Raw genomic sequence first — 112,205 nt, forward strand, 5'->3', positions numbered from 1 at the left:
AGTCCTCGACAGCGCCCTCGACCGAGAGTCCGCGCACCGACAGGACGACGTCGCCGGGTGTCTGCAGGTGGCGGGCCTCGTGCATCGCGTTGTCCAGCGTGCGGCCGACCATCGCGGGGATGAGATCATCCTGACTGGTCACCGCGGGGTCGAACTCGCCACGGGGTACACCGTCGCGCAGGACGAACATCCGATCGGCGACCGCGTAGACCTCGTCGAGCCGATGCGTCACGATCACCACGGAGCACCCGCGGTCGCGGAGCGCCCGGATGAGCGACAGGAGGGACTCCGTCTCGCGCTTGCCGAGAGCCGCGGTCGGTTCGTCGAGGATGAACAGTCTCGCATCCAACGTGATGGACTTGACGATCTCGACGATCTGCTGCTGTGCGACGCTCAACTCCGACACCGGGGTGTCGACATCGACGTCGAACTCGATCCCCGCGTCCGTGAACGCGCGAACAGCTCTGCTGCGTTGCTCGCGAGAACTCTTCCACCACCCGCCGACGTATCCGTCGGGCCGCGTGAGGGACAGATTCTCGGCGACCGACATCTCGGGGATGAGGTTGAACTCCTGCAACACGATCGCGACGCCGTGTTTCAGCGCCTGGGACGTGTTGCGGAAGTGCACGACCTCTCCGTTGACCGTGATCTCGCCGGTGTCGGGCTGGACCGCGCCCGCGAGCACCTTGCCCAGCGTGGACTTCCCGGCGCCGTTCTCACCGATCAAGGCGACGACTTCGCCGGCACCGATGGAGATGTCGACATCATCCAACGCCTGGGTCGCCCCATAGCGCTTCGAGATTCCCTTGGCCTCAAGCAACGCAGCAGACACTGATCACTCCTTGAACACGGTGTCTTGCACCTCGGCTTCGATGTCCTCGACGTTCTCACGTGTCACGAAGACGGTCGAGACCGCGATCTCCTCGTCGACGTCATCCCCGTCGAGGTACGAGCACATCGCATCGAAGGACGCGCTGCCCATGAGCACCGGCTGCTGCATCGCCGCCGCCGCCATCGTGCCGTCCTTGAGCGACTGCAGCGTGTCCGGGCTGCCGTCGAACCCGACCAGGAGCGGGGTCTCGGCACCGTCCAGGGCGGTGAGAGCACCCTGGCTGGCCTCGTCGTGCTCGGTGAAGATGCCGACGAGGTCGGGGTACCCCGACAGCAGGTCCTGGGTGAAGGTGAGGCCTTCGGACCGGGTGTAGTCCGCCGATTCCAGGAGGGTGACGACCTCGTATCCGGCGGCCTCCACCGGCCCGGTGAAGCCGTTCGTACGGTCCTTGCCGTTCTGGCGCGACTGCGAGATGCCGATGATCGCGACCTCGCCGCTGTCGATCCCCTCCGCCTGGAGCTGTTCGACCAGGTAGGCGCCGGCCTCTTCGGCAGCCGCCTCATTGTCGGTCTTGACGAAGCTGACGTAGTCGCCGCTCTCGGTTCCGATATCGGCGATCACGACCGGGACACCGGCCTCGGCGGCGATCTCGAGCACCGCCGGCGCCGAGGCGCTGTCGGTCGGCGAGATGATGATCCCGTCCACGCCGGAGGTGATCGCGTCCTGCGCGTTCTGCAGCTGCTTGCTCTGGCTGTTGTCCGAATCGTAGACCGTGACGTTCGCGACGCCCTCCGCGGCGTCCTCGACACCGATCGACAACGACCTCCAGAAGGAGATGCTCATCGCGGGGGTCAGGTACGCGATGTTCGCGTCCTGGCAGGCGGTGACGGTGTCGGAACCGGCGTCGGCGCCGGAGTCCGTCTGCCCGTCGACCGAGCATCCGGCCAACGTCACGGCAAGCGCCGAGGCGGCGGTGATGGCAAAGGTCCTCTTCATTGATCTCTCCTTTGATGGGTGAAGGGGTCGGGGGTGGTTGGGCTGGAGGTCACCGTCGGCCCGGCCGCACCACGCGGTCCAGGACGACGGCGAGGATGATCACGACGCCGAGCGCGGTGCCCTGCCAGAACGCGTTGACACCGAGGATGTTGAGGCCGTTCTGCAGGAATCCGATCAGGAAGATGCCGATCACGGTGCCGACGACGCTGCCCCGTCCGCCCATCAGGGATGCTCCGCCGATGACGACGGCGGCGATGGTCGACAGCTCGAATCCGGTCCCGGTGTTCGGGTCGATCGTCCCCAGACGGGACGACTCGATCATCATCGCGAGGGCGCACAGCAGACCCGTGAGGGCGTAGGGGATCACCTGGTAGAACGACACCCGGATGCCCGAGAGCCTGGCCGCCTCGGCGTTCGATCCGATCGAGTAGATGAACCTGCCCGGCTTGGTCCTGGTGAGGAAGATGTGGGCGGCGATGTAGAGGACCACGAAGAGGATCACGTAGAACTTGATCCCCGCGATGTTGCCCTTGCCGAACCAGTCGAAGGCCTCCGGGAGACCGAACAGGGATCGTCCGTCGGAGATCACGTATGTGAGCGACGATGTGATCGACAGCATCCCCAAGGTGACGATGAACGGAGCCAGCCGGAGATAGGCGATCAACAGCCCGTTCATGAGTCCCGCCAGAAGGCCGACCCCGAGCATGACGACGACGCCGAGGACGACCCCGCCGCTGACCATCACGAGGCCTCCCGCCATGATCGACAGCGCGGCGATGCCGCCGACCGACAGATCGATGCCCCCGGTGAGGACGACGAGCGTCTGGCCGATCGCGATGATCCCCAGCACCATCACCTGCGAGAGCACGTTCTGCATGTTGCTCGAGGTGAGGAACCGCGGCTGCAGGATCGCCAAGGCGACGACCAGGACCAGCAGCGCGACGAACATCACCATCTCGACGCGGTACGTGGCCACGAAGGGGCGCCAGCGGGAGCGGAGGGAGCCGATTCCCACCGCCGCCGTCTCGGTCTTGCTTGTCATGTCGGATTCTCGTTTCTGCTCGATTGCCGTACGCGCCCGGCGCCGTCGTCGGTGACGGCGGCCGATGCCGCGTCAGTGCATGTAGAGGCCACCGTCGACGTTGAGGGTCTGACCGGTGACGAAGCCGGCGTCTTCACTGATGAGGTACGCCACCGCCGCCGCGATGTCCCGGGGCGTGCCGATCCGAGGCAGGACGCCGTCGGCGGCCATCGCCGTCTTGCGCTCCTCGGTGAGGGTGCCGCCCATGATGTCGGTGTCGATGGGTCCGGGCGAGATGACGTTGGCCGTCACGCCCACCGGGCCGAGTTCTCGCGCGATGGATCGCATGAGTCCCACGACGCCGGCCTTCGCCGCCGAATACGGCGTCTTCGAGAACGTCCCGCCTCCTCGTTGCGCGGACACCGAGGAGATCCCGACGATCCGGCCCACGCCGTGGCGGACGAGCGTCCGGGCGACGCGTTGGGTGATCCAGTGCACCCCGTCGAGGTTGATCGACTGCACGCGCGTCCACTCCTCGGGCGAGACCTCCAGGTAGGGCACGGGAGACGAGACACCGGCGAAGTTCACGACGGCGACGATCTGCGGGAGCGCCGCTTCGAGGGCATCGACCGCGGCGACGGCCTCCTCGCGGTCGGCGACGTTGGCGCCCACGCCCATCGCCTGGACGCCGTGCAGCCGGGAGACCTCCGCCGCCGTGTCGGCTGCGGCGATGCCGTCGATGTCGATGATCCCGACGTTCCACCCGAGCTCGGCGAGGTGGAAAGCCGTTGCACGGCCGATGCCGCGCGGGCTGGCGGCTCCCGTCAGCAGGACGGTGCGCTCAGCGGGGAAGGTGTCGGTCATGTCATGTCCTCTCATGGGGTTCGTCTGTCGGACTACTCGCCGGCGGCCGGCAGCAGCGACCTCAGATAATCCTGGTTGGTGGCGCATATGCCCAAGCTGTCCCCGCCGTACTGCTCGAGCAGGAACGCGCCGCGGAAGCCGAGGTCGATGGCTTGCGCCACCACCTCTCGGTAGTTGATGAGACCGAGCTCGAGCGTCGTGGGGGTCGAGGTGAACCACGTGCCGTCCGCTGCCTCGTCACGCGCGTAGTTCTTGACGTGCCAGTAGTTGGCGTAGGGGAGCGTCTTCGCGTGAAGTTCTCGCCAGTCCTCGATCGGTCGGTGCAGTCGGATCAGATTGGCGATGTCCGGGTTGAGCCCGACATTGGCCAGCCCGATGTCTTCGATCATCGACACCGCACTCTCGGCGGTGCCGAAGTACGTGTCCTCGTACATCTCGAGCGACATGGGCAGTCCCGCATCCGCAGCATGCCGACCCAGCTCGCGCAGGCGCGACACCGCGAGGCGACGCGTGTCGGCGTCAGCCGGATCCACGGGTCCTTGCGCGGTCCAGAACCACAGGGCCGCCTGCTGCGCCGCTGTGAAGGGCTGGTGCAGGCCGGTGGAGAAGACCGCCAAGCCCAGCTCGGCCGCCGCGTCGATCGTTCGATGCGCGTAGGCGAGGTTCTGTTCGCCTCGTCCGGGCTCGATGACGCTCTTGCGCTGCACGTGGACGGAGAGCAGGCGGACACCGTGCGCGCGGGCGATCGCCTGAAGCTCATCTCGTCGGCTCGGCTCCAGATCGGCGGGCCGGATGAAGTTGTCCGCCAGCTCGACGGCGCTGAAGCCCAGATCGGCCAGCTGCGCGAACATCCCGTCCCACGTCTCGGCGGGCGCGTCGTGCACGCTCGCGCCTCCGGCGGTGAGCGCCGAGAAACCGTGCATGCACACGGCGATCGGCCAGGTCTCCCGGGACGGTTCGGGTCGTTCGTCAGTCATCACGGCTCCAACGCTGCAGACAAGTCGACGGCTTCGTCGATATCCTCGATCCTATAGGACTTCTCCGGCTTGTCAACACTTCATTGATTTAGCGGGAGTCGAGGATGACGGTTTCCGATTTTTCCTACTTCCTATATGATCTTTCCGAATTCAACGTTGAAGGAGATCGCAGTGACGCGCCTGTACAACAACCCGGACGATTTCACGCACGAGATGATCGACGGCTTCGTCGCCGCATCCTCCCGGTGGGTTCGACGCGTGCCCGGCGGCGTTGCGCGCGCCACGCGTGGATCCGAGCCCTCGGTCGCCGTCGTCATCGGCGGGGGAAGCGGCCACTATCCGGCGTTCGGCGGACTGGTGGGTCCGGGGCTCGCCCACGGCGCCGCCATGGGGAACCTGTTCGCCTCGCCGTCCGCCCAGCAAGTCGTCGGCGTCGCCCATGCCGCCCATGAGGGTCGCGGTGTCCTCCTCACCTACGGGAACTACGCCGGCGACGTGCTCCACTTCGGGAGAGCGCAGGAGCTCCTGCGAGAAGCCGGGATCGACTGCCGAACCGTCCTCGTCACCGACGACGTGTGGAGCGCCCCGCCGGAGAGGGTCGAAGAACGGCGCGGAATCGCCGGCGACCTCGTGGTGTTCAAGATCGCCGCAGCCGCCGCCGAAGAAGGCGGAGATCTCGACACCGTCGAGGCGCTCGCACGCCGGGCCAACGCGCAGACGCGCTCGTTCGGCGTCGCCTTCGGCGGGTGCACGATGCCCGGATCCGACGAACCGCTCTTCGACGTTCCCGCAGGGCGCATGGCCGTCGGTCTCGGAATCCACGGCGAACCGGGAATCGACGAGGTCGAGGTTCCGACCGCCGAGGGGCTCGCGCAGATGTTCGTGGCGAAACTCCTCGAAGAGATCCCCGAAGGCGTCCAGGCCGACGGGGCGCGAGTCGTGCCCCTCCTGAACGGCCTCGGGTCGGTCAAGTACGAAGAGCTCTACGTCGTGTACCGCTCGATCGCCCGCCTCCTGGGCGAGGCCGGCATCGTCGCCGTCAGCCCGCAGGTCGGCGAATTCTGTACGAGCTTCGACATGCCCGGCGCGTCTCTGACCCTGCTCTGGCTCGATGACGAGCTGGAGCGCCTGTGGCACGCACCGTGCGACACCCCCGCCTTCCGACAGGGCGCGATGCCCCCGCGCGCAACCGTCGTCGACGACGAGGACCACACCGTCGACGACGACGTGCCGGATGCCTCCGACGCGTCTCGTCGGGCCGCGTCCGCGGTGTGTCGAGCGCTTGAGGTCGCGGCCGCGCGACTGTCAGAGGCCGCCGATGAGCTCGGCCGCCTCGACCGCGTCGCCGGCGACGGCGATCACGGCATCGGCATGCAACGCGGATCCCGAGCCGCCGCGGCCGCAGCCCACGACGCACGATCCCGGGGCGCCGGCGCGGGGACGACCCTGCTCCGCGCCGGCGACGCGTGGTCGGATGGCGGCGGCGGCACCTCGGGCGCGATCTGGGGCGAGATGCTGCGCGCGTTCGGCGCCTCGGTCGGAGACGAGCGACCCCTGGAGGCCGAGGCACTCGCCGTCGGCATGATCGCGGTGCGTGATGCCGTGATGTCCTTCGGCAAGGCGCGCCCCGGCGACAAGACGATGATCGACGCCATCGTCCCCTTTGCAGACACGCTCACCGCGCGACTCCGCGACGCCGACCCGTGCCCGACCGCCTGGCTCGCCGCGGTCGACGCCGCGGACGCCGGCGCCGCTTCCACCGCTCACATGACCGCCCGTCTCGGTCGCGCGAAGACGCACGGCGACAAGAGTCTCGGTACACCCGACCCCGGCGCGATCTCGTTCGCGATGGTCGCCGCATCCATCACCCCCACCATCGAGGAGAACGATTGACATGGCCCTACGACTCGTGATCGGCGCCGACGACGCCGGGTTCGACTACAAGGAGAAAATCAAGGCGGACCTGCTCGCCCACCCCGACGTCGCGTCGGTGACGGACGTCGGTGTCGACGCAGACAGCCACACGAACTACCCCACCGTGGCGACCACTGCCGCGGAGATCGTGGCCGCCGGCGATGCAGACCGCGCCGTGCTCGTCTGCGGCACGGGACTGGGCGTCGCCATCGCAGCGAACAAGGTCTCCGGCATCCGCGCCGTCACCGCGCACGACTCCTTCAGCGTGGAGCGATCGGTGCTCTCGAACGACGCCCAAGTGCTGTGCATGGGGCAGCGCGTGATCGGCGTGGAGCTCGCCCGGCGACTCGTGCGCGAATGGCTGGGCTACACCTTCGATCCGTCGAGCGCGTCGGCCGAGAAGGTCCGCGAGATCTGCGCCTACGAGGGCGCCTGACCCGGCAGGAGGACGACCCATGCTCGTCGGCACGAGCCTGAAGATGTACTTCACCCACGCACGGACCGTGGAGTGGACCCGGACCGTGGCGGCCGGGCTGCGAGAACGATCCCTCGACGGGGTGGAGCCGTTCGTCATCCCGCAGTTCCCGTCGATCCCCGCCTGCCTCGAGGCCGCCCGAAACAGCGGGCTTGAGGTCGGCGCGCAGGATGTCGCGACCCATGACGCCGGCGCCTTCACCGGCGAGGTCTCCGCCGCCGTGCTCGCGGAGATCGGCTGTCGCTACGTGGAGGTCGGGCATGCCGAACGGCGAGCGCTGTTCGGCGAGACCGACGACATCGTCGCCGCGAAGGCCGACGCGGCCCTTCGCCACGGCCTCACGCCGATCGTGTGCGTCGGCGAACCCGACCGAGGGGACCCCGCACGCGCGATCGATCACTGCCTCGATCAGATCCGCGCCGCGCTCTGCGCCGCCGACGCCGCGGATCGGGACGGCGAGATCGTGATCGCCTACGAGCCGGTGTGGGCCATCGGGGCCCCGGAGCCGGCCGGAGTGGACCATATCCGTGCGGTGTGCTCTGCACTCCGCGACGCCCCGCCGGCGCGCCCACGTCGCCGGCGGGTGATCTACGGCGGGAGCGCCCGTCCGGGACTGCTTCCCCGGATCGCGGACGCCGTCGACGGGATCTTTCTCGGCCGCAACGCGCACGAACCTTCGGCATTCGGGGCCGTGCTCGATGACGCGGCATCTCTGGGCTGACAGGATGGGGCTGGGGGGATCAGTGAGTGAGACAGAACAGTCGACCGGCCTGTGGGGCACGGACCCGACACTCGAGCGACGTGGGTTGCGCGACCATGTCTACGATCGCATCCTGAACGGGCTGATGCGTGGGGAGATCGACCCCGGTTCGCGCCTGTCGATCGACACCATCGCGCGCGAACTCGCCGTGTCGCCGACACCCGTGCGCGAGGCGATGGTTCAGCTCGAGCGCACGGGCCTGGTGACCCGTGAAGCCCATAAGGGCTACCGCGTGGCGCCGCCGCTGAGCCGTGATCAGCTCGAGGAGCTCTTCGAGGCCCGCATGATGCTGGAGACCACGGCCACGGCACTGGCGACACCGCATCGACGCCTCCTCCTGGCCGAGCTCCGCCAGGCCGAAGCAGAACACCGCCGAGCCGGCGGCGAGGTCATCGCAGCCATCGCGCGCGGCGATGCCGACGACGTCGCCCTCACCACCTCCTATTTCTCCTCGGACGCCGCCTTCCACCAGGTGATCTTCGATCATTGCGGGAACCACTACATCCGACAGATGTCCGAGACCCTCGGCGCGCAGCTGCACCGCCTCCGTCAGACCGTGCTCCGCGGCGTGGACGACGTCAACGAAGCGATCGCCGAGCACGAGTCGATCGTCGCCGCCTTCGAGAGCGGCGCCCCCGACGCGCCGGAGCGAGCGATGCGCGCGCACATCGCACACGTGCGGTCGCGCTCCCTCGCGGCCGAGCGCTGAGCGCTGACACGCCCGGCGACGGGGTTCCCTTCCGTTACCTCTTCGTTATAGAGTGGGCGCACGGTGATCGTTTTGCTGTGGCGATCACCGGCATGTGATTGCTCTTGGTGCACGAGTAAGGGCCGGTCGGAAGCCTCTCCGACCGGCCCTTCTTCGTGCCGCCCCGTTGCGGCGCACACCCGCCCGGCGAGTCAGACCCCGCCGCCGCCACCACCGCCACCGCCGCCGCCGGCGGACCCGCCGCCGCTGGATCCGCCGGACGTCGAAGACGACGACGAGGCGGCTGCTGACAACGACGCGATGCCGGTCGAGAAGGACATGGCGTTGAAGCCCGTGGTGCCGTAGTACCAATACGGCGCGACGCCTGCGCCGTACATCACGGAGAGTTGCTGCGCCCACTTCTTCTCCTGGCCGAAGACCACCGCGTACGGCAACAGGGTCTCGTACAGGCGGATCATCTGCACGCGATCGCCGGTGTCGACCGAGACGCGTTCCGCGCCCGCGGGTGACTGGAGCATGCGGATGCGGTCGGCCTCGGCCCACTCGATGAACATCTCCAGGCCCTTGAGGTGGTCGCGCACCTCCGATCCCTCGGCGCTGAGCGGTTTGCGGGAGACCAGCAGCATCGTCACGACCGCCAGAGCGATCGCGGCGATCATGACCAGCACCGGGATGCCGGCGGCGGCGCCGGAGGAGATGGCGATGAACCCGAGGACCACCGCGGCGACGGCGATGCCGAGGGAGATCGCGACGGGCAGGGCCCGCGCCGCGTTCGCCACCGGCCGGCGCAGCCCCTTGTACGTCAGCTCCTGGTTCGCCGCCTTGATGATCTTCTGCGCCGATGTCGAGAACCGGCGGTCCTGCGAGCCGAACTCGTACACCGCGCCCGGCGCGGCCGTCGGACCGAACAGCCCGTCGAGGAGCATTCGGCCGTCGCCGTCCGCGCGGGAGCGGTCGAGGAGCTGCGCCTGCAGCTTCGCGCCGCCGAACACCTTCTTCTGCCCCTCGAGGATGCGGATGCTGCCGACGATCGCCTGTTCGAGCACCTCGGCGGGGATGGCCTTGCTCGTGCGTCCGAGCAGCACCGCAGACTCGAGCGCATCCACCTGCGGCGGCGGGGTGAACTCGGCGATGATCGTCGGGCGGCCGGGCTCATCGGCCAGCACCCGTCGCCGGTGCACCAAGGCGAACACGACGGCGCCGACCAGTCCGAGCCCGGCGACCGCCTGCGCCCACCCCCACGGCGAGGCGAGGTAGCTCGTATCGAAGAGGACGAAGGTCTCGTCCTCGAAGCCGACGGAGATCGTCACGGTCTCGAAGGGCTCCAGTGCCACTCCGCCCGCGTCGATCACCACCGCACCGCCGTCGCTTTCCACCGCCTCGATCGGGCACGCATCGGTGACCCCCTCCGCGCCGGCGTAGCAGGCCTGGGCGCCGGTGAGCGACCCGGCGAGCTCGGGCTCCACGGTGAGGGTCACCGACACGTCGCCGAAGGGCTGGCGCCAGTCGAGACCATTGATGTCCCAGTAGAACTCGTCCCCGGTGTCGCGGAAGCGCCACGTGACGTTCTCGAGGTCGTAGGTGAACACGTAGGTCTGCTCGCCGTGGACGAAGTCGTCCTCGGCGGAGGTCATCACGAACACGCCGTCCTCGTGGTCCACGTCCACGGGACGCGGGTTGCCCTCACCGTCGGTGACGGAGATCATCTCGGGGAAGAGCGGCTGCCCGTTGTAGCTGTCCTTGAAGATCCGCCGCATGCCACGGTTCTGGTCCTCGTCGGGGAAGTCTGCGACGAAGGTCTCCACCACGTGGAGGGTGCTGTGCCCGTCGGCGTCCAGACCCAGCGTGTAGTCGGCGTGCATGCTCTCGAACTCGAAGTCGTCGACGTTCGCCGACGCGGGCGCCACCGCACCCATGCCGACGACCGTGAGCACGAGCAACGCGACGGCGGCAGCCATCCACCCCACACGCGCACGAGCATCCCGGACGGTCCTCACGGCAGACATGCCTCCAGCCTAGGGGGAGGGATTCGGCCTACTCTTTTGTCCATGACCGATCGCCGTCTCGCCGTGGAAGCCTGGGAGAGCCTGTTCCGCGCCCAGCACGAGATCCTCGACGAGATCAGCGGCGACTTCGACGACGAGGAGCTCGCGCAGGGCGAATACGACGTCCTGCTGACGGTCACGCGCGGCCCGGACATGACCGCACGGCTGCGCGACATCACCGCGAACATGCTGATCAGCCAGCCCAGTGTGTCGCGGCTGGTGGATCGGATGGTCCAGCGAGGCCTCATCTCGAAGTGCCCCGACCCCGACGACGGACGCGGTTCCCTCGTACGTGCCACCGAGCATGGTGCCACGACTTTCCGGCGGCTGGCTTCGCAGCACGCCCGCTCCATCGCCGACCGGATGTCCTGCCTCGACGACGGCGAGCTGGCGCAGCTGCGTGATCTGACCGCCAAGCTCCGCGGTCGCGCCTGACCCCCCCCCCCGGACGGTCTTCGGGTCGAGTTCGGTTGGCACTCGATGTCGGATCTGGCGGCGATTACCGCATCCGGTGACAGGCGAATACCGGGATGCCGCATCCGGTGACAGGCGAAACCGGGGATGCGCGATTCCTCCACAGCGCACCCGAGAGGGCACGCGTCCCCGGATGTCGTGGCGGGGCGGCGACCCCACACGCTCCGGCGCAAGAGTCGGGGCATGGCTCGCCGACCCGAACCCCTCGACCCGCGCCTGGGCGACGCGTTCTCCGTCGCGGAGGCGCGTCGACGAGGGGTGAGCACCGGGCGCCTTCGGGCGCGCGACCTCGAGACGCCCTACATCGGCGCCCGCGTGCGCCGCGAAGATGCCGACCTCGACACGCGCGGCGCCGGGTCGGCTCGCATCATCGCCGCGAGCGACCGACGCCGGGAGATCACGAGGAATGCGGCCGCGTACAGCACCGTGATGGCGGAGCACGCATTCTTCAGCCATGCCACGGCGGCCGCACTGTGGGGTTTGCCGTTGCCGAGCGGCGTGGCATCGCCGGACGCCCTCGACGTCTCCGTCGCGGCACCTCACCGCGCGCCGCGTGCCGCGGGGATCCGCGGACACCAGCTCGCCCCGCACCTCGTGTCGGTCCGCACGCGCGACGGCATGACGCTCGCGTCGCCCGCCGCGACCTGGGCGCAGCTCGGCGGCATCCTCACGCTCGACGACCTCGTCGCCGCGGGCGACGCGATCCTGCACCGTCCGCGCACCGATGACGGGCATCGCACGGGCCCCGAGGCGGCACGAGGCACGCTCGCCCACCTCGAAGCCGCGATCGAGGCCGGGCGGCGACTCGGCGCGCGCGTGCTCCGCGAGGCGCTGCCGCTCCTGCGCGAGGGCGTCGCCAGCCCCACCGAGACCGCGTTGCGTCTCGGACTGTCACGCGCCGGCTTGCCCGATCCGATCCTCGACTACGACGTACGCGATGGCGATGGGCGACTCGTCGGCTGCACCGAGTTCGCGTACCCGTCGTACAGCCTGCTCATCGAGTGCGAGGGAGACCAGCATCGCACCGACCGACGCCAATGGAATCGGGACATCGAGAAGTACGGGCGCTACCAGGATCTGGGATGGACCGTGCTCCGGTTCTCAGCGATACACCTCACGCCGAGTGTCGCTCCGGCCGTCCACCGCATCCGTAGACACCTCGAGCAGCGAGGCTGGAGACGCGGAACGTCCGGGTGACCCGTCCGGGCGTGGTGTTCGGTTGCCGCTCGATGTCGATGTCGGTGGCGATAGCCGCATCCGGTGACAGGTGAATCGACGGGTACGACATCGGGTGACCGGTGAAGGCGGGCACGGGGGCTCCGGCCGTCCAACCGGAAGGCGGTCAGCACTCGATCACGTTGACGGCGAGGCCGCCTGCGCTGGTCTCCTTGTACTTGTGCGACATGTCGAGGCCGGTCTGCCGCATCGTCTCGACCACGGCATCGAGCGACACGAAGTGCGACCCGTCGCCGCGCAGGGCCAGCCGCGCGGCGGTGACAGCCGTGGCGGCGGCGATCGCGTTGCGCTCGATGCACGGAATCTGAACGAGACCTCCGACGGGGTCGCACGTCAGCCCGAGGTGATGCTCCATGGCGATCTCGGCGGCATTCTCGATCTGGCGATTCGTGCCGCCCATCACCGCCGTCAGGCCGCCGGCGGCCATCGCGCACGCGGATCCGACCTCCGCCTGGCACCCGCCCTCCGCTCCGGAGATCGACGCGTTCGCCTTGAAGAGGGATCCGAGGGCCGTGGCCGTGAGGAGGAATCGGCGGATCCCACGGCGGCGATTCGCCTCGGCCACGGCCTCCTCGTCGCACGTGGTGGAAGACGCGCCGGCCGCGGCGCCGAATCCCCGCAACGCACTGCCGGCCAGTTCCCCGTGCGGCGTGACCGCGGTTCCGGTGCCGAGCCCGGAGTCTGCGAGGAAGTTCCACCAGTACATCGCGACGGCCGGAAGGATGCCGGCCGCACCGTTGGTGGGGGCGGTCACGACCCGACCTCCGGCGGCGTTCTCCTCGATGACCGCAAGGGCATACGCGCCGAGCCACTCCCCCGGCAGTTCACGCCCGCCCGCCGCCGTCACCTCCTCGAGCTGCATGCGGATGCGCCCAGCGCGCCGGGCGACCCGCAGCATGCCGGGCAGGGTGCCGTCGGCGTGGAGTCCGGCCTCGACGCACGCCGCCATGGCGTCCCAGATGCGGTCGAGTCCCGCTGCGACGTCCTCCTCGGAACGCAGCGCTTCTTCGTTCCGCCGAGCGGCCTCGGCGATCGTCAGCTGCTCGTCGTCGCAGATTCCCAGAAGCTTCGCCGCGGTGTCGAAACGCAGCGGCCACGCGACCGCCACGTCGAGGGGCTCCCCGTCGCGTCGGATGAAGCCGCCACCCACCGAGTAATAGGTCTCCTCCCCGACGACGGCGCCGGCCGAGTCCCGCGCGACGAGGGTCATCGCGTTCGGGTGCGCGGGCAGGCGCGTGCGCGGAGAGAACTCGATGTCGCCCTTCGCGAACGCGACCGGCCGGATGCCGGCCAGCGGAAGTCGCGATCCCTCGCGCCAGTTCATCCACGCTCCGCGGACCTCGTCCGGGTCGACCGTTTCGGGATCGAGTCCCGAAAGCCCCGCGACCACCGCGTCGGGCGTACCGTGGCCGATCCCCGTCGCCCCGAGGGAGCCGAACAGGGAGCACCCGACGTGCGCGACGTTCTCGAGGACACCGATCTCGCGCAGGCGCGCCGCGAAGTCACGGCCGGCGCGCATCGGACCGACCGTGTGGGAGCTCGAGGGTCCTACACCGATGGAGAACAGCTCGAACGCCGAGACGTAGGCGCTCACCCCGACAGGCTACGCCTGCACTGCCGAGATCGCGCTCCGAAACGCACGACGCCCCGACTCCGCGGAGCCGGGGCGTCGTTGGTGCCGCTGCGGGTTACTGCTCGACGGGCGCCGGGCCGTCGGCCGGTGCCGACGCGTGCGACTCGTGGGCCTGCAGCACCGACGGCTGCCCCTCGGTCGACACCTCGATCTTGCGTGGCTTGGCCTTCTCACTGACCGGGATCATCACCGACAGGACGCCGTTGCCGTAACTGGCCGAGATGCGCTCGGTGTCGATCCCCTGTCCGAGGTTCAACTGGCGGACGAAGCTCGCCGTCTCACGTTCCCGGGTGATCCACTTCACGCCGTCGCCGGAAGCGAGGGTGCGCTCTGCGCGGATGGTGAGAAGCTGTCCGTCGACGTCGATGTCGACCGACCCCGGGTCGATGCCCGGCAGGTCGGCGTTCAGGACGTAATGGTCGCCGTCGCGGTAGAGGTCCATCGGCATGCGGCGGGGTCCACGTCGCGCGTCGAGGAGGCTCGACGCCATGCGGTCCAGCTCGCGGAACGGGTCGTAGGTTCCCATTTCTTCTCCTTCGTGGCGGGTCGGACGCAAGGCCCGACGATGGTTTAAGTTGAGTCGCATCGACTCAAGTAAGAAAAGATTAGCACTCGAGGCCAGAGAGTGCCAGATCTTTCGATCGCCCTCGGCGAACGACCGGCGGGAAGCGGGCGCCTCGGGCGCCGGTCGAGCTCCCGGCGGAACGAGGGCGCACGACGAGGGCACCGAATCCCCCGCGCGAGCACGCTGCGCCACCGCAGAAACACACCTCGGTGCGGAGTGCGACGGGACGCGGGACGCGGGACGAAACACCGGAAAACGAAAATCCCCCGCCCGATGGGCGAGGGATTTCTCACTGTCTCAACACAGTGCGCGCCTCGAGGGACTCGAACCCCCAACCTTCTGATCCGTAGTCAGATGCTCTATCCATTGAGCTAGAGGCGCAGGACCTTCGCACGAAACGGCGCGAAGGCCAAGGTTCAGCCTACATCACGATTCGGTCGGTGGCGAATCAAGCGCGGCGGCCACGTCCTCTGGGTCTTGGACATCGCCCATCGCCGGTGGGTCGACGCGACGCCGATGCGCGGCGAGCCTGGGGAGATCGACCAGCCGGAGGGCCTGCATCCGAGCCGCGCGCATCTTGGCGTAGTCAGGCTCGAGGTCGGGCCTGGCCCCTTCGGCGACGAGCCGGCGCTGCAGGTTCGACTCGACGTCTCCCCAGGCAGCCTCCCGCGCATCGGCCACGAGCTCTCGCACGGCCTCCACGTCATCCGCGCGCTCGCGAAGCACCTTGGCCACCCCGGTGTATTGGCGTTGACGGCGCCGGAGGTTCCGGGTGTCGCGGTCACGGTAGTCGTGAGTGCTCCCCGGGTCGGAGTACTTCCCCCACGCCTTCTTGCGCAGCTTGCGCGTGAGTTCGGCAGCGGCCTCCTGCTCGGCGGCCAGCGCGAGCAGCGTTTCGCGCGCCAGCGGGGCGACGCGCTCCGGGTCGAACGGCTCGTTGCGGGCGATGGTGTCGACGAGGATGCGATTGCGCACCGTCAGCCGCGCGGCGGCGGCGGCGATCGAAACGCCCTCGGCGATCGCGTCCGCGTTGCGTCCCATGTGCGCGCACCTCCGCCCCCGATCGTATCGTCCGCCTCCGGCGGCCCTCTCGGGTTCGCCTCAGAGATCGGACACAATAGGGGGCACGCGACGATGCGGAGGACGACCATGACCCGACGAGCACACCTGGATGTGCGCGGGCGCACCGCGGTGATCACCGGAGCCGCCAGCGGAATGGGCGCGGAGGTGGCGCGCCGGATGGCGGCCCGGGGCGCACACGTCGCCCTCGTCGACCGCAACGCCGAGGGCCTCGAATCGGTGGCCCGGGATCTGCGCGGTCGCGGCCATTCCACCCACACGGTCGACCTGACCTCCGACGACGCGGTGATCGCGATGGTCGATGAGATCACGTCGCACCACCCGCGCGTGCAATCGCTCGTCACGTGCGCGGGGTCTTCGATGCTCGGCGGCGTCGACCAACTCACGATGGCCGAGATGCGGTGGCTCATGGATGTGAACCTGTGGGGGACGGTGAACATCACCCAGGCGCTGCTTCCCGCGCTGCTGCGCGAGCCCGCCGCACACATCACGCATCTGGTGAGCATCTACGGCCTCGCCGCTCCGGCGGGGCGCATCCCGTACGCGATGAGCAAGTACGCGGTACGGGGCTTCACCGAGGCGCTGCGGCACGAGCTCGAGCAGACGTCGGTGACCGTCGGCGCGATCTACCCGGCCGGCGTGAAGACGGGGATCATCCTCCACGGCCGTTACGCGGCGGCGGTCGACCCGGCCGTCGCCGCGCGTGCCGCCGCGGCGCAGGCGGCGATGTACCGCACCGAACCGGGGGACGCGGGCGAGAAGATCGTCGAGGCGACGATCCGTCGGCGCGCCCGGACGATGATCGGCCGTGAAGCACGCCTCGTCGACGTGCTCTCGCGCCTGGCCCCGTCCCACTACTGGGCAGTGATGCGCCGCCCCTTGAAAGAGGCCGTCGACACCACCACGCCCGTGGGGTGACGACGGCCGACCGACGCTCGGATCAGACCGGCTTGGTGTAGGTGGACTTGTCGAAGCCGACGATGAAGTAGCCGACGAACGCGAACATCCACAGCAGGAAGAAGGAGAACACGCCGCCCTTGTCGAAGGCCTTTCCGGTGCGGAAGGCGACGATGATCGAGAACACGAGGTTGACCAGCGGGATGAAGTAGAGCAGGCCGAGCCACGCGGAGAATCCGGCGACCTTGACCAGCACGAACATGTTGACGATCGGGATGATCGCGAGCCAGCCCGGGTATCCGGCCTTGGAGAAGACCTTCCACAGTGCCACGGCGAGCAGCACGTAGAAAGCGAGCCAGGCCAGGCCGAAGCCTGTGAAGACGGCGATGCCGGCGGCGGGGTCGGCGTCGTAGGTGACGATGTCGGCGAAGGTGTTCATATCCATGACAATACTGAGAGTTCGCTGGGAGCGTTGATACATTTCCGGCCGAGTAGCGAGCGACCCGTGCGCGCGCAACCCCATCCGCTCGCCGCCGCGGACGCATTAGCGTCACCGACGGGCCCACAAGGACCCTCGAGCCTTTCGAGAGAGGGAGTGACTCATGGGATTCATGGATGATGCGAAGGACGCCGCCGAGACCGCCGGCCGCAAGGCGAGCGAGGCCTGGGAAGACACCAAGGACCGCATCGACGACAAGGTCGACGAGATGAAGGCCGAGTCCGACGTCAAGAAGGCCGAAGCCGAGCGGGATTCGGTGAAGGCGAAGAACGAGGCCAACGAACGGATGCGCGACAGCTGACGCGCCTGCGACGACGAAGGGCCGCGGCGCACCTCGCGGCCCTTCGTCGTCCCCCCATCCGATCGACGAACGTCTCCGAACAAGGAATGCGCGCGCACGCACGCCCGACCCCGGAGGCCCCGATGTCCCCTCGCAGCACAGCCGTCGCCCTGTTCGTCGCCACCGGAAGCGCGGCGCTCATCGTCATGGGACTCACCGTGATCCTCGCCGCGGATTCGACCGTTCTCTCCCGCGCAAGCGGCATGCTGGCGCTCACCATCGGTGCGCTCGGATGCGGCTGGAGCGCGCTGGCGGTCCGCTACGGACTGGAACGGTCGACCCCCTGGATCAGACGATCGCGGCGATCCGCCACGATGCTGACGCCCGCTGCGCGGGTTCGAGCACGATGAGCCCCGCGTCGTAGTCGTACCGTGAGGCGTTGAACGCATCCGGAGCGCACGTCATCGGCTCCACGGCCAGCCCCAAGCGGTTCTCGGCAGCGACCGGTCGGTCGGCCGTGTGCACCTGCACCCAGGGGCACTCCACCCCCCACTGCATGAGCACGCCGGTGCCGTGCACCGTGGTCACACGCACCGTGGCGCAGCCGTCACCGTCGCGCACGAGACCGGTGTAGGCGTGGTCGATCTCCGCGTCGCCGATCGTCCGCGGAACCCGGAAGTCGAAACGCGCCGGATCGTCCGCCGCGACGTCGCGGAGCTCGGTCGGGATGAGGCGGTCGTCGGTGACCGCGAGGACGCGCTCGGCCGGAAGCTCCAGGACCCACTGGTCCAGGGGCCCGTCCCCCGCGACGAGATAGGGGTGGGGAGCGGTGCCCCACGGAGCAGGCGCGTCCGAGACGTTTTCGACCGTCACGGTCTGGGTGAGACCGTCGGCCGACAGTGCGAACCTCGTGCGCACCACGAGACGCCACGGGTAGGCGGTCTGCGGCTCGATGACGGCCTCGAGGGTGACGTGGTCGGCGCCCTCATCGATCGCACGGAAGTGCTGCCACGTGGCCAGGCCGTGCAGCGCGTGCGAGCGAGCGGGCTCGGTGAGCGGGAGCTGGAAGTCGCGTCCACCGAACGAGTAGGCGCCGTCGACGACGCGATTCGGCCACGGCGCGAGCGTCGCGCCGCGATGCGCGGGACGCACTTCGTCTGCGGCGAAGGGCACGATGAGGTCGCGACCGGCGTGGGTCAATGACCGCAGCGTGGCGCCGACACCGGCGATGTCAGCCTCGTAATCACCTGCCCGGAGGTGGTGCTGGATTCCGGACGCGGGGGTTCGAGCCATGTTCTACAGTCCTTGTGCGAGTCGGAAGTACGCCTGGTTCCACCGCAGCTCCTGCTGGAAGCCGCGCACGGTGGTCGCCTCGTCGATGACGGCGAGCTCGGTACGGGCGATCTCCGCGAAGTCGCGGAACACCTCCAGACCGACGGCGGTCGTCATCACAGTATGGTGCGCCGCCCCCGCGGCAAGCCAACAGGCCGCCGACGTCGCGAAGTCGGGAGCGGGCTTCCACACGGCCCGACCGACCGGCAGGTTCGGAAGATCGGGCGCCTCGATGTTGCGCACCACGTTCGCGACCAACCGGAAGCGGTCGCGCATATCGCTCATCGCCACGACGAGTGCCGGCCCGGGATCGGCGGTGAAGACCAGGCGCACCGGGTCGTCCTTGCCGCCGATGCCCAGCGGGTGAACCTCCAGCCGCGCCATCTCGGAGGAGATCGAGGGCGAGACCTCGAGCATGTGCGCCCCGAGGATCTTCTCGTCACCGGGGACGAGATCGTAGGTGTAGTCCTCCATGAGCGAGGCGCCACCGGCGAGCCCGGCACCCATGACGTTCGCGACACGGACGAGCACGGCCGTCTTCCAGTCCCCCTCCGCACCGAAGCCGTACCCGTCCGCCATGAGCCGTTGAACGGCCAAGCCGGGCAGCTGGGGCAGTGCCCCGAGGTCTTCGAAACTCGTCGTGAACGCGCCGAATCCACCCTCCTCCAGGAAGGAGCGGAGTCCGATCTCGATGGCGGCACCGTCACGCAGCGACCGGTGCCGCTCGCCTCCCGGCAGTAATTCAGGCTGTACGTCGTAGAGGTCGGCGTATTCCTGCACCAGCGCGTCGATCGCGCGCGGCTCAGCCTGCGTTATGGCCCGGGCCAGGTCGTTGACCCCCCACGTGTTGACCTGCACGCCGAACCGCAGTTCCGCCTCGGTCTTGTCGCCCTCGGTGACCGCGACATAGCGCATGTTGTCGCCGAACCGCGCGAGCTTCAGGGATCGCGAGGCCGCCCATCCCGCGCACGCACGCTGCCAGTCCTCGACCTGCTGCCGCACCGAAGGGTGGGAAACATGCCCCACGACCGTCTTGCGGGCCACCCCCAGTCGGGTCTGGATGTACCCGAACTCCCGATCGCCGTGCGCGGCCTGGTTCAGGTTCATGAAGTCGAAGTCGATCTCCGCCCACGGCAGCTCGACATCGGCCTGCGTGTGCAGGTGCAGCAAGGGCTTCTGCAGCGCGTGGAGACCCGCGATCCACATCTTCGCCGGGCTGAAGGTATGCATCCACGCCATCACGCCGATGACATCGTCGCGAGCATTGACCTCCAGCGCGAGGCGACGGATGCTGTCGGCATCCTTCACCACCGGCTTCCAGACGATCCGCACCGGTAGCCCCTCGAGCCCGGCGACGACCGCCTGCGACTGCGCCGCCACCTGTCGCAGCGTCTCCTCGCCGTACAGATCCTGGCTGCCCGTGACGAACCAGACCTCGAAGCCGTCGAGCGATATCGGTGTGCGCGTCATGAGGGGTCCTTCGAGGAGCGGGCGGACACGGGGAGGGCGTCGACGGCAGCGGCCTCGACCGCGAGCCCGGCGGCGTATCGGTCGAGGTAGCGGGCGAATCCGGCGACGTCGTCGGGATGGGGGTGGGCGATGTCGGCCGCGACCCCCGCGAACACGCTCTCGTCGAGGTACTCCGAGAGCCCGCCTTCTCCGGCCCGCAGGCGGAACGCGGCGAGCACAGCCATCCCCCACGCGCCGCCTTCGGCCGCGGTCTCGCCGACGGCCACGGGCGCGTCGAGGGCGGCGGCGAGCAGGCGCTGCGCGACACCGGCGGTGCGGAACAGACCGCCGTGTGCGAGCATCCGGTCGATACCGACACCCTCGCGCTCCAGCACGCGCATCCCGAGGGCGAGCGTGCCGTAGACGCCGTAGATCTGAGCGCGCATGACGTTGCCGAGACGGAAGTCGCTGTCGGGCGTGCGGACGAACAGCGGCCGGCCTGCCTCCAGGCCCGCGATCGGCTCACCGGCGAGGTGGTTGTACGCCAGCAGTCCGCCGGCATCCGGCGCACCGTCGAGGGCTTCCGCGAAGAGGGTGTCGAACACCGCGTCGGCGGACAAGGGCGTTCCCGTCGCCGCTGCGAAGCGTTCGAACAAGCCCGCCCACGCGGCCAGTTCGCTGGCACCGTTGTTGCAGTGCACCATCGCGACGGGGTCGCCGGCGGGCGTGGTCACGAGGTCGAGCTCACCGTGGGCTGCCGAGAGAGGGCTCTCGAGGACGACCATGGCGAAGATGCTCGTTCCGGCGCTGACGTTGCCGGTGCGGGGCGCCACCGCCCCGGTGGCCACCATGCCGGCCCCCGCGTCTCCCTCGGGCGGGCAGAGCGGCACCCCCGCGGGGATCGCTCCGGCCGGATCGAGCAATGCGGCCCCGTCGACGGTCAGGTATCCGGCGTCCGCCCCGGCGGGAAGCGGCTCCGGGAGGAGCTCGAGCAGGTCGATCTGCGGCACGAGCCTCCGGTACCGCGCGAGGAGGTCGGAGTCGTAGGCAGTGCTGCCGGCGCCGATCGGGAACATCCCCGACGCATCGCCGACGCCGAGGACGTGCGCCCCGGTGAGTCGGCGATGCACGTATCCGGCGAGGGTGGTGATCGACGCGATCTCCGAGACGTGCTTCTCGCCGTCACGGATGGCCTGGTGCAGGTGAGCGATCGACCAGCGCAGCGGGATGTTCATCCCGAAGGTCTGCGACAGCTCAGCCGCCGCAGTGCCGGTGTGGGTGTTGCGCCACGTCCGGAAGGGCACGAGCAGAGTCCCCCGATCGTCGAACGCGAGGTACCCGTGCATCATGGCCGAGATACCGATCGCGACGATCTCGGGAACACCCCCGGAGGCCGAACGGGATTGGTCCAGCAGCTCCGCGACGGCCTCACGCACGCCCGTCCACACCGCATCGAGGTCGTAGGTCCATATGCCGCTCTCGAGCCGGTTCTCCCACGCGTGGGACCCGGTGGCGAGCACGGTCCGCGCATCCTCCGCATCGACGAGACAGGCCTTGATCCGCGTGGAGCCGAACTCGATCCCGAGCGCGGCTTTCACCCCTCCTCCCCCGCCGCACCCGGTCGATCTGCGTCGCGCCGCTCATCCGCGGGTTGGCCGTAGACGCTCTGGTAGCGCGCGTAGAGTGCGTCGATCTTCTCCTGGGGGATCGGAACGAGCGGACCGGCCTGCCGGGCGAGATGGACGGTGCGCGCGGCGTCCTCGCACATGACGGCCGCCTTGACGGCGTCCTTCGCGCTCACCCCGATCGTGAACGGGCCGTGGTTCTGCATGAGGACGGCGCGCGAGCGGTGCCCGCGAAGGGTGTCGACGATGCCGCGACCGATCGAGTCGTCACCGATGACCGCAAACGGACCGACGGGGATGGGCCCCCCGAATTCGTCGGCCATCCCGGTGGTGACACACGGGATGTCCTCACCGCGCGCCGCCCAGGCGACGGCGTAGGGCGAGTGAGTGTGCACGACACCGCCCACGTCGGGCATGTGACGGTACACGTACGCGTGGGCGGCCGTGTCGCTGGAAGGGCTGCGGTCGCTGCCCGGCGCGTCGGAGACGACGACGCCGTGAAGAGTGCACACGATCATGTTCTCCGGGGTGAGGTCGTCGTAGGACACCCCGGACGGTTTGATCACGAACAGTTCCGTGCCCGGGACACGACCGGAGACGTTGCCGCCGGTCCAGACCACGAGGCCGTAGCGAACGAGTTCGCCGTGCAGTCGCGCGACATCGTCACGCACCCTGTCGATCGTCGCCTGGATGTCGGCGGGGAAGTCGGGCACGCGGTTCTCCATCGGCTCGTGCGGGCAGGGGACGATGTCCCCTTATGTTACCGGTAACACACTACCGAGCAGAGGGTCGACCCGCCACCCCGGATACGAGATCATCGCGACGGCTGCACAGCGGATGCTCGTGTCACGAGCACCGGTGCCGCGGGCGACGAGACCGGTTCGCCCCTGACGGCGGCGACGACCCGACGCGCCTCGCCGGCAAGATCGATCCGCACGGTCGTGAGCGCGGGACGGTAGAAGGCGGCGTCCGGGTTGTCGTCGAAGCCAGTCACACTGACCTCGCCGGGCACCTCGACACCGACGTGCCGCAGCCCGGCGATCAGCCCGAGCGCCATCTGATCGTTCGCAACCACCACCGCCGTCGGTCCGCTCGGGGATCGCGCGGCGAGGCCGATCTCCGCGGCAAGCGACGACGCGGTCGCCGCGGTCCAGTCCCCCACCCACGTCACCGCGGCCGCGCCGTGAGCGGCGAGCGCCGTCCGCACCCCGTCGGCCCGAGCCCGGGCCTCGAGCCAGTCCGCGGGACCGGCGAGGTGAGCGAGACGGCGGTGCCCGAGCCTCCATAAGTGGTCGACGGCAAGCGCGGCCCCCTCCCTCTGCCTGTCGTAACCCACCTGGGTGTGCAGCGCCGTGACGGGGACGTCGCGATGCGCGTCGGTGAGCGCCGCGAGTGACCCCTCGTGGGGTGCGAGCACGACGATGCCATCCACCCCCTGGGCGCGCAGTCGGGCGGCGGCGTCGACGACCGATGCGGTATCGGCGGCATCGGCATATGCCGTCGCGATCCACCGGTCGGCCTCGCGCGCCGCTCTCTCCAACGCAGTGATCCCCACCGCGGGACCGTACAGAGCCGCATCCGACGCGATGACCCCGATCGTTCGAGTGGTCCGTGTGCCCAGCGCGCGTGCGGCGTTGTTGACGCGATAGTCCAGCTCGGCCATCGCCGCGAGCACGCGTTCACGGGTTTCCGGCCTGATATGGGGGTGGTCGTTGATGACCCGCGAAACGGTCTGCGTCGACACGCCGGCGCGCTCGGCAACCTGTCGCACGCCCACGCGTGCGGGCGGGGTGTGCGACGCAGGGGGCATGATCCTCACCGTAGCGCGGCCGCGGCTCAGCGGAAGGCGAGCACCTCATCCCCCCATCCGGCACGCAGGGTCGCGTCGAGGTCGTCGACGACACGGTCGACGCCGTCGATCACGAGCGTCGCGCGGCGGTCGGAGTCGAAGGCGGGCCAGCTGACCGCATCCGGCGCGTCCGGCGCGGCGCCGTGCGCGAATGCGGTCCATCGGCGCATCACCCGGTGGGAGATCCGCTGCGCGGCGTGGCGCCCGCCCAGCCGGAACACCGGCCCCTTGGTCGCACCCTCGACTGAACCCCACACGTAGGGCAGCTCGCTGCCGTGGGTGGCACCGAGTCCCACCATCCGCAGGAACGGCGTGGCGTGGTCGAAACGGTAGAGGTAGGTGGGCGCGACGCGCGCGTGTCCTTCGACCGCCCACAGCGTCGGCATCCGGAATCCGACGTCTCGCGCGATGCCGAGGCCGATCGCGCGGTGCCGCGTGTCTTCGTAGGCGGCCCGAACCTGCTCCATCTCCGGCAGGGTCAGCAACGGATCCTCCACCTTCAGGTCGGCGAACATGCGATCGATCTGCTCATCGCTGATCGGCAGAAGCGGCGACTTCATGAAGCGGAAGAAGGAGGCTTCGTCCTTGTTGGTCCCGATCAGCAGCGGCACCGGCAGTCCCCGCCCCTCGGCCAGCACCGTCACGGGAGGCTCGGGGACGAGGTCGCCGTCGACGATCGGTGAGAAAGCGATGGTGCCCGGGTCGACGGCCGGGATCTCCGCGAACACGCGCGCGGCGGCATCCACGATCCGCTCTGCGGGCACGTCGCGCAACCGCCCCGGGTCGTGCTCACCGAGGATCGACAGGAAGCGATCGGCGACCCGCTGCGACCGCTCCCGCCCGTAGACGCTCGAGACCGGGGAGGACTCCGCGATGACCCCGTGGATGAGCCCTTCGGCCCGCGGGGTGGCCAGGAGTGTCGTGACCAGACCGGCGCCTGCAGACTCGCCGAACGCCGTCACCCGCCCCGGGTCTCCTCCGAAGCCGTCGATGTTGGCGCGCACCCACTCGAGCGCGGCGATCACGTCTTTGAGGGCGAGGTTGCCGTCGAAGACGTGGCCGGCGGTCCCGAACCCGGACAGGTCCAGGAAGCCCAGGCCGCCGATGCGGTAGTTGATGGTCACAACGACGACGTCGCCCGAGGCCACGAGGCGTCGGGCGTCATAGAGGGGTTGGCTTCCCGCACCGAACGTATAGGCACCGCCGTGCACCCAGACCATCACGGGGAGAGCCTGCCCGTCGGCATGATCCGGCGTCCACACGTTCAGGAACAGGCAGTCCTCGGACATGACCGGGTCGGGGCCGAGGTCCATCGCCTTGTTCACCTGCTGCGGCGCGACCGCGCCGAACCGGGTGGCATCGACGATCCCCTCCGCCGGAGAGACGGGCCGGGGGTCGCGCCAGCGGGCATCCCCCACCGGCGCCTGCGCGTATCGGATTCCGGCGAACAGACGCACCCCGTCGTCGGACGTCCCCGCGAACGCTCCCGCCGCGCACCGCGCCGTCACCTCGCGCGGTGTCCCCTCGCGTTCGGCCTCGTCCATCCGCACCCTCCGTCGACCCGCCGCCCCTGCGCGGGCGGCCGAGCATCCATCATGGCGGCAGGTCCGGCCGGAACACCATGCGCGAAACCCACTGTTCACCGGGGAGGACGAGCGTCGATCGCCGCCCAGGCCGCGCTCAGCGGCGCCGGGTACAGTGGGGCCGACATCCCCGATGTGTATCTACCTGGCGGCCCGCGGCCTGCCAAGGCGGCACGAGTCGTCGCAGACCGCGGCGCACATCCACGGCATCCGGCCGTGGCAGGAACACAGGAAAGATGTATTCGAGCGTCACCCCCGAGACGCCGGCGCAGAAGCCGGCGTCACTGATACGACAGACCGGCGCGGGCTACTTCCCGATCGCCTTGGTCGCACGTCTCCCCTTCGCCATGATGGTCGTCGGCGTCTTGACCCTGGTGGTCGCCGCCCGCGATTCCCTCGCCCTGGGCGGTGCGACCTCCGCCCTCACCGGGCTCGGCACGGCCCTGATCGGCCCCTTGCTGGGAGCGGCGGCCGACAAATTCGGCCAGCGGCCCGTGCTGCTCATCGCCGGGCTCGTCAACAGCGGGCTCCTGGCGCTGATGGCGTGGCTGGCCTTCTCTCCCGCGCCGGATTCGACCCTGCTGGTCATCGCCTTCCTCATCGGCGCGTCCACACCCCAAGTCGCGCCGCTGTCTCGCAGTCGCCTCGTCGGCATCATCAACCGCGTCTATTCGCGGCCCCGCGCGGCGAAGGTCCTCAACGGCACGATGGCCTACGAGTCCGCAGCCGACGAGATGGCCTTCGTCTTCGGCCCGGTCGTCGTCGGCCTCCTCGCCACCACCCTCAGCCCCACCGCGCCCGTGATCGGCGCGGCGATCCTCGCCCTCGTCTTCGTGAGCGCCTTCGCCCTGCACCCCACAGCGAAAGCGGCACCCGCCGGCGACGGCGACGGCCCCACACGGGCTCCGGCACGCGAACTCTTCCGCGTCGGCGTGATTCTTCCCATGGTCGGCACGTTCGGCATGGGTCTGTTCTTCGGCACAGCCCTCACCGCCCTGACGGCCTTCATGGGCGAACGCGGGGCACCGGAACAGGCCGGGCTCGTCTATGGCGCGATGGGCCTGGGATCGGCGATCTTGGCACTGTCGGTCGCGCTGTTCCCGGCGCGATTCACACTGTCGTCGCGATGGATCGTCTTCGGCGTCATCCTCAGCGTCGGCTCCGTCGCGTTGCCCCTCGTCACGTCGATTCCCGGGATGGTCGTGACACTGCTCGTGGTGGGCACGGGTATCGGACCGGCGCTCGTGACCATGTACACGCTCGCCGCCGCGCGCTCCCCGCGCGGCCGTTCGGCGACGGTGATGACGATGCTGGGATCGGGCGTCATCGTCGGACAGTCCGGAGCCTCGGCCCTGGTCGGCGCACTGGCGGAGACAGCCGGTGCGGCGCCCGCGCTGTGGACGCCGCTGGTGGCGGCCGCCATCGTCCTCGGCGCCGGGCTCGCCGACAGCCTGGGCTCGCGCGTCCGCTGAGTCGCCGATCAGGCATCGTCCGCGAGGCGAGGTCAGAGGTCGCCGGGAGAAAGGTCCCCCTCGCCTTCCTCGCCGAGCTCGGCGACCACGGGATCCTCGCCCTGGGTCTCGGGCTGCGGAAGGTCGTCGGGAAGATCGTCCGTCGGGATCTGTTCGATGTCGCCGGGGGTCTGGTCGGGGATGCTCATCGGCACTCCTTTCGTCTGAGGGAAGGCTCTCGCACGTGCCGCATCCCGAGGCACCCCCTTGCCCTCGAAGGTCGCGTCCGTTAGTCCCGCTGAGCGGCGGCACCGCGACGCCGCGACGCGACCGAGGGCTTCTAGCACCGGCATCCGGGTGGGGCAAGCCCCTCGGCGCCCCCGTGGCACACACCTAGCGTCGTGATCCCGACGAACGAAAGGACACTCATGGCCCAGATCATCGAGACCGTCGACGTGGATGTTCCCGTCTCGGTCGCCTACAACCAGTGGACGCAGTTCGAGACCTTCCCCCAGTTCCTCGACGAAGTGGAGTCGATCACGCAGAGTGGCGACACCCACACCCACTGGGTCGTCGAGGTGGCCGGGCAGCGGCGCGAGTTCGATGCCGAGATCACCGAACAGCACCCCGACGAGCGCGTGGCCTGGAACAGCACGGGCGGCGAGGCCGACCACGCGGGTGTCGTGACGTTCCACAAGCTCACGGACACGACCTCGCGGGTCAGCGTGCAGCTCGACTGGGAACCGCAGGGCGCCGTCGAGAAGATCGGCGATCTGGTCGGGGTCGGCTCCCATGCCGTGAAGAAGGATCTGCAGAACTTCAAGGAGTTCATCGAATCGGCCGGCTCGGAGTCCGGCGGATGGCGCGGCGACGTGCCGCGTTGATCGGCCGGGCCGGCTGAAGGCCCATCGACCCGACGACTTCGCGGGCCGACGCCCGCGTCGGGCACGGTCCCGGTGTCGCACCCCTCGCGTACGCTGCGCGGATGGATGCTGCGATGCCGGGTCCGTGCAGACTCTGCGGGTGCGCCACCGGTGCCCGGCGCGACGACGGATGGCTCTGTTCGGTGTGCGGCTGGCGCTACGGCGACGCGCCCGACGACGGGCTTCCACCGCCGCGCATCGACGTGGTCTACTACCTGCTGTTCGATGCGCGGGTGAAGATCGGCACATCGTCCGCACCCCGACAGCGTCTGGCGGCCATCAGACACGAGCGGGTGCTGGCGTTCGAACCCGGCGATCGCACCCGCGAACGCGAGCGTCACCGGCAGTACGCCCACCTCCGCGAAGGCGGCGAGTGGTTTTCTGCGACCCCCGACCTGCTGCGGTTCATCGAGGCCGTCCGCGGCGACATCGACCCCTGGCAACGCTACGCGCGGTGGGTCGGCGACGCCTATCGGGCCCGGGGGTGACCGGGGCGTGATGGACTGGGCGTATGGCCCCCACCACACCCACCCCCGTCGCCCTCATCACCGGCGCCTCTTCCGGCATCGGCCTGGCCGCCGCCCTCGCGCTCATCGAAAAGGGATGGGCGGTGTACGGCGGCGCACGTCGCGTGGACCGGATGCAGCAGATCACCGATGCCGGCGGCACGGCGATCGAGCTGGACGTGACCGACGATTCCTCCATGACGGCAGCCGTCGAGCGGATCGTCGCGGAGCGCGGTCGCATCGACGTGCTGGTCAACAACGCCGGGTACGGCTCCTACGGATCGCTCGAGGACGTGCCGATCGACGAGGCCCGCCGCCAGTTCGAGGTGAACGTCTTCGGCCTGGCACGTCTCACGCAGCTCGTGCTGCCGATCATGCGCGAGCTGGGTCGAGGGCGCATCGTGAACATCTCCTCGATCGGCGCACGCATCTACGAGCCGCTCGGCAGCTGGTACCACTCGACGAAGTTCGCCGTGGAGGGTCTCAGCGATTCGCTGCGGCTCGAACTCGCTCCGCACGGCATCGACGTGGTCATCGTCCAGCCCGGCCCCATCCGCACCGAATGGAACACGATCTCCCGCGAGAGCCTTTTGGAGCGCTCCGGCCAGGGCGCGTACGCCGAACAGGCGTCGCGGATGCACGCGAACTACACCCGCGTCGATGAGGGCCCGATGTCGGCGTCGCCGGAAGAGGTCGCGCAGACGATCGTGCACGCGGTGACGACCGGTCGTCCACGCACCCGCTACGCCGTACCGTTCTCCGCGAAGGCGATCGTCGGGCTGCGCCGGCTGCTGCCGGACCGGATGATGGACGCGATCCTCTCACGGCTGGCGTGAGGGGCGGACGATGACGCACTCTCTCGGCGCCCTCTCACCCGACGGCCGGGCCTTCCTCGCCGAGTACCACCTTGCGACACTGTCGACGATGGCCAAGGACGGCGGTATCCACGTCGTCGCCGTCGGCTACACCGTCCACGACGGCGACGTGCGGATCATCACGAGCGACGGCAGCCAGAAGGTACGCAACATCGAGCGCGACGCGCGCGCGAGCGTCGGCCAGGTCGCCGGCCCGCAGTGGATGTCGATCGCCGGGCACGCCGTCATCGAGCGGGACGCGGAGGCGATCGCGCTCGCCGAGCGACTGTACGGCGAGCGCTACCGCACCCCTCGCCCGAACCCGCAGCGGGTGGTGATCCGACTCACACCGGATCGCGTGCTCGGCTCCGCCTCGCTCTTCACCGGCTGAGGCGATCCCCGCCCACGTTCGACGAACCCCGAACGCCGCGACCAATGGCGCGATGTCTCGCGGCGTCCGGGTGTCTCCCGGGCGTTCGGCCGGTCAGCGCAGCCGCTCGGGGCGGAATCCGTACCCGACGACGCGGGCGACCACCGGACGCAGCAGCGGCAGGGCGATGCTGAGGACGGCACGCTGGCGGAGGGTCGGTGGATTCTGCAGGACCTCGAGGCCCCGCCCGGTCGCGATGCGGGCGTGCACGGCGCGCTGGATGCGCTGCATCATCGCCGTCGGCCGTTCACGCCGCCGCTGGACCGCGGCCGATGCACGGTCGACGACGACATCGGCGCCGGAGCGCAGCGCAGGCAGCAGGGCACGCGCGGCCGCGACCGCGTCCTGGACGGCGTAGTTGATGCCGACGCCGAAGGCGGGCGACATGGCGTGGGCGGCGTCGCCGATGAACAGGACTCCGGGCGCGTGCCACTGTTCGAGCCGGTTGATCTGCACCGAGAGCAGTTTGACGTCGTCGAACGACTCCAGGGTTCGGACGGAGCCGGCCAGCCGAGGCACCGCGCGCGCGACACGGTCGCGGAAGGCGTCGATGCCCTCGGCGCGATACGCGTCGAAGGAGTCCTTGGGGATGAGCATCCCGCTCTGCAGATATCCCGGTCTCGGGAAGGTGACCAGCATCGTCTCCGTCGTGATCCACGCCAGGGTGTCCGGCAAGGGGGTTTCGGGCTCTGGCAGGCGGAACCACGCCACATCGGCGGGCACGCCGTCTTCGCGTGGACGCAGCCCGACGGCGTCGCGCACGGTCGATGCACGCCCGTCGGCGGCGACGGTGAGGCCCGCCTCGATCTCGACCGGCCCCTGGGCGGTCTGCGCATGCACCCCCGTGACGCGGCCGTCTTCCGATCGGCGCACCCCGGTCACCTCCACCCCCATACGCAGGTCGAAGGACGGGGACGCACGGCCGGCCTCGGCGAGCATCGCCAGCAGATCCCACTGCGGCATGAGGGTGAGAAAGCGATTCGGCTTCGGCAGCGTGGTGAAGTCGATCGCGTGGATGCGGATGCCGTTCACGACCGCGTCCAGCCGCGACAGCGGCTTGTGCGGGATGGCGTCGAAGGCCTCACGGAGCCCGAGGTCGTCGATGAGGTTCATCGTCGACGGGTGGACGGTGTCACCCCGGAAGTCGCGGAAGAAGTCGTCGTGCTTCTCCAGCACGACGACATCCACTCCCTCACGCGCCAGCAAGAGCCCGAGCATGACCCCTGCCGGCCCACCCCCGACCAGGCACACGTCCGTCCGCACGACCATGCCGCCACGGTAGCGCGGGGTCCGAACCGTCGACACCCTGGTCCTCACTACGATCGACGGGTGAGCGAAACGACATCCTGGCCATGCACCCTCGCCGTCGACCTGGGCGGGACGAAGGTCGAAGCGGCCCTGGTCCGCGGGGGCACGGTGCTCGCGGGCACCCGCCACCGCACGCCGACGGGACGTGCCGCCGACGCCGCCGCGCTGACCGCGGCGGTGGAGGACGTGGTGCGTCGCACCCTGGCCTCGCGCCCCGCCGCTGCGCGCATCGACGGAGCGGGCATCGGCAGCGCCGGCCCCGTGGACCGTCATGCCGGGACCATCTCACCCCTCAACCTGCCGGTAGCCGACTTCCCGCTCGCCGCGGTCGTCTCCGAGACGCTGAGGGAGGTCCTCGGGGAAGACGTGCCGGTGACCCTCGCCCTCGACGGGACGTGCATCGCCCTCGCCGAAGCACGACACGGAGCGGCTCGCGACGTGGCCAGCAGCGTGTCGATGGTCGTGTCGACCGGCGTCGGGGGCGGGATCGTCCTGAACGGCGACGTCGTGCCGGGAGACAGCGGCAACGCCGGGCACGTCGGGCAGCTGCGCCTGAGCGCGACGGCTCCGGTCGACAGTGCCCGGGAGGACACGGTCGAGGAGATCGCCTCGGGCCCTGCGTCGGTGCGCTGGGCACAGGCGCAGGGGTGGACCGGCGAGACCGGCGAGGATCTCTCCCGCGACGCGGCGGCCGGTGACGGCCTCGCCCGCGCGGCGATCGTCCGCTCGGCCACGGCGGTCGGGCAGGGGATCGCGAGCATGGGTGCGCTGCTGGATGTGCGCCGCTATGTGATCGGCGGCGGCTTCTCGTTCGTCAGCGACGACTATGTGCAGCTGGTGCAGGATGCCGCGCGGGCGGCCGCGGTCCTTCCTGCCTCGCACGTGACCGAGGTCGTGCGTGCCGAGCTCGGAGGCGACGCGCCACTCGTGGGCGCGGCATGCCTCGCGACGCCCTGATCGGCACGTCGAGCGCGAGAGGGGGTCGGCTCACGCCGACCCCCTCTCCTCGTCGCGTTCAGTAGTTGAGGATCTGACGCCCCTCAGCGGCGAGCGCGCGGATGCTGAGCTCGCCGCCGGCCTCGTCGCGAAGGCCCCACCCCGCGGCGCTGATGTCGTCCTTCACCTTGTGTGCTCCCGCGCAGTACGAGCATGCACCGCGCACATCATCGCGCAGCGACTCGATGAGCGCGTTCATCGGGTGACCCGCCTCACTGATGGCGGCGAGCGACTCGACACCGGACCCGTCGAAGACGACGGTCACGTCGTCGCCGGCCGCCTTGAACTCGGCGGCGGTCTTCAGCCCGCGGTAGACACGGGCCATGTCGCCCGAGATGGGCTCGTAGATGACGACGGCGATCTTGTTCTCAGCCATGAAATGCTCCTTATTTGCCATACCGGTCGGTATAACGACACGCTAACTGGACCGATCGGTATAATCAAATCCATGCCCGACACGACGCCCCCGGCGCGCGGCACGGCCCGCACACGCCTGCTCGCCGCCGCAGCCGAACTGTTCTACGACGAGGGCATCAACACGACCGGGGTCGAAGCCCTCGCGGCGAAGGCCGGCGTGACCAAGGCAACCCTCTACAACAACTTCCGCAGCAAAGACGAGCTGGTCGTCGCGTACCTCCGCGCCAAACTCGAGGCCACCCGAGCCTCCCTCGCGGCTCACGACCCCTCCGGCGCGACGCCCGCGAAGCGCGTGGCGATCATCTTCGACACCCTCGCCACCGATATCGAGGCGGGCCGCTTCGATGGCTGCCCGTTCGCGAAGGCGGCGGTGGAGGTTCCCGGCAACCGCGCCGCGATGGCGGTGGTCCGCGAGCACCATGACGCTGTCGTCGCTCACCTCACCGACATCACCGCAGATGCCGACGTCGCCGAGACCATCGCGATGATCTACGACGGTGCGATCATCGCCGCCAAGGCCACCGGCACGGCGGACCCGGTCGTGCACGCCGGCCACGCGGCTGCGCGTCTGCTCGCAGCCTGATCGGATCGAAACGCGCACGCGCGAGGAGCCCCGCATAGGCTGGTGGCGACGAGTCGAGGAGGACCGATGAGCGCAGCGGATGCGGTGACCGGGGCGGTCGTGTTGATCACCGGGGGCGCCCGCGGGATGGGTGAGCTCTACGCACGACGTGCGATCGCGGGCGGAGCTCGGGCCGTGGCGCTGTGGGACATCGACGCCGAGCGGGCAGAAGCGCTGGCCGCGGAGCTCTCCCGGTCAGGAGCGGATGTGCTCGCCTACCGCGTCGACGTGTCGCGATACGAGGACATCCGCGCCCACTACGAGCGCACCACGGCCGACCTCGGCGCCCCCGACATCGTCGTCAACAACGCCGGCATCGTGCGCGGCGCGCCGTTCTGGGAGCACGACCCCGAGCGAGACATCGAGGCGACGCTGCGCATCAACACCCTCGCCGCGATGTGGCTCACCCGCGAGGCGCTGCCCGCCATGCTGGCCGACGATTCGCGGCCGAAGCGCATCCTCAACGTCGCCTCCGCGGCCGGCACCCTCGCGAACCCGCGCATGAGCGTGTACGCCGCATCGAAGTGGGCGATGATCGGCTGGAGCGAGTCGGTGCGACTCGAACTCGCCGCGGCCGGGCACCGTCACATCGCCGTGACGACCTTCTGCCCGAGCTTCGTCTCCACCGGCATGTTCGAAGGTGCCCGCGGACCGCTGCTCACGCCGATCCTCACCCCCGAACGCGCCACGCGAGCCGCGTGGAACGGCATGCGTCGGGGAACCCCGATCGTGCTGCGCCCCTGGACGGTGAAGCTTGCGATGGCGTTGCGCGGACTGCTGCCGACACGGCTGTGGGACGCCGTGGCCGGACCCGTCTTCCGCGTCTACGCGTCGATGGACCACTTCACCGGCCGCACGCGCGGCGACGGAACGACAGCGCCGCCCCACCCCGAGGGGTGAGGCGGCGGTATCCCGTGTGGCGGGTCAGCCCTTCTCGGCGCGCTCCGCCGCGAGGATCGCGTCGCGACGGGAGTCCAGCTCGGCCTGCAGCGTCAGGCGGTCGTGCTTGTACGGGCGGTACAGCAGCGTGAGGAAGAGGGCGTTCACGAGCATGATGACCACGACCAGCCAGAACATCACCGCCTTCAATCCGATCTCATCGGCGAGGAATCCCCCGACCAGCGTGTATATCGCGAAGCCGATCGACTCGATGACCGAGACGAAGATCGCGAACGCGGCGCCGCGCAGCTCCGGCGGCACGACCGACATCACCAGGGGTCGGTTGACACCGGGGTTCAGCCCCTGCGCCAATCCGACGAGCGCGAACAGTGCCAGGAAGGGAGCGATCGAGCCGTAGTCGAACTGGGTGGCGAAGAAAGCGATGACCGCGAACAGCACCTGCGCGAACTGCAGGAAGGCGACACGTCCGTAGTTGACACTGAGCTTGTTCGCCCAGTCCGCGGTAAGACCGCCGACGAAGGTTCCCGCGAGGTATCCGAGCCCGAAAGGTGCCATGATCGTCGCCGCCAGCGCGGTGTCGAATCCGTATTCCTGCACGAGCAGCACCACGCCGAACGCGGCCAGCAGGAGGTGGCTGGAGAGCAGGCGACTGCCGAGCAGGATCACATAGCTCGGGATGCGCAGGAGACCGACCACCTTGGCCCACGTGATCTTCGTCTCTGCCGCGTCCCGCTCGGCCTGGGTGAACGAACCGAGCTGGGCTTCGGAGGCGCCCTCACCCGGGTCCTTGTAGAAGATGACGATCAACAGGCCGAACAGCATGTTGATCGCCCCGAAGGCGAAGAAGCCGTACCGCCAGCCGTCTTCAATGTTGGCGAGCTGGCCGATGAGCGGTGCGAGCACGCTCGCGGCCGCCGCAGTACCGCCGTAGAGCACGCCGACGACGCGACCGCGCTTTCGGTCTTCGAATGAGTCGGCGATGACCGTCGGCACGATGGCGTGGGCTGCTGCGGTGCCCGCGGCCATCACGGTGTAGAGAACGACCAGCTGCACGAAGTCCTGTGCGAAGCCGGCGGCGATGCCCCAGGCCCCCCAGAAGCCGGTCGCGATCGCGAGGATCGGCTTGCGGCCGAGCTTGCGGGCGAGATAGACCCACAGCGGACCGGCGATCGCCCCGACCAGGCGCGCCGACGCCGCGAGGATGCCGAGCGCGCTCGTGGCCAGCCCCAGGGCCGCCTGGATGACGGGGAACAGGGTCTGGACGACACTGCCCTCACCGCCGTCGATCACCATCGAGCCGCCGAGGACGACGAGGTTGGTCTTGCGGCGAGGCACCGCAGGGCCGTCGGTCTTGCCCTTCTGCACCGCCGCGGCGACGGTGACGGGTGAATGGGTCATGTGGCACTCCTTCGTGTCAGTGTGAGGGGACGGGTCGGGTCAGGACAAGATGGGCTCACCCGCGGTGGCCGCGGTGAGGTGGGAGGCGAGGGCCGCCAGCAGCGGCCGGGGCAGGAGGCCCACGGCGACCGATGCGATCTGGATCAGCGACAGCCCACCGAGATAGCCGGCCATCGGTCCACCGGTGAGCATCGGCGCGAGGCCGCGGAAGACCTCGACCGCGGCGGGCCGGGTGAGCAGCTCGCGCAGCGGCACGTCGAGGACCTCGCCCCCCTCACCGAAGTCGGCGCTCGTGGCGGCCGGGGCGAGGGAGTTCTGCAGCTGTGGCCACTGGGCGGCGACGAGGAGGTGGCTCTCGTCGAGGGGGCCGCTGGCCGGCAGGCCCAACCGCTCGAACTGGCTGGCGGGCGCGTCGTGGTTCCGCAGTTCGTCGCGCAACGCGGTCGCCATCCGCAGCTCGAGGTCCGCGTCGTCGAGCGGACTCGCCTGGTCGGGGTCGGTCGCCAGATCGAACAGCTGCGTGCCGAACATGAACGGCGTGATGAAGCCGGCGGCCGGCGTGCGCAACACCTTCATGCCCTTCGTGAACGGCAGCGGGTCGACCAGCTCCACACCGACCATCTCCTGCGCGCTGAAGAAGCCGTTCATGTGGGTCGGCATGAGCGTGTGCTCGAACAACGGCCCGTTCTGCGGTGTCACGGATGCCCGCATGTACACGTACCGACCGTCGGTGATGCAGGCGTGCCCGCCGAAGACGCCGAACAGTGCGTGCTCAGCCGGCGCCTGCGCATCCTCCTCGATGACCGGGAGGAGCGACTGCCCCTGCATGCGCTCGGTCGGCTGCAGCCCGAACCAGTCCAACAGGGTGGGGCCGACGTCGATCGTGCGGGCGAGCTGCTCGCGGCGTTCGCCGGCGGTCTCGGGACGACGCGGATCCCAGACGAACAGGGGTGTGTGGATGGTCTCGTCGTACCAGGGCTGCACGTTCTTGCCCCACCAGCCGTGTTCGCCGAGCATGAACCCGTGGTCGGTGTTGACGATCAGGAGCGTGTCCTCCCACAGGCCGTGGGCGTCCATCGCATCGAGTACGCGCCCGAGTGATGCGTCGCACATCGACAACAGCGCGGCGTATTCGGCGCGCGCGTGCTCGACGGTGGCGTCGTCCTCGGTGACCTTCGCATAGTCGGGCCAGTCGAAGTGCGGCCCGTCGTAGTCGTGCGGATACAGCCGCTTGTACTGCTCGTAGCTGAAGAACGGCTCGTGCGGGTCGAAGGTCTCGATCTGCAAGAACCAGCCGTCCTCGCCGGCGTTGGTCTGCAGGAACTCCAGGCCCGCCTCGAACGTGCGCGTCTGCGGGTGATCGGCCTCGTCGCTCAGGTGGGCGCGGTTGACCCAGTCCTGCCGCCACAGCTTCTGCTTCATCTGCGCGGCCATACCGTGCGATGCGGGGATGTCGGGGTCGGCGATCTGCCCCTTCCACGGGTCGCCTTCCTGGCCGCGGAACAGCTCGAAGGTCGAGTAGCGGGTGTGGTACGTCGCCCCGCCGTCCTCCCAGTAGTGCTGATGGTCGGTCGCGAGGTGGGTGTGGACGCCGGCCCCGCCGAGCATCGCGATCGCCGAGTCATCGAAGGGCTCGAGCGGCCCCCACGAGCGGTGCAGGAAGTTGTGGCGTGCGGTGTGCATCTCCCGACGGGCGGGCATGCAGGGCATCGAGCCGCCGTAGCTGGTGTCGAAGGTCACGGCGCGGCGGGCGAGGCGCTCGAAATTCGGCGCGTGCATGCCGAGCGCGCCGTAGGGCGGCAGCATCCGGCGGTTGAGGCTGTCGAACATCACCATGATCGCCTTCATCAGCGAGCACCTCCCCTTCGTGGCGGCATCTCGGCGATGCCCTGACATCGATGTCTTCCGGATGCGTCCGGACGTCTCGTGGTGCGCCTAACCTACCGGGTGGTCGGTTAGTTTGGCAAGGGAGGCCTCGGAATCGATCTGCGCGCCGCTCTAGAGTGGAGGGGTTATGAGCACGCCCGCACGGAAGACCCGGCCCCACGGTGACGAACGGCGTCGATCCGTGCTCGCCGTCGCGACCGATCTCTTCTCGCAGCGCGGCTACAACGCCGTGAGCATCGCCGATGTCGCCAAGGAGTCGGGACTGTCGCAGGCGGGTCTGCTCCACCACTTCCCCACCAAACGCGCGCTGCTGCTCGCGGTGCTCCAAGAGCGCGACCGCGCGAGCGAGGGGCCCGGGCCGCACGGGGCCGACTTCCTGCAGGCCTTCGCCGAGGCACTTCGACACAACGACGCCAACCCGCAGCTCGTGCAGCTGTTCGCCCTCCTTTCGGCGGAGAGCATCAGCGAGGGCCACCCCGCTCACGACTGGTTCGTCGAGCGCTACGACCTGCTGGTCTCCGACGTCACCACGGAGGTCGCCTCGATCGTCGACCCCGACAAGCTCCCGGAGGGGATCCACGCGGAGACCCTCGCCCGATGGGTCATCGCCCTGGCCGACGGCCTGCGCACCCAGGCGCTGCTGTCACCCGGGGCTTTCGACCGCGCCGATTCGATCGAGGCCTTCCTCGGAATCCTCCGCCCGTACCTGCGCACCGACGACACCGGTGAATCGGGAGCGGTCGGCATCCCGCACGGCTACTGATCGCCGCGGCGCATCCGCCCCACGTCAGCGGGCATCGCGCTCGACACGGCGCTGGATGCTGTCGTTGAGCGCCGAGATGAGCGTCGCGCTGGTGACGCCGATCACCGCGATGCCCCCCATCATCAGGCCGACCGCGAGAATGCGACCGAGCGGCGTCACCGGAACCAGGTCGCCGTAGCCGACGGTCGAGATGGTCGTGAAGCCCCAGAACAGCGCGTCGTCGAACGTCGTGATGTTCGCATGGGGCGCATCCCGCTCGACCAGCCACACGCCCCACGAAGCGGTGTAGACGTAGAGGAGGGAGAAGATCACCATCGTGATCAGGTACCGGGCGCGCTGGCGTGCGGCCGAGCCGTGACGGAAGGCGGGCAGCCGCCAGATGTAGACCAAGATCAGGTACGGCCGGAGAAAGGGCAGCACCAGACTCACGAGATCGAACGCCCGCGTGCGCACGAACTCTCGTCGCGCCCCGGCCGCCAGCGACAACCGCACCAGGTAGTCGGCGATGAAGACGATCCAGAGCACGAAGACGATCAGCAGCACCAGCGCCGTGGTCGTCGCCGGCACGGTCGCGGCGATCACCCACGTGGACAGCCCGAACATCGCCAGCGCCCCCGCGAACAGGAACCACGCCGTGCGGTCCTCCCACTGCACGACACGGGTCAGGTCGGTCGATGAGCTCGAGGACGATGGGCGGGGCGCGGAAGGCATCATCATGCCGCCATACCTTAGAGGAGCGCGGCCGCCTTTCGGACGGCGGGTCACTGGTGTGCGCGCGTGACCGCGGGATATCGTCAGGACGCCGCACATCTCCTGGAGGGCCGACATGATCGAATCCGCACCGTGGCTGACGCTGGTTCCGCCGGTGGTGGCCATCGTTTTGGCGATCGTGACGAAGAAGGTGATGATCAGCCTCGGCGCAGGCGTGCTGGTCGCCGCTGTGCTCATCGCGGAGTTCGACCCGCTGCGAACGATCGCGCTGATCTGGGAGTCGTTCGCCGTGCTGTTCTGGGAGGACGGCGCCCTGAACACCTGGTACATCTACATTCTGCTGTTCATCATCCTCCTCGGCGTCATCGCCGCCTTCATCCTCATGTCCGGCGGCACGCAGGCCTTCGCGGACTGGGCCGTGGCGCGCATCCGCACCCGTCGCGGCGGGCAGATCCTGCCGGCGATCCTCGGCATCGTGATCTTCATCGACGACTACTTCAACGCCCTCGCCGTCGGTCAGATCAGCCGGCCGGTGACCGATCAGCACCGGATCTCGCGCGCCAAGCTCGCCTACATCGTCGACTCGACCTCGGCACCGATCGCCGTGCTGGCGCCGTTCTCGAGCTGGGGCGCCTACATCATCGGCATCCTCGCACCGATCGTCGCCGCCTCGACGCTGACCATCAGCAGTGTCGAAGCCTTTCTCGGCGCCGCGGCGTCGAACTACTACGCGATCGCCGCGGCCGTTCTGGTGTGGCTGGTCATCGTCTTCCGCGCCGATTTCGGCGCGATGCGCGGGGAAGAGCGGCGCGCCCTCGTCGAGGGGCGCCCCTTCAAGGAGGGCGAGGTCATCCCCGGTCAACTCACCGACGACCTCCCGGTGCACCGCCCGGGCGCCAAGCGGGCGATCATCGTGCCCTTCGTCGCCCTCGTGATCGGCGTGCTGGGCGGGATCGTCTGGACCGGGTACGACGCCTCGGGCTCCTGGGCGCCCGTGGAGATCCTCGCCTCGACGGACACGAGCCTCGCGCTCATCTACGGCGGGATCCTGGGCCTCGCGTGCGCGATCTACTACTACCTCCGCTACACCACGGCGAACCCGAAGTTCGGCTGGAGCAGCTTCGGGCAGGGGTGGCTGGGTGGACTCAAGGCCATGTCGCCGGCGATCGGCATCCTGATCCTCGCGTGGATGCTCGGCGGGCTCATCGACACGCTGGGCACCGGCGCCTATCTCGGCGAGGTCGTGGAGACCTCCGCGCTTCCGCCGGCGTGGCTCATCCCGATCGTCTTCCTGCTGGCCGCGGCGATGGCCTTTTCCACCGGCACGTCCTGGGGATCGTTCGGCCTCCTCCTGCCGATCGTGGGCGGCATCGCCAACGCCGTCGACGCACCGGAGCTCCTGCTACCCATGCTCGGCGCGGTGCTCGCCGGCGCCGTCGCGGGCGACCACAGCTCCCCCATCTCGGACACGACGATCCTGTCGTCGACCGGCGCCGGGTGCAACGTCATCACCCACGTGGTGACCCAGCTGCCGTTCGTCCTCGTCGCCGCCCTCTCGGCCCTGCTGGGCTATGTCGTGCTCGCCGCGACGAGCCTGGTGTGGCTCGGGCTGCTGGTCACCCTCGCCGCACTCGCCGCGTGCGTGGTGGGGATCCGTGCGGTCGCCAGGCCCGTGGAGGTGTCGACGGAGCCGGACCACGAGACTCGGCGAGCTTGACGAGCACGACCCCGACGAGCACGAGCACGCCGCCGACCACCTGCACCGGCTGCGGTGTCTCGCCCAGGAGCAGCCAGGCCAGGAGCGCCGCGGCGAGCACTTCGGTGAGACCCACGAACGACGCCAGGCGAGCGCCGAGACGTCGCGCGGCGGCGATGCCACTGACGTACGACAGGGCGCCGGTCACGGCGCCCAGCAGCAGCACGACCACCCACCAGGGCGCGTCGAAGCCCACGAAGGCGACCGTGCCGGTGCCGACGCCGATCGGAAGGACCCCGACGACGGCGGCCAGCGCGAGGAGCACGACCGCGACGGACAGCCCACCGGCGGCGAGGGTCACCGGAGGCAACCCGTGCGAATCGTCCCCCGAGACGAGGTAGTAGACCGACAGTCCCACCATCGCTCCCAGCGCCCACGCGATCCCCGCGAGGCTGACCGAGACCCCGCCGAGGATGCCGAGCAGAAGCAGGAGTCCCAGCGCGGCGACGACGGCCCCGGCGACGGTGAGCCCGTGGGGCCGCTGGCCGCGACGCAACCACAGCCAGAGGACCACCGCGACCGGTGCGGTGTACTCGACGAGCAGGGCGACCCCGACATCCATCTGCTCGACGGCGAAGAAGAAGCACAGCTGCGCGCCGGCCACGGCGAACAGTCCGTAGAGGAGCACCGTCGGCAGCGCGCGCCGCAGAAGAGGCCACCGCCCGCGCAGGGCGATCAGGCCGGGGGCGGCAAGCAGCGCCGCGGCGATGGCGACCCGGACCAGGGTGGCCGCACCCGCGGTCCAACCGATCTCGAGGAGGCCTTTGCCGAGACTTCCCGACAGACCGAACGCGACGGCTGCCACGAGGGCGAAAGCCACTCCGCCGGCGGCGGTGCCCACCCGCGCGTCATTCGTCAACGTGCTCATGACCGATGACACTACGAGGATCGCTGGTAATGTGTCAACATGGCTTTCGCTCCTGACACCGTCGAGGCCCTGGAGTCGTCCGTCTTCTTGGCGAACACCGCCCTGGAGCCCGACACCCTGATCGCGCCGAGCGATTTGGAGGAGTTCTACGTGCGGTTCTCCTACACCGGGGCGGCCCCCACGGGCCGCGAGCTGGAGCCCGTGCGCGACATCCGATCGCGACTGCGGCAGCTGTTCACCGCCGACCGGGACGATGCCGTACCGCTGGTCAACGCGATCCTCGTCGAACAGCGCGCGATCCCACAGCTCACGCGGCACGGCGAGACCGACTGGCACATCCATGCCACGACCGAGGACAGACCGTTCCACGAGCGGATCCTCGTGGAGACCGCGATGGCGATGATCGACGTGATACGCGCCGACGAGATGGGGCGCTTCGGTCGGTGCGGCGCCGCCGATTGCGAGGGCGTCGTCATCGACCTCTCGCGCAACCGGTCGCGCAAGTACTGCTCGACGACATGCACCAACCGCGAAGCCGTCGCCGCGTACCGGTCGCGTCAGCGCAGCTGAGACGACCGGCGCCGCTCATTCGTCGGCGGTCTCCTGCTTGCCGCGCATGACCAACTGGGGGTCGGGTTCGCCGATCACCGCGTGATCCTTGCCCTCGTACTCGAACTGGTTCAAGAAGAAGCGCATCGCGTTCAGCCGCGCACGCTTCTTGTCGTTCGAACGGACGATCGTCCACGGCGCGTGCTTCTTGTCAGTGCGGCGGAACATCTCCTCCTTCGCGGCGGTGTAGTCCTCCCACCGGTCCAACGATGCAATGTCCATCGGCGACAGCTTCCACTGCCGCACCGGGTCGAGCTGGCGCATGGCGAACCGCGTGCGCTGCTCGGTCCGCGAGACCGAGAACCAGAACTTCGTCAGGTGGATGCCGCTGTCGATGAGCATCTTCTCGAAGATCGGCGCCTGGTCCATGAAGTTCTCGTACTGCTCGTCGGTGCAGAAGCCCATCACCCGCTCGACGCCCGCCCGGTTGTACCAGGAGCGGTCGAACATCACGATCTCCCCCGAGCTCGGGAAGTGCTTGGCGTAACGCTGGAAGTACCACTGCCCCTGCTCGCGCTCGGTCGGCTTCGACAGGGCCACGACGCGGGATGTGCGCGGGTTGAGGTGCTCGGTGAAGCGCTTGATGGTGCCGCCCTTGCCGGCTGCATCCCGCCCCTCGAAGAGGATCATGGCGCGACCACCGGTGTCTTCCAACCAGTACTGGAACTTCAGCAGCTCGACCTGAAGCCGGTACTTCTCCAGCTCGTACTCGTCGCGGTCCATCCGTTCGTCGTACGGGTAGCCCTCTTGCCACGTGTAGACGGGGTTTCCCTGCGGGTCGATGAGGTCGGGGTCCGGTGTGTGTCCGTTGGCGACCGAGTAGCCGCTCTCACGCAGGTGCTCGATGTACTCGCGCAGGCTCTGGTTTCGCAGGTCTTCCATGGCCGTCTCCTCGCGTCGGGTCGCCCGATGAAGACGACCACCCGGATGTGAACAGCGTGTAAACACCGCTACGAGGTTCCATCCGATCACGGCGATGCCCCGAAACACCACACATGACCACCATCACTCCGGCGGCCCGGGTTGCCGCCGAACGGCCCGGCGCGGCGCGGCGGATCCGACTCCTGTTGTCGGAAGTGGGCGCCTTCGGGCTCGTCGGGGCGATCGCCTTCGTGATCGACGTGGGCGGCTACAACCTGCTGCGGTTCACCGTGATGCCCGACTCGGTCGTGTGGGCCAAAGTCGTCTCGGTCACCGTCGCCACGGCCTTCGCGTATGCCGGCCACCGCTACCTGACCTTCCGCAGCCGCCGTGGACGGCCGGTGCTCGGGGAGGCGCTGCTGTTCGTCGTCGCGAACGCCGGCGGCCTCCTCATCTCCGCCGCGTGCCTCTACGTCTCGCACTACGTCCTCGGCTTCACCTCGACGCTGGCCGACAACATCGCCGGGAACGTCATCGGTTTCGCCCTCGGCACTCTCTTCCGCTACCTGACCTATCGATTCGTCGTCTTCCGACCCCGCACGGAGGTTCCCGCATGATCACCCACGCCGGCCCACCCTTGCCCACCGTCCTCCCGACCGACACGGCCGACCCGCTTCTCACGCCCGAACCCCTGGCCCCGGAGCCGGGCGGTGTGACCAATCGCGACATCGTCGACCCCGCACCCGGCTCGGTGGATCCGTCAAGCGTCGATGTCGGTACGGTGATCCTGTCCGGCTCGCTGATCGCCCTGGCGATCCTGCTCACCGCCGTCGCCCTGACGACGCTGTGGTGGATGCTCTACGCCTGGCGCTCCTCGCGCATCCACCGGGGAACGCGGTTCACGCCCGTTCCGACAGAACCGGCCCACACGTTCACACTCCTCGTCCCCGGCCGCCATGAAGAGGAGGTGATGGGCGAGACGCTGGACACGCTCGCCCGGCAGACGCACCCGAATGTGCAGATCATCGCCATCGTGGGCCACGACGACCCGGGCACCGAGGCCGTGGTCCGCGCGGCCGCCGACCGCCACCCCGCGCGCATCGAGGTCGTCGTCGATGACAGCGTGCCGAAGAACAAGCCCAAAGCCCTCAACCGCGCGCTGCCCTTCGCCACCGGCGACATCGTGGGCGTGTTCGACGCCGAGGACGACGTGCACCCCGACCTCCTCCGCCACATCGACTCGCGGTTCACCGAAACGGGCGCGACCGTCGTGCAGGGCGGTGTCCAGCTGATGAACTTCCGTTCCAGTTGGTGGTCGTTGCGGAATGTCCTGGAGTACTACTTCTGGTTCCGCTCCCGCCTGCACTTCCACGCCGGCTCGCGGTTCATCCCGCTCGGCGGGAACACCGTCTTCGTCACGCGCGAAGCACTCGAACGCAACCTGGGTTGGGACGCCGAGTGCCTGGCCGAGGACTGCGAGCTCGGTGTCCGCCTCTCCAGTCAGGGCGAGAAGGTGGTCGTCGCCTATTCCCCCGAGTACGTCACCCGGGAGGAGACGCCTCCGACGTTCCGTTCGCTGTACAAGCAGCGCACCCGATGGAACCAGGGCTTCCTGCAGGTGCTGCGCAAGGGTGAGTGGAAGAAGCTGCCCACCCGGCGCCAGCGCATGTACGCGCGGTACATGCTTTCGATGCCGTTCCTGCAAGCGGCGACGGGCCTGCTGATCCCGCTGGCGGTGATCCTCATCCTGTTCGTCAAGGTGCCGACCGCCGTCGCCCTCATCACCTTCCTCCCCCTCGCACCGACCCTCTTGACGATCGCCGTCGAGGCGGCCGGCCTGGGCGAGTTCGGACGCGTCTTCTCCGAGAAGGTCCGCGCGCGCGATTACGTTCGGCTCGTCCTCGGCACGTTGCCGTATCAGATGTTCCTCGCCGCAGCGGCGATCCGCTCCGTCTGGCGCGAGTCGCGCGGCCAGACCGGCTGGGAGAAGACGGAGCACAACAACGCCCACCGCACCTTCCCGACCACCGTCGGCACCCTCTCGATCCCGGCGCCGGACGACGCGGACGCACCCGAACTCGCCACGACAGGAGCGACCCGATGAGCACTCCGACCCTGACCCGGCCCGAGGCCCAGACCGGCGACTCCGCCCGCCCCTCGCGGACAGAGCGGATGGGTGCGTGGTGGATCGCCCACCGACGCGATATCGCATGGATCGCCCCCGTGATCGCGGTCGCAGCGGTCGTCTCCTTCGTCAACATCGCCGGCTCACCGCAGCGCATCGACGACGAGGGCACCTACACCGCGCAGGCGTACGCCATCCTCACCTACGGCGAACTCGCGCACTACACGTACTGGTACGACCATCCGCCCCTCGGCTGGATTCAGATCGCCGGCTACGCGCTGCTCACCGGAGCGTTCGCGCGCTGGGATGTCGCCGTGCTGGCCGGTCGCGAAGCGTCGATCGTCGCGTCGCTGATCGCGGCGATCCTGCTGTGGGTCCTCGCGCGCCGCACCGGGCTCAGCCGGCCCGCCGCCACCGCTGCCACCGCCCTGTTCTCGCTGTCGCCCCTCGCGCTGCAGTTCCACCGCACGGTGTACCTCGATAACCTCGCCGTGCCGTGGCTGCTCCTGGCGTTCGTCCTGGCCACGGTCCGCCGCTCGCAGCTGGCGGCGTTCGCCGGGGCCGCAGCGGCCTTCGGGATCGCCGTGCTGACGAAGGAGACCTTCCTCCTCGCCCTGCCGATCCTCGCGTGGGTGATGCTCCGCAACGCCCAGCGGGCGACCCGCCGCTACACCCTCTCCGTCGCGGCGGGGACCCTCGTCCTGATCGGCGGCGGCTACCTGCTGCTGGCGGCGGTGAAGGGGGAGCTGATCGGCTCGACCGGCCAGGTGAGCCTGCTCGATGGCGTTCTGTTCCAGCTGAGCGACCGAGAAGGCAGCGGATCGCTCGCCGATCCCGACTCGCTCATGAGCGCGACCGTCGGAATGTGGTGGCAGCTCGACGCCGTGTTCATCACCGGCGGTCTGGTCGCCGCGGCGATGGGGGTCTTCCATCGACGCCTGCGCCCGTACGCCGTGCTGCTGCTCGCCCTCACGGCCTTCATGTTCCGCCCGGGCGGCTACCTGCCGGTGCCCTATGTCATCATGCTGCTCCCGTTCGCCGCGCTCGCCGTGGCCGGGATCGTCGACACGGGTGCGCGGTGGGTTCGTCGACGCGCCGGGGTGCGTCGGCTCGTCGGCGGCGCCGTCGTGATCGCGGCCGGTGCGGCCGCGGTGGCGGCCGCACCGAACCTGGTCACCCAGCTGCGCGGCTTCGTCGCCGCCGACCTCGACCGTCCGATGCGCGAAGCGACCGACTGGCTCGAGCGGAACGCCGCCCCCGAGCAACGACTGATCGTCGACAACAGCATGTGGGTCGACCTGGTCGAGGCCGGGTGGGATCGAGAGAACGTGATCTGGTACTACAAGATCGACACCGACCCCGAGGTCGCCGCGGCATCGCCGAACGGATGGCGAGACTCCGACTACGTCATCACCACGGAGTCGATGCGCACGTTCCCGACGCAGTTCCCCGAAGTGACCGGCGCGATGCAGAACTCCGTCCCCGTGGCGACCTTCGGCGACGGCGACCAGTCGGTCGACGTGCGCCGCATCGTCCCCGCGGGTGCGGACACCGCCGAGGAAGCGCAGAGCGCCGCCTTCACCCGCCAATCCGAGCTCGGCTCGCAGCTGTCCGTCAACCCGCGCGTCGAGATGCCCGAGAGCGCGGACGATGCCCTCGCCGCGGGACACGTCGACGCGCGGATCATCACGGTGCTCGGCGCATTGAGCGCGTCGCACGAGGTCGAGATCGCAGGATTCCCCACGGTCTTCGGCGAGCAGAGCCCCATCGCCCGCCAGGTGGAGATCGTGTCCGTCGACGGCGAGCCGATCGATGACGAGGCCGCAGAACTCCTCCGCAGGGTGGCCGGCTCGGTCACCGCCGCTGACGTCGAGATCGCCGATGGCACCGCCCTCATCCGCTTCGCCCTCTCCTGACACACCACACGGCACGTCGGTGCCCACCGGCACGCCATCGCACCGCACACATCACACGAAAGGACCGTCATGACCACTCACGCCCATCACCGCCGCCCGCTGCGGACCACCTTGGCCGCTCTGACGGCGACGGCGGCCGCCGCCGCCGGCCTGCTGGTCGCACCGGCTGCGGGAGCCGCCGAGGATTCCGCCGGCTGGCTGCGCCTGGGTCACCTCTCCCCCGACACCAAGTCGGTCGACGTCGAGGTGACCGCCCTGAGCGGGGGAGCCGTCGAGTTCGAGCTCGAGGGCGTCGGCTACGGCGACGTATCGCCGTACACCGAGCTCGACGCGGGGACCTACACCGTCAGCATGGTCCCCTCGGACGCCGCAGAGGGCACCGCCCCCGCGATCTCGGGAACCGTCACGATCGATCCGGAGAGCGCGAACACCGTCGTCGCCTTCGGGCCGTCGGATGACCTCGAGGTCACCGCGATCAGCGACGACCTCAGCCGACCGTCCGACGGTTCGGCCCGCATCCGATTGATTCAGGCATCCACGCAGACCGCGGAAGTCGATGTCGTGACCTCGACCGGCGTGCCCATCGCGCGCGGCGCGAAGGCAGGCGACGCCACCGGCTACGCGGAAGTGCCCGCCGGCCCCTGGACCCTCGAGCTGGACGGCGGCGCGGTGACCGGCGAGACGTCGATCGACGTGGCCGAGGGCAGCGTCTCGACGCTCTTCGTCCTCGACACCGCCTCGGGAGGCCTCGAGATCATGACCGTCACCGACTCGGCCGCCGTGGGCGCCGTGCCGGAGGGCGGCGTGGACACCGGTGCCGGCGGACTCGCCGACGCGGACCGCGTATCGCCGGCACCGGGCGTCCCCGCCGGGGCATGGATCTTCGGGATCTGATCGCATGTCCATCGGTCGGATCGGTTCGGTCGCGGTACCGGTCGTGCTCGTGGCGCTGCTCGCGGGGTGCACGACCGATGCGCCGCCCGAGCGCAGCGATGCCGAGGTCCACGCCGCGGCGTTCCTCGACCAGTGGGTCGAGGACGGCCGGGTGGTGCGCCATGACCAGGGAGGAGACACCGTGAGCGAAGGGCAGGCCTACGGCATGCTCGCGGCCGTCGTCGCGGCGGACGAAGAGCGCTTCGACGAGATCTGGGAGTGGACCCAGGACGAGCTCGTGCGCGAGGACGGCCTGCTGGCATGGCGGTGGGAGGACGGCGACGTCGTCGACGCGGAGCCGGCGTCGGATGCCGAACTCGACGCGGCCCGCGCACTCGTCCTCGCCGGCGACCGCTTCGCCCGCGCCGATCTGTCCGACGACGGCGTCGCGCTCGCCGACGCGCTGTTGGACGAGCTGACCGTCGAGACGGCGCTCGGGCGCGTTCTTCTGCCCGGGCTGTGGGCGGAGGGCGAAGACCCGCTGCCCTACAACCCGAGCTACGCCTCCCCGGCGGCGTTCGCGATCCTCGGCGCCGCCACCGGCGACGAGCGCTGGGAAGAGTTGGCCGAGGGAAGCGCCGCCGCCACCGAGGCGCTCTTCGACGCCGCCGCGCTTCCCCCGGACTGGGCCCAGATCCACGCCGACGGCACCGTGTCCCCGATCGCGGGAGCATCCGGGGAGGGCGATGCCGTGACCTACGGCTACGACGCGCAGCGCACGATCATCCGCTACGCGGAGTCGTGCGAGCCGGCCGATCGTGATCTCGTCGCCGATGCACGGGAGCCTCTGTCCTACGCCGATGAGCCGGCCGCGGTGCTCGACCTGGGCGGCGGTGCGGTCACCTCCGACCGCAGCCCGTTGAGCATCGTCGCCCGCGCCGCCGCATCCGCCGCCGACGGCGACGCGTCGGCGGCGCGCGACGACCTCGTCGCCGCCGCGACCCTGTCGCAGGAGAACCCGACCTACTACGGCCGCGCGTGGATCACGCTGGGCGCGGCGATGCTCGCGGGCGACCTCGGCGGATGCGACGCCGTCGCGGGGAGCGGGTCGTGAGCCGGGCGGTGCGGGCGGGCCTGTGGTCGACGATCGGCCTGCTCGCGATCGCTCTCCTCACCGTCGGCGTCGTGCACGCGGCGGCGTCGCAGGAGGGACCCGACACGGCGCCGGTCGCGACGACACCAACCGCAACGGAGAGCGCGAACCCCTTCTCCGCGGGCGGGCTGCAGGACCCCTCCGCGCCGGCGGACGAGGTCGACCTCGGCGTCCCGGAGACGGTCCGCATCCCGAGCCTCGGCGTCGACTCGGCCCTCGAAGACCTGGCGGTCGACGCCGCCGGCGAACTGCAGGCGCCTGTCGACTACGACACCGCCGGTTGGTATGCGGAGGGCGTCGCCCCCGGATCGATCGGCCCGGCCATCATCGCCGGACACATCGACTCGCCGACCGGGCCGGCCGTGTTCCAACGCCTCGACGAGCTGGCGCCGGGAGACGAGATCGACGTCGAGATGACCGGCGGCCGGACGCTCACCTTCGTGGTGACCGGCGCCATCCAGTCGACGAAGGCGAACTTCCCCACGTCGGACGTGTACGACAACGTCCCCGCACCGGCCCTCCGGCTCATCACCTGCGCCGGCGATTTCGATCGCACCATCGGCCACTACACCGACAACCTCATCGTGTTCGCCAGCCTCGCCGCCTGAGCGCGCGAGTCCACACCGGAAGAGAGACCCCATGACCGACGACGCCGCCCTCAAGACGCTGGTGATCATCCCGACCTACAACGAGATCGACAACCTGGAGCCCATCGTGGGACGCGTGCTGGCGGCCAACGCCCACACCGACATCCTGGTCGTCGACGATGCCAGCCCCGACGGGACCGGCGACCTCGCCGACGCGCTGTCACGCCGGCACCCCGAGGTGCACGTGCTGCACCGCGCCGAGAAGGACGGCCTGGGCGGCGCCTACCTCGCGGGCTTCGCGTGGGGGCTGGAGCGGGGCTACTGGGCACTGGTGGAGATGGATGCCGACGGATCCCACGATCCGGCCGATCTGCCCCGCATGGTCGACCAGCTGTCCCATCACGACGTCGTCCTCGGCTCGCGGTGGACACCCGGCGGGCAGGTGAAGAACTGGCCGTTGCACCGCAAGGTGATCAGTCGCGGGGGGAACATCTACACGCGACTCGCGCTCGCCATCGACGTGCGCGACGCCACCGGCGGGTACCGGGTGTTCAACGCGCGGGCTCTCGAGCGAATCGACCTGGCGGACGTCGCCTCGCAGGGGTACTGCTTCCAGGTCGACCTGCTGTGGCGGGCCCTGCAGCGTCAACTCCGCGTCGTCGAGGTGCCGATCACCTTCGTCGAGCGCGAGCGCGGCGTATCGAAGATGAGTGGCTCGATCGTCGCGGAGTCTCTGGCGCGCGTCACCGTGTGGGGGATCACCCGCCGCCTGGCCGAGCTGGGTGAACTCGTCCGTCATGGGCGGCGGTTGCCGTCGGTGCGGTGGACCTCGCACCGCACGCTGCCGGCCACCGGCCGGTGAGGACGGCGACGCGAGCGCTCGTATGACGACACATTCGGCCGTTCGTGACGACACAATCGCCGAGGCCGCACGCACCCGGCTTACCTTCGAGGTCATGACCCATTCCCCCGTCCCCGTCCTCGACATGTCGCTCCTCGACGACGGCCCGGAAGCCGCCGAGCGCTTCCGGGCAGACCTGCGCCGCGCCACCCACGAGGTGGGTTTCTTCAGTCTCGTCGGACACGGCATCCCCGATGCTCTTCAGGAGCGCCTCCTGAAGACCTCGCGCGCGTTCTTCGCCTTGCCCGAGGAGGACAAGCTCGAGATCGAGAATCTGACCTCGCCGCACTTCCGCGGGTATGCACGACTGGGCGGCGAGCTCACGCAGGGCAAGGTCGACTGGCGCGAGCAGATCGACATCGGCCCCGGCCGCGAGCCGATCGAACGCGGCCCGGGCGATCCCGCGTATGTCGTGCTGGAGGGACCGAACCTGTGGCCCAGCGCCCTCCCGGAGCTGCGGACCGTGGTCGAAGAATGGTCCGAGACGCTCACCGCCATCGGGCGGCGCCTCCTCGAGGCGTGGGCCGACGCCCTCGGCGCCCCGCCGGAATCCCTCCTGGACCTGTTCGCCGACGACCCGCAGACGCACCTGAAGATCGTGCGGTACCCCGGAGTCCCCGACGACGCCCCCTCACGACAGGGGGTCGGCAAGCACAAGGACGCGGGCGTGCTCACGCTGTTGTGGATCGAGCCGGGTGCCGGTGGGCTGCAGGTGGAGTACGAGGGCGAGTGGCACGACGTCCCGCCGGTCGAGGGCGCGCTCATCGTCAACATCGGCGAGCTGCTCGAATGGGCGACCGGCGGGTATCTGCGCGCCACGGTGCACCGGGTGATCGCGCCCGCCGCAGGCACCGAGCGCATCTCGGTGCCGCTGTTCTTCAATCCGGCACTGGCGGTGCAGATGCCCCGCCTCGACATCGCGGAGGAATTCCGTTCCACCTCTCGCGGCATCGAACAGGATCCCGACAACGTCATCCACGGAACGTACGGCGAGAACCAGTTGAAGTCGCGGCTGCGGGCCCACCCCGACGTCGCCGCGATCCACCACCCCGAACTGCTCGAGGAGTCGCGCCGCACCTGATCCGCAGCACCGGGGCCCGGCGCACGGACCGCACGCGTTCCCCACGATGTCACCGACGGGCAGTACCATCCCGGCATGGCGTTCATCGAGGCGAACGAACTCGTCAAGACCTACCGCCCCAAGGGTGCGCCCGTGCTGCGTGCCCTCGACGGACTGAACCTGTCCGTCCCGGAGGGAACCGTCACGGCTCTCCTCGGTCCGAACGGTGCCGGCAAGACGACGACCGTCAAGGTGCTGACCACGCTCATCCGGCCCGACTCCGGTTCGGCGGTCATCGACGGGGTCGACGTGCTGTCCGATCCGCAGGCGATCCGGCGGATGAGCGGGGCGAGCGGCCAGTACGCAGCCGTCGACGAGAACCTCACCGGCTTCGAGAACCTGCTGATGGTGGGGCTGCTGTACCACCTGGGGCGTCGCGAGGCGACGAGGCGGGCGAAAGAGCTCATCGAGCTGTTCGACCTGGTCGACGCGCAGAATCGGCCGGTGAAGGGCTTCTCCGGCGGTATGCGACGCCGGATCGACCTGGCCGGCGCTCTGGTCATCAATCCCCCGGTGCTCTTCCTCGACGAGCCGACGACCGGGCTGGATCCCCGCAGCCGCCTGGCGCTGTGGGAGATCATCGAATCGCTCGTCGACGGCGGCACCACGGTGCTCCTGACCACGCAGTATCTGGAAGAGGCCGATCGCCTGGCCGACTCGATCTCGATCATCGACAGCGGCCGGGTGATCGCCGAGGGGACCGCCGACCAGTTGAAGGCGTCGGTGGGCGGGCAACGGGTCGCCGTCACCCTCGTCGACGAAGCCGACGCTCGGGCGGCGCGTGAGATCCTCGGCCGACACGGCACCGCCGATGCGACCTCCGACGGCGGGCGCACCCTGGTCGTCCCCGTCGCCGACGGATCGGCGGCGCTGGCCCACATCATGGCCGACACCACCGCGGCGGGGATCTCCCTGCACGACGCCGGGATGCGGCGACCCACGCTCGACGATGTCTTCCTGCAGCTGACCGGACACGCCGCCGAGAGCACCGACGACGAGGAGGCGGCGGCATGAGCACCACCGACCGGGGATCCCGCTCCCGCCGGACCCTCCAACCGGAACCGAGCTCTCCCTTCAGCCGATTCCTCTCAGACGGCTACGTCGCCACCTGGCGCAACATCAAGAAGATCGTGCGCGTCCCCGACATCCTCGTGTTCACGCTCATCCAGCCGATCATGTTCGTGCTGCTGTTCACCTTCGTCTTCGGGTCGTCCATCGCCGTCGAGGGCGAGGACTACACCTCGTTCCTCATGGCGGGCATCTTCGCCCAGACCATCGTCTTCGGTTCGACGTACTCGGGTTCGGCGATGGCGCAGGACCTCAAGGACGGCATCATCGACCGATTCCGCACCCTTCCGATGAACGGCTCCGCCGTACTGATCGGCCGCACCGTGGGCGACCTCGCGATCAACGTGCTCTCGCTGGTCGTGATGATGCTCACCGGATTCGTCGTCGGCTGGCGTGTCGAGTCGACCCCGCTGGATTTCGTCGCCGGCGTGGGCCTGCTGATGCTGTTCTCCTACGCGTTCTCGTGGGTGATGGCCTTCCTCGGGCTCATCGTGCGCAGCCCCGAGGTGATCAACAACGCCTCGTTCCTGATCCTCTTCCCCGCCACCTTCATCTCGAACGCGTTCGTGCCGAGCGAGAACCTGCCCGGTCCGCTGCGCGTGTTCGCCGAGTGGAATCCGGTGTCGGCTCTCGTGCAGGCCGTGCGCGAGCTGTTCGGCAACGCCCCAACCAGCGCCGGTTCGACCGCGTCGTGGCCGCTCCAGCACCCCGTCGTCTACGTGCTGCTGTTCACCGTGGTCATGTTCCTCGTGTTCGTGCCGCTCTCGGTGCGTCGGTTCCAGACCCTCAGCCGGTGACACCGGTCACGGGCCGCTGTGCGAGGTCACGCGTCATGTGAGGTCACGCGTCATGTGACGTCACACGGTCGCATCGTGAGCCGGTCAGCGGCAGAATGGCCGGGATGTCCCAGACGTGTCACTGTTGTCTCTAGCGCCCACGCGCTTCTCAGACGACCCATCCCCCGCACCGGCGGTGCGGACACGACACCCTCAGGATCCCCGTGCGCTACGTCGACTCGATCGCCGAACTCATCGGCAACACCCCGCTCGTCCGCCTCAACCGCGTGACCGAGGGCATCCGCGCCACCGTGCTCGCGAAAGTCGAATACCTCAACCCGGGCGGCTCGGCGAAGGACCGGATCGCCGTCGCGATGATCGATGAGGCCGAAAGCGCCGGGCATCTGCGGCCCGGTGGCACGATCGTCGAACCGACCAGCGGCAACACCGGCGTCGCCCTGGCGATCGTCGCGCAGCAGCGCGGGTACCGCATGATCTGCGTGGTTCCCGACAAGTTCGCCGGCGACAAGGTCGCCACCCTGCGCGCGTACGGTGCCGAGATCGTCGAGGTCCCCACCTCGGTGCCGCCGGAGCATCCCGAGTCGTACTACTCCGTCTCGGACCGACTTGCCCGAGAGATCCCCGGCGCGTTCAAGCCCGACCAGTTCTCGAACCCGGCTGCGCCGCGCAGCCATTACGAGACCACCGGTCCGGAGATCTGGCGCGATACCGACGGCGAGGTCACCCACTTCGTCGCGGGGATCGGCACCGCCGGCACCATTTCGGGCACGGGGCGCTACCTCCACGAGGTGTCGGGGGGTCGCGTGCGGGTGATCGGCGCCGACCCGGTGGGGTCGATCTACTCCGGTGGGCCCGTGCACGGCTTCCTCGTCGAGGGTGTCGGCGAGGACTTCTTCCCGCCCAACTACGACCCGGATGCGGTGGACGGCTTCGAACGCGTCTCGGACGCGGAGTCATTCGCGATGACACGTCGCCTGGCCACCGAGGAAGGGCTGCTGGTCGGCGGATCCAGCGGCATGGCCGTCGTCGCCGCTCTCCGCACCGCCCGCGACCTCCCCGAGGACGCCGTTGTCGTCGTGCTGCTGGCCGACGGCGGACGCGGCTACCTCCACAAGTTCTTCGACGACACGTGGCTCGACGCTCACCTGCCGTCATCCGATGACAACGACCACGAGGACACCCCATGAGCTCCCCTCTCGCCCGCGACTTCAACAGCCTCGCCGTGCACGCCGGCCAAGATCCCGATGCCACCACCGGCGCGGTGATCCCCCCGGTCCACTTCTCGTCGACGTTCGTGCAGGACGGTATCGGCAACCTCAGGGACGGCTACGACTACGGTCGCGCCGGCAACCCCACGCGCACGGCGCTCGAACGGCAGCTCGCTGCGATCGAGGGTGCCGAGTTCGGACTGTCCTTCGCGTCGGGGCTCGCCGCGGAGGACGCGTTGCTGCGCGGCGTGTTGCGCCCGGGCGATGAAATCCTCCTCGGCAATGACGCGTACGGCGGCACGTATCGGCTGATCTCGAAGATCCTCGTGCCGTGGGGCGTGACCGTTCGGGTCGCCGACCTCAGCGATCCCGTCGCGGTCGAGAACGCGCTGGCGCAGCGCGCACCGAAGCTGGTGTGGGTGGAGACTCCGAGCAACCCGCTGCTGCGCGTCACCGACATCGCGGCGCTCGCGGCGTCGGCGCACGCGGTCGGCGCCCTTCTCGTGGTCGACAACACGTTTGCGACGCCCGCGCTTCAGCGCCCCCTCACCCTCGGGGCGGACGTGGTCGTGCACTCCGCGACGAAGTACCTCGGTGGCCACTCCGACGTCGTGGGCGGTGCCGTGATGACCTCCGACGCCGAGATCCACGAGAAGACAAAGTTCCTCCAGTTCGCCGCCGGCGCGGTGTCGGGCCCGCTGGATGCGTGGCTCACCACCCGCGGCATCAAGACGCTCGGGATCCGCATGGAACGGCACAGCGCGAACGCGCAGCGCATCGCGGAGACGCTCGCGGACGACCCGCGGGTGACAGCCGTCCACTATCCGGGGCTTCCCTCTCATCCGGGGCACGAGACCGCCGCGGCCCAGATGTCCGGCTTCGGCGGCATCGTCTCCCTCGAGCTCGCCACAGGTGCGCGGGCACGGGCGTTCTCGGAAGCGACGAAGCTGTTCACCCTGGCCGAGTCTCTCGGTGGCGTGGAGTCGCTGCTGAACTACCCCGACGCGATGACCCACGCCTCGGTCCGGGGCACCGAGCTGGCCGTTCCGGAGACGCTGGTGCGCCTGTCGGTCGGCATCGAGGGCGTCGAAGACCTGCTCGCCGACATCGATCAGGCGCTCGACGCGGGGACCCGCTGATGACGACGCGCCGACCGCGGAGCCGGCTGACGGACGCCGAGTTCTTGGAGGCACTCGAGGACTGCACGCTCCCGCCGCGAGAGTTCGACCATCGTGGGCACGTCCGTCTCGCGTACCTGAGCTCGGTCGACGGAGATTTCCCCACCGCGCTGGCACGGGTGCAACGCACCATTCGGGCGTATGCTGCGGAGCTCGGCAAGTCCGACAAGTACCACGAGACGATCACGGTCGCCTTCCTGGCGCTCGTCCGCGAGCGACTGTGGAAGAACGGCCCCGGCGCCGACTTCGAGGAGTTCGAAAGCGCGCACCCGGACCTGTTCGACGCTGATCTCCTCGCCCGCCACTACACCCCCGAGGTCCTCGGATCCCCGATCGCTCGACAGACGTTCGTGCTCCCCGACGCCCGCGACTGACGCCGGTCAGAAGACGTCGCCGGTCGCCGCGAACGGGCGACGACGCCGACTGAGCAGCGTGTCGATCGTGACCGCGAGCACGAGCACGACGCCGGTGGCGATGTTGCGGGCCGACGCGTCGAGGTCGATCAGGGTCAGGCCGTTGGCGATCGACTGGATGACGAGGATGCCGACGAGTGCGGACCAGGCGTTGCCGCGCCCGCCGTACAGGCTCGTGCCGCCGACGATGGCGGCCGCGATCGCGATGAGGAACAGCTCTCCCCCGCCGGAGCTCTGATTGGCCGCCGCAAGTCGCCCGGCCGCAAGGACTCCGCCGAGCGCGGCCAGCGTCGAGCAGGCGACGAAGGCGCTGACGACGATGCGTCGTACCGGCACTCCGGCCAGTCGTGCCGCGTGGTGGTCTCCGCCGATCGCGCGGATCCCCCGCCCCCAGCGCGTGCGACGCAACACGATGTCGGCGCTCCACACGAGGGCCACGAACAGCACGACGCTCCAGCCGACCCCGCGCGCCTGGGAGAGGTAGGCGACCGGGACGGCGAGCAGAACCGCGACCAGGAGCGTCTTGAGCGCGATCGCACCGACGCTTTCGGCTCCCAGGTCTGCGGCGCGTCGCCGTCGCCGGGCGATCACGCGCGGGACAAGGGTTCCGACGACGGCGAGGGTGACGAGCATCCACGCCACCGGCGTCGGGACGAACGCGGTCTGGGTGAACCGCACGAGCCAGGAGTCGAACGGGAGATTGATCGACCCGGCGTCGCCGAGGATCTGCCATTGCAGGCCCGTGGCGATGAGGAGTCCGGCGAGGGTGAGCACGAATCCGGGCAGGCCGACACGGGCGATCAGCACCCCGTAGAGCACCCCGATGATCGCCCCGACCGCGAGCGCGGAGACCACCGCGATGGCGAGGGGCCACCCCCACGACATCGCCGTCACGGCGGCGATCGCCGCGGCGAGCCCGCTGACGGCGCCGACCGAAAGGTCGATCTGCCCGATCAGCAGCACGATAACGACCCCCAGCGCGATGATGCCCGTCGACACCGACTGCAGGGAGAGGTTGACGAGGTTGTCGGGTGCCCAGAAAGCGGGAGACGCGAAGCCGAGGATCACCCAGATGACCACCAGCGCGATCACGATGGGGAAGACCGGGCGCTCGCCGTCGCGCATGCGCCGCCAGTGCTCTGCGAGGTTCATCCGCGCCACCCTCCGACATCCGATGCCGCGTGGCCCATCGGCGCTGTGGCCCCCGTGATCGCCCCCAGCAGCTCTTCGGCGGTGGTCTGCGCGGCGTCGTACTCGGCGACCAGGCGCCCGAGGCGGAGGACGATCACGCGGTCCGAGACGGCGAGCACGTCCGTGATCGAGTGGCTGGCGAGCACGACGGCGTGCCCGCGCGAACGCAATCGACCGATCAGCGTGAGGATCTGGGCGGTCTGGCGCACGCCGAGGGCGTTCGTCGGCTCGTCCAACAGCACGACCCGCGGGTCGCCGAGCAGGGTGCGGGCGATGGCGACGCTGCGACGCTGTCCGCCGGAGAGCGCGTGCACCGGCACCCTCACATCCGGGATACGGGCGGCGAGACTGTCGAGGACGACGCGGGCCCCCCGTTCCATCTCGACCTCGTCGAGAAGGCCGGCCCGCGCCTCCTCGTGGCCGAGATAGAGGTTCTCGACGACGTCGAGGTTGCCGCACAGCGCAAGCGCCTGCGGGGAGGCGGCGATTCCGTGGCGCCGCGCGTCGGCCGGCGACCCGAACCGCACGGCAGCGCCGTCCACGCGCACCACCCCGGAGGTGGGGGCCGTCGCACCCGAGGCGATCCCCATCAGGGTGGACTTGCCCGCTCCGTTGTCGCCGACGACGGCGACCACCTCCCCGGCGTGGATGTCCAGATCGATGTCCACGAGGGCGTGGGCTGCTCCGAAGCTCTTGGAGACGCCTACGAGTGAGACGACCGCTGTCATGGGAGCTCCCTGTCGGTCAGACCGAGCTGCGCGCAGGCGTCGGCGTACGGCGGTGTACAGATGGCATCGGCCGAGTGCACCCGACCCTGGATGATCACGCGTTCGATATCGTCTCGCCAGACGCTGGTGGGCGCCAGCAGGAAGCTCGAAATGCCGTCGCGGATGCCGGGCGCGGCCGGCTCCTCTCCGCGCAGGAGCCGCACCGCGACCTCCGCGGCGGTGCGCGCCTGGTCGTCGGTGGCCTTCGCCACCGTCATCAGCTGGTCTCCCGCCACGATGCGCTGTATCGCGGAAAGTTCACCGTCCTGCCCCGACACCGGCGGCATCGGGTCGATGCCCGCGGCTTTCAGTGCGGCGATCGCACCCCCGGCGAGGGCGTCGTTGGCGGCGACCACGCCGTCGATCCGCCCCGGGTGCTGAGCCAGCTGACCGGCCACCCACTCCTGCGCCTCCGTCGCGCTCCATGCGGGCACGTCGAACTCGCCGAGGATCTCGACGTCGGCGTCACGAAGGGCGTCGTGCACGCCGGCGCGCAAGGCGGCGGCGTTCGGGTCGGTGGGCGAGCCGTGCAGGAGGAGAAGGCCGGGTGTCTCCCCCACGCGGATCTGCGGGAGCGCATCGACGACCGCGTCGGCTTGCTGACGCCCGATCAGCTCGGAGTCGAACGACACGTACACCGCGACGTCGGGATGCTCGATGAAGCGGTCGTAGGCGACCACGGTCGCGCCGCTGCGCGCGGCGGCGGCCACGATGCTCTCGGCGGCCACGGTGTCGACGGCGTCGATGACCAGCACATCGGCACCCCGTGCGAGCATCGCCTCCGCCTGCTCCTGCTGCCGTGCGGCGCTGGAATTGGCGTTGGCGTAGAGCAGCTCGCAGTCCGGGCAGCGTTTGGCGACGGTCTCTTCGAAGGTGGGCCGGTCGGATGTCTCGTATCGCGAGATGCCGGCTTCCGGCAGCAGCAGGCCGATCGTGCCCGCGTGCGTCGACGCTGCGGGCGCGGGAGCACAGCCGGCCAGGGCGATCGCGGCGAGGGCGCAGACGACGGCCAGGCTCCGCCGGATTCCGATCCTGCTCATGACGCGACCCCCAGAGCGCCGAGTTCGCGCGCGCGATCGAGTGCCGCGGCCAACGCGCCGCGCAGTTCCGCTTCGCCGCCGAATTCGGCCGGGACCACATTGGGCGCTCCGACGTTCGTCGCGAGGGTGTGCTGCTCGAGCGCCTCCCGCAACGGCCCCAGAAGCACCTCTCCCGCGGTGGACATGTCGCCTCCGATCACCACGATCTCCGGGTCGACCACGGTGCACAGGTTCGCGATCGCGGTTCCGAGCGTGCGTCCGGTGTCGGCGATCGCGCGGCGGCATCCGGGGTCGCCGTCGAGAGCCCGGGTGATCACGTCGTCGAGGGTGAGGTGGCCATGACTGGCGCTGAGGATCTGCACCAGCGCCGCCGCCCCCGCGACCGTTTCGAGGCACCCCCGGTTGCCGCACCGGCACACCGGTCCGCGCTCGTCGACGATCATGTGCCCCAGTTCCCCCGCGGTCCCGCGGCGGCCGTGGAGAACACGGCCACCCAGCACGATGCCGGCACCGATGCGGTGCGAGACGCGCACGTACGCGACGGGGTCGGCACCGACACCGGCACCGTAGCGTGCCTCCGCCAACGCGCCGAGGTTGGCGTCGTTGTCGACGACCGTGGGCACCGACGAGGTGGCGGCGAGGATCTCGGTGACCGCAGCGCCATCCCACCCTCTCAGCAGCGACGTGGACGACACCGTCCCGGTGGCCACCTCGACCGGAGCAGGGACACCCACGCCGATGGCCAGCAACTCATCTCCCGCGGCGTCGACCGACTCGACCATCTCCTGCACGAGCATCGCAGCGCGTTGCAGGCTCATATCGGCGCGATGATCGGGAGCCAGCGGCAGGGTCTCGGACGCCAGGATCTGCATCGAGGTGTCGGCGAGCGCGACGTGCATCGACCGGGCGGCCAGGTCGATGCCGGCGACCATGCCGATCGAACGCGCGAGCGTGACCAGTCGGGCGCGGCGACCGGAACGGATGGAGGGGCTGGTGTCGAGGACACCGGCGTCAGCGAGCTCGGTGACGATGTTCGACACGCTCGCCGGAGACAGGCCGGTGATCGTGGCCAGTTCCACCTGCGTCAGAGAGCCGTGTTGTTGCACGGCTCCGACGACGCGGGCACGGTTGGCCTCACGAAGTGAGGTCTGCGACCCCTTCGCCGCCTGCGTGTCGCGCACACGTCGTACAGTACCGGCCAATTGTCTTGACTTCGGAAAGTCACACGAAAATCACGTTTCGCGTGTTCTTGAGTTCAGGTCTTGACTTCAACAGGGCTCTCCCCCTTAGATGAATCTCGACAGCGAGCGCGGGGTAGCGCTCCGGCACGGCCCAACCCGTTCCGTGCACCACATCGGCAAGGAAGACGATATGAATCTGCGCAGCAAGAAATCGCTCATGGCCCTCGGCGCGGGGGCGGCAGCCCTCACGCTCGGCCTCTCGGCCTGCTCGGGAGACACCTCCGAGAGCAACGACGGCGGCGGCAGCAGCGGCCCCGAGGTCGAGGTGTTCACCTGGTGGGCCGCGGGCTCCGAGAAGGCCGGCCTCGACGCTCTCGTCGGCGTGTTCAACGAGCAGCACCCCGACCTCGAGTTCGTCAACGGCGCCGTCGCCGGCGGCGCCGGCTCTGCGGCGAAGGACCTCCTCCAGTCGCGTCTGCAGGCCGGCGACGCCCCCGACACCTTCCAGGCCCACGCCGGCGCGGAGCTCCAGGACTACATCGACGCCGCACAGATCCAGGACGTGTCGGACCTGTACAGCGAGTTCGGTCTGACCGACGCGTTCCCCGCCGACCTCATCGACCGCATCACGGTCGACGGCGCGATCTACTCGGTGCCGTCCAACATCCACCGTGCGAACGTCGTGTGGGCCAACCCCGCCGTACTTGAAGAAGCCGGGCTGGACCCGGAGGCGGAGTACGAGAGCATCGACGACTGGATCGTGGCGCTCGACGCCGTGCAGGAGACCGGCAAGACGCCGCTGTCGGTCGCGACCACCTGGACCCAGGTGCACCTGCTCGAGACGGTCCTGCTGTCGTCGCTGGGCGCCGAGGACTACAACGGCCTGTGGGATGGCTCCACCGATTGGGAGAGCTCGGAGGTCACCACCGCCCTCGAGAACTTCGAGACCGTGATGAGCTACACCAACGACGACCGCGACGGACTGGACTGGCCCGACGCCACGCAGCAGATCATCGACGGCCAGGCCGCCTTCAACGTGATGGGCGACTGGGCGGAGGCCGCCTTCGCCGAGGCCGGTGCGACCTCGCCGGACGACTACATCTACTTCCCGGTCCCGGGCACCGCCGGTGTCTTCGACTTCCTCGCCGACTCGTTCACCCTCCCGGTGGGCGCACCGAACGAGGACGGCGCCAAGGCATGGCTCGAGACCGTCGGCTCCGCCGAGGGCCAGGCCGCGTTCAACAAGGCCAAGGGTTCGATCCCGGCCCGCACCGACGCCGACACCAGTGACTTCAGCCCGTACCAGCAGTCCGCCATCGAGGCGTGGGGCAGCGACGTCATCGTGTCCTCGCTCGCACACGGCGCGGCGACCCCCGTCGCGACCCTGAACCAGGTGTCCGACGCGACCAGCAAGTTCACGACCGGGGCATCCGATCTCGCGACGTTCCAGTCCGAGCTCGCGGCCGCCGTCGCCGGCTGACATCGCAGAACGGCCCGGGGCCCTCGGGCCCCGGGCCGTTCGCGCCTACCTCCGGAGAGTCCTCCCATGCTCAAGCGCCTGAAGACAGCGGGACCACCGCTGCTGCTGCTCGCCCCCTCCCTCATCCTCCTGGCGGTCTTCGTCTACGGTCTCCTGGCCGCGAACTTCCAGACCTCGATCACCGACAACCACACCGCCGCGCAGGCCACCGGCCAGCAGCCGACCGCTGTGGTGTGGTTCGAGAACTACTTCGCCCTGCTGGCCAGCGACGACTTCCAGCACTCACTGATGAACCTCGTGATCTTCACGGTCGTGTTCCTCGTGGGCACCATGGTGATCGGCTTCAGCTGGGCCTGGCTCATGGACAGGCCGTCCCGCGGTGAAGGTTTCTTCCGCGCCATCTACCTCTTCCCGATGGCCGTCTCGTTCGTCGCCTCCGGTGTGGTGTGGCGCTGGCTCCTCAACTCCAACGAGGGCGAGAACGCCAGCGGCTTGAACCGCCTCTTCCAGATGATCGGGCTGGACTTCCTGCAGAACCCGTGGTGGAACGACGTCACGTGGGGCATCGCGGCGATCGCCCTGCCGGCGATCTGGCAGCTGTCCGGGTACGTCATGGCCCTGTTCCTGGCCGGGTTCCGCGGCATCCCCGACGAACTGCGCGAAGCAGCCCGGATGGACGGCGCGAGCGAGTGGCAGCTGTACCGGCTGGTGCTCTTCCCGCAGCTCTCCCCCGTCGCCCTGTCGGCGCTGATCATCATCGGCCACATGTCGTTGAAGTCCTTCGACCTGATCATGTCCATCTCGAAGCCGTCGAACTACCAGACCAAGGTTCCGGCGGTCGACATGTACGTCTTCAAATCGAGCTTCGACTACGCCAACGCCGCGGCGGTCGGAACGATCCTGCTCGTGATCGTCGCGGTGATCGTCATCCCTTACCTCATCTGGACCAACCGTCAGGAGCAGCGATGACCACCCCCATTGCCGCAGCCGCAACGACGCCACTCTCGGGCGCGGACGCCCCGCAGCTCGACACACCACGCAGGAAGACGCAGAACCGGTTCGGCCTGGGCCGCACCATCCGGTTCGCCCTGATGATCCTCTTCGTCATGGTTGTGCTCACGCCGGTCTACGTGCTGTTCATCACCAGCTTCAAGGGCGCCGGCGACGCCTCACCCGCACGGGCGTGGAACCTGCCCGAGACGTGGGTGCTCGACAACTGGATCGGTGCGTGGAACGCGTTGGCGCCGTCGATCGGCCGTTCGTTCATGATCGTGATCCCGTCGGCGATCATCTCGGCCTTCCTCGGCTCCCTCAACGGCTACGTCCTCTCGCTGTGGACCTTCCGCGGCGCGAACCTCGTGTTCACGCTCATCCTGTTCGGCATGTTCATCCCGTACCAGGCGGTGATGATCCCCCTGCTGGAGATCATGTTGGGTGCCGGTATCCCGAGCGGTGTCCCGTCGCTGATCCTGCTGCACATCATCTACGGCATCCCGATCACGACGCTGATCTTCCGCAACTACTACCAGACCATCCCCCACGAGCTCGTCGAGGCCGGACGGATGGACGGCGCCGGGATGCTCCGCACCTACTGGTCGATCATCCTGCCGATCTCGATCCCCAGCTTCGTCGTCGTGCTGATCTGGCAGTTCACGAACGCCTGGAACGACTTCCTGTTCGCGGTGTTCTTCTCCTCATCGCGCAACGGTCCGGTCACCCTCGCGCTGAACAACCTCGCCAACGGCGCGCTCCTGCAGGACTACGGCATTTCGATGGCCGGCGCTCTCCTGGCATCGCTGCCGCCGCTGCTGGTGTACATCCTGCTGGGCAAGTACTTCGTCGGGGGCCTGATGTCCGGCTCCGTGAAGGGCTGACCGAGGCGGCGTCGAGTCGCTGCGCGACGAGTGACGCGATGCGGTGGCGTCGACGATTCCTCTCGGGACCGTCGGCGCCATCGTCGACTATCCGTCGGTCGCCGCGGCTCCCCACACGTCGAGCGTCTGCGCAACGGCAAGGGTGTGGGACCACGGCATCTCCGGCACCTCGAGCCGCCCCTCTGCGATCGCGAGGGACAGCGCGTCGGCTTCCGCCGCCATCGGCTGCACGGAGGGGACCTCGATTCGTCGCTCTTCGCCGCGGGACCGCACGATGATCTCCCGTGCGCTCTCGGTCCGGCTGCCCCAGGCATCCGGGAGAACGATCTCCCCGTCGGTGAGTCCGATCCGGGCGCTCGACGGCAGAGCCTCGATGATGGAGGCCTGGAGCGTCGCGGAGACCCCGCCGATGCGCAGTTCTCCCCTGATCGAGCCGTCGACGTCGCCGACCATCACGGCCGAGGCGTCTGTGACGGTCACCGGTGAGGTCACGTCCCCCGCCGAGGCCGCGATCTGCACGGCGAGCGAGACGGGGTAGCAGCCGACGTCGAGCAGTGCACCGCCGGCGAGTGAGCTGTCGAACAGTCGCCCCTCACGGGTGCCCGCGGCGAAGCCGAACGCGGCGTCGACGGAGGTGACGACCCCGAGTTCCCCCGAGGCGACGAGGTCACCGACGCGGGCTGCGAACGGCCCGAAGCGTGTCTTGAACGCCTCGAGGAAGGGCCGTCCCACCGTCCGTGCGACGTCGATCACGGCGGCCGTCTCGGCGAGAGAGGGTGTGGCCGGCTTCTCGCAAAGAACCGCTTTTCCCGCCTCGAGCGCCTGGCGCGCGAGCTCGGCATGCGCGGTGTGCACCGCGCCGATGTAGACCGCGTCGATGTCGTCCCGCTCCAGCACCTCGGCGATGGTTCCGGATACCGCCGCCTGGTGCTGGCCGGCGAAAGCGTCGGCTCGCACCCGCGACCGACCCCCCACGGCCCGAAGCTCGCCGAAGCGGGAGGCCCGCAAGCCGACTGCGAAATCGGCGCTGATCGCGCCAGGTCCGAGGATGGCCCATCGTGTCGTCGTCACAGCAACAGACGCTACACGCGCCGCAACGATGAAGTGCACGACGCGGGTGGCCAGGCGCCGGCCGAGCTCGGCGATGCCATGTGACGGCTCGGGAAGCTCCCGGGGCTGGGGAGTCGACCGAGACGGAGAGATGCGAATCTGCAGGACGACACCGACATCGGCTGACGCAAAGACGGCCTCGATGCCTCGATCGGAATCCCCGATCAGGTAGACCATTTTCGGCGGAGACGGAGGGATTTGAACCCCGTCTACGTGTGCGCGCTCCTCCTCGTTCAGGGACGCTCGCGTTGATTCACCAGGCCTCGCGGAGCAACTCGTCGACGTTCAGAAGTGCTCGCGGGTGTTGGTCTTTACGCGATTCTTACGCAGGTGATCGCCCCCGCTCCGAATCGAACGACAGCCCATCCGGCTCTTGCCAGACAGGGCTCCCGCTGAGGACGAGACTCAGCCCGGTTCAACGTTCGAGCAATGCTCGCGCATCCCGCCGAACAAATGCCGAGAGCTTCCCGGCGTCGGCGGCCCCTCGCAGATCACTCAGCGTCGCGATCGCCTCGGATGCCGCCCAGATCGCATCCGACAATCGGCCGAGCAGCTCTTTGCGAGCCTCGCTTGTAAGCGCGCTGTCCGAGTCGAGCGCGTGCCATATATCCCACTTGTCGTGTCCGAACATCTCTACACCCCCGCTCGCCGGGTCGAGGATGATCGGACGGTTGTTCGCGCGGGAGGGCCATCCCGCAGCCGTTAGCGCCGCTGGGCATATCCCTACAGACAAGCCCACCCGAGATGTCGTAGGGATCAGTTCAAGCTGAATCATCCACGCGACCTCTGCACGGATGACGCGCAAGTTGCGACCACGCCCGACGAAGCCCCGAGCCACCAGTTCAGATCGAAGACTCTTGATGATCTCGGTACGGCTCATCATCGTTCGTACACATCCAATTGGGCGGTCCAGCGTTGCCCCGTCAATTCCTCAAGGTACGTCCGGTAGCCGTTCACCTGTCTCCAGCCCATTGAGATCGCCGAAGGCGAACCCGGTCTTGAGCTCACCGACGATCCGTTGCGTCCAATTGATCGCGTCCCGTCGAAGGGCGACGAGGAGCCTGGAGCAGACTTCCGTGACTAACGCAACGTACGCGAACCTGGACACCGTCGCGACGTAAGTGACGCCATTGACGCTCAAGCGGCCCTAAGGGCCGCGCATACCAGGTTGACGAAGTCCTCTCCGCTCACGGGCAACCCCTTCGCGGCTCTGTGCCCAAGCGTCGCAATCACCCGATCAGGATCGACGTTGTAGTTCGGATTCTGGACGTTCTTGAAGCCCATGAGGACATGGCGCTGATAGGACACATCTCGCTTGCTTTTCGTGAACATCGTCCAGTGCAGAGCAGGGGCTTTGCTGATGATGACGTCGCCCAGCCACAGTGCGATGTCATTGACGACGGCGTACCAGAGATTTCTCAGCCGCTCCGGATCCTGGTCGCTAACTCCCACGTTGTCGTTGAACCACAGGTTGAGCATCCTCAAGGACTCATCGTCTTGCCCAAGCTCAACGCCGTTGGCTCTCACCAGAGTGCCCAGTTGCGCATGTCGTTCGGCCTTCGAACTCATGAGGTGGTCGTACGCCGCGCGAGCCTCTGAACGCGACAGTTCTGCCAGAGGACCCCGCGCCGGTGGTAGGTACGGGTGGTACTGATCCCAAGTGATACTCATCTCACGATGATCCGGATACGGCGTTGTCCCACGCTAGGCACATACAGCCAGTGCTTGTCGTGCGCCGGCACGAACCCATGCCCGACCATCGGCGAGCTTCCTTTCCAGACCCGGTCGCGCATCCGCAGAAACACTTCGCTTCGCGGCTATTTTGGCCAAAGCCTTCACTGCGTGTCCGCCGACGTCTGAGTCATCCATCAGCTCGACAAGGACTGCGTCAGCAGCGGCGTTCTTGGAGCGAGTCAGCCCTAAGACAATCATCTCGCGCGCTCTGCCAAAGGACGTATCGCTCGCCAACTCAACGAGCTCGTCGTAGAACGCGTCGTCCCACACGACCTCAAGAGCATTGCCGACAGTCCAGCGGAGTCCGAGACCGGTGGCGTCCTCCGCGTGCCTGAACTCGTCGATGAGCACAGGTGTGGCAGCAGGCCTCGCCCACGGCACACTCAACGCCCTAACGACTTCACCCTTAACCTTCGTGTCCCGCACCTTCCGCAGATGCTCCAGCAGAACTGGGACTGCATCCCGATAGTTCACACCCGACATCCGAAGACTTGACAATGAGTCGACCGCGTAGCCAAGAGCAGCGAGATCCTGGAGGATGCCACGCTCTCCTGTTGTAGGTGCGGTCATCAGGGCCGGCCTCGTTGCGTGAGGTGAGGAACGCACTGGTGACAGGTCAAATCGTCACCGGGATCGTCACGCCGTCTGGATGTCATCGATACAAAACTCGCCAACTTGCTTAGGACCCTCGAGGATCGCGATACGAGCACCCGGCTGCAGCGCATCAGACCCAGGGCTCCCCGGCACGAGGGATGAGAGTTGCGCGCGTACCGAGGCTGTGCGATCTCCCGCCTCAAACGTGACAACGATGCTGAACTGGCCTCCAGTCCAGGGCCAACCAGGCGGGCGCTTGCCGAGTGGCAGGGCTCGAACTCCCGTTGCGGCATAGCGCGCCCCAACAGGAGGACCGCTTTTCGACCGCCCTCATCTGGAGGGAAGAAGCGGGCCGTCCCCGACAGCGCAGTCATTTGATCACCTCCCACGGCAATGTGCTGAGAACTCCCAGACCTTCTGGCTCAACGTATCGCGCCGGCTTGATGCCGTCGAGCCCGTCAAGTCGTTGAAGGCAATCAATGAATGTCTCTAAGACGCATACCCGCACAATCGCGCCGCGGCCGGGACACCCGCGCCGATCTTCGCCTCGCGATGGTCACCTGGATCGAGACGAAGTACAACCGCAGGCGCCGGCAACGCGGCCTCGGCAAACTCACCCCCGTCGAGTTTGAGCTGATCTACAGGGACGCAGAAGCGGCCTGATTACCCCAACCCCGATTGTCAACAAGCCTCGGGGCAAACCCCTGGATGCTCCCTCCCTGGTCCGCGGTCAACGCGCGTCGAGTCCGCTGAGGCGCGATTCCGGCTGACGGGTGAGGGCGGGTTCCAGCGAAGCAGAACTGAGGAACTTCAGTCAGCGCCGTCAGTCGCCTTATTGTCGACTACTTCTTCGTGCGAAGCTGCAACCGTCGCCGCCCTCGACGAGCTCGAGTCCTGCGAACGCAACAGCATCAGCGCCCTCATCGCATCAAAGGCGCATCTTTACGCCACCAAGGCCGACAACTCTCCGCTAGCTGAGGACTCAGATGCCCGGAATTGCTGACACGAACAAGATCGATCTCGTCGCCCAGGAGGCTGAAGGCACCGTCATACTCGTCATGTTCGAGGAACGCCCCTGGGGATGCGACCCTCGCCAATTGAGCCAGCTTCAGGAGAAGATCAACCTCTACGTCGGCTACGTGCTCGATGGGAGCCTGGCCCGGCAGTATCCCGAGACCACCGGGAAGCCGGTCCGAATCCGGCTCGACTGCGCCGAAATGCCAACCGGCCACATCGCGCACATCACCGCGCACGCTGCGAGCCAGCTCAGGGCAGGCTCCATCGAATTCCAGATCAACCTGAGGAACTGAGCGGGAAGCGACTCCGGAACGCCGCGACGAAGGCACGTAATTCAACCGCAGCCGCGTCGTTTCGGTCGCCGAGATCCGTCTCAGCAGCGTCGACCAGTCCGGCAGCGCGATCGCGGTCGCCGGCTAGCGCCCAGGCCACGGGCCGCCGGTAGACCAGCTGATGCTCAAGCCCCAGACCATCACCCATGAGCTCGCACAACACCCTGAGGCTCGAGCCCGACTCGATGAACGGCATCGCGTACTCCCTAACTGCCAAGATGAGATCGTCCACACTCGCGTCCGGGTCTTCGACACTCACCATCCAGGCTCGATACCGCGCTCCCGGCATCACATAACCCAGCGGGGTACTTACGGTCGGCGGATGATAGGCGTGGAACCTCTCGCCGCGTAGCTCGGCGACTACGCGTTCGACGCCCTGGTGCCGAACACCGACGACCGGGTTGACCTCAAACTCACCCCCTGAGCTATGTCGACTAGCCCGATTGAGACCGAGCCAGCCAAGCACCTCGTCCGTGACCTCTCGGGTGAAGACCGAGCCAGGCATCGGATGCGGCTCGGCGTCGCGAATGGCTTGACTCGGCCACCCGTACGTTGGCTTCACTCGAAGCTCAGATCGCGGGTGAGGCTGCCGCGAACCATGCGCGCGAGTCAGCTGACTCGAAGAGGTACGAGGCGCTGACGGGTCAACGGGATCGAGTCCGTCTCGCTGCTGACGCCGTCGCTCGGGCGCAGGAACGCACGCCCCGGGAGGTGCCGAAGCTCGGAGCCGCCCACCAGGACCACGCGCGCGCTCCGCATGACGTGAATCACGCCGTCGGCCATGCCTCGCGTGGTCTCTAATGTGGGCAGTGAGAGCTTCTGCTCAGTGGGCTCGAGTGCGAGGGGCTGCTGAGTGCGCCATCTCTTGGCGGGCGCGCCTTGCGAAGATCGGTGGAAGCGCAAGAGTGGCGACGGCGACCAGCGCAGTGGTCGCCGCGAGGCTGTCTCGTCCTCCGTACTTGAGCCATCCCAGCACCCCTCCGCTGTAGGGAACATCGCCGAGTTCGCGAACTGCTGGTCCGAACTCCCACGCCGTGTAGGCGGTGATCACCAGCGCGAACGTCACGACGGCGAACGCAATATTGGCAGCTGCCGCCGAACCGGGTGTGAGTCGGACCACGCTGATGACGAGCCCGCTGATTGTCACGCTGCCGACGATCGCCGTGACGGCGAGGATCAGCGCTGGGACGTGCGGGCCGACAACGGTCTCGATGTCGTTGGTGACGGGGTGCAGGGCTACTCCGTCGTGAGCCGCTGATACGCGCATGCTGAGGTATCCGAGAACGAGTACAAATACCGCCCCCGCGACCGCGCCAACTGCTGCCCACGTCAGTTGCCTCATGCGGCGCCACGATACGCAAAGAGTCGCCGCGTCGCGACCGGCGCGCATCCTCCCATCATTGGTGCATGGTCTCGCGGATGAGTTGGACTGTGATGGGAGCGGGCTGAGTCGCTTCGGTACGGTTGGAGCATGCTGTGGAGGCGGTACTCGAAAGTGGTCGCCCTGGCGTTTCCGGTCGGTGGTCTCGGTGGGGTGATTCTGGCGTCGCTCGTCTACTTCGGTGGGAACCCGGACTATCGCAATCAGGGTGGACTGTCGGCGTTCATGTACCTGGTGGGAGCGGGGGGTCTGCTGGGACTGGGGAGCGCCGTAGGGGCAGTACTAGGGGCAACTCTGATTCTGCTCGTATGTGATCGGCGCCTCCAGAGGTCCTCCGGGGCGCGAATTGGACTCGGCGTGGTGGGGTCGGCGGCCGGGGCTGCTGCAGTGTGGGTAATCGTCGGAGCGATGGACAACGCGCTCGCGCCTACGGGTCGGCCTTGGCTCTCGACGTCGTTGATGGTTTCAGGCCTGGCCGCTTTGTGCGCCGCTGGGGCTGCCTGGCTAATGATCGGGGTGGCTGAGAGACGAGCATCATCGTCACGCCAGGACCGGGAGCGGATCGGCGCATGGTCGGGCTGATCGCGAGCTTCATCGTCGGCACCCTGGCCATGGTCGGCGGCGTGCTTATCGTGCGGCACCGCGTGCATCTTTACGAAGCGACTCGTCGCAGACAGCGGCGGCTGGTGGGCAGGAACGCTGCCGGAGCATTCGAACGACTACAGCGTCCGTTCCGGGTGGGGTTCGTCGGAGTCTGGTTCGTCGCCATCGGAATTGCGGTCATTGTCAGCGGCGTCATCCGGATTCCCTCTGCCTCCTGAGGGGCTGTTGTGCGGGTCGCCGGCGTGGAACTGGATGCCCATGAGTGGTGGCAAGAACGAAGGTGGCGCTAGCTGCCGTGTTCGGCGAGGATGCGAGAGAAGGCGAGCGTGGCGTTGAGAACGACTGGAGTCGGCGTGCGCAGTTCGATCCACCCGTCCGCCCACTGATCCAACAGGCTGAGGCGATGCACTTTCGGGGGTCGCCGATGCCGTGACGATTGCCGTCCTACCGATCGACAGGTCTTGCCCTCCGTGTCAGTCTGATGACACAGTTGCTGTACTGTCTTCTTGGTACAGGGGGTTCTCGAAATGTCGATGTTGACGCTGATGGTGTTCGCTGTGGCGGCACTGGGAGTGCTGATGGGGGTGGTGATCTTTCGCCGGTCATCCGGCGGGCGTGAATCAGCGTCGTCTTTCACGGGTGCGGTGATCGCTGCACTGGCAATCGGAGTGGCGCTCGCGGGCGAGTTACTCGTGCTAGGAAGTGGGAGCTGGCCGTTCATGTCGATGGGGGCGTCGACCGGCCTTGAGATGGTGTCGTGGCTGTTCGGCATCCCGGGGGAGTGGCAGTTCGTAGCGCCGCTCATCCTCGGCTTCGTCGGTCTTACACCGCTTCTTGCTCCGGATGCTCGGGGCGTCCGCAGCGGTGGCGCGACGGTGGCTCGTCGAACGATCCTGTCCTTTGTGCCGCGTGGGTGGGCGGTCCTGTGCGGGGTATTGGCTCTCGTGGCCGTTGGCCTTACCCTCGTCGGCGGTGGGATGTCATCACCCGATGAAGACGGCCGCTTCACCATGTGGGCGCAAGACGTCGGTATGAGTGAGGTGGGCACGCTCGTGTACGGGTGGGCGTACTCGTGGCCGAGCCTGATCGCCCTGGGCGTGCTCGTCGGCGCAAGCGCCATCGCGCTCGCGATCATCGCTCACCCGCCGCTCGATGCGGAGGAGCAAGAGGACCAAGCTCGCCGTCGTTCACGCAGCCGAGCGGTCGCCGCGACGGCGTCAGGCGGTCTCTTCTTCCATATCGGAGCCGTGCTGATCTTCTTCGCGTACACCGCGAGCCTCAAGGCAGGGGTGTTCGTCGATGACGATGTCGTGCCGGTCTTCCCGCCGTTTGCCGCAGCCGCTCCCTTCTTCCTCATTCTCGGGGTCGCCGCGATCGTTTCCGGTTTCGCAGTCTGGACCACACTGCTGTTGGCGCACGCCCGCGACGTGACACGTGCTCATCAGAGGGTTGCGGCCCGTGCGCATTGAGCTGTCCGGTTCTACTCCACCGGCCGATCAGATCGCGGATCAACTCCGCGGCTCGATCTCTTCCGGGCAGCTCCTTCCGGATGAGCGCCTCCCGTCGGTCAGGCAGCTTGCGCGGGATCTGGCGGTTGCCCCGGGCACGGTGGCGAAGGCGTACCGCTCGCTAGAGGCCGGTGGCTTCGTCACCGCGCGACCGGGCGGCGCCACTCGCGTCAGCCCGGAGGCGAGTCCAGCAAGCGAGCGGGTGCTCAGTGCTGCGCGAACGCTGTCAGCCGAGTGCGCTCGGGCAGAGCTGTCAGCGGATGACGCGGTGCGCATCCTTCGCGCCGTCTGGGGCAGCTGAGCAGGACCCTGGCTGCAGGGATACGCAATCGGAAGCGGCAGACACGATCAGCGTGCGGTGGCTGGTCGCCAGATCTGAATCTGTGGAGGCGCTTTCGGGAACCGGACGCAAATGGGACGCAAATCGCGAAACCATGAGAGGCCGATGGCCCGCGATCCCCGTGCTTTCAGGGGATTGCGGGCCAGAAAGTTCGGCGGAGACGGAGGGATTTGAACCCTCGGTCCCCGTGAGGGGACTCCACCTTAGCAGGGTGGTGCACTAGGCCTGACTATGCGACGTCTCCAGGCATCCGACACGCGTGAACGCGCGAACGCACCCGGCAATCATAACCGCTGACGCCCGCGGAGACGAACCCGCGGGCGTGGCGCGCGGATCAGCCGGCGACGTTGCCCGCCGAGCAGGTCTCCTGCGCGGCGGTCGAACCGGCGATCGAGTCGGGGAGGACCGCGGAGGTCTCTGTGGGCTCAGGGGTCGGCTCGCCGGAGGCGTCGGTGGTGGGCTCGTCGGTCGGTTCTGCCGGAGACTCCGTCTCCTCGGTGACCGGCTCGTCGATGATGACCCCGCCGGTGTCATTGGGGTCACTTGTGAGCTCGAGCGACTGGTTTGCCTCGAGAGCCGCCCACAGCGCGTCGGCGGCCTCGTAGTTCGGCACCACCCGGTTGCTGTCATTGGGGTCGTCGTAGACCGGGTACTGCACGAAGACGATGTCGTCGAACGGCACCGACTTGACCGCGAGGGCGATCTGCACGAGCGTCATCGGGTTGGTGAGGCTCTGACTGGGAGTGACGTTCTCGACCGTCGTCGTGGCGAGCTGCAGGAGAGTCGACGGGTTGGTGAGCACTTCCTCGCTGACCAGCTTCCGCGCGAGCGCCGACATGTACTGCTGCTGGTTGCTGATACGCGCCAGGTCACTCCCGTTCTCAAGGCCGTGTCGGGTGCGGAGGAACTGCAGTGCTTCAACGCCCTGGACGTTGCGGATACCGGCTGGCCAATCGATCGCGGTGTAGCGGTCCTTGATGCCGCCGTTGCCGATGCAGACGTCGACGCCGCCAATGGCATCGGTGATGTTGATGACGTTGCCGAAGCTCACTTTGGCCGCGAACGGGATGTTCATCCCGCTCAACTCGGAGACGGTTTTCACGGCACAGTTCAGACCGCCGCGACTCCACGCGGTGTTCAGCTGCGTGTAGCTGACGGCCGAGCTGACGCTGCCGTCTTCAGAGGTGCACTCCGGCTGCGCGGCCATGAGGTCGCGGGGGAAGGAGATCACGGTGACGCGTCGCGGTGAATCCGAGATGTGCACCAGGAGGTTCACGTCGTTGAGTTGCCCCTCAGCGTCGGCGCCGGTGCACCGGTCGCCGAACAGATAGGCGTATTCCTCTTCACACTCGTCGGTTCCGACGACGAGCATGTTGACGCCGCCTTCGATGGCTCCGATGTCGGGCGGCACCGAATCCTGACCCTCGAGATCGACGGCGTTCGCCGTCACGCTGGTCGTGATGTCGAGGGCGGTGTACGCGGCGACGCCGGCGCCGGCGACGAACACCACCGCGGCGATGATGCCGACGATCTTCGCCAAGAGGCCGGCGGGATGCGGCGACTTCAGCTCACCGTGCCGTGCGACGGTGCGCCGACCACGCTTGCTCTGACTCACTCGGATCCTCTCGGGTGTCGCCCACCGCGGGTCGGCGCACCCGGTCACGGGATCACGCCGACCGCGATGTCATGGCGGAGGGTGTGGGATTCGAACCCACGGGACATCTCTGCCCACTGGTTTTCAAGACCAGCTCCATCGGCCGCTCGGACAACCCTCCCGACGCACCGCTTTCGCGGCATCCGTCGAACGGCGTCGAGTCTAGTCGACGGCGCTTTGTCGTCATTCTCGCAACAGGTTCTGTGGATGAACTGAACGGCTCGCGGGATGATTCGGCATCTGCCCCGCGACCTTCGCCACCACTCCCCCTGCAATGTCGTAGGTATGTTCTACTCTCGATCCATGGACGACGAGTGGCAGGAGCAGCCCGAAGACATCGGGATGCCGCCGCACATCGAGATCCCGATCTCCGTGCACATCGAGGCCGCCGCCGCGCAGCCCGACTCCCTCGATGACGTGCTCGACTTCACCCACGTCATGATGCAGTTCGCCGCTCAGCGCTACGCCGCCCTCGATCGTCTGCGCGAACGCGCGATCCGCGAGGCGCAGAGCGTCGCAACCGACCTCGGCTCGGTCGCGCTCCGGTCCCTGCGGCTGGAAGTCGCCGCGGCGATGCGCGTCTCGGAGTACGTCGCCGAGACGCTGCTGCATCAGGCGGAGGCCCTCGTGCAGCGGTATCCGGCGGTGTGGCATTCGCTGCACGCCGGCCGAATCGACGACGACAAGGGCTACGTGCTCGTCGCAGGACTCGACGAGCTCGGTGATGACGCCACGGCGCTTCTGCCCGAGGCGCTCCACGCGGCGGAGACCCTTCAGATCGGTCCGTTCCGGCGTGCTCTCCGCCGCCTCATCGAGCAGCACCGAGCGAACACGCTGGAGGAGCGCCACGAAGAGGCGGTCGCCCGGCGTCGAGTGGTCCTGGAGACCGGGCGCGACGGTATGGCGTGGATCGGAGCACACCTTCCGGCGGTCGAAGCGCACGCCATCCATCAGCGGATCACGGCGATGGGCAAGGCCATCACCGCGGTCGACGGCGAGGAGCGCACCCTCGACCAGGCGCGCGCCGACGTCTTCGGCGACCTCCTGGTCGACGGCACAACCGTGCACCTTCCCGAGCACGCCCGCGGCATCCGCGCGACAGTGGTCGTAACGGTCCCGGCGCTGTCCCTGCTCTCCGGCACGCACCCCGTTGGCGCAGAACCGGCCTCCGTAGAGGGAATCGGGCCGATCCCGCACTCCACCGCCCGCACGCTGTGCGGCGGCTCCGGTGAGTGGATGCGGGTACTCACCCACCCGGAAACCGGCGCTGTACTCTCCGTCGGCCGCGACCGATACCGTCCGCCGAAGGCGTTGCGCGACGTCGTGAGGTGGCGTGCCGGGCGATGCATGGCGCCGGGCTGCGGAATGCCCGCCGAGCGCTGCGAGATCGACCACTCGATCGCGTGGGAGGACGGCGGGAGAACCGAACTGCGAAACTTGCATCCACTCTGCAAGGGGCACCACACCGTCAAACACCACGGCGGATGGAGCATTCGACATCAGGACGACGGTGACGTGTTGTGGATCTCACCGACCGGACGAAGATACGTCGTGGCCCCCGAGCGGAGGGTGCCGGCCTTTCGCCCGGACCCGGAACCTCGCGTCCCCGTCGACGCACCCTTCTGATCGACGCGGGTACTGATCGACGCGGGAACTGATCCTCACACGCCGTTCAGCGCGTCGACGTCACAGCGCGCGGAGCGCGGCGGCGACGCCGCCTTCGTGCACCGAGTGTGTCGAGCCGTTCGCGGCGGCGCGCACCTCGTCAGGACTCTGCCCCATCGCGATCGCACGCCCACCGTTGCGCACCGCCCACTCGAACATGCCGATGTCGTTGCGGCCATCGCCGATGACAAGCACGTGCGCCGGGTCGAACCCGAGCTCGGTGCGCACCATCTCCAGCGCGGTGCCCTTGTCGACTCCCTGCGGCGCAATATCGAGCCACGCGGTCCACCCGACCGCGTACGAGACTTCGTTCAGGCCGATGCGCTGGACGAGCTCGAGGAACTCGCCGTTGGTGTTCTCCGGGGAGATCACCACGACCCGGCTGACCGGATCCGCGGCGAGCTGCTCGAACGGAACCCGGTCGGCGCTTCCGAGATTCCAGTCGTCGACGTAATCGGTGTACAGGCGATGCCCGTCGGGCAACTCCACCATGTAATGGGCATCCGGCAGGTGCTCCCGCAGCAGCGTCAAAACCTCGTGCGCATCGAACTGCTCGGTGTGGTGCAGGGCGTACTCGCGGGTCTGCGCGTCCACCCGCCTCAGGATGGCGGCCCCGTTGGCGCACACCACGAAATCCGGAGCGATGTCGAGACGCTTCAGGATCGGCTCGGTCGACGCCCAGCTGCGCCCCGTCGAGAGCATCACCTCGTGACCGGCCGCGACCGCGTCGGCGACGGCCTCGACGACTCCCGGACTCATCGACTCATCCTCGAGGATCACGGTGCCGTCGATGTCGAGGGCGATCAGCACCCGTCCGGGGGTTGTTCCACCCCAGGGGTCCCCCTGCGCGAGCTCCTCAACGGCGTCGACCGTCTCGGCGACCGACTCGACGTCGATCTCGCCGGCTTCGGGAAGCTCAGCGGAGCTCACGCGATGGGCTCCATGACCTCGAGCCCGCCGAGGAAGGGCCGCAGCACGTCGGGCACGGCCACCGATCCGTCGGCGCGCTGGTGCGTCTCGAGCAACGCGACGATCCACCGGGTCGTCGCCAGCGTGCCGTTCAATGTCGCAACGGTCTGCGTCTTGCCGCCTTCGTCGACCGGCAGCCGGTGCCGGATGTTGAGCCGGCGGGCCTGATAGGTCGTGCAGTTCGAGGTCGATGTCAGCTCGCGGTACGCGTCCTGCGTGGGAACCCACGCTTCCACGTCGAATTTGCGCGCCGCGCTCGAGCCGAGGTCGCCGGCGGCCACGTCGATGACGCGGTAGCTGAGACCGAGGTCCTGCAGCATCTGCTCCTGCATCTGCACGAGACGATCATGCTCGGCCTCGGCAGCATCCGGTGTCGTATAGATGAACATCTCGAGTTTGTTGAACTGGTGCACCCGGATGATGCCGCGCGTGTCTTTGCCGTACGAGCCGGCTTCGCGTCGGTAGCAGGTCGACCATCCGGCGTACCTCTTGGCCCCGCCGCTCAGGTCGAGGATCTCGTCCATGTGGTAGCCGGCCAGCGGCACCTCGCTCGTGCCGACGAGGTACAGGTCGTCGTCTTCGAGGTGGTACACCTCGGCGGCGTGCTGCCCGAGGAACCCGGTTCCGCGCATCACCTCGGGACGCACGAGCGTCGGCGGGATGAGCGGGGTGAAGCCCGCCTGGAGGGCCCGGTCCAGCGCGAGGTTCATGAGGGCCATCTCGAGTCGCGCCCCGATGCCGGTGAGGAAGTAGAACCGGCTCCCGGACACCTTCGTGCCGCGTTCCATGTCGATCGCGCCGAGCTTCTCGCCGAGTTCGAGATGGTCCCGCGGCGTGAAGTCGAACGACGGCGGCTCACCGTGGGTTCGGAGCGTGACGAAGTCGTCCTCTCCGCCCGCGGGCACACCGTCGATGACGATGTTCTCCACCGCGGCGAGCGCCTCGTCGGCGACCTTCTCGGCCTCGACCACGGCGTGCTGGGCCTGCTTGACCTTCTCGCTGAGCTCTTTGGCCAACGCGACCAGCTGCGCCTTCTCGTCCTTGGGCGCTTTGGCCACGGCCTTGCCGTGCGCGTTCTGCTCGGCGCGCAACTGCTCGAAGGACGTGATCGCAGCTCGTCGTGCACTGTCGGCGGACAGGGCGGCATCCACCGTGTCGGCAGAGACGCCGCGGGCCTCCTGCGAGCGCTTGACCAGGTCGGGATTCTCACGCAGCAGCACCGGATCGATCACCCGCCCAGTCTAGTCAGCCGTCTCGGCCGACGTCTCGGCGCGGGACGGGCCGCGCGGCGATCCCGCCCGTCCGTGCTGAGCGTCGCGCTCGCCTATTGTGGTGCGCATGGCCCAGGCTTCGGATACTCCCCGCAACGAGCATGCCGACAGCTCCCCCGAGCCTGACGTCGTCGAGGCCGCCGCACCCGACGACACCGTGCGCGAACCGGAGGACATCGCCCCCGACACCGTCGACGGTGAAGGCGAGGCCCGTCGCGTCGACGAGGAGGGCGAGACCGCACCCATGGCCGGGGGCGGCGAACGTCCCGCCCCGAAGGCGGCTCTCGTGTACAACCCGATCAAAGTCGACCAGGAGCGACTCCGCACCGTCGTGGCCGAAGAGTCGGCGAAGGCGGGCTGGTCGGAGCCGCTCTTCTACGAGACGACCGTCGACGACCTCGGCGACGATGTCACACGCCAGGCGCTGAAAGCCGGAGCGACGACGGTTCTCGTCGCCGGCGGAGACGGGACCGTGCGCGCCGTGTCCGAGGCCATGGCCGGGTCGGGCGTGCCCATGGTGATCGTCCCGAGCGGCACCGGCAACCTCCTGGCCCGCAATCTGCGCCTTCCCCTGGACCGGCCGGAACCGATGATCCGCGCCGCCTTCACCGGCCAGGTCGTGGCGATGGACATCGGGTTCGCCCTTCTCACCCGCGAGGACGGGTCGACCGCGGAGCACGCCTTCGTCGTGATGGGCGGGATGGGGCTCGACGCCGCGATGATCGCGAACACCAACCCGGACCTGAAGAAGTCGGTCGGATGGGTCGCCTACGTCGACGGGGCCGCACGCTCGCTCGCCGGTGCGAAGCCCTTCCGCGTCATGTACGAGATCCCCGGGCACAAGCTGCATTCGACGCGCGTGCAGTCGGTGCTCTTCGCCAACTGCGGTCGCCTGCCCGCCGGTCTCGACCTCATCCCCGAGGCGTCGATCAACGACGGCGCTCTCGACGTCGTCGTCTTCCAGCCCAAGGGGCCCCTCGGCTGGGTGCTGGTGTGGCGCCGGGTCGCCTGGGACAACAGCGTGCTGCGCCGGTTCCGCGCCGGCCGCAGGGTTCTGCAGCTGCGCACCAAGGACAGTGCGGTGCGCTACTCCCGCGGTGTCGGACTCCACGTCGGCGCAGGCGCGGCCCACCCGGTGCAGCTGGACGGTGACGAATTCGGCGACGCCGTGCGGGTGGATGTGCGCATCGACGCCGGCGCGCTGTCGATCGTCGTCCCGGCCGGTCACGACGTCTCGCGCCTCTGACACGCGTTCCCCGCCGCTCGCGACGGGCGCGTGTCAAGGCGCCGGAGCGAATCGGCGGGCCTCGCTAGCGTCGGGACATGGCCAACCCCTCCCTCGTGTGGTTCCGCGACGATCTCCGACTCGCCGACAACCCCGCCCTGCGCGCCGCCCTCGACCGCGACGAGCCCGTCGTCGGCGTATACGTGCTCGATGAGGAGTCCGAGGGCGTTCGGCCGCTCGGCGGGGCCGCCCGATGGTGGTTGCATCACAGCCTCGCGGAGTTGCGCGAGCGGATCTCCGACCGCGGCTCCGTGTTGGTGCTCCGTCGCGGATCCGCCGGTCGCGTGATCCGTGACGTGGTCGACGAGATCGGCGCCGGTGCGGTGTTCTGGAACCGGCGGTACGGCGGGCCCGAGCGCGACATCGACGCCGACCTCAAGGCCGGCCTCCGCGACGACGGGGTGGAGGTGGCGTCGTTCGCGGCGAACGTGCTGTTCGAGCCGTGGACGGTCACCACCGGGTCCGGCAAGCACTTCTCCGTCTACACCCCCTTCTGGAAGGCCTGCCAGGAGGCGCCCGCGCCACGGGCGCCGTTGCCGGAGCCCCGGGAGATCCCCGGACCGGACCGTTCTCCCGCGTCCGACGACCTCGATGAGTGGGACCTGCTCCCCACGACGCCCGACTGGGCGGGCGGCCTCCGTGAAAGATGGGAACCCGGGGAGCTGGCCGCCCGACGCCGGCTGCGTGACTTCCTCGACGAGGATCTCGGGTCTTACGACGCGGCTCGCGACGAGCCCGCCGCCGGCGCGACCTCGCTGTTGTCGCCGCGTCTGCGGTGGGGCGAGCTGAGCCCCCACACGGTGTGGCACGACACCCTGCAGCACGCCGGCACCGGGCAGCACGCGGCGTCCGCCCACGGATTCCTCTCCGAACTCGGATGGCGGGAGTTCACGTGGCACACGCTCTACCACTTCCCGAAGCTGGCCGAGAAGAACCTCCGCTCCGAGTACGACGCGTTCCCCTGGCCTCGGCTGAAGCCGACGAGTCTCGACGCGTGGCAGCGGGGTCGGACGGGGTTCCGGATGGTCGACGCCGGCATGCGGGAACTGTGGGTCTCGGGCTACATGCACAACCGGGTGCGGATGATCACGGCATCGTTCCTCATCAAGAACCTCCTCATCGACTGGCGCCACGGCGAGGAGTGGTTCTGGGACACGCTCGTCGATGCGGACGCGGCCAGCAACCCGTTCAACTGGCAGTGGGTGGCAGGCTCCGGAGCCGACGCGGCGCCCTTCTTCCGGGTCTTCAACCCCGAGCTCCAGGCCGACAAGTTCGACAAGACGGGTCAATACGTGCGGGAGTGGGCTCCCGAGTACGCCGCCGACACCGACGGGGAGCCCGCCGAGCCGCTCGTGGATCTGAAGGAGACCCGCAAGCGCGCCCTCGACGCATTCGACGTCGTCAAGCGCTCCCGGTGACCCCCGCCTTCCGACACGCGCGGTCGGCACGAACGGAGCCGGCCGGGGAATGAGCGGATGCCCGCTCGGGTTGTCTCGAAGATGACGACAGTCGGAATCATCGGTGCAGGCAACATCGGCACTGCACTCGCGCAGGCGTTCAGCGGTCTCGGGTACGACGTGGTGATCGCGAACTCGCGCGGACCCGAGACCCTGCAAGACCTCGTGGACGGCCTCGGCCCCTCCGTGCGCGCGGCGAGCGCCCAGGAAGCGGCCGCCGCCGGCGACATCGCGGTGGTCACCGTTCCGCTGAAGGCGATCGGCGACCTGCCCGCCGCGCCCCTCGCCGGGAAGATCGTGCTCGACACGAACAATTACTACGTCGAGCGCGACGGCCACATCGCGCCCCTCGACCGCGGGGAGACGACCACCTCCGAGATGGTCCAGCGTCGGCTGGCCGACGCGAAGGTCGTCAAGGCCTTCAACCACATCATGGCCTCCCAGATCAACACGGACGGGTCGCCCGCCGGCGCGCCCGATCGGCGCGCGCTGGGAACCGCCAGCGACCACGAGGATGCCATCGCCCTGGTCACGGAGATCTACGACCGCCTCGGGTTCGACACCGTCAGCCTCGGCCCCTTGAGCGAGTCGTGGCGCCTCGAGCGGGATCGGCCAACCTATGTCGTCCGCCAGACCGCGGGCGAGCTCCGCGACGCCGCCGCACGAGCGAACCGCCTCCCGTGAGCGCCGCTGTCCCCGCCCTGTCGGTCCTCGACCTCGTGCCGGTGCGCACGGGGCAGACCTCCTCGCAGGCGATCGCCGCGAGCCTCGACCTCGTCGCCCGCGCCGAGGCCCTCGGCTTCCGGCGTTACTGGTTCGCCGAGCACCACAACATGCCCGCGGTCGCGTCGACGACGCCGCCGGTGCTGGCCGCTGCGGCGGCGGCGCGCACCGAGCGCATCCGTGTGGGCTCCGGCGGTGTGATGCTGCCGAACCACTCGCCCTTGGTGGTGGCGGAGCAGTTCGCCGCGCTCGAAGCGCTGGCGCCGGGACGCATCGACCTGGGCATCGGCCGCGCCCCGGGCTCGGACCCCGTGATCACGCAGCTGCTCCGGCAGAGCGGGACCACCAGCGACGTCGAACGCTTCCCGGAGCACGTCCGCGACATCCTCAGCCTCGTCTCCCCCGAAGGGGCTGCGCTGCAGTTCACCTCCGGAGGCACCTACGACGTGCACGCCACCCCCGCGGCCACGGGTACGCCGGAGGTGTGGCTGCTCGGCTCGAGCGACTACTCGGCGCAGTTGGCGGCAGCCCGGGGGCTGCCCTACGTGTTCGCCAACCACTTCTCGGGCCAGGGGCTCGAGCGCGCGCTCGAGGTGTACCGCACGCAGTTCCAGCCCTCGGAACACCTCGATGCGCCGCGCACGTTCCTGACCGTCAACGTCGTCGCGGCCCCCACGCGGGAAGAGGCGGAAGAACGGTCGCTGCCGAACCAGCGGATGATGGCGCGCCTGCGCATGAACCGCCCCCTCGTGCCGGCTGAGACCGTCGAACATGCCAAGGCGACGGCGGACGAATTCGCCGGCATGGGCGAGACGATCATGGCCGCGGCCCGGGCGACGTGGTTCGTCGGTACCGGTGCGGACGTGGCAGCGGAGTTGCGCCATGTCGCCGCACGGCACGGCGTCGACGAGGTCATGGTCTCGCCGATCGCCGGATCGTACGAAGCCGAACCCCTGGACACGACGCCGGGTCGCACGCAGACGCTCGCGCTGATCGCCGAGGCCCTCGCCGCATAGCGCCGCACGAGGCGACGCGAACGACGAGGGCCGGACGGCTCCCGTACGCCCCCCGATCCACCCCTACCGTGATGCGCGCTGTGGTCGCACACTGGGAGGGCGCTCCCCACGAAGGAGCCGGATCGGAAGGACGATGATGACCGACACGATGACCACGACTCCCGCAACCGCGGAGAGCACCACGATCCTCGACCACTGGCGCGCAGGGGCGCCCTGGCCGGGCGAATCCACCCGGACGGCGCCGGTGTACGACCCCGCCCTCGGCCGTATCCGGAGGCGGGTGCGCATGGCGACCGCGGCCGATGTCGACGCCGTCGTCGAAGATGCCGACCGCGCCGCGCGGGGGTGGCGCGAGAGGTCCGTCGCGACGCGCCAATCCGTGATGTTCCGCTTCCGCGAGCTTCTGGCCGCGCGCGCCGACGACCTCGCCGAGATCCTCACGTCCGAGCACGGCAAGGTCCTCGCCGACGCGCGTGGCGAGATCGCCCGCGGCATGGAGGTCGTCGAGTTCGCCTGCGGCGTCGGACACCTCACGAGAGGCGCCTATACGGAGAACGCGTCCACCGGTGTCGACGTCTTCACCCTGCGGCAGCCGCTCGGGGTCGTGGGGATCATCAGCCCGTTCAACTTCCCCGCGATGGTGCCGTTGTGGTTCTTCTCCCTCGCGATCGCGGCGGGGAACGCCGTGGTGCTCAAGCCGAGCGAGAAGGACCCGACGGCCGCGAACTGGATGGCCGACCTCTTCCGAGAGGCCGGTCTGCCGGACGGTGTGCTGAACGTCGTGCACGGCGACAAGGAGGCGGTCGATGCGCTCCTGCGCCACGACGACGTCCGCGCCCTCTCGTTCGTCGGCTCGACTCCGGTGGCCCGATATGTGTACGAGACCGCGACCGCGCACGGCAAGCGCGTGCAGGCCTTCGGCGGAGCGAAGAACCACATGCTCGTCCTCCCCGACGCCGACCTCGACCTCGTCGCCGACGCCGCCGTGAACGCCGGGTTCGGATCCGCCGGCGAGCGCTGTATGGCGATATCGGTGGTGCTGGCGGTCGACGCGATCGCCGATGACCTCGTCGCGCGCATCGCGTCACGGATGGCGACCGTGCGAACCGGCGACGGACGACGCGGCTGCGACATGGGCCCGCTCATCACCGCCGCCCACCGCGACCGGGTCGCCGGGTACATCGATTCCGCGCGCGAGGACGGCGCGACCGTCGTCGTCGATGGCCGAGACGTCGTCGCCGACGGCGACGCGAACGGGTTCTTCCTCGGCCCGACCCTCCTCGATCACCTCCCCGTGGCCTCTCGCGCCTACCGCGACGAGATCTTCGGGCCGATCCTCGCCGTCGTGCGGGTGGCCGGCTACGAAGAGGGCGTCGAGATCGTCAACGCGAGCCCCTTCGGCAACGGCACGGCGATCTTCACGAACGACGGCGGCGCCGCCCGTCGGTTCCAGCACGAGGTCACCGTCGGGATGATCGGCGTGAACGTGCCGATCCCGGTGCCCGTGGCCTACCACTCCTTCGGCGGCTGGAAGGCGTCGCACTTCGGCGACGCCAAGGCGTACGGCACCCATGGCCTGGACTTCTTCACGGCCGAGAAGGCCGTCACCTCCCGCTGGCCCGACCCGTCCCACCGCGGCCTGGACCTGGGGTTCCCGCAGCACACCTGAGTCTCGACGCCGGGCGCACGACGCGGCGCTCACGCCGGTGCGTACACCTCGAGCGCGGCGGGGATGCCTTCCACCCGCAAGCGGAACGCCTCCCCGTCGCGTCGTTCGAGTTCGCCGTCGTGCACGAAGGACAGATTCCCGTCCGCTCCGCGCCGTACGGTGATGTCGAGCTGGGGAACGAGCGTGCGTTCGATGTCGGATTCCGGCGGCAGCAGGCGGGTGAACCGCAGCACGGCGGTGGTCTTGCGGCCGAACGCGAGCGAGGCGATCGCCCGTACACGCGAGCCACGGGCGTGATGGAACCGCACGTCGAGACGGTCGTCGCCGAGCGTGATGCGCTGCAGTGTCGCGATACGTGCCGCGCTGTTCTCCCCCACACTGACGAACACTGACCAGACGTCGGCATGGCGCCCGTCGCGTCCGACGCGGATCGGCTCCGCGCCGCGCAGTTCCCGCCACGCCGCGGCGGCACCGCCGATCCAGGTCCCGAGGCGGTCCACCCGACGCTTGCGCTCGGCGACGAAACCGGGGTGCAGGCCGAGCGTCACGGCGTCGAGCACGGTGATCGGGTCCTCGTCGTCGGCACGGACCTCGGCCACCGCGACCCGGCGTCGCCGATCGGCGACGTAGGCGTCGATCGCATCCTCGACGGTCTCGATGCCGAGCGCACGCGAGAAGTGATTGAACGTCCCGGCGGGGAGCACGAGCAGGGGGATGCCGTGACGTCGGGCGACGTGCGCCATGGTCGACACCGAGCCATCGCCTCCGTGCATCGCCACGGCGGTCGGCGGTTCTTCCCCGACCATCGCCGCCTCGACCACGTCGACGAGGTCTTCGCCTTCGGAGAGCTCGTGCACGGTCGCTTCCGGCACCCGCCGGTCGATGAGCGGTCGCGGGTCCTCGTGCGAGCGGTCGCGTCCCGAACTCGGATTGAGCACGATGAGCAAACCGCGGCCGGTGACATCGTCGGTATCCACGTCGGCGACGCTACCCCCGTCCGATCCTCCGGCGCCGGGGGTTGACGACGCGCCGCGGGACCGGCGAGGCTCCGCTGCCCCTGATCTCCGGCTCCGCCTTCCCTGACCTGGCTATTCCCCTGACCTAAGGGCCGGCGAGCAAGGGCCGCCCCTCGTAGAAGGTCTGCAGCACGACGGTCGTTCGGGTGCTCACCGACGCCGCGAGGCGGATGTCGCGCACGAGCGTCTCGAGGTGCCGTGGCGTCGCGACCCGGACGAAGAGCATGTAGCTGGCGGCGCCGGCGATCGAGTGGCAGGCCTCGATCTCGTCCAGATGCTGCAGCAGCTCCGGCGCCGTATCGGGCTGGGCGGGATCGAGCGGGGTGATCTCGATGAACGCGGCGAGAGGCTTCCCCACGGACTCGGGATCGACGATGGCGCGGTACCCCGCGATCACGCCGCGCGCTTCGAGTTTGCGCACGCGCGCCTGCACGGCAGAGACCGACAACCCGACCGCAGCCGACAGATCGGCGAGCGTACCGCGCGGGTCGAGGGCGACGGCGCGCAGGAGGCGCGCATCCGTCTCGTCGTCGATGCGGGCCGGCGCCGGAGGAACATCGGAACTCATCCCCCGATGCTATGCGCTCGGCACCCCGTGAGCAGGAATTTTTCCGGCTCGAACGCAATCAGACGAGAGGAAATCTAGACTCGCGGCATCTCGATGATCGGAGGTTCCGTTGTCCACGCCCACTCTCGCACCCGGATTCGCCACGCCAGAGAGCGCGGTCGCCGCGCCGACCTCTGCGGCCTGGCTCGCCTTGAAGGGCGCCGCGGCCGCCCTGCAACCCCTCCAGATCACCGACGGCTCGATCCCCGACACCGCGTGTCACGCGCAGGCTCGCGCCCACGTCGACACCATCGTCCAGGCCATCCGCGCGCTGGCACCGGTCTTCCCGCACGATGCCGAGTACCTCGCCGCCTCCGTCCGGGACTTCGGCCGGTGGGCCGCCTCGGGCTTCGACGTACCGGACTTCCTCGATTCCCTCACCGCCTTCCAGCCGCAGCAGCACCGCATCGACGGGATCCGCCACCTCGTCGTGTTCCCCATGTACACGCAGAACGGCTCGACCGAGCGCCACGTCGAGGCCCTCCTGGTCGAGGTGATCTGGCCCGAGATGATCGAACGCCTGGAGACCGAGTACACCAACCGCCTGTTCGTCTCGCTGCGCCTGATCGACTTCACACCCGGGTACGACACGAACTCCGCGGTGCTCTTCCCCGAGACCGTCGCGATGCGGGAGGTCCCGACCTTCACGTGGGGGGCGATCTTCCAGGACCGCGAGGCGGCACGCTTCCGGCGCGTCACACGCGCCGCGGCCGAGATCACCAAGCTCGACCTGCCTGCCGAGGCCGCCCGGATGCTCGAGGATCAGGCCCTCACCGAGCGCACCTTCGTGATGTGGGACCTCATCCACGACCGCACGCACATGCGCGGGGATCTGCCGTTCGACCCCTTCATGATCAAGCAGCGCATGCCGTACTTCCTGTACTCCCTCGAAGAGTTGCGGTGCGATCTCACGGCGTTCCGCGAGAGCGTCGCCCTCGAAGCGCGCTTCGGCGCCCGTGACGATCTCGACCCGGTGGAGAGCGACCTGCTCACCCACGCGAAGCTCGTGCAGTACGCGGTGATCTTCGACCGCATCTTCCGCTTCGCCGTCACCGGGTCGCGCGTGCGCAACTACGACGGGCTCGGCGGCCAACTGCTGTTCGCGTGGCTGCACCAGCGCGACGTGCTCCACTGGACCGATACGTCGCTGGCCTTCGACTGGGACGAGGTGCCGGCCGCCGTCGTCGCCCTCGGCGAGGCCATCGACGAGCTGTACTGGCGCTCGATCGATCGCCCCAAGACCGCCCATTGGCTCGCCGCCTACGAGCTGGTCCGTTCCGTCCTCACGCCGCACCCCGCCTCCCGCTGGGCTCGCGGGCTGTCCGACGAGATCCTCGCGGGCCCACCCCGGGGCTACACCGACGCGGTGCTCGATGACGAATTCCCCCTGTCGATGTTCTACGAAGCGCTCGAGAAGAAGATGCGGCCTGTGATCGAGTCCACCCGCGGCATCCGGGCGACCGACGAATGAGCGACGACGTCACGACGCGGGGCGATCGCGTACCGGGTGTCGCGGCACGCACGGTGCTCCTGGCGGGCGGCACGAGCGAGGCAGGACGTGTCGCCGCACGGGTGCTCACCGCCGCGGGTGCACACGTCATCGTCGCCGCGCGCGATCACGTCGCGCTCGACACCCTGCGCGAGACTCTGCCCGGCGTGCGCACGGAACAGTGCGACCTCACCGACGAGGAGGCCGTGGCGGGTCTCGCCAGGCAGGTCGGAGCTCTCGACGGGGTGCTGCACCTCGTCGGCGGCTGGCGCGGCGGCGGCGGTCTGGCCGGGCAAACCGACGCGGACTTCCGCGTTCTCGAGGCGTCACTGACCGCACTGCGTCATGTGTCACGGGCCTTCGACCCCGCCCTTCGCGCCTCGGATGCCGCCCGCACGGCCATCGTGTCGTCGACGGCGGTGACACGGCCTCTCGCCGGCGGCGCGAACTACGCGGCCGTCAAGGCCGCGGCCGAAGCGTGGAACCGCGCCGTCGCGCACGGGTTCGCCAAAGCGGCCCGTGACGCCGACGAGCCGCTCCGAGCGGCGGCCGTGACGTACCGCGTGAAGGCCCTCGCCGGGCTCGAATTCGCCCTGGCCGATGCGTTCGCGCGGCTCTGGGACGACGACGCAGCCGCGGTCAACGACACCGTCGTGACGCTCGGTTGACGCGCACCGGCCCCCACCCACCCCCTCACCCTCGACTCCCGAAGCGTAGGCTGGATGCCCGTGACTGCCCTCCATGACTCCGCCGTGCGCGGCTTCGCCTCTGACAACTACTCCGGCGTGCACCCCGAGGTGCTGGCGGCCATCGCCGCGGCGAATGGGGGGCACCAGGTCGCCTATGGGGAGGACCGCTACACCGCACGCCTGCAGGAGCTGTTCGTCGCGCAGCTCGGCGAGGGTGTCGAGGCGTTCCCGGTGTTCAACGGCACCGGCGCGAACGTCGTCGGCATCCAATCGATGCTGCCCCGGTGGGGCGCGGTCATCGCCGCCGCCACCGCCCACATCAATGTCGACGAAGGCGGCGCCCCCGAGAAGGTCGCGGGCGTGAAGATCCTGAACGTCCCGACCGAGGACGGCAAACTCACCCCCGAACTGATCGACCTCGAGGCGTGGGGATGGGGCGACGAGCACCGTTCGCAGCCCTTGGCCGTCTCGATCACGCAGTCCACCGAGCTCGGCACGCTCTACACGCCCGATGAGGTGCGCGCGATCGCCGACCACGCCCACGGTCACGGGATGCGGCTGCACATGGACGGTGCCCGCATCGCCAACGCCGCCGCCGCTCTCGACGTGCCGCTCCGTGCATTCACCCGCGACGCCGGTGTGGACGTTCTGAGCTTCGGCGGCACGAAGAACGGGGCCATGCTCGGCGAGGCGATCGTGGTGATCGATCCTGCTGCCGCCAGCGGACTGCCCTACCTCCGCAAGCTCAACATGCAGTTGTCCTCGAAGATGCGGTTCGTCTCGGCGCAGCTGATCGCCCTGCTCGAGAACGACCTGTGGCTGCGCAGCGCCCGTCACTCCAATGCCATGGCGCAGCGGCTTCGCGCCGGTGTCGAGGCGGGCCTGGCCGACGGGTCGATCCGCGGTGTCGAGTTCACCCAGCCCACGCAGGTCAACGGCGTCTTCGCAACCCTGCCCGCGGGCGTCGCCGACCGGTTGCGCACATCGTTCCGCTTCTACGACTGGGACGAGGCTCGTCGAGAGGTGCGCTGGATGTGCTCGTTCGACACCACGGAGGGCGACATCGACGCGTTCCTCGCCGCCATCGCCCGCGAGACCACCGCGGGCTGAACCCGCGGCCCCGCGTGCGCGGGGCGAATCCGGTCAGACCCCGGCGGGTTTGCCCGACAACCAGGTCCACACCGACGGACGCCAATGCTCGGCGACGTACTGCACCGCCTCGTCGACGCCGAGCGAGCGCGTGGAGTTGCCCACGCGCACCCAGAGGTCGGTGGAGCCGCCGTCTTTCGCGCGCACGAGGAACACCGGCTTGGGCGAGGCGGGGCAGCTGACCGCGCAGACCGCGTCGCCGCCGGATCCGTGGAACTGGATGCGCGGCAGGGCAGCGGCGTTCCGGCCCAGCAGGGTCGACAGCAGGTCGCGCAGCCACAGCTCGAACCGGTCGTGGTCGGGGGTGCGCAACGTCGCCAGGTCACGGTGCAGGCCGATCACCTGCCCGTCGTCGTTCGCGCCGATCAGCAGCACCCCGCCGGAGCTGTTCAGGAAGGCCGCGACCGTCTTGGCGATGGCCAGCTCCATCCGCGCGTCCTTCTTGTCCTCCCGGACGTTCCAGCGCGCCGTCTCCTTGAACTCGACCCGGTCGGTCTCGCCGGCCGAGAGCACGGCCGCGACATCGATCTCCTGCGCACCGCGGTTCAGCGCCGCGGCCAGTCCCGCCACCGCGAAGGAGAGCCCGAGGCTCGTGCCGAAGGCAAGGAGGATCGTCGTCGGCATCCACAGGCGCAGGCCGTAGAAGAAGATGCCGGCCAGGAGGATCCCGATGCTGATCCCGAGGGTGGAGACGATCGTCATCGTGCGGATCTCGAGGCGCAGCCGGGAGCCGAAGAGCCGGCGGATGATCCGGGCGATGAGGTACGCGAGGGCGAGGACGATCGGGATCGCGATGGCGAGCTCGATCAGCAACGGGCTGTTCGTCATGCGGGCCTTCCGGACTCAGCGCAGGCAGCCGACGCTCGCAAGCGCCTGACGGATGAGGGTGGCGCGGCCGCCCTCCATCTCGTCGGCGAGCGCGTCGGACGCCGCCTCGTCGGGGCTCATCCACGTCACCTCGAGCGCATCCTGACGGGGCTCGCACGTGCCGGTGACCGGCACGACGTACGCCAGCGAGACGGCATGCTGGCGGTCGTCGTGGAAGGCGCTGACACCCGGGATGGGGAAGTACTCGGCAACGGTGAACGGGACCGGCTGCGGCGGGAGGAGCGGGAACGCCATCGGGCCGAGGTCGTTCTCGAGGTGCCGGAACAGCGCGTCGCGCACCGTTTCGCCGTACCGCACCCGGCCGCTCACGAGCGAGCGGGTGATCTCCCCCATCGGCGTGGCGCGCAACAGGATGCCCACCTCGGTCACCGCTCCCATGCCGTCCGTGCGCACCGGCACGGCCTCGACGTAGAGCATCGGCAGGCGGCGGCGCGCCTCCGCGAGCTCGACCTCGCTCAGCCATCCGGGGTTCGACGAACCCGCCGCGTCGCCGCCCAGATCGCGCAGCGGATCGCGCGGCGTGCCGTCGTCGTCCCCGTCGTTCGGTTCGGGATCAGGCGTGCGGACCGGCATGCCTCCTGTATACCTCACCGTCCCGGTCGCGTGTCGGCGCCGCTCCCCGACGAACCCCGCGTCGAACAGCACCACTGCACCACTCCCGTCGAACAGCACCACTCCCGTCGAACAGCACCACTCCCGCCGAACAGCACCCCGCCTGTCGGGGCGTCCTGCAACAATGGCGGCATGAGCGCCGAGAGCCCGAACACGCCCGTGCTCGACCACGATGCCGTGCTGTGGTCCGCCGACGAAGCGACCCGTACGGGACGACCGCTCCTGGTGCTGCTGCATGGCTACGGGTCGCACGAGGGCGATCTGTTCGGCCTCGTGCCCTACCTGCCCGACGCGTTCGCCTACGCCGCGGTGCGCGCTCCCCTCGCTCCCCCGTTCCCGACGCCGGGACACTCCTGGTACCCCATCGACGGACTCGATGGCCGCGACCCGTCCCACGTGACCGCCGCCGCATCCGCCCTCGTGTCGTGGATCGATCGGGTCGCGCCGAATGCACCGGTCGGTTTGCTGGGATTCTCCCAGGGCGGCGCGGTGTCGCTCCAGTCGCTGCGGTTGCGGCCGGAGCGCTTCGCGTTCGCGGTGAACCTCTCGGGCTACGTCACGCCCGGCGATCTGCCCGGCGATGCGACGATCGCCGAGAGCCGACCGCCGGTGTTCTGGGGGCGCGGGAGTGCCGACGAGGTGATCCCGGCGGCGCTCATCGACCACACCACGCAGTGGCTTCCCGGTCATGCCGACCTCAGCGGCCGCGTCTACCCGGGCCTGAGCCACAGCGTCTCGGAGCAGGAGATGGCCGATGTGCGCGTCTTCCTCGAGAAGCAGCTGGAGTCCCTCGAGGGCTGACCCTCCCCCGCCCGGCTACACCTCGTCGCCGGAGTCACCCTCGTCGCCGGAATCGCCCTCGTCGCCGGAATCACCCTCGTCACGAGAATCACCCTCGTCCCGCCGACGCGTACGGTCCGCGGCGGCAGCGCCGAAGGCCAGGGAGAACGCGACACCGATCCCCACGCCGATCGCGAGTCCCGCGCCGATGTTGTCCAGCGCCACCCCGAAGGCGATGCCCAGCCCGATGCCGACCGCGAGTCCCGCGGCGTTGAACGGCGGGAACCCGCGCCCACCCTCGGTCTTCTGCTCATCCGTCATGCCGGCGACGCTACGACGCGGCTCCGCGGCGCGCATCCGCCCGCAGAGGGAGATCGAAGGACGTCCGGTCTTCCCTTCGACGGGCCTCGACGCTATCGTCATGGAGTCCCGTTCCCGACGTCAGGATGACCGGTGAAGACCTTCGACGCTCTCGCGACCACCTCGCGCTGACGTCGCCTCTGCCCGCCCTTTGCGCGGCGGGCCGCTCCGGAAGGAGCCGAGGCTTCGGCCTCCCGGCTGTCAGCGCCCACGCCGACACCGAAAGGGCCATCATGCCCACCTCCGCACGCACCTCGGCCGTCGTCTTCGACCGCCTCTCCTTCCACTGGCCGGACGGCACACCCGCTCTCGACGGGCTGTCCGGCGCGATCGGCGAAGGCCGCACAGGCCTGGTCGGCCGCAATGGCTCCGGCAAGTCGACGCTGCTGCGTCTGATCTCGGGCGACCTGTCCCCCGCATCCGGGACCGTCACCGCCGTCGGCGACGTCGCGCGCTTGCCGCAGCAGCTGACCCTCGACACCGGCAGACCGGTCGCCGACCTGCTGGGGGTCGGAGACGCGGTGGTCGCGCTGCGCGCGATCGAATCGGGCGACGCCGATCCGCGACACTTCGAGGCGGTCGGCGACGCGTGGGACGTCGAAGCGCGTGCGCACGCGGTCCTCGCCGAAGCGGGGCTGCCGCCCGATACGCTCGATCGGACCGTCGGCGAGCTCTCCGGCGGTGAGGCGGTCTTGGCCGCTCTCGCCGGCATCCGGCTGCGCGCCCCGGCGATCACCCTGCTCGACGAGCCGACCAACAACCTCGACAAGGGTGCGCGGGAGCGTCTCGCGCGTCTGGTGACGGCGTGGCGCGGCACGCTCGTCGTCGTCAGCCACGACGTCGGGTTGCTCGAGCTCATGGACGACACCGCTGAACTGCACCGCGGCACGGTGACGGTGTTCGGGGGCCCGTACTCGAGCTGGCGGGCCTGGCTCGACGCAGAACAGGACGCCGCCCGCCAGGCGGAGGCCACGGCGGCGAACGCTCTGCGCCGCGAACGACGCCAGCGCATCGAGGCCGAGACGACGATCGCGAGGCGGCGATCGTACGGGCGGCGGGCCGAGCTCGAGCGACGCGTTCCGAAGATCGTCGCCGGCGCACGCAAACGCGCGGCGCAGGAGTCCGCGGGGCGGCTCCGGGTGGAATCGGCGGGCAAGGAGTCGCAGGCGCGTGCCGCACTCGACGCCGCCGAGCAACGCGTGCGCGACGATGACGGCATCCGAATCGATATCCCCGACCCCGGAGTCGCCGCGACCCGACGGATCGCCTCGCTCACCGACGGCGAACGCACGTGGACGATCCGGGGCCCCGAGCGCATGGCGCTCACAGGCCCGAACGGCGCCGGAAAGACCACGCTGCTCGAAGATCTCGTCGCGAGCTCCTCCCATCCGGACGAGCGATCAGCGGATACGCCCGCATTCGGCGCAGAACGCCCGGATCCAAGGAATTGCCGACAGCCGGGGTCGCCGATGTCGGCCGTCGCGCACACCGAGCGGATCGGGTACCTGCCGCAGCGCGTCGACGGACTCGACGACGACGCGAGCGTCCTCGAGAACGTCCGCACGGCGGCCCCCGATGTGCCGCCCGCGGAGGTGCGGAACCGTCTCGCGCGGTTCCTGCTCCGCGGTGCGACGGTGGAGCGCGCCGTCAGCACCTTGTCCGGCGGCGAGAGGTTCCGCGTCGCCCTGGCACGTCTGCTGTTGGCCGACCCCGCTCCGCAGCTCCTGATCCTGGACGAGCCGACGAACAACCTCGACCTCGACACGGTGGACCAGCTGGTGGACGCTCTCTCGGCCTACCGCGGCGCCGTCCTCGTCGTCAGCCATGACGACGCCTTCCTCGCCCGCCTCGACATCGACTTCACCCTCGAGCTGCGCGACGGGATGATCGCACAGCGATGAGGACGGCTACCAGGCCTCGTCCAGATACGACGCGAGAGTCGTGAGCAGAGCCTCGCGCTCGGCGTCGGGCAGTTCGGACAACCGAATGTCAGCGACGTTGACGCCATCCGTAGCCTGGACATTCGCCCCAGCCGCCCCCGAGGATCCCTCAGGTGTTCGCAGAGCGACCCTTCCGATGTTGATCTCGTCACGGTCGCTCGCTCCATCCGCAACGGACCACCCCGTCCCCGCCCGGCTCACGATGTCCGCCCACAGGCCTTCTCCCTCGAACGTGCAGCCGGAAGCGCGCGACACCTGGTCAGCGAGCACAAAGACCGCGTGAGGTGGGTCGATGTACAAGTCGCCCGCGGACGCAATGATCTCGACCCCGGACGCAGCCGACATCCGTTCGGCGAGCTCGCCGCAGTCGAGCGCATGGGCCCACTCGGTCGTGTCTCTCGTCCACGGCCTCTCCTCGCGCGCGTGCCAGGACGTCGCGACGTCATCCATGAGTATCGGAGCAAACTCGTCGAAGTCGTGAGCCCCGACTCCACCTGACCCGCTGACCGCTATCCACAGCTCACCATCGCCGCCCGCGGCCGTACAGACCCATGTATCGGACTCGCAGTTGCCGAAGTAGAAATCTGCCGCTTCTCGCCCGAGCCGTTCCTGACCGATCCCCCATTCCGGGAGAACGCTGACCAGGAGGAACTCACCCGTCTCTGTCCGCCAGCTGCAATTCGTCCCTCCCACGTTGACGACGCTGTCACCCGAGTCCACCCCGGAGTCCCCCGTCGGCTCGAACCCCAGCCCTGTCACGGCCGACAGTGTTCGGACATCGAGCATCTCGGCACACTCGCCACCGAAGACCTGCGGGGGACGCTCACCGCCCCCGACGACGCGAACCGTCGGCGTCGGTGTGGGTGTCGCAGAAGTCGAAGCCGAAACCGAAACGTTCGTCTCCTGGGCTTGGGGCTCCGCCGCGCACCCCACGACCGACACGAGCACGATGGTCGACAAAACGATTCCGAGATGTCTGAGGTGAGAGATCATCGGGTCGATCCTAGGCATCTACAACCGGCACTGACGAGCGGCAGGCGCAAGCCCGCGCCGATGTCGGTGGCAACGAGCATGATGGGAGGATGGCTGGCTCCGGCGACGTGCTCGAGCGGTTCGGCCCTGCCACGCAGGACTGGTTCCGCGGAGCTTTCGCGCGCCCGACCGACGCGCAGCGCGGCGCATGGGAGGCGATCTCGCACGGCAAGCACGCGCTCGTGGTCGCCCCCACCGGGTCGGGGAAGACCCTCTCGGCGTTCCTGTGGGCCATCGACCGGGTGTTCCGAGAGGGCCGCGCGCCGGACTCCGGCGGGGAGACCGCACGACCGCGCGCGGGCCGACGCCTCCGCGCAGGCTCCGACGCCGCGCCGCCACCGGGCACGCGCATCCTCTACATCTCCCCGTTGAAGGCGCTCGGCGTCGACGTCGAGCGCAACCTGCGCTCCCCGCTGGTGGGGATCGGACAGTCCGCCCGCCGCCTCGGCATCGCGGTGCCCGACGTGTCCGTCGGCGTCCGCTCCGGCGACACCTCTTCCGCCGACCGGCGCAAGCTCGTGGCATCCCCGCCGGACATCCTCATCACGACGCCCGAGTCGCTGTACCTCATGCTCACCAGTCAGGCGGGGCAGACCCTCCGCGACGTGCACACGGTCATCGTCGACGAGGTCCACGCGGTCGCAGCGACCAAGCGCGGCGCGCACCTCGCGGTCAGCCTCGAACGCCTCGACGCACTCCGCCGCGAGCATGCCCCCGACGCGGCTCCCGCGCAGCGCATCGGACTGTCGGCGACGGTGTGCCCCATCGACGAGGTCGCTCGCTTCCTCGGCGGATCCGAACCCGTCGAGATCGTCGCTCCTCGGGCGTCCAAGCAGTTCGAGCTCACGGTCGTCGTTCCCGTCGACGACATGCTCAACCCGCCGCCCGCCCCCGGACCGGTGCGCGGGCGGGACGATGGCGACCGGAGCACCGCGGACCTGGACGGATCACCCATCGACGAAGACTGGTTCGGCGACGGGTCAAGCGGCACGTCCGCGTCGGGCCCGGCCTCCGGCGCAGACAACACCGAGATGACCGGGTCGGTCTGGCCGCACGTCGAAGAGGCGATCGTCGACCGCATCCTCGATCATCGGTCCACGATCGTCTTCGTCAACTCCCGCCGCCTGGGCGAGCGTCTCACCGGTCGTCTGAACGAGATCTACGCCGACCGACTCGGGCTCGACACCCCCTCGCCGGATGCGGCGCCGTCCGGCCCGCCGGGTTCTGCGGGACCGACCCGCATGCCCGCCGAGATGATGGCGCAGGCGGGCGTGTCCTCGGGCGTCGCGCCGGCGCTCGCCAAAGCGCACCACGGATCCGTGTCGAAGGAGCAGCGCGCACAGGTCGAGGAAGAACTGAAGTCCGGGGCTCTCCGCTGCGTCGTGGCCACCAGCAGCCTCGAACTCGGAATCGACATGGGCGCCGTCGACCTCGTCATCCAGGTCGAGGCGCCACCTTCTGCGGCGTCGGGGCTGCAGCGCGTGGGGCGGGCCGGTCACCAGGTCGGGGAGGTGAGCCGCGCGGCCCTGTTCCCCAAGCACCGCGCCGACGTCCTCCACACCGCGATCGTGACCGAGCGGATGCTCGCCGGTCAGATCGAGTCGATCGCCGTGCCCCAGAACCCGCTCGACATCCTCGCGCAGCAGACGGTGGCCGCCGCCGCCCAGGGCGAGATCGACGTGGAGGGCTGGTTCGACACGGTGCGGCGCAGCGCCCCGTTCCGCACCCTGCCCCGGTCGGCGTACGAGGCGACCCTCGACCTGCTCGCGGGTCGCTTCCCCTCGGACGAGTTCGCCGAGCTCCGGCCCCGCGTGGTCTGGGATCGCGACAAGGGCACCCTCACGGGGCGGCCCGGGGCGCAGCGCATCGCCGTCACAAGCGGCGGCACGATTCCCGACCGCGGCCTGTTCGGCGTTTTCGTCGCCGGTGAGACCCGCAACGCGCGCGTCGGCGAGCTCGACGAGGAGATGGTCTACGAGTCGAGGGTGAACGACGTCTTCACCCTCGGCACGACCAGCTGGCGCATCGTGGAGATCACCCACGACCGCGTGAACGTCCTCCCCGCCTTCGGCCAGCCCGGCAAGCTGCCCTTCTGGCACGGCGACGGCCTCGGACGCCCGGCAGAGCTCGGCGAGGCCCTCGGCAGCATGGCTCGCCAGCTCTCGGGCGCGAAACGCGAGAAGGCCGAGGCACGCCTCGGCGATGCGGGCCTCGACGCCTCCGCCATCGAGAACCTCCTCACCTACCTCGCCGAACAGCGGGAAGCGACCGGCAGCGTCCCCACGGATCGCACCTTCACCGTCGAACGCAGTCGGGACGAAGTCGGCGACTGGCGGGTGATACTTCATTCCCCGTACGGCATGAAGGTGCATGCGCCGTGGGCGCTCGCCGTCAACGCCCGGATTCGAGAGCGCCTCGGCGTCGAGGGCGCGGCCGTGGCGAGCGACGACGGCATCATCGCGCGCGTCCCCGATGCGGCGACCGAGCCGCCCGGTGCCGACCTGTTCGTCTTCGAGCCCGACGAATTGGAGCAACTGGTCACCGACGAGGTGGGTGGGTCCGCCCTGTTCGCGTCACGATTCCGCGAGTGCGCGGCGCGCGCGCTCCTCATGCCGCGCATGAACCCCAGTCGGCGAAGCCCGCTGTGGCAACAGCGCCAGCGCTCCGCGCAACTGCTCGAGGTGGCCCGCCGCTATCCGACGTTCCCCATCATCCTCGAAACGCTCCGCGAAGTCCTTCAGGACGTCTACGACGTCCCCGCGCTGCTGCGCGTCGCGCGCAAGATCGGCGATCGAAGCATCCGCCTGGTGGAGACGACGACGAGCCAACCGTCCCCCTACGCGCGCGACCTGCTCTTCGGATACGTCGGCGCCTTCATGTACGAGGGCGATTCACCGCTGGCCGAGCGTCGCGCAGCGGCACTCTCCGTCGACCCGGCTCTGCTGTCGGAGCTGCTCGGCAAGGTCGAGATGCGCGAGCTGCTCGACCCCGAGGTCATCGCCCAGTTCGAGCGTGAGGCGCAGAAGCTCGCGCCTGACAGACACGTGCGCGGCGTCGAAGGCGTCGCCGACCTGCTCCGGATCCTCGGACCCCTCGAGGCCCGCGAGGTCGCCGAACGTCTCGAGGCGACCGATGGCGATGCGTCGGCGACGGAGAGCACCGCGGCCGGACTCCTCGGCGAGCTCGTCGATGCCCGCAGGGCGATCCGGGTGACCATCGCCGGCGCCGCCCGCGTGGCCGCCATCGAAGACGCCGGGCGCTTGCGCGACGGTCTCGGCGCGGCACTCCCCGTCGGCATCCCGAACGCGTTCCTCGAACCGCTCCCCGACCCCCTCGGCGACCTCGTCGCCCGCTACGCCCGCACGCACGGCCCCTTCACCGCCGATGCCCTCGCCGAACGGCTCGGCGTCGGGGTCGCCGTCGCACGGCACACTCTTCAGCGGCTGGAGGGCCAGGGCCGCATCTCGAGCGGTTTCTTCCTCCCCGCCTCCGGGTCGGGAGCCGCGAGCGGTGCCGCCCTCGACGAAACGGAGTGGTGCGACAGCGAGGTGCTCCGCCGCCTGCGGATGCGGTCGCTGGCGGCCATCCGCGGCAGCGTCGAACCGGTCCCGCCCGACGCGTTCGCGAGGTTCCTTCCGGTCTGGCAGCACGTCACGCGTCCGCTGGACGGCATCGATGGCCTGGCCGCGGTCATCGAGCAACTGGCAGGTGTCCCCGCGCCCGCCAGCGCGTGGGAGTCGCTCATCTTTCCGACCCGCGTGCGGGACTACCGCCCCGCGCTGCTGGATGAACTCACCTCGTCGGGGGAGGTCGTGTGGACCGGCCACGGTTCGCTTCCCGGTCGAGACGGCTGGATCGCGTTCCATCCCGCCGACACCGCCCCCCTCACCCTCACCCGCGATGACGTCGAGATCGCGGAGGATTCGCTGGATGCGCGACTCCTCCACGTGCTCGGCGCCGGAGGTGCCTACTTCGCCGGGCAGCTGCGACAACTCGCCGATGCCGACAACGAGCAGTCCGTCGTCGATGCGCTGTGGCGCCTGACGTGGGCCGGCCGGGTCACCAACGACACGTTCGCCCCCGTGCGCACGCTCGTCGGAGGCGGTTCGCAGGCGCATCGGGTGGCGCGGAAGACGCCGCGATCCCGCATGTACCGCGGCGCGACCCTGCCGCGCGTGTCGACGTCGGCACCGCCTCGGCCTCCGGCGATCGGAGGAAGATGGTCGCTCGTCCCCGACGCCGAGCCGGATGCCGCCCTCCGCGCCACGGCTGCGGCGAGCCTGCTGCTGGACCGCTACGGGGTGGTCACCAGAGGGTCCGTGCAATCGGAGGGCGTCCCGGGCGGTTTCGCGCAGGTGTACCGCGTGCTCGCGGGCTTCGAAGAGGCCGGCCACTGCCGTCGCGGCTACGTCATCGAAAAGCTCGGCGCCGCCCAGTTCGCCGCCTCGGCCACCGTCGACCGCATCCGCGAGTTCGCCGCGGTCCCGGACCCGCCACCGCGACAGTCCGTCGCCCTCGCCGCGACCGACCCCGCCAACCCGTACGGAGCCGCACTGGCCTGGCCGTCCCTGGCGGACGTGTCGCACCGCCCCGGTCGCAAGGCCGGCGGCCTCGTCGTGATCGTCGACGGCGACCTGGCGCTCTACCTCGAGCGCGGCGGCAAGACCGCCCTGGTCTTCACCGCGGACGAGGAGGTCATCGCCGCGGCAGCCATCGGGCTCGCCGACACGGCGCGGCGACGTCACCTCGACACCCTCACCATCGAGCAGGTCAACGGCGCCTTCGTCTACGGCACCGCGCTCGGCCGCGCGTTGCGGGAGGCGGGCTTCGTGGAGTCGCCGCGCGGTCTGACGCTGCGTCGCACCACCGCCGGCGACGCGCACCGGGAGTCGACGCGTGCCTGAGGGCGACACCGTCTTCCGCGCCGCGCGGCGCCTCGCCGACGTGCTCGACGGACGCGAACTCGTCCGCTTCGACCTGCGCGTGCCGCAGGTCGCGACGATCGATCTCACCGGCGCGACCGTGCAAGAAGTCATCCCGCGCGGCAAGCACCTCCTCCACCGCATCGACGGGTGGACCCTTCACACCCATCTGAAGATGGAAGGCGAATGGCATGTGTACGAACGGGGCGGCCGGTGGCGCAAGCCCGGCTACAAGGCCCGCGCCGTGCTCGGGACCGTCGACCACGACACCGTCGGTTTCGACCTCGCCGACATCACCGTGGTGCCCACCGATCGCGAGGACACCCTCGTCGGCCATCTCGGCCCCGATCCGCTGAGCGCGACATGGGACCCCGCCGAGGCGAGCAGGCGCCTGTCGGCCGATGCTCGTGCGATTCACGTCGCCCTCCTCGACCAGCGCAACGTCGCCGGGTTCGGCAACGAATACGCCAACGAGATCCTGTTCGTGCGAGGCGTTCTGCCCACCACGCCTGCCCCCGACGTCGACGTCGAGGCGCTGCTCGACCTCGGCACGCGAATGATCCGCGCGAACCGGGACCGGTCGGGGCGCACCTTCACCGGAGATGCGCGGCCGGGCCGCTCGACATGGGTCTATCGGCGCGAAGGCCGCCCCTGTCGCCGCTGCGGCACCCTCGTCGAGGGCGGCCAGATGGGGGCTGACCCCACCTCGGAGCGCATCACATTCTGGTGCCCCCGGTGCCAGACCTGACGGATCGGAGACGACAGGATCGCTGGGGCAACCAGGACCGCCGGCTCCACCATGACCGTCGGGTCAGTGTCCGATGTAGCGACCCGGACGATGATTCAACGCCAGCACGAGGTTCAGCACGACCGCACCGGCCGCGCTGAGCACGACACTCCAGAGCGGAACGACCAGCAGCGCCGACCCGATGATGACGACATCGAAGATCATCATGGTCCAGCCCGCACGGAACCCCCAGCGATCCTGCACGATCAGGGCCACGATGTTCACGCCACCCAGGCTCGCGCGATGGCGGAAGAGGATCAGCAGCCCGACCCCGGCGAGGAGGTTCCCCCCGAGCGTGCCGTAGACCGGATTCAGCGCGTCGAGCACGAGCATCGACTGGTGCACGACCGACCAGCCCGACACCAGGCCGATCGCGATCGCGGTGCGCAGCGTGAAACTCCACCCCCGCTGCCACACCGCCAGCACCGCGAAGGGCAGGTTGATGACGGCGAACAGGAGCCAGAACGGCCACGCCGTCGCATAGCCGAGCAACAGCGACAGCCCCGCCGTCCCGCCCGTCACCGAGCCGGCCGACTGGAGCAGGTAGAGACCGAATGACGCGACGAAGGTCCCCGTCAGGATGCCGAGGACGTCCTCCGCGGCCGAGTGCGCCATGCTCTGGTCGTCGAAGACCAGCGACGGCCCGGTGACCTCGTCGGGCACGTCGGCATCGTCGATCGGTTCGCGCGTCACGCCCCCATTGTCGCCGACGATGCGCCCCATCCATTCCTCATGCCGCACCGAACAACAGATGTCAACCCTGTGCATCCGAATCGGTGTCGCCGGGGGAATGAATAGACAATCAAGGAAGTTGTACCTGTATCCGACGTCACCCGGCGTCAGAGGAGGGGACTGTGGGTAAGAACTACGTCGACATCGAGAACGACCACGGCGAGACGCTGCGCTACCGCAAGCACGCCAACGGCCGGGGCCTGATCGCGCACGGTGCCAAGGTGCACCCCACCGCGATCGTCGAGTCGGGAGCGTACGTCGAACCGGGAGTCCGAATCGCTGCGAACGTCCACGTGGGCCGAGGCGCGTGGGTCGAGTCCGATGTCGTCATCGGACCCGACGCCGAGATCGCCCCCCAGGCGCACATCGGACCCGGCGCCGCGATCGGCGCCGGCGCGAAGATCGGAATACGCGCGCACGTCGGAAACGGCGCACGCGTGGCGGTCGGCTCGCTCATCGGCGACGACGAGAGCATCGGAGACGGTGAAACCGTCGCCACCGACCGACGCGGACTGCATCTGGCCGCCTGAGAATCGCCTCGCCGCCGCGCACCCCGCGCGGCATAGGGTCGAGAGATGACCCGACGCTCCCGCCGCCTCGCGACGGGAGCGTTCGTGTTCCTGTCGGCAGCCGTCGCCGTCGTGGGCTGCACGGTTGTGAGCACCTCCTCGACCGCACCCGACGGGATCCCGAACGACGCGTCGGCGGTCGAGATCACCGATGTCGTGGACGGTGATACGGTCCGGGTCCGCCCGGTGACCGGCTCCTCCGCTCCCTGGCGGTCAGCGGACGATGACGCGTCCGACGCAGAGGTCGCGGTGCGTCTCATCGGCGTGGACACCCCCGAGGTGTATCCGGAGCTGGAGTGCGGCGGCGCCGAAGCGACCTCGGCGATGCGCACCCTGGTCGCGGAAGGCGACATCGTCTGGGCCGCCCGCGACGACGAAGAACGCGACCGGTACGACCGCGTCCTGCTCTACCTCTGGGCCGACGACGGCACCTTCATAAATCTCGCCCTCGTCGCATCCGGAGCGGGCGAAGCCCTCCGCATCCCGCCGAACGACCGGTACTGGCCTGATCTGCAGGCCGCCGAAGCGGCGGCCCGCGACGCCGACGCCGGCATGTGGTCGCTCTGCCCCTGACGCGACCGAGATTCGCTTGCCCCCGGATGCCGGAATCCCACGCCAGAGCGACATCGAGTGGCAACCGAACACCCCGGCCGGGGCTTCCGAGCGCGGAGGGGGAAGGATGCGGACGGCTCGCCCGTGGCGTCAGGCGAAGAGGAAGAGGGTGAAGCCGATGAGCGGAAGCGTGCCCTGCACCAATGCCGCGCGGAGGTACGACCGTCCCGTCGTCAGCAGGACGAGCGCGGCGGCGACCATGGAGCCCAGGCTGAAGAGCACCAGGGTGCGTCCTGCCACGTCAGCGGCGGTGCCTGCGCCGCCGGTCCAGAACAGGACGAGTCCGATCACCGTGCCGACGGCCAGGAACAGGTTGTAGAACCCCTGGTTGTACGCCATTGCCTTCGTGGTGTCAGCGGAGGCCTGATCCTTCACCCCGAACCGTCGCCAGATGCGGGGTCTGGTCCACTGCACCGACTCCATCACGAAGATGTAGACGTGCAGAAGGGCGGCGAGCGCCCCGGACACGGTGGCCAGGATCGCGATCATGATCGAACCCTAGCGTCCGGGACGGCCCGCCGCGCGCTCCCGCACTCGCCGCTCAGCCCTCGCGTCGGTGAGCGCGCCGCGCCGCGACGTACACGACGGTGCCCGCCGCTGCGAGGAGCAGCGAGACAGCGAGCGCCGACGCATACAGCGCATCGTGCGCTCCGGTGGACGCCAGCGTTCCCGCGTGGCCCGACGACGTCTCGGGCCCGACGGCGACATCGCCTTCGGTCACGCCATCGCCGCCGGCGCCGTCGCCTCCCTCGGCGGTGCCCGCGTCCGTCGCCTCCGCCGGGGAGACCGTCAATGTGAACACCGATGCCGGGCTGTCTGGCGTCGTCAGATCGCGAACGGCGAAGGTGTACGTGCCTGCCGTGGCGGGCGTCCCGTGGATGATCAGGACACCTCTCAGAGCAGGGAGCGCTTCCAGCGTCCGGGTCGGCAGCCCGGCAGACCATAGACCCAGGTCCCGTCCGGGACCGCGCGGCGACGACGCGAGCGACTACCGTGGCCTCATGCCCAGACGACCGAACCCCGCGGGGCGCAACCCACGCGCGGGGCGTCCGTCTTCGCAGCGCAAGACCCACGCCGCCAAGTCGCGGACGCCGAAGGCGCCGGACGCGAAGCGACCGGGGGTCCCGGCACCGCAGCCGGCGGCATCCGCGCCCGCCGGTCCCTTCGTGCTCGGCGCGATCCCGGGCGCGACGCCCGGGAAGTGGATCGATGCCTGGCAGGACCGCATGCCCGACAACCCGCTCGAGCTGCGTCCGCTCGCGGTCGTCGCCCAGCGCCAGGCCATCGTCGCGGGAGACGTCGATGCGGCGCTCGTGCGACTGCCGATCGACAAGACGGGCCTGCATGTGATCCCGCTCTACGACGAGGTCCCCGTCGTGGCGACCTCCACCGAGTCGCACCTGACGGCCGCGGACTCGCTCACCCCGGCCGACCTCGCCGACGAGGTGCTGATCATCCCGTCCGACGACGTCCTGGGGCTCCGCGCGGATACGTTCCCGAATGTCGCGCCGCCCCGGTTCGCGCCGCCCGCCTCCACCGAAGAGGCGATCGCGACGGTGGCCGCGGGTGTCGGCTTCGTCGTCGTGCCGATGTCTCTTGCCCGACTGCACCACCGCAAGGACGTGGCCTACCGTCCGCTCGAGCAGGCCCCGACGTCGACGGTCGCCCTCGCCTGGCAGGCCGACCGCACCACGGCGCTCGTCGACGCGTTCGTCGGGATCGTCCGTGGTCGCACGGCGAACTCCTCACGGGGCTGAGCACGCGGCCCCGCACGAAGAACAGGGGATGCCGCCACACGTGCGAACGGCATCCCCTGGAAATGGCGTGAATCCCCGCGAGCCCCGACAGGCGGGGAACTCTCGTGCCCCCAGTGATCGGCGCCCCCCGGTGCCGACCAAAACACGACCACTTCGCAGATCTAGAGCAGCCTGGGTGATCCCTGATACATCCCTGTCGATTTTCTTTTCCCGCGTTTCAGAGCCGCGATGCGTCGCGTCAGAACCCGGCGCCGTGGGCCTGGAACGGCGATGTCACGTCCAGGCGATCCGCCGCCACCGCGAGCGCTTCTGCGGGCGCGAGCCCGGCGGCCAGTTCGGCGTGCATCGATCCCAGCAGTTCGCAGGCGAGATCGTCGGCGACCACGACCGGCGCGGCGATGACCGAGATCGAGCCGGCGTGCAACCACACGCGGGCCATCCCGACCGCCTCCTCACCCCATCGCACCGACGATCGGCCGACCTCGCATGCGGACAGGACGACGGTGCGCGGAACATCGGGGATGAGGTCGACGTCGTAGCCGAACAGGGCGCCGTCCGACAGTTCCAGACCTGAGAACAGCGGGTTGTCGACGGCGTGGCGGCCGTGCGCGGCGATGTGGAGGACGTCGACGTCGGCCGCGAGCCGGGTGACGCGCGACACCGTCGCGTCCCCGTCGCCCACCACGGGCGCGTGCCGCCACGCCGACGCTCCCAGCCGCGCTTCCTCTCCGCCACGGGCGACCCGAGGGCCCACGGCGAAGCCGGCGCGGGTCGCGGTTCCCGCCGATGCGGACCCCCGGCGGTGCAGCCATTGGGACGCCGACGCGGCGAGGGTGAAGACCCGCCCACGCATGCCGGGGAGCATGGACCACGGGATGGCGTTGAGCAGACCCGGTGCGGTGATCACGAGCCGCCGAGCCGCGGTCCGGCGCAGGGGTTCATCGAGCAGCGCAGCCGACAGGGCCGCGAGACGCGCATCGAGGGAGCGCCGCACGACCGCCGCCATCGGCCCGGTGCGCACGGAGGCCGCGACGTCGAGGTCCGCGCGCAACCCCTTCTGCAGGTCGCGCACCGCGGCGTCGTCCCCGAGACCCACGATCTCGGAGCGTGTGCCGTCGACCACGAGAGCGATGATCTCTTCACCGGTGAACACATACGCGAGCAAGGCGGTGTCGGGGTCGAGACCGTCGCCGAGCGTCGACAGGTCGACGCGCTCGTCGATCCGCGACGTGCCCACCGATGTCCATTGGTGTTCGCGCGCGCGGTCGCGCAACGGGGCGGCCCGAGGATCCGACAGCCAGTCCGCAGCCGGGTTCTCGGCCCGCAGCATCCGCAACTCGGCGAGCGCCTCGGCCATCTCGTGGTCGGGCGGTGGGCGGAGCGGGACGACCTGCTGGCTCAGGTGCCGGGCACGCTCGGACCACTCGAAGACGATGTCGGGTCGGCGGGATTCCGCCGCGGACTGGAGCCCCGTGAAGACGAGGTTGGCCCCGTGCATCGCGACCGATGTCTGCAGGTCGATGCTCCCGAATGAGCTCTGCCACGCCGCCAACCGGTCCAGGCCGGCGGCGGCATGGCGTCGTGCCTCCGCGCCGCGCCGACGGGCAGCGGCGCGCGCCGCCTTCAGTTCGTCGCCGAGCAGCCGGACCTCCATCGGGGCGGAGGCGGGAACCCGCGGAGCAGGGCCGGAAGCGTCGCCGGCCCGGGCGGCGGCGAGCGCGGCAGCGATCCGCACGGCGGCGGCCTCGCTGCGGAAGCCGTGCGAGGCGAGGGATGCGGCGACCCGGTCGGCGTCTGCCGGGGACGCCCTTCGACGCACAACCCCGGTCCCCACCCGGCTCGCGCCGAGCACGGCCCGCAACCGCACACCCTCGGCGCGCGCCGCCCAGGCGTCGTTGCCCAGCGCCCGGAAACGACGCGCGGCATCACCGGCGACGCGGGCCGACGCGGCTCCGTCGTGGGCGAGCAGCGAGCGTGAGAGGTGGAACTCGGCCTCGGCACGCGATTGCGGCATCCGGTGGGCGCCGAAGATCGCGGCCGCCTGCCGGAACAGGTCCTCGGCCTCGGTGGCCAGCCCCGCGTCGCGGAGGACCTCCGCGCGGTCCATCGCCCCGATCGCCTCGGCAACCGGCGAGTTGGCGGCGTCGTCGCGCGCCTCGTTCATCTCGCGAAGCGCCCGCACGAGGTCGCCCTCCAGGAGCGCGGTGTACCCGAGGTTGTGACGGGCCTGGGCCGCATCGGTGACCAGGCCGTGCGCGGCGAAGACCGACACCGCCCTCTCCAGGTCTTCGGCCGCGTCCAGGAGCCGACGCTGCTGCATACGGACCAGGCTGCGGTTCATCCGGATGCGCGAGGCGGCCACATCGTCATCGGAGAGCCGCTGGATCGCCTGACCGAGCCACCGCTCGCCCTCGTCCAGGCGCCCGCCGTAGTTCGCGAGGCCGCCGAGCTGGCCGAGCAGGATCGACTCGGTGTGCGCGCTCAGTCCGGGCCGGGCGAGGGTGTCGTGCAGCAGCGCCTCGGCCGCGTCGGGCCGACCGGTGCGCTGCAACGCCATCGCCCGTGTGCCGTCGATACGGGCGATCAGTTCGGGGTCGCCCGTGAGCCGCGCAGCACGGTCGAGCGTGCGTTGCGCCGTGGCGTACCGTCCGTCGATGCACTGCGCCACGGCCCGCTGATGCAGCTGTATCGCGTCGGGCCCCACGCCCCTCATCATCCCGCAGTTCCGGACGGCGCGCGGTCGCACGGGACGACGAGGGGCGGCGGCAGCGATCGTCTGACAGGGGTCAGGCGGGGGCGCGGCGGTGGCCGTCCCACTCGCGCAGCGCCCGTGAGCCGGCCTTCTCGAGCGCTTCGACACGCGCCGCGACCGACTCGTCCGCGGTGCCGTCGATCAAGCCGTCGGCGATCCGCTCGGCCAACAGTCCGGCGATGAAGGGCGCCGCGAAGGAGGTTCCGCTCCACATCACGAAGCCGCCGGTGTAATCGTCGGGGTCGATCGTCTCGCGACGCAGCCCGAAGCGGTCGTTGCGCGTGCCGGCCTGCGTACCGCCGTTCAACGGCGGCGCGGAGCTGACCACGGACGCACCGGGAGCGTAGACGCGGACCCAGCGGCCGACGTTGCTGAAGAGGGCGACGCTCTTGCCGTTCGGGTTCAGCGCTCCCACCGACAGGTGCGGGGCTGCGTCGGCCGGATCGTCGACGACGAACTCCGCATCGGGCCACCGCCACAGCGCCGCCGGGAAGGCGGGCCGACTGGTGGCGTCGTTGCCGGCGGAGCACACCACGGCGCAGCCGTGCCGGCGGGCGGCCACGAGATAGCGCACGAGGGTCTGGTCGAACTGCCCGTCCTCCGGGGTCTCGTGGTAGTAGCTCAGCGACAGGTTCAGCACGTCGATGGGCCGCCCGCCGGGGAGTCCCCGCGCGTCTCGGATCACGAGCTCGGCGACGGCACGGACGGCGGCGAGGAACTCGCCCTCGAGGAGCGTGCCCTGGCTGTCGGCGACTCGGATCGAGATGAGGTCGGCGTCGGGACAGATCTGACGCACCACTCCGGCGACGAAGGTGCCGTGTCCGGCGGCGGCGTCGAGGAAGCCGTCGTAGGGTCCGGAGATGTCGCCGATCGCTTCCGGATCGGTCGCGGGATCGGTGATGCCGATCGGCTCGCCGTTCACGTGCGGGTGCCGGTCGACGATCGACGGCGGCAGCCAGGCGTGAGCACCGCATCCGGTGTCCATGAACGCCACGACCGGGCGCCGCCCGACGACGGTCTCGTCATCGCGTCGGGGTGGGTCGCCGACGTAGCTCACGACCTCCCGTCCGCCGGATCCCGGATAGGCGTACGCCCCCGGTCCGGGTGCATTGGTCGAGCCGTACGGGTTCGTCGAGCCGTAGGGATTCGTCGAGCCGTAGGGATTCGTCGACCCGTACGGGTTCGTCGACCCGTACGGGTTGGTCGAGCCATACGGGTTCGTCGAGCCGTACGGGTTCGTCGAGCCATACGGGTTCGTCGAGCCATACGGGTCCACGCTGATCACGTGGTCCAGCGCGACGCCGCGCACGTCTTTCCCGTAGATCGCGCGGGCGCGCTGCAGCAGACGCCACGCGTCGATCGGCGGAACCGGCTGATCGTCACGACCCGGCTTGGGGTCCGGGAAGATGATGCCGAGCAGCACGAGGGGAAGACCCAGTTCCTCCTCGGCGACCCGCGCGCGCTCTTCCGCTTCGGCGTCGCTCAGGCGATCGCCGCGGATGGTCTCCACGCGGACGCCCCATCCGAAGTAGGCGCCGGCTTCGCGGAGGATCTCGAGGATCTCCCCCAGCCGCGCACCCTCGGTGAGAAGCAGGTGATCGGCGGCGTAGGTCGTCGGGTACGGGTCCACTCCCTCGACCTGTTCGATCCCGGGATCCAGGGGAACGCCCCGCGGCCTGCCCGCCTCGATCCGATCACGCCAACCCGGCTCGTCGACCCCGTCGACCATGCGTCCCCCCGATGTCTCCCGCCGCGCACGGCGCTCTCACTCGTGCGGATGCGGGCGCATCCGCACCCGCATCACGCCTCGAACTGAGGCGTTTCGAACTCCTTCATCTCCCCGTCGGTGCCCCGCACGGCCATCCGCAGCCGGGTCATGCCCGGCGGGACCTCCTCGAAGGCGAACCGTCCGTGGTCGGCCGGCTCGGCCGCCCAATCCCGGTCGCCCTGCACGAGCCGGATGGCGAGCGTCTCGGCGTCGACCCAGCCGTCGATGCGACGCTTGCCGCTCTCGGTCACACTCACGTGCAGGAGCACGCTCGTGTCGCCGCGACTGAACTGCAGGGTTGCGGTCTCGGCCGGTGCGGTGCGCACGGCGCCGGTGATGGCCCCCTCGACGAGGGTCAGGAGCGCGTACTCGCGCGACAGGTCGGCGACCGCGACAGCGGCGACCATCCGGTCGATCATGTCGGCGGGCATCGGGTCGATGTCATCCCACGTGGCGCGCAGCCGCGCGAACAGTGCCGCGTCGGCGGCGAAGTCTTCAGTGTCCATATGCGTCCTTCTCTCCTCCGGCTTCCTCGAGGAGGGCGCGGAGCTTGCCCAGGCAGCGCCGGCGCGTCGGTCCGATCGACCCCACCGGCATCGCCAAGTCGGCGGCGATGCGGGCGTAATCGGGTCGGTCGTCGAACGCGACGATGCGCAGCAGCCGCTGGCAGCGTTCGTTGAGCTCACCCACGGCCAGCCACAGGCGACGCGACTCGTCATCGGTCGCCGCCGTCTGTTCCGCGGATTCGTGGACGGGCAGGTGAGGCTCGAGGTTCTCCGCCTCGGTCGCCTCTGCTCGACGCTGCTGCTTCCCCACGCGCCACGCCTCACGGCGCGCCGTGGTCGTCAGCCAGCCCGAGACGGCGTCGGGTTCGGTGATCGAGGAGTGCCGTTGGACGAGGGTGAGCCAGGTGGTCTGCACCACGTCCTGCGCGAGGGCCGCATCCAGCCCGTAGGCGCGCACCACGTGCCACAGCACCGGTGTCATCACCGCCACCAACTCATCCATCGCCCGACGGTCGCCGTCGCGCCAACGCCGGAAGGAAGCGGCCGCTCTCTCCCAGCGTGGCTGATCGACGGACTCGACCGAGGCCCCAGACCCCGTATGCGTCATGAAGCCCATTCTGTCCACAACACGGGAGAGGACGAAAGGGCGCTGTTGATACATGGAAGAATCGAGAGATGTCCGACGCGCGAATCCTCTACGTCTGCGCGCGCCCGCAGCGCGAGGCCTCCGAAGCGGAGTTCGTGTCCTTCCGCCGCGCCATGGGCCTCGCCGAGACCGAGCTGGACGAGCTGGATCTGGTTCGCACACCGCTCGATGTCCGCCGGATCTCGGACTACGCCGGTGTCGTGGTCGGGGGCAGCCCCTTCAACGTCACCGACCCGGAGACCACCAAGACCGACGTGCAACGCCGGGTGGAAGCGGACCTCGAACGCCTGGTCACCGCCTCCGCAGACGGGGGCCCGGTCGGCCTCTTCACGTGCTACAGCATCGGGGTGGTCACCCGCATGCTCGGCGGCACGGTCAGCCGCGCCTTTCCCGAAGACACCGGTCCGACGCAGGTGCAGCTGACCGAGACCGGCCTCGCCGACCCGTTGTTCGGCGGACTCCCCACCACGTTCACCGCCCTCACCGCCCACAAGGAGGGCACCGAGACCCTCCCCCCTGGCGCGGTGCAGCTGGCCACGAACCCGGCCTGCCCCGTCCAGGCCTTCCGGGTCGGTGAGCGTGTGTACACGACGCAGTTCCACCCCGAGCCGACGCCGGCCGACTTCACCGAGCGCATGGTCGTCTATCGCAACGACGGCTACTTCGACGCGGGCGATTTCGACGTCGTCGCCGACCGGGTGCTGTCCGCAACCGTCGACGCGCCCCTCACGCTGCTGCGGACCTTCGCGACACGCCTCGCCGTCTGACGGTGATGAGGGAGCCCCGCGGCGGCTTTCCGATGCCGCGTCAGGGCCCCGACGACACGATGACCGGACCTCCTCGAGTCAGCGCCCCGGCGACACGATGACCGCAGACTCGGCGGGAACGGCCACCGTATCCGCCGTCTCGCTCACCGCCGCAGATGTCGCCACCACCACGCTCTCCCCCGGCGCCACCGAGACCTGCAGGACCTCGTCGGTCAGGTTCACGAGAATCCGCAGGGCCCCCCGACGCAGCTCCCAGGCTCGGTGTCCGGGATCGCCGTCGCGCAGCAGTTCGGCGCCGAGTGTCGCGACGTCGGGGTCGGTGAGGTCTGCGTGCTCTCGCCGCAGCCGGGCCAAGCGCCGATACAGCGCGAGCAGGCGCGCGTGGTCACCGTCGCCGGCTTCCTCCCAGGCCAGACGCGACCGGTGGAAGGTCTCCGGATCCTGGGGGTCCAGGACCGACTCGGGATCCCACCCCATTCGGGCGAACTCCTCGATCCGGCCCTTCGCGGTGGCGTCGCCGAGCTCGGGTTCGGGGTGCGAGGTGAAGAACGCCCACGGGGTGGACGCCCCCCACTCCTCCCCCATGAACAGCATCGGGGTACCCGGCGCGGTGAGGGTGAGGACGGCGGCGACCGCCAGCCGCGCGGGCGACAACGAGTCGCTCAGCCGGTCGCCGGCAGCGCGGTTTCCGATCTGGTCGTGATCCTGGGCGAAGGTCACCAGACGCCAGGCCGGCACCTCGGCGGGGATCGGATGCCCGTGGTCGCGACCACGGAACGATGAGTACGTGCCGTCGTGGAAGAACCCGCGGGTCCAGACCTTCGTCAGCGCGTCGGGGGCGGCAAAGTCCTCGTAGTAGCCCACGGTCTCCCCCGTGAGGGCGACGTGCACCGCGTGGTGCCAGTCATCGCTCCACTGCGCGTGCAGGCCGTAGCCGCCCGCTTCGCGCGGGAGGATGAGCGTCGGGTCGTTCATGTCCGATTCGGCGATGAGGGTCAACGGGACCCCCCGGTGGGCGGACAGGGCATCGGTCGCCTCGGCGAGCTCGCGCAGGATGTGGACGGGCTGCGCGTCTTTGAGGGCGTGCACCGCATCCAACCGCAGACCGTCGACGCCGTAGTCGCGCATCCACATCAGTGCGTTCTCGACGATGAAGGCTCGCACCGCGGCCTGGTCGAGATCGACGCTCGACCCCCACGTGTTGCGTTCGGCATCACGCAGGTACGGTCCGAACTCGGGAAGGTAGTTTCCGCTGGGGCCCAGGTGGTTGTAGACGACGTCCTGGATGACGGCGAGCCCGGCGGCGTGAGCGGCTTCGACGAAGCGGCGGTATGCCGCGGGCCCGCCGTAGGCCTCATGTACCGTGTACCAGAGCACCCCGTCGTATCCCCAGTTCCACACCCCGTTGAAACCGTTCACGGGCAGAAGCTCGATGTGGGACACGCCGAGCTCGACCAGGTGCGTCAGTCGATCCGCAGCCGCGTCGAGGGTGCCCTCGGGGGTGAAGCTGCCCACGTGCATCTCGTAGACGATGCCGCCCGCCAGCTGCCGGCCGGTCCACGCGGGTGTCACCGGCACGGCCGTGGCCAGCGTCGCCGGGTCGACGTGCGCCGACAGTCCGTGGACGCCGTCGGGCTGACGTCGCGAGCGCGGATCGGGTCTGGCGTCCTCGGAGTCGCCGAGCACGAACCCGTAGCGGTCGCCGTGGGCGAGGTCGACCTCGCACCGCCACCACCCGTCCGCATCGACGGTCATCTCCACGTCGTCCGCGTCCGGTCGACGCAACCGCATCCGTTCGGCCCTGGGGCCCCACACCTCGACGCTCATGCCCCGCTCCTTCCTCGCGTGCGCGCGAACTCACCCATCGGTCGCCTCGGTCGCCAACAGCGCCACCGGATACGTCGCGAGCACGTCGGCGAGGGGGCGGACACCGCCGGAGACGCGTCGGCCGGTGACCACGTCGACGAACGTCCCCTCCGGCAGCATCACCGCCGTGTCACCCCAGCCGCCTCGTGCCGCGAGGCCGATCGGGAGGCGCGTGGCCACCGCGATCGCGCCGCCGCGGTCGAACGCGACCGCGTGGTCCGCCGCGTCACCGACGAGGGTCACCGGCGTGTACCGCGTGTACAGCTCGGGCCGATCGCGGCGCAATCGCAGCGCACGCGAGGTCACCAGGAGTTTCGCCGCCCCGCTCTCGTCGATCGGGGGATGCGTCGCGCCGGGCGCATCCAGCTCGGCGAGCATCCGCTCTCGCGCCCCGAAGTCCACCG

Annotated in this window: 109 protein-coding genes, 3 tRNA genes and 1 pseudogene (2 of these 113 only partly in view); 58 read left to right on the forward strand and 55 right to left on the reverse strand. The window is 69.4% G+C overall.

Translation table 11 applies throughout. From position 1 onward, the window contains the following. From RZO50_RS01680 to RZO50_RS01700, 5 genes are all read right to left on the reverse strand, one after another. Positions 1-832, reverse strand: partial view of a sugar ABC transporter ATP-binding protein gene (locus RZO50_RS01680; protein WP_322597972.1) — the 5' portion only. The gene continues 686 nt to the left of window position 1, outside the view; the window shows 832 of its 1,518 coding nt (coding positions 1-832); the start codon lies at positions 830-832; the stop codon falls past the left edge of the window. A 3-nt stretch (positions 833-835) separates the two neighbouring features. Further along, on the reverse strand, positions 836-1,828 hold the full coding sequence (locus tag RZO50_RS01685; protein WP_322597973.1) for a substrate-binding domain-containing protein: 993 nt from the start codon (positions 1,826-1,828) through the stop codon (positions 836-838). Between the two features lie 49 nt (positions 1,829-1,877). Beyond that, positions 1,878-2,870 (reverse strand): ABC transporter permease, encoded by a 993-nt coding sequence (locus RZO50_RS01690; RefSeq protein ID WP_194422975.1) that lies wholly within the window; start codon positions 2,868-2,870, stop codon positions 1,878-1,880. Positions 2,871-2,942: 72 nt separating this feature from the next. Beyond that, complete coding sequence (locus tag RZO50_RS01695; protein ID WP_322597974.1) at positions 2,943-3,713, reverse strand: SDR family NAD(P)-dependent oxidoreductase; 771 nt, start codon at positions 3,711-3,713, stop codon at positions 2,943-2,945. 32 nt (positions 3,714-3,745) lie between these two features. Then, entirely contained in the window at positions 3,746-4,690 is a 945-nt protein-coding gene (locus RZO50_RS01700) for a sugar phosphate isomerase/epimerase family protein (protein ID WP_322597975.1), read from the reverse strand. Positions 4,691-4,861: 171 nt separating this feature from the next. On the opposite strand from RZO50_RS01700, the gene RZO50_RS01705 reads away from it, so the two are divergent. The 4 genes from RZO50_RS01705 to RZO50_RS01720 are packed head-to-tail and all read left to right on the forward strand — an operon-like array spanning position 4,862 to position 8,548. Next, positions 4,862-6,583 (forward strand): dihydroxyacetone kinase family protein, encoded by a 1,722-nt coding sequence (locus RZO50_RS01705; protein WP_322597976.1) that lies wholly within the window; start codon positions 4,862-4,864, stop codon positions 6,581-6,583. Position 6,584: 1 nt separating this feature from the next. Continuing rightward, on the forward strand, positions 6,585-7,040 hold the full coding sequence (locus tag RZO50_RS01710) for a ribose-5-phosphate isomerase (RefSeq protein ID WP_194422979.1): 456 nt from the start codon (positions 6,585-6,587) through the stop codon (positions 7,038-7,040). Between the two features lie 19 nt (positions 7,041-7,059). After that, positions 7,060-7,800 (forward strand): triose-phosphate isomerase family protein, encoded by a 741-nt coding sequence (locus RZO50_RS01715; protein WP_322597977.1) that lies wholly within the window; start codon positions 7,060-7,062, stop codon positions 7,798-7,800. A gap of 22 nt (positions 7,801-7,822) precedes the next feature. Next, a complete protein-coding gene (locus tag RZO50_RS01720) occupies positions 7,823-8,548 on the forward strand; it encodes a GntR family transcriptional regulator (protein WP_322597978.1) in 726 nt (241 codons plus the stop codon). 191 nt (positions 8,549-8,739) lie between these two features. Here RZO50_RS01720 and RZO50_RS01725 read toward each other — a convergent pair whose 3' ends face one another. Then, on the reverse strand, positions 8,740-10,554 hold the full coding sequence (locus tag RZO50_RS01725) for a DUF2207 domain-containing protein (protein ID WP_322597979.1): 1,815 nt from the start codon (positions 10,552-10,554) through the stop codon (positions 8,740-8,742). Between the two features lie 42 nt (positions 10,555-10,596). Between RZO50_RS01725 and RZO50_RS01730 the strand changes: the two genes are divergently transcribed. Together RZO50_RS01730 and RZO50_RS01735 are read left to right on the forward strand one after the other, a co-directional pair. Continuing rightward, a complete protein-coding gene (locus tag RZO50_RS01730) occupies positions 10,597-11,028 on the forward strand; it encodes a MarR family winged helix-turn-helix transcriptional regulator (RefSeq protein ID WP_322597980.1) in 432 nt (143 codons plus the stop codon). A gap of 222 nt (positions 11,029-11,250) precedes the next feature. Next, positions 11,251-12,264 (forward strand): hypothetical protein, encoded by a 1,014-nt coding sequence (locus RZO50_RS01735; RefSeq protein WP_322597981.1) that lies wholly within the window; start codon positions 11,251-11,253, stop codon positions 12,262-12,264. A gap of 145 nt (positions 12,265-12,409) precedes the next feature. On the opposite strand, the gene RZO50_RS01740 is transcribed toward RZO50_RS01735, so the two are convergent. The 4 genes from RZO50_RS01740 to RZO50_RS01755 form a co-directional block, all read right to left on the reverse strand. Further along, entirely contained in the window at positions 12,410-13,897 is a 1,488-nt protein-coding gene (locus RZO50_RS01740; protein WP_322597982.1) for an L-serine ammonia-lyase, iron-sulfur-dependent, subunit alpha, read from the reverse strand. A gap of 94 nt (positions 13,898-13,991) precedes the next feature. Continuing rightward, a complete protein-coding gene (locus RZO50_RS01745) occupies positions 13,992-14,462 on the reverse strand; it encodes an Hsp20/alpha crystallin family protein (protein WP_322597983.1) in 471 nt (156 codons plus the stop codon). Between the two features lie 347 nt (positions 14,463-14,809). Next, a tRNA-Arg gene (locus RZO50_RS01750) sits at positions 14,810-14,882 on the reverse strand. A 45-nt stretch (positions 14,883-14,927) separates the two neighbouring features. After that, entirely contained in the window at positions 14,928-15,542 is a 615-nt protein-coding gene (locus tag RZO50_RS01755; RefSeq protein WP_322597984.1) for an asparagine synthase, read from the reverse strand. A 108-nt stretch (positions 15,543-15,650) separates the two neighbouring features. Here RZO50_RS01755 and RZO50_RS01760 point away from each other — a divergent pair, with 108 nt between their 5' ends. Beyond that, positions 15,651-16,499, forward strand: a complete 849-nt coding sequence (locus tag RZO50_RS01760) for an SDR family NAD(P)-dependent oxidoreductase (protein ID WP_322597985.1) — start codon at positions 15,651-15,653, stop codon at positions 16,497-16,499. 22 nt (positions 16,500-16,521) lie between these two features. On the opposite strand, the gene RZO50_RS01765 is transcribed toward RZO50_RS01760, so the two are convergent. After that, positions 16,522-16,917 (reverse strand): DUF5684 domain-containing protein, encoded by a 396-nt coding sequence (locus tag RZO50_RS01765; protein ID WP_322597986.1) that lies wholly within the window; start codon positions 16,915-16,917, stop codon positions 16,522-16,524. 163 nt (positions 16,918-17,080) lie between these two features. Between RZO50_RS01765 and RZO50_RS01770 the strand changes: the two genes are divergently transcribed. Beyond that, positions 17,081-17,278 (forward strand): hypothetical protein, encoded by a 198-nt coding sequence (locus RZO50_RS01770; RefSeq protein WP_322597987.1) that lies wholly within the window; start codon positions 17,081-17,083, stop codon positions 17,276-17,278. Positions 17,279-17,400: 122 nt separating this feature from the next. Next, positions 17,401-17,667, forward strand: coding sequence for a hypothetical protein (locus RZO50_RS01775; RefSeq protein ID WP_322597988.1), 267 nt, complete (start codon positions 17,401-17,403; stop codon positions 17,665-17,667). On the opposite strand, the gene RZO50_RS01780 is transcribed toward RZO50_RS01775, so the two are convergent. The 6 genes from RZO50_RS01780 to RZO50_RS01805 all read right to left on the reverse strand — a co-directional run bounded on the left by RZO50_RS01780 (position 17,606) and on the right by RZO50_RS01805 (position 25,056). Next, positions 17,606-18,550 (reverse strand): aldose 1-epimerase family protein, encoded by a 945-nt coding sequence (locus RZO50_RS01780; RefSeq protein WP_322597989.1) that lies wholly within the window; start codon positions 18,548-18,550, stop codon positions 17,606-17,608. The genes RZO50_RS01775 and RZO50_RS01780 overlap by 62 nt on opposite strands. 3 nt (positions 18,551-18,553) lie before the next feature. Continuing rightward, positions 18,554-20,059, reverse strand: a complete 1,506-nt coding sequence (gene araA / locus RZO50_RS01785) for an L-arabinose isomerase (RefSeq protein WP_322597990.1) — start codon at positions 20,057-20,059, stop codon at positions 18,554-18,556. Next, entirely contained in the window at positions 20,056-21,636 is a 1,581-nt protein-coding gene (locus RZO50_RS01790; RefSeq protein WP_322597991.1) for a xylulokinase, read from the reverse strand. The genes araA and RZO50_RS01790 overlap by 4 nt, the downstream gene beginning before the upstream one ends. Next, positions 21,633-22,388, reverse strand: coding sequence for an L-ribulose-5-phosphate 4-epimerase (locus RZO50_RS01795; protein WP_416211497.1), 756 nt, complete (start codon positions 22,386-22,388; stop codon positions 21,633-21,635). Before RZO50_RS01795 ends, RZO50_RS01790 begins: the two co-directional genes overlap by 4 nt. Before the next feature lie 89 nt (positions 22,389-22,477). After that, positions 22,478-23,473 (reverse strand): LacI family DNA-binding transcriptional regulator, encoded by a 996-nt coding sequence (locus RZO50_RS01800; RefSeq protein WP_322597993.1) that lies wholly within the window; start codon positions 23,471-23,473, stop codon positions 22,478-22,480. Positions 23,474-23,499: 26 nt separating this feature from the next. Next, entirely contained in the window at positions 23,500-25,056 is a 1,557-nt protein-coding gene (locus RZO50_RS01805; RefSeq protein WP_322597994.1) for a carboxylesterase/lipase family protein, read from the reverse strand. A gap of 275 nt (positions 25,057-25,331) precedes the next feature. On the opposite strand from RZO50_RS01805, the gene RZO50_RS01810 reads away from it, so the two are divergent. After that, positions 25,332-26,567, forward strand: coding sequence for an MFS transporter (locus tag RZO50_RS01810; RefSeq protein ID WP_322597995.1), 1,236 nt, complete (start codon positions 25,332-25,334; stop codon positions 26,565-26,567). A 32-nt stretch (positions 26,568-26,599) separates the two neighbouring features. Here RZO50_RS01810 and RZO50_RS01815 read toward each other — a convergent pair whose 3' ends face one another. After that, a complete protein-coding gene (locus RZO50_RS01815) occupies positions 26,600-26,755 on the reverse strand; it encodes a hypothetical protein (protein WP_322597996.1) in 156 nt (51 codons plus the stop codon). A gap of 219 nt (positions 26,756-26,974) precedes the next feature. Here RZO50_RS01815 and RZO50_RS01820 point away from each other — a divergent pair, with 219 nt between their 5' ends. The 4 genes from RZO50_RS01820 (at position 26,975) to RZO50_RS01835 (ending at position 29,220) form a co-directional block, all read left to right on the forward strand. Next, positions 26,975-27,430, forward strand: coding sequence for an SRPBCC family protein (locus RZO50_RS01820; protein WP_322597997.1), 456 nt, complete (start codon positions 26,975-26,977; stop codon positions 27,428-27,430). 101 nt (positions 27,431-27,531) lie between these two features. Further along, positions 27,532-27,957, forward strand: coding sequence for a GIY-YIG nuclease family protein (locus tag RZO50_RS01825; protein ID WP_322597998.1), 426 nt, complete (start codon positions 27,532-27,534; stop codon positions 27,955-27,957). Positions 27,958-27,980: 23 nt separating this feature from the next. After that, entirely contained in the window at positions 27,981-28,811 is an 831-nt protein-coding gene (locus RZO50_RS01830) for an oxidoreductase (RefSeq protein WP_322597999.1), read from the forward strand. Between the two features lie 10 nt (positions 28,812-28,821). Next, complete coding sequence (locus tag RZO50_RS01835; RefSeq protein WP_322598000.1) at positions 28,822-29,220, forward strand: PPOX class F420-dependent oxidoreductase; 399 nt, start codon at positions 28,822-28,824, stop codon at positions 29,218-29,220. Between the two features lie 93 nt (positions 29,221-29,313). On the opposite strand, the gene RZO50_RS01840 is transcribed toward RZO50_RS01835, so the two are convergent. Next, the gene (locus RZO50_RS01840) at positions 29,314-30,528 is read right to left on the reverse strand and encodes an FAD-dependent oxidoreductase (protein ID WP_322598001.1); all 1,215 of its coding nucleotides are present in this window, start codon (positions 30,526-30,528) and stop codon (positions 29,314-29,316) included. A 60-nt stretch (positions 30,529-30,588) separates the two neighbouring features. On the opposite strand from RZO50_RS01840, the gene RZO50_RS01845 reads away from it, so the two are divergent. Beyond that, complete coding sequence (locus RZO50_RS01845) at positions 30,589-31,524, forward strand: ROK family protein (protein ID WP_322598002.1); 936 nt, start codon at positions 30,589-30,591, stop codon at positions 31,522-31,524. 58 nt (positions 31,525-31,582) lie between these two features. On the opposite strand, the gene RZO50_RS01850 is transcribed toward RZO50_RS01845, so the two are convergent. After that, the gene (locus tag RZO50_RS01850; RefSeq protein ID WP_322598003.1) at positions 31,583-31,939 is read right to left on the reverse strand and encodes a DsrE family protein; all 357 of its coding nucleotides are present in this window, start codon (positions 31,937-31,939) and stop codon (positions 31,583-31,585) included. A gap of 72 nt (positions 31,940-32,011) precedes the next feature. On the opposite strand from RZO50_RS01850, the gene RZO50_RS01855 reads away from it, so the two are divergent. After that, the gene (locus RZO50_RS01855; RefSeq protein ID WP_322598004.1) at positions 32,012-32,563 is read left to right on the forward strand and encodes a TetR/AcrR family transcriptional regulator; all 552 of its coding nucleotides are present in this window, start codon (positions 32,012-32,014) and stop codon (positions 32,561-32,563) included. 66 nt (positions 32,564-32,629) lie between these two features. After that, complete coding sequence (locus RZO50_RS01860; RefSeq protein ID WP_322598005.1) at positions 32,630-33,502, forward strand: SDR family NAD(P)-dependent oxidoreductase; 873 nt, start codon at positions 32,630-32,632, stop codon at positions 33,500-33,502. Positions 33,503-33,526: 24 nt separating this feature from the next. Here the strand turns inward: RZO50_RS01860 and RZO50_RS01865 are convergent, their stop codons facing one another. Then, the gene (locus tag RZO50_RS01865; protein ID WP_322598006.1) at positions 33,527-34,900 is read right to left on the reverse strand and encodes an MFS transporter; all 1,374 of its coding nucleotides are present in this window, start codon (positions 34,898-34,900) and stop codon (positions 33,527-33,529) included. 39 nt (positions 34,901-34,939) lie between these two features. Next, on the reverse strand, positions 34,940-36,748 hold the full coding sequence (locus tag RZO50_RS01870; protein WP_322598007.1) for a sulfatase-like hydrolase/transferase: 1,809 nt from the start codon (positions 36,746-36,748) through the stop codon (positions 34,940-34,942). Positions 36,749-36,914: 166 nt separating this feature from the next. Between RZO50_RS01870 and RZO50_RS01875 the strand changes: the two genes are divergently transcribed. Then, a complete protein-coding gene (locus RZO50_RS01875) occupies positions 36,915-37,550 on the forward strand; it encodes a TetR/AcrR family transcriptional regulator (RefSeq protein ID WP_322598008.1) in 636 nt (211 codons plus the stop codon). A gap of 24 nt (positions 37,551-37,574) precedes the next feature. Here the strand turns inward: RZO50_RS01875 and RZO50_RS01880 are convergent, their stop codons facing one another. Continuing rightward, complete coding sequence (locus tag RZO50_RS01880) at positions 37,575-38,267, reverse strand: potassium channel family protein (RefSeq protein WP_322598009.1); 693 nt, start codon at positions 38,265-38,267, stop codon at positions 37,575-37,577. 109 nt (positions 38,268-38,376) lie between these two features. Here RZO50_RS01880 and RZO50_RS01885 point away from each other — a divergent pair, with 109 nt between their 5' ends. Continuing rightward, positions 38,377-39,978 (forward strand): Na+/H+ antiporter NhaC family protein, encoded by a 1,602-nt coding sequence (locus tag RZO50_RS01885; RefSeq protein WP_322598010.1) that lies wholly within the window; start codon positions 38,377-38,379, stop codon positions 39,976-39,978. Here the strand turns inward: RZO50_RS01885 and RZO50_RS01890 are convergent. Continuing rightward, positions 39,878-40,885 (reverse strand): DMT family transporter, encoded by a 1,008-nt coding sequence (locus RZO50_RS01890; RefSeq protein ID WP_322598011.1) that lies wholly within the window; start codon positions 40,883-40,885, stop codon positions 39,878-39,880. The genes RZO50_RS01885 and RZO50_RS01890 overlap by 101 nt on opposite strands. Before the next feature lie 39 nt (positions 40,886-40,924). Here RZO50_RS01890 and RZO50_RS01895 point away from each other — a divergent pair, with 39 nt between their 5' ends. Next, complete coding sequence (locus RZO50_RS01895; RefSeq protein ID WP_322598012.1) at positions 40,925-41,455, forward strand: CGNR zinc finger domain-containing protein; 531 nt, start codon at positions 40,925-40,927, stop codon at positions 41,453-41,455. Positions 41,456-41,470: 15 nt separating this feature from the next. Here RZO50_RS01895 and ppk2 read toward each other — a convergent pair whose 3' ends face one another. After that, entirely contained in the window at positions 41,471-42,376 is a 906-nt protein-coding gene (gene ppk2 / locus RZO50_RS01900; protein WP_322598013.1) for a polyphosphate kinase 2, read from the reverse strand. A gap of 113 nt (positions 42,377-42,489) precedes the next feature. Here ppk2 and RZO50_RS01905 point away from each other — a divergent pair, with 113 nt between their 5' ends. The 13 genes from RZO50_RS01905 to RZO50_RS01965 all read left to right on the forward strand — a co-directional run bounded on the left by RZO50_RS01905 (position 42,490) and on the right by RZO50_RS01965 (position 55,655). Further along, the gene (locus RZO50_RS01905; protein ID WP_322598014.1) at positions 42,490-42,972 is read left to right on the forward strand and encodes a GtrA family protein; all 483 of its coding nucleotides are present in this window, start codon (positions 42,490-42,492) and stop codon (positions 42,970-42,972) included. Further along, a complete protein-coding gene (locus RZO50_RS01910) occupies positions 42,969-44,459 on the forward strand; it encodes a glycosyltransferase family 2 protein (RefSeq protein ID WP_322598015.1) in 1,491 nt (496 codons plus the stop codon). The genes RZO50_RS01905 and RZO50_RS01910 overlap by 4 nt, the downstream gene beginning before the upstream one ends. After that, on the forward strand, positions 44,456-46,396 hold the full coding sequence (locus tag RZO50_RS01915; RefSeq protein ID WP_322598016.1) for an ArnT family glycosyltransferase: 1,941 nt from the start codon (positions 44,456-44,458) through the stop codon (positions 46,394-46,396). Before RZO50_RS01910 ends, RZO50_RS01915 begins: the two co-directional genes overlap by 4 nt. A 69-nt stretch (positions 46,397-46,465) precedes the next feature. Continuing rightward, a complete protein-coding gene (locus tag RZO50_RS01920) occupies positions 46,466-47,290 on the forward strand; it encodes a DUF4397 domain-containing protein (RefSeq protein WP_322598017.1) in 825 nt (274 codons plus the stop codon). A gap of 4 nt (positions 47,291-47,294) precedes the next feature. Continuing rightward, the gene (locus tag RZO50_RS01925) at positions 47,295-48,383 is read left to right on the forward strand and encodes a glycosyl hydrolase family 8 (RefSeq protein WP_322598018.1); all 1,089 of its coding nucleotides are present in this window, start codon (positions 47,295-47,297) and stop codon (positions 48,381-48,383) included. Next, complete coding sequence (locus RZO50_RS01930; RefSeq protein ID WP_322598019.1) at positions 48,380-49,030, forward strand: sortase domain-containing protein; 651 nt, start codon at positions 48,380-48,382, stop codon at positions 49,028-49,030. Before RZO50_RS01925 ends, RZO50_RS01930 begins: the two co-directional genes overlap by 4 nt. A 31-nt stretch (positions 49,031-49,061) precedes the next feature. Then, the gene (locus RZO50_RS01935; RefSeq protein WP_322598020.1) at positions 49,062-49,871 is read left to right on the forward strand and encodes a polyprenol monophosphomannose synthase; all 810 of its coding nucleotides are present in this window, start codon (positions 49,062-49,064) and stop codon (positions 49,869-49,871) included. 94 nt (positions 49,872-49,965) lie between these two features. Continuing rightward, positions 49,966-50,991 carry an isopenicillin N synthase family dioxygenase gene (locus RZO50_RS01940; protein ID WP_322598021.1) on the forward strand — a complete coding sequence of 342 codons (1,026 nt, stop codon included), beginning with the start codon at positions 49,966-49,968 and terminating at the stop codon, positions 50,989-50,991. 75 nt (positions 50,992-51,066) lie between these two features. Then, positions 51,067-52,044 (forward strand): ATP-binding cassette domain-containing protein, encoded by a 978-nt coding sequence (locus RZO50_RS01945; protein WP_322598022.1) that lies wholly within the window; start codon positions 51,067-51,069, stop codon positions 52,042-52,044. Beyond that, entirely contained in the window at positions 52,041-52,895 is an 855-nt protein-coding gene (locus RZO50_RS01950; RefSeq protein WP_322598023.1) for an ABC transporter permease, read from the forward strand. Before RZO50_RS01945 ends, RZO50_RS01950 begins: the two co-directional genes overlap by 4 nt. A 203-nt stretch (positions 52,896-53,098) precedes the next feature. Beyond that, positions 53,099-54,082, forward strand: coding sequence for a PLP-dependent cysteine synthase family protein (locus tag RZO50_RS01955; protein WP_322598024.1), 984 nt, complete (start codon positions 53,099-53,101; stop codon positions 54,080-54,082). Further along, entirely contained in the window at positions 54,079-55,242 is a 1,164-nt protein-coding gene (locus RZO50_RS01960; RefSeq protein ID WP_322598025.1) for a cystathionine gamma-synthase, read from the forward strand. The genes RZO50_RS01955 and RZO50_RS01960 overlap by 4 nt, the downstream gene beginning before the upstream one ends. After that, the gene (locus tag RZO50_RS01965; protein WP_322598026.1) at positions 55,242-55,655 is read left to right on the forward strand and encodes a hypothetical protein; all 414 of its coding nucleotides are present in this window, start codon (positions 55,242-55,244) and stop codon (positions 55,653-55,655) included. The genes RZO50_RS01960 and RZO50_RS01965 overlap by 1 nt, the downstream gene beginning before the upstream one ends. Before the next feature lie 6 nt (positions 55,656-55,661). Here RZO50_RS01965 and RZO50_RS01970 read toward each other — a convergent pair whose 3' ends face one another. The 4 genes from RZO50_RS01970 to RZO50_RS01985 are packed head-to-tail and all read right to left on the reverse strand — an operon-like array spanning position 55,662 to position 59,873. Further along, positions 55,662-56,846: a sugar ABC transporter permease gene (locus RZO50_RS01970; RefSeq protein ID WP_322598027.1), complete on the reverse strand. Its 1,185-nt coding sequence runs from the start codon at positions 56,844-56,846 to the stop codon at positions 55,662-55,664. Further along, a complete protein-coding gene (locus RZO50_RS01975; RefSeq protein WP_322598028.1) occupies positions 56,843-57,613 on the reverse strand; it encodes an ATP-binding cassette domain-containing protein in 771 nt (256 codons plus the stop codon). Before RZO50_RS01975 ends, RZO50_RS01970 begins: the two co-directional genes overlap by 4 nt. Continuing rightward, a complete protein-coding gene (locus RZO50_RS01980; protein WP_322598029.1) occupies positions 57,610-58,692 on the reverse strand; it encodes a substrate-binding domain-containing protein in 1,083 nt (360 codons plus the stop codon). Before RZO50_RS01980 ends, RZO50_RS01975 begins: the two co-directional genes overlap by 4 nt. Then, positions 58,689-59,873: an ROK family transcriptional regulator gene (locus tag RZO50_RS01985; RefSeq protein ID WP_322598030.1), complete on the reverse strand. Its 1,185-nt coding sequence runs from the start codon at positions 59,871-59,873 to the stop codon at positions 58,689-58,691. Before RZO50_RS01985 ends, RZO50_RS01980 begins: the two co-directional genes overlap by 4 nt. Positions 59,874-60,063: 190 nt before the next feature. Between RZO50_RS01985 and RZO50_RS01990 the strand changes: the two genes are divergently transcribed. From RZO50_RS01990 to RZO50_RS02000, 3 genes are all read left to right on the forward strand, one after another. Then, complete coding sequence (locus RZO50_RS01990) at positions 60,064-61,353, forward strand: ABC transporter substrate-binding protein (RefSeq protein ID WP_416211500.1); 1,290 nt, start codon at positions 60,064-60,066, stop codon at positions 61,351-61,353. Between the two features lie 66 nt (positions 61,354-61,419). Beyond that, positions 61,420-62,322 (forward strand): carbohydrate ABC transporter permease, encoded by a 903-nt coding sequence (locus tag RZO50_RS01995; protein ID WP_322598031.1) that lies wholly within the window; start codon positions 61,420-61,422, stop codon positions 62,320-62,322. Beyond that, positions 62,319-63,227, forward strand: a complete 909-nt coding sequence (locus RZO50_RS02000) for a carbohydrate ABC transporter permease (protein ID WP_416211501.1) — start codon at positions 62,319-62,321, stop codon at positions 63,225-63,227. The genes RZO50_RS01995 and RZO50_RS02000 overlap by 4 nt, the downstream gene beginning before the upstream one ends. 87 nt (positions 63,228-63,314) lie before the next feature. Here the strand turns inward: RZO50_RS02000 and RZO50_RS02005 are convergent, their stop codons facing one another. The 4 genes from RZO50_RS02005 to RZO50_RS02020 all read right to left on the reverse strand — a co-directional run bounded on the left by RZO50_RS02005 (position 63,315) and on the right by RZO50_RS02020 (position 66,641). After that, entirely contained in the window at positions 63,315-64,298 is a 984-nt protein-coding gene (locus RZO50_RS02005) for a Gfo/Idh/MocA family protein (protein WP_322598032.1), read from the reverse strand. Positions 64,299-64,752: 454 nt separating this feature from the next. Continuing rightward, positions 64,753-65,217 carry a hypothetical protein gene (locus tag RZO50_RS02010; protein ID WP_322598033.1) on the reverse strand — a complete coding sequence of 155 codons (465 nt, stop codon included), beginning with the start codon at positions 65,215-65,217 and terminating at the stop codon, positions 64,753-64,755. 257 nt (positions 65,218-65,474) lie between these two features. Then, the gene (locus RZO50_RS02015) at positions 65,475-65,906 is read right to left on the reverse strand and encodes a hypothetical protein (RefSeq protein WP_322598034.1); all 432 of its coding nucleotides are present in this window, start codon (positions 65,904-65,906) and stop codon (positions 65,475-65,477) included. A 135-nt stretch (positions 65,907-66,041) separates the two neighbouring features. After that, positions 66,042-66,641, reverse strand: a complete 600-nt coding sequence (locus RZO50_RS02020; protein WP_322598035.1) for a HEAT repeat domain-containing protein — start codon at positions 66,639-66,641, stop codon at positions 66,042-66,044. A gap of 552 nt (positions 66,642-67,193) precedes the next feature. Between RZO50_RS02020 and RZO50_RS02025 the strand changes: the two are divergent. Both RZO50_RS02025 and RZO50_RS02030 read left to right on the forward strand, forming a co-directional pair. Further along, positions 67,194-67,328: pseudogene (locus RZO50_RS02025) on the forward strand (IS3 family transposase); the annotation flags it as partial. 323 nt (positions 67,329-67,651) lie between these two features. Next, positions 67,652-67,975 carry a DUF6572 domain-containing protein gene (locus RZO50_RS02030; RefSeq protein ID WP_322598036.1) on the forward strand — a complete coding sequence of 108 codons (324 nt, stop codon included), beginning with the start codon at positions 67,652-67,654 and terminating at the stop codon, positions 67,973-67,975. On the opposite strand, the gene RZO50_RS02035 is transcribed toward RZO50_RS02030, so the two are convergent. After that, positions 67,959-68,519: a hypothetical protein gene (locus RZO50_RS02035; protein WP_322598037.1), complete on the reverse strand. Its 561-nt coding sequence runs from the start codon at positions 68,517-68,519 to the stop codon at positions 67,959-67,961. The genes RZO50_RS02030 and RZO50_RS02035 overlap by 17 nt on opposite strands. A 318-nt stretch (positions 68,520-68,837) precedes the next feature. Then, positions 68,838-69,356: a hypothetical protein gene (locus RZO50_RS02040; protein ID WP_322598038.1), complete on the reverse strand. Its 519-nt coding sequence runs from the start codon at positions 69,354-69,356 to the stop codon at positions 68,838-68,840. A 608-nt stretch (positions 69,357-69,964) separates the two neighbouring features. Between RZO50_RS02040 and RZO50_RS02045 the strand changes: the two genes are divergently transcribed. From RZO50_RS02045 to RZO50_RS02055, 3 genes are all read left to right on the forward strand, one after another. Further along, a complete protein-coding gene (locus RZO50_RS02045) occupies positions 69,965-70,216 on the forward strand; it encodes a hypothetical protein (RefSeq protein WP_322598039.1) in 252 nt (83 codons plus the stop codon). Positions 70,217-70,525: 309 nt separating this feature from the next. After that, the gene (locus RZO50_RS02050) at positions 70,526-71,467 is read left to right on the forward strand and encodes a hypothetical protein (protein WP_322598040.1); all 942 of its coding nucleotides are present in this window, start codon (positions 70,526-70,528) and stop codon (positions 71,465-71,467) included. Continuing rightward, positions 71,457-71,807 carry a GntR family transcriptional regulator gene (locus RZO50_RS02055; protein WP_322598041.1) on the forward strand — a complete coding sequence of 117 codons (351 nt, stop codon included), beginning with the start codon at positions 71,457-71,459 and terminating at the stop codon, positions 71,805-71,807. Before RZO50_RS02050 ends, RZO50_RS02055 begins: the two co-directional genes overlap by 11 nt. A gap of 194 nt (positions 71,808-72,001) precedes the next feature. Here the strand turns inward: RZO50_RS02055 and RZO50_RS02060 are convergent. From RZO50_RS02060 to RZO50_RS02070, 3 genes are all read right to left on the reverse strand, one after another. Beyond that, positions 72,002-72,090, reverse strand: a tRNA-Ser gene (locus RZO50_RS02060). Positions 72,091-72,180: 90 nt separating this feature from the next. Continuing rightward, positions 72,181-73,461: an LCP family protein gene (locus RZO50_RS02065; protein ID WP_322598042.1), complete on the reverse strand. Its 1,281-nt coding sequence runs from the start codon at positions 73,459-73,461 to the stop codon at positions 72,181-72,183. Positions 73,462-73,533: 72 nt separating this feature from the next. Beyond that, positions 73,534-73,621 (reverse strand) — tRNA-Ser (locus RZO50_RS02070). A gap of 182 nt (positions 73,622-73,803) precedes the next feature. Between RZO50_RS02070 and RZO50_RS02075 the strand changes: the two genes are divergently transcribed. Next, on the forward strand, positions 73,804-75,126 hold the full coding sequence (locus RZO50_RS02075) for an HNH endonuclease signature motif containing protein (protein WP_322598043.1): 1,323 nt from the start codon (positions 73,804-73,806) through the stop codon (positions 75,124-75,126). Positions 75,127-75,186: 60 nt separating this feature from the next. On the opposite strand, the gene RZO50_RS02080 is transcribed toward RZO50_RS02075, so the two are convergent. Both RZO50_RS02080 and serS read right to left on the reverse strand, forming a co-directional pair. Next, positions 75,187-76,095: an HAD family hydrolase gene (locus RZO50_RS02080; protein WP_416211503.1), complete on the reverse strand. Its 909-nt coding sequence runs from the start codon at positions 76,093-76,095 to the stop codon at positions 75,187-75,189. Next, positions 76,092-77,366 carry a serine--tRNA ligase gene (gene serS, locus RZO50_RS02085; RefSeq protein WP_322598044.1) on the reverse strand — a complete coding sequence of 425 codons (1,275 nt, stop codon included), beginning with the start codon at positions 77,364-77,366 and terminating at the stop codon, positions 76,092-76,094. Before serS ends, RZO50_RS02080 begins: the two co-directional genes overlap by 4 nt. Before the next feature lie 106 nt (positions 77,367-77,472). Between serS and RZO50_RS02090 the strand changes: the two genes are divergently transcribed. The 5 genes from RZO50_RS02090 (at position 77,473) to RZO50_RS02110 (ending at position 83,555) form a co-directional block, all read left to right on the forward strand. Continuing rightward, positions 77,473-78,651 carry a diacylglycerol/lipid kinase family protein gene (locus RZO50_RS02090; RefSeq protein WP_322598045.1) on the forward strand — a complete coding sequence of 393 codons (1,179 nt, stop codon included), beginning with the start codon at positions 77,473-77,475 and terminating at the stop codon, positions 78,649-78,651. A gap of 77 nt (positions 78,652-78,728) precedes the next feature. Continuing rightward, positions 78,729-80,108, forward strand: a complete 1,380-nt coding sequence (locus RZO50_RS02095; protein ID WP_322598046.1) for a cryptochrome/photolyase family protein — start codon at positions 78,729-78,731, stop codon at positions 80,106-80,108. An 81-nt stretch (positions 80,109-80,189) separates the two neighbouring features. After that, positions 80,190-80,831, forward strand: a complete 642-nt coding sequence (locus RZO50_RS02100; RefSeq protein WP_322598047.1) for an NADPH-dependent F420 reductase — start codon at positions 80,190-80,192, stop codon at positions 80,829-80,831. Next, on the forward strand, positions 80,828-81,886 hold the full coding sequence (locus RZO50_RS02105; protein WP_322598048.1) for an LLM class flavin-dependent oxidoreductase: 1,059 nt from the start codon (positions 80,828-80,830) through the stop codon (positions 81,884-81,886). The genes RZO50_RS02100 and RZO50_RS02105 overlap by 4 nt, the downstream gene beginning before the upstream one ends. Before the next feature lie 136 nt (positions 81,887-82,022). After that, on the forward strand, positions 82,023-83,555 hold the full coding sequence (locus RZO50_RS02110; RefSeq protein WP_322598049.1) for a CoA-acylating methylmalonate-semialdehyde dehydrogenase: 1,533 nt from the start codon (positions 82,023-82,025) through the stop codon (positions 83,553-83,555). A 29-nt stretch (positions 83,556-83,584) separates the two neighbouring features. On the opposite strand, the gene RZO50_RS02115 is transcribed toward RZO50_RS02110, so the two are convergent. Together RZO50_RS02115 and RZO50_RS02120 are read right to left on the reverse strand one after the other, a co-directional pair. Next, on the reverse strand, positions 83,585-84,532 hold the full coding sequence (locus RZO50_RS02115) for a diacylglycerol/lipid kinase family protein (protein ID WP_322598050.1): 948 nt from the start codon (positions 84,530-84,532) through the stop codon (positions 83,585-83,587). A 124-nt stretch (positions 84,533-84,656) separates the two neighbouring features. Next, complete coding sequence (locus RZO50_RS02120; protein ID WP_416211504.1) at positions 84,657-85,139, reverse strand: Lrp/AsnC family transcriptional regulator; 483 nt, start codon at positions 85,137-85,139, stop codon at positions 84,657-84,659. Between the two features lie 109 nt (positions 85,140-85,248). Between RZO50_RS02120 and RZO50_RS02125 the strand changes: the two genes are divergently transcribed. The 3 genes from RZO50_RS02125 to RZO50_RS02135 are packed head-to-tail and all read left to right on the forward strand — an operon-like array spanning position 85,249 to position 88,466. Further along, positions 85,249-86,649 (forward strand): DUF6421 family protein, encoded by a 1,401-nt coding sequence (locus RZO50_RS02125; RefSeq protein ID WP_322598051.1) that lies wholly within the window; start codon positions 85,249-85,251, stop codon positions 86,647-86,649. After that, positions 86,646-87,335, forward strand: coding sequence for an SDR family NAD(P)-dependent oxidoreductase (locus RZO50_RS02130; RefSeq protein ID WP_322598052.1), 690 nt, complete (start codon positions 86,646-86,648; stop codon positions 87,333-87,335). The genes RZO50_RS02125 and RZO50_RS02130 overlap by 4 nt, the downstream gene beginning before the upstream one ends. A 54-nt stretch (positions 87,336-87,389) precedes the next feature. After that, positions 87,390-88,466 (forward strand): threonine aldolase family protein, encoded by a 1,077-nt coding sequence (locus RZO50_RS02135; protein WP_416211505.1) that lies wholly within the window; start codon positions 87,390-87,392, stop codon positions 88,464-88,466. 33 nt (positions 88,467-88,499) lie between these two features. Here the strand turns inward: RZO50_RS02135 and RZO50_RS02140 are convergent, their stop codons facing one another. Together RZO50_RS02140 and RZO50_RS02145 are read right to left on the reverse strand one after the other, a co-directional pair. Next, positions 88,500-89,333 carry an ATP-binding protein gene (locus RZO50_RS02140; protein WP_322598054.1) on the reverse strand — a complete coding sequence of 278 codons (834 nt, stop codon included), beginning with the start codon at positions 89,331-89,333 and terminating at the stop codon, positions 88,500-88,502. 15 nt (positions 89,334-89,348) lie between these two features. Then, positions 89,349-89,966: an NUDIX hydrolase family protein gene (locus RZO50_RS02145; RefSeq protein ID WP_322598055.1), complete on the reverse strand. Its 618-nt coding sequence runs from the start codon at positions 89,964-89,966 to the stop codon at positions 89,349-89,351. 171 nt (positions 89,967-90,137) lie between these two features. On the opposite strand from RZO50_RS02145, the gene RZO50_RS02150 reads away from it, so the two are divergent. Next, a complete protein-coding gene (locus RZO50_RS02150; RefSeq protein ID WP_322598056.1) occupies positions 90,138-90,806 on the forward strand; it encodes an alpha/beta hydrolase in 669 nt (222 codons plus the stop codon). A gap of 15 nt (positions 90,807-90,821) precedes the next feature. Here the strand turns inward: RZO50_RS02150 and RZO50_RS02155 are convergent, their stop codons facing one another. Then, positions 90,822-91,106 (reverse strand): hypothetical protein, encoded by a 285-nt coding sequence (locus tag RZO50_RS02155; RefSeq protein WP_322598057.1) that lies wholly within the window; start codon positions 91,104-91,106, stop codon positions 90,822-90,824. Between the two features lie 272 nt (positions 91,107-91,378). Between RZO50_RS02155 and RZO50_RS02160 the strand changes: the two genes are divergently transcribed. Further along, complete coding sequence (locus RZO50_RS02160; protein WP_322598058.1) at positions 91,379-93,046, forward strand: ABC-F family ATP-binding cassette domain-containing protein; 1,668 nt, start codon at positions 91,379-91,381, stop codon at positions 93,044-93,046. Positions 93,047-93,052: 6 nt separating this feature from the next. Here RZO50_RS02160 and RZO50_RS02165 read toward each other — a convergent pair whose 3' ends face one another. Continuing rightward, positions 93,053-94,078 carry a hypothetical protein gene (locus RZO50_RS02165; protein ID WP_322598059.1) on the reverse strand — a complete coding sequence of 342 codons (1,026 nt, stop codon included), beginning with the start codon at positions 94,076-94,078 and terminating at the stop codon, positions 93,053-93,055. An 89-nt stretch (positions 94,079-94,167) separates the two neighbouring features. On the opposite strand from RZO50_RS02165, the gene RZO50_RS02170 reads away from it, so the two are divergent. Both RZO50_RS02170 and RZO50_RS02175 read left to right on the forward strand, forming a co-directional pair. Next, the gene (locus tag RZO50_RS02170; RefSeq protein WP_322598060.1) at positions 94,168-99,021 is read left to right on the forward strand and encodes an Lhr family ATP-dependent helicase; all 4,854 of its coding nucleotides are present in this window, start codon (positions 94,168-94,170) and stop codon (positions 99,019-99,021) included. Continuing rightward, positions 99,014-99,787 carry a DNA-formamidopyrimidine glycosylase family protein gene (locus RZO50_RS02175; RefSeq protein WP_322598061.1) on the forward strand — a complete coding sequence of 258 codons (774 nt, stop codon included), beginning with the start codon at positions 99,014-99,016 and terminating at the stop codon, positions 99,785-99,787. The genes RZO50_RS02170 and RZO50_RS02175 overlap by 8 nt, the downstream gene beginning before the upstream one ends. A gap of 63 nt (positions 99,788-99,850) precedes the next feature. Here RZO50_RS02175 and RZO50_RS02180 read toward each other — a convergent pair whose 3' ends face one another. Continuing rightward, positions 99,851-100,441 (reverse strand): YitT family protein, encoded by a 591-nt coding sequence (locus tag RZO50_RS02180; protein WP_322598725.1) that lies wholly within the window; start codon positions 100,439-100,441, stop codon positions 99,851-99,853. Positions 100,442-100,680: 239 nt separating this feature from the next. Between RZO50_RS02180 and RZO50_RS02185 the strand changes: the two genes are divergently transcribed. Both RZO50_RS02185 and RZO50_RS02190 read left to right on the forward strand, forming a co-directional pair. Further along, the gene (locus RZO50_RS02185) at positions 100,681-101,088 is read left to right on the forward strand and encodes an LbetaH domain-containing protein (protein ID WP_322598062.1); all 408 of its coding nucleotides are present in this window, start codon (positions 100,681-100,683) and stop codon (positions 101,086-101,088) included. 45 nt (positions 101,089-101,133) lie between these two features. Next, positions 101,134-101,700, forward strand: coding sequence for a thermonuclease family protein (locus RZO50_RS02190; protein ID WP_322598063.1), 567 nt, complete (start codon positions 101,134-101,136; stop codon positions 101,698-101,700). A gap of 129 nt (positions 101,701-101,829) precedes the next feature. On the opposite strand, the gene RZO50_RS02195 is transcribed toward RZO50_RS02190, so the two are convergent. Together RZO50_RS02195 and RZO50_RS02200 are read right to left on the reverse strand one after the other, a co-directional pair. Further along, positions 101,830-102,228 (reverse strand): DUF1304 domain-containing protein, encoded by a 399-nt coding sequence (locus RZO50_RS02195; RefSeq protein ID WP_322598064.1) that lies wholly within the window; start codon positions 102,226-102,228, stop codon positions 101,830-101,832. Positions 102,229-102,280: 52 nt separating this feature from the next. Next, a complete protein-coding gene (locus RZO50_RS02200) occupies positions 102,281-102,541 on the reverse strand; it encodes a hypothetical protein (protein WP_322598065.1) in 261 nt (86 codons plus the stop codon). Positions 102,542-102,740: 199 nt separating this feature from the next. On the opposite strand from RZO50_RS02200, the gene RZO50_RS02205 reads away from it, so the two are divergent. After that, on the forward strand, positions 102,741-103,496 hold the full coding sequence (locus RZO50_RS02205) for a LysR substrate-binding domain-containing protein (RefSeq protein ID WP_322598066.1): 756 nt from the start codon (positions 102,741-102,743) through the stop codon (positions 103,494-103,496). Positions 103,497-103,734: 238 nt separating this feature from the next. Here the strand turns inward: RZO50_RS02205 and RZO50_RS02210 are convergent, their stop codons facing one another. The 4 genes from RZO50_RS02210 to RZO50_RS02225 form a co-directional block, all read right to left on the reverse strand. Beyond that, entirely contained in the window at positions 103,735-106,200 is a 2,466-nt protein-coding gene (locus RZO50_RS02210; RefSeq protein WP_322598067.1) for a CHAT domain-containing protein, read from the reverse strand. Positions 106,201-106,282: 82 nt separating this feature from the next. Further along, positions 106,283-107,977 carry a S8/S53 family peptidase gene (locus tag RZO50_RS02215; RefSeq protein WP_322598068.1) on the reverse strand — a complete coding sequence of 565 codons (1,695 nt, stop codon included), beginning with the start codon at positions 107,975-107,977 and terminating at the stop codon, positions 106,283-106,285. A gap of 71 nt (positions 107,978-108,048) precedes the next feature. After that, positions 108,049-108,522, reverse strand: a complete 474-nt coding sequence (locus RZO50_RS02220; protein ID WP_322598069.1) for a hypothetical protein — start codon at positions 108,520-108,522, stop codon at positions 108,049-108,051. After that, positions 108,512-109,024, reverse strand: a complete 513-nt coding sequence (locus RZO50_RS02225) for an RNA polymerase sigma factor (protein WP_322598070.1) — start codon at positions 109,022-109,024, stop codon at positions 108,512-108,514. Before RZO50_RS02225 ends, RZO50_RS02220 begins: the two co-directional genes overlap by 11 nt. 173 nt (positions 109,025-109,197) lie before the next feature. On the opposite strand from RZO50_RS02225, the gene RZO50_RS02230 reads away from it, so the two are divergent. After that, the gene (locus RZO50_RS02230) at positions 109,198-109,935 is read left to right on the forward strand and encodes a glutamine amidotransferase-related protein (protein ID WP_322598071.1); all 738 of its coding nucleotides are present in this window, start codon (positions 109,198-109,200) and stop codon (positions 109,933-109,935) included. 78 nt (positions 109,936-110,013) lie between these two features. Here the strand turns inward: RZO50_RS02230 and treZ are convergent, their stop codons facing one another. Further along, positions 110,014-111,762, reverse strand: coding sequence for a malto-oligosyltrehalose trehalohydrolase (treZ, locus tag RZO50_RS02235; RefSeq protein WP_322598072.1), 1,749 nt, complete (start codon positions 111,760-111,762; stop codon positions 110,014-110,016). 30 nt (positions 111,763-111,792) lie between these two features. Next, positions 111,793-112,205 carry the 3' portion of a malto-oligosyltrehalose synthase gene (gene treY, locus RZO50_RS02240; RefSeq protein ID WP_322598073.1) on the reverse strand. The gene runs 1,963 nt beyond the window's last position, so only the last 413 of its 2,376 coding nucleotides appear in the window; its start codon lies off the right edge, out of view; the stop codon is at positions 111,793-111,795.

The sequence above is a fragment of the Microbacterium xanthum genome (assembly GCF_034531355.1).
Taxonomy (GTDB): Bacteria; Actinomycetota; Actinomycetes; order Actinomycetales; family Microbacteriaceae; genus Microbacterium; species Microbacterium xanthum.

Coding starts and splice junctions, on each gene's coding strand:
- RZO50_RS01685 (WP_322597973.1), bottom strand. CDS start 1,828: ATGAAGAGGACCTTTGCCATCACCGCCGCCTCGGCGCTTGCCGTGACG.
- RZO50_RS01690 (WP_194422975.1), bottom strand. CDS start 2,870: ATGACAAGCAAGACCGAGACGGCGGCGGTGGGAATCGGCTCCCTCCGC.
- RZO50_RS01695 (WP_322597974.1), bottom strand. CDS start 3,713: ATGACCGACACCTTCCCCGCTGAGCGCACCGTCCTGCTGACGGGAGCC.
- RZO50_RS01700 (WP_322597975.1), bottom strand. CDS start 4,690: ATGACTGACGAACGACCCGAACCGTCCCGGGAGACCTGGCCGATCGCC.
- RZO50_RS01710 (WP_194422979.1), top strand. CDS start 6,585: ATGGCCCTACGACTCGTGATCGGCGCCGACGACGCCGGGTTCGACTAC.
- RZO50_RS01715 (WP_322597977.1), top strand. CDS start 7,060: ATGCTCGTCGGCACGAGCCTGAAGATGTACTTCACCCACGCACGGACC.
- RZO50_RS01725 (WP_322597979.1), bottom strand. CDS start 10,554: ATGTCTGCCGTGAGGACCGTCCGGGATGCTCGTGCGCGTGTGGGGTGG.
- RZO50_RS01730 (WP_322597980.1), top strand. CDS start 10,597: ATGACCGATCGCCGTCTCGCCGTGGAAGCCTGGGAGAGCCTGTTCCGC.
- RZO50_RS01735 (WP_322597981.1), top strand. CDS start 11,251: ATGGCTCGCCGACCCGAACCCCTCGACCCGCGCCTGGGCGACGCGTTC.
- RZO50_RS01745 (WP_322597983.1), bottom strand. CDS start 14,462: ATGGGAACCTACGACCCGTTCCGCGAGCTGGACCGCATGGCGTCGAGC.
- RZO50_RS01755 (WP_322597984.1), bottom strand. CDS start 15,542: ATGGGACGCAACGCGGACGCGATCGCCGAGGGCGTTTCGATCGCCGCC.
- RZO50_RS01760 (WP_322597985.1), top strand. CDS start 15,651: ATGACCCGACGAGCACACCTGGATGTGCGCGGGCGCACCGCGGTGATC.
- RZO50_RS01765 (WP_322597986.1), bottom strand. CDS start 16,917: ATGAACACCTTCGCCGACATCGTCACCTACGACGCCGACCCCGCCGCC.
- RZO50_RS01770 (WP_322597987.1), top strand. CDS start 17,081: ATGGGATTCATGGATGATGCGAAGGACGCCGCCGAGACCGCCGGCCGC.
- RZO50_RS01775 (WP_322597988.1), top strand. CDS start 17,401: ATGTCCCCTCGCAGCACAGCCGTCGCCCTGTTCGTCGCCACCGGAAGC.
- RZO50_RS01780 (WP_322597989.1), bottom strand. CDS start 18,550: ATGGCTCGAACCCCCGCGTCCGGAATCCAGCACCACCTCCGGGCAGGT.
- araA (WP_322597990.1), bottom strand. CDS start 20,059: ATGACGCGCACACCGATATCGCTCGACGGCTTCGAGGTCTGGTTCGTC.
- RZO50_RS01795 (WP_416211497.1), bottom strand. CDS start 22,388: ATGGAGAACCGCGTGCCCGACTTCCCCGCCGACATCCAGGCGACGATC.
- RZO50_RS01800 (WP_322597993.1), bottom strand. CDS start 23,473: ATGCCCCCTGCGTCGCACACCCCGCCCGCACGCGTGGGCGTGCGACAG.
- RZO50_RS01805 (WP_322597994.1), bottom strand. CDS start 25,056: ATGGACGAGGCCGAACGCGAGGGGACACCGCGCGAGGTGACGGCGCGG.
- RZO50_RS01810 (WP_322597995.1), top strand. CDS start 25,332: ATGTATTCGAGCGTCACCCCCGAGACGCCGGCGCAGAAGCCGGCGTCA.
- RZO50_RS01815 (WP_322597996.1), bottom strand. CDS start 26,755: ATGAGCATCCCCGACCAGACCCCCGGCGACATCGAACAGATCCCGACG.
- RZO50_RS01820 (WP_322597997.1), top strand. CDS start 26,975: ATGGCCCAGATCATCGAGACCGTCGACGTGGATGTTCCCGTCTCGGTC.
- RZO50_RS01825 (WP_322597998.1), top strand. CDS start 27,532: ATGGATGCTGCGATGCCGGGTCCGTGCAGACTCTGCGGGTGCGCCACC.
- RZO50_RS01830 (WP_322597999.1), top strand. CDS start 27,981: ATGGCCCCCACCACACCCACCCCCGTCGCCCTCATCACCGGCGCCTCT.
- RZO50_RS01835 (WP_322598000.1), top strand. CDS start 28,822: ATGACGCACTCTCTCGGCGCCCTCTCACCCGACGGCCGGGCCTTCCTC.
- RZO50_RS01840 (WP_322598001.1), bottom strand. CDS start 30,528: ATGGTCGTGCGGACGGACGTGTGCCTGGTCGGGGGTGGGCCGGCAGGG.
- RZO50_RS01850 (WP_322598003.1), bottom strand. CDS start 31,939: ATGGCTGAGAACAAGATCGCCGTCGTCATCTACGAGCCCATCTCGGGC.
- RZO50_RS01855 (WP_322598004.1), top strand. CDS start 32,012: ATGCCCGACACGACGCCCCCGGCGCGCGGCACGGCCCGCACACGCCTG.
- RZO50_RS01860 (WP_322598005.1), top strand. CDS start 32,630: ATGAGCGCAGCGGATGCGGTGACCGGGGCGGTCGTGTTGATCACCGGG.
- RZO50_RS01865 (WP_322598006.1), bottom strand. CDS start 34,900: ATGACCCATTCACCCGTCACCGTCGCCGCGGCGGTGCAGAAGGGCAAG.
- RZO50_RS01870 (WP_322598007.1), bottom strand. CDS start 36,748: ATGAAGGCGATCATGGTGATGTTCGACAGCCTCAACCGCCGGATGCTG.
- RZO50_RS01875 (WP_322598008.1), top strand. CDS start 36,915: ATGAGCACGCCCGCACGGAAGACCCGGCCCCACGGTGACGAACGGCGT.
- RZO50_RS01880 (WP_322598009.1), bottom strand. CDS start 38,267: ATGATGATGCCTTCCGCGCCCCGCCCATCGTCCTCGAGCTCATCGACC.
- RZO50_RS01885 (WP_322598010.1), top strand. CDS start 38,377: ATGATCGAATCCGCACCGTGGCTGACGCTGGTTCCGCCGGTGGTGGCC.
- RZO50_RS01890 (WP_322598011.1), bottom strand. CDS start 40,885: ATGAGCACGTTGACGAATGACGCGCGGGTGGGCACCGCCGCCGGCGGA.
- RZO50_RS01895 (WP_322598012.1), top strand. CDS start 40,925: ATGGCTTTCGCTCCTGACACCGTCGAGGCCCTGGAGTCGTCCGTCTTC.
- ppk2 (WP_322598013.1), bottom strand. CDS start 42,376: ATGGAAGACCTGCGAAACCAGAGCCTGCGCGAGTACATCGAGCACCTG.
- RZO50_RS01905 (WP_322598014.1), top strand. CDS start 42,490: ATGACCACCATCACTCCGGCGGCCCGGGTTGCCGCCGAACGGCCCGGC.
- RZO50_RS01910 (WP_322598015.1), top strand. CDS start 42,969: ATGATCACCCACGCCGGCCCACCCTTGCCCACCGTCCTCCCGACCGAC.
- RZO50_RS01915 (WP_322598016.1), top strand. CDS start 44,456: ATGAGCACTCCGACCCTGACCCGGCCCGAGGCCCAGACCGGCGACTCC.
- RZO50_RS01920 (WP_322598017.1), top strand. CDS start 46,466: ATGACCACTCACGCCCATCACCGCCGCCCGCTGCGGACCACCTTGGCC.
- RZO50_RS01925 (WP_322598018.1), top strand. CDS start 47,295: ATGTCCATCGGTCGGATCGGTTCGGTCGCGGTACCGGTCGTGCTCGTG.
- RZO50_RS01935 (WP_322598020.1), top strand. CDS start 49,062: ATGACCGACGACGCCGCCCTCAAGACGCTGGTGATCATCCCGACCTAC.
- RZO50_RS01940 (WP_322598021.1), top strand. CDS start 49,966: ATGACCCATTCCCCCGTCCCCGTCCTCGACATGTCGCTCCTCGACGAC.
- RZO50_RS01945 (WP_322598022.1), top strand. CDS start 51,067: ATGGCGTTCATCGAGGCGAACGAACTCGTCAAGACCTACCGCCCCAAG.
- RZO50_RS01950 (WP_322598023.1), top strand. CDS start 52,041: ATGAGCACCACCGACCGGGGATCCCGCTCCCGCCGGACCCTCCAACCG.
- RZO50_RS01960 (WP_322598025.1), top strand. CDS start 54,079: ATGAGCTCCCCTCTCGCCCGCGACTTCAACAGCCTCGCCGTGCACGCC.
- RZO50_RS01965 (WP_322598026.1), top strand. CDS start 55,242: ATGACGACGCGCCGACCGCGGAGCCGGCTGACGGACGCCGAGTTCTTG.
- RZO50_RS01970 (WP_322598027.1), bottom strand. CDS start 56,846: ATGAACCTCGCAGAGCACTGGCGGCGCATGCGCGACGGCGAGCGCCCG.
- RZO50_RS01975 (WP_322598028.1), bottom strand. CDS start 57,613: ATGACAGCGGTCGTCTCACTCGTAGGCGTCTCCAAGAGCTTCGGAGCA.
- RZO50_RS01980 (WP_322598029.1), bottom strand. CDS start 58,692: ATGAGCAGGATCGGAATCCGGCGGAGCCTGGCCGTCGTCTGCGCCCTC.
- RZO50_RS01990 (WP_416211500.1), top strand. CDS start 60,064: ATGAATCTGCGCAGCAAGAAATCGCTCATGGCCCTCGGCGCGGGGGCG.
- RZO50_RS01995 (WP_322598031.1), top strand. CDS start 61,420: ATGCTCAAGCGCCTGAAGACAGCGGGACCACCGCTGCTGCTGCTCGCC.
- RZO50_RS02000 (WP_416211501.1), top strand. CDS start 62,319: ATGACCACCCCCATTGCCGCAGCCGCAACGACGCCACTCTCGGGCGCG.
- RZO50_RS02010 (WP_322598033.1), bottom strand. CDS start 65,217: ATGAGCCGTACCGAGATCATCAAGAGTCTTCGATCTGAACTGGTGGCT.
- RZO50_RS02015 (WP_322598034.1), bottom strand. CDS start 65,906: ATGAGTTCGAAGGCCGAACGACATGCGCAACTGGGCACTCTGGTGAGA.
- RZO50_RS02020 (WP_322598035.1), bottom strand. CDS start 66,641: ATGACCGCACCTACAACAGGAGAGCGTGGCATCCTCCAGGATCTCGCT.
- RZO50_RS02030 (WP_322598036.1), top strand. CDS start 67,652: ATGCCCGGAATTGCTGACACGAACAAGATCGATCTCGTCGCCCAGGAG.
- RZO50_RS02035 (WP_322598037.1), bottom strand. CDS start 68,519: ATGCCTGGCTCGGTCTTCACCCGAGAGGTCACGGACGAGGTGCTTGGC.
- RZO50_RS02040 (WP_322598038.1), bottom strand. CDS start 69,356: ATGAGGCAACTGACGTGGGCAGCAGTTGGCGCGGTCGCGGGGGCGGTA.
- RZO50_RS02045 (WP_322598039.1), top strand. CDS start 69,965: ATGGTCGGGCTGATCGCGAGCTTCATCGTCGGCACCCTGGCCATGGTC.
- RZO50_RS02050 (WP_322598040.1), top strand. CDS start 70,526: ATGTCGATGTTGACGCTGATGGTGTTCGCTGTGGCGGCACTGGGAGTG.
- RZO50_RS02075 (WP_322598043.1), top strand. CDS start 73,804: ATGGACGACGAGTGGCAGGAGCAGCCCGAAGACATCGGGATGCCGCCG.
- RZO50_RS02090 (WP_322598045.1), top strand. CDS start 77,473: ATGGCCCAGGCTTCGGATACTCCCCGCAACGAGCATGCCGACAGCTCC.
- RZO50_RS02095 (WP_322598046.1), top strand. CDS start 78,729: ATGGCCAACCCCTCCCTCGTGTGGTTCCGCGACGATCTCCGACTCGCC.
- RZO50_RS02100 (WP_322598047.1), top strand. CDS start 80,190: ATGACGACAGTCGGAATCATCGGTGCAGGCAACATCGGCACTGCACTC.
- RZO50_RS02110 (WP_322598049.1), top strand. CDS start 82,023: ATGACCGACACGATGACCACGACTCCCGCAACCGCGGAGAGCACCACG.
- RZO50_RS02120 (WP_416211504.1), bottom strand. CDS start 85,139: ATGAGTTCCGATGTTCCTCCGGCGCCGGCCCGCATCGACGACGAGACG.
- RZO50_RS02130 (WP_322598052.1), top strand. CDS start 86,646: ATGAGCGACGACGTCACGACGCGGGGCGATCGCGTACCGGGTGTCGCG.
- RZO50_RS02135 (WP_416211505.1), top strand. CDS start 87,390: ATGCCCGTGACTGCCCTCCATGACTCCGCCGTGCGCGGCTTCGCCTCT.
- RZO50_RS02140 (WP_322598054.1), bottom strand. CDS start 89,333: ATGACGAACAGCCCGTTGCTGATCGAGCTCGCCATCGCGATCCCGATC.
- RZO50_RS02145 (WP_322598055.1), bottom strand. CDS start 89,966: ATGCCGGTCCGCACGCCTGATCCCGAACCGAACGACGGGGACGACGAC.
- RZO50_RS02150 (WP_322598056.1), top strand. CDS start 90,138: ATGAGCGCCGAGAGCCCGAACACGCCCGTGCTCGACCACGATGCCGTG.
- RZO50_RS02155 (WP_322598057.1), bottom strand. CDS start 91,106: ATGACGGATGAGCAGAAGACCGAGGGTGGGCGCGGGTTCCCGCCGTTC.
- RZO50_RS02160 (WP_322598058.1), top strand. CDS start 91,379: ATGCCCACCTCCGCACGCACCTCGGCCGTCGTCTTCGACCGCCTCTCC.
- RZO50_RS02165 (WP_322598059.1), bottom strand. CDS start 94,078: ATGATCTCTCACCTCAGACATCTCGGAATCGTTTTGTCGACCATCGTG.
- RZO50_RS02170 (WP_322598060.1), top strand. CDS start 94,168: ATGGCTGGCTCCGGCGACGTGCTCGAGCGGTTCGGCCCTGCCACGCAG.
- RZO50_RS02180 (WP_322598725.1), bottom strand. CDS start 100,441: ATGGCGCACTCGGCCGCGGAGGACGTCCTCGGCATCCTGACGGGGACC.
- RZO50_RS02190 (WP_322598063.1), top strand. CDS start 101,134: ATGACCCGACGCTCCCGCCGCCTCGCGACGGGAGCGTTCGTGTTCCTG.
- RZO50_RS02195 (WP_322598064.1), bottom strand. CDS start 102,228: ATGATCGCGATCCTGGCCACCGTGTCCGGGGCGCTCGCCGCCCTTCTG.
- RZO50_RS02205 (WP_322598066.1), top strand. CDS start 102,741: ATGCCCAGACGACCGAACCCCGCGGGGCGCAACCCACGCGCGGGGCGT.
- RZO50_RS02215 (WP_322598068.1), bottom strand. CDS start 107,977: ATGGTCGACGGGGTCGACGAGCCGGGTTGGCGTGATCGGATCGAGGCG.
- RZO50_RS02220 (WP_322598069.1), bottom strand. CDS start 108,522: ATGGACACTGAAGACTTCGCCGCCGACGCGGCACTGTTCGCGCGGCTG.
- RZO50_RS02225 (WP_322598070.1), bottom strand. CDS start 109,024: ATGGATGAGTTGGTGGCGGTGATGACACCGGTGCTGTGGCACGTGGTG.
- RZO50_RS02230 (WP_322598071.1), top strand. CDS start 109,198: ATGTCCGACGCGCGAATCCTCTACGTCTGCGCGCGCCCGCAGCGCGAG.
- treZ (WP_322598072.1), bottom strand. CDS start 111,762: ATGAGCGTCGAGGTGTGGGGCCCCAGGGCCGAACGGATGCGGTTGCGT.